Here is a 115,343-nt window from a genome sequence, read left to right on the forward strand (position 1 = left end):
CATTGCCGTTTTGAAGTCGCGAGCACTGACAGAGTCGGAAGAACAGCCAACAAATGCCAAAATTCGGGAGATGAAGCATCTTTCACGTGAAGTCAAACGACTGCAAGAGGATTTAGAAGATGAGTGAAGTTTTCCCGATTCAAGGTTCGCAAACGATTGAACTTATCGGGCGTGCAGGCATGCTCGATCGCATTTGGAGCGACCTGCGTGGCCCACGCCCCAAACTGTCACTCGTCGGACCTGCCTATATCGGCAAGTCGGTCATCCTGAAGGCTCTGGAGAAACGGGCCTTGGAAAGTGGTGAGTACGGTGCCGTTCTGTATTGGGACTTTACGATCGCCCCCGAGTCAAAAACTGCTTTCTACCAGGAGTTCTGCAAACGACTGGGGCAAGCGATGAAGGTCTCGCCGGCAGTCTCCGCTTTCGCGGATTACCTCGACGAGCCGGAATACACGGCTTTGGAGGATCTATTTGCGGAGATGAAGGAAGAGGGCCACGAACTGCTGTTTATTTGGGACAGCTTCGATCGTCCACTGGCAGAAGCAAACCTGCCCGCTCAGTTGTTTGGGGAGTTGCGTGAAATTCTAAACGGACAGCACCAACTTATCACAGCAACCCGCGCGCCACTTCGCGAGATCGCGAGAGACAAAGAGGTACAGGGAAGCCCGTTTTGGAATCTGTTCGGTGATCAGGTGCCGCTTAGAGTTGGTTGCTTCGACGAAAAGGACATTGAGGCAGCGGTCGCCAAATCAGGGCTTTCTTTGGGGAGCGGAGCACAGAAAGAGCTTTCCAACTGGACGGGCGGGCACCCTGTTTTGCTGCTCTCGATGCTGAATGGTTTGCACGGCACGTCAACAGAAGTTGACAACAAGGCCGTCGTTCGTGCGGCGAACCGTCTTTGTGAGCAACAAGCCGACCGTTTGAAAATGCTTTGGCATGACACCACACTCAGCATAAGTGCTCGTGATGGATTCCATTTCCTTGCAGAGAACGAACCCGTTGATGAGAACCAAATCGGGAGAGAAGACCGTGACGCATTGATAGCGAGAGGGTTCGCGAGCCGCGATCGCACCAAACTGCATTGCGGTTGTCGGCTGCTACGGACACATGTTCAAAATGCTGCACCGGACGCAGGAACGGTCAGCCGACTGTTTGGTAACGAACCCAGCTACCACGCGAATATCCGTGACCTTCTTGAGCTACGTTTGTCGCACTTCAAAGTCGTCGACCCCAGCTTATTCCGTCTCGTCAAGCAAGCGATTGGGGACATTCCCGATTACGCCAAGCATTGCTTGAACAATCTAACACATGTCGAAGACGAAGCCCTTGACCTGATTTGGAAGCACGAGTTCGGTCCCACGCGAAAGATACCTCAAGAAATCATCTGCTTCTGGACGTCTCCACCATGTAGTCAAAACAAACAAATCGCCGCCATGATGGCTGGTGGCAACATAGTGGTTCCCGCTGATCGACCGAAACAACTTGGACTGTTACAAGTCTTGACGGGTTGCACTATGCACGTTGATTCCAAAGCCAATTATGTCAGCAAAGACACCTACGTGCTGCTCAATGCGATTCACCAATTTCGCAATCGTAGCGAACACACTGATGGTCAATCCATTGATGTCGGCGTAGCAGTATCGGCACTTCTGATGTGCATTGAACTGCTTGGCTGCCTATCACGAGAGCTGTAGAACTAAAATGGGTAAAAATAGCAAGCTATGAAATCGAAATGATGCACGTGAAAGCATGAGCGAGAATCAATCTTTGATACGGAAAGTATTTGTATCCTATGCACACACAAACGAAGACCATGTCGAATGGGTAATCGATCTAGCGACATCACTTCAGGCGGATGGTATCGAAGTCGTGCTTGACCAATGGGACTTGCGTGAGGGACAAGATGCCAATGTTTTCATGGAGCAGATGGTCACCGACGAGTCGATTGACCGAATCTTGATGGTCTCCGACGCCAACTATGCCGCGAAAGCGGACAAACGGGAGGGCGGAGTTGGAACTGAATCACAGATCATTTCTGCGGAATTATACAAGCAGGTTGGACAAACGAAGTTCGTCGCAATTCTCAGGGAGCGTGATAAAGACGACCAAGCTTGCTTGCCAGTGTTCTACGGAAGTCGAATCTACATTGACATGTGTGATGAAGAATCATTTAGCCGGAACTACGAGCGACTAGTCCGGCACATTTTCGACAAGCCTCTGAACGTCAAACCGCCACTTGGCAAGGCGCCAGCGTTTATAATTAGCAATGGGTTATCCTCAGTTATTTGCATCCGTTCAAGTCGACGATTTTGCGACGTATTGATTACGGGACGCGGTAACCCCGCGGCGGCATTCGATCAATTCGCAAAGGATTTGGTCGTTGATTTGGAGGCGCATCGAATGAGTCTCGATCGAGATGCCGAGGAATCGTGGCCGGATGACGTGCTTGATTCGATCGAAAAGATGCGGCCAATCCGAGATGCACTAATTGACGTGGTCGCCATTACGGGTAGTAGTGTCTACGAGTCATGGCTCTTGCCCGCAATCGTCGCTCTTCTTGAGAAAACAGCCAATTTTGCGAAGATCCTTACAAAGCCCAATGCCGGTATTCGAGCTATCTCACAGGATAACTTTCGGTTTTTTGCACAGGAAGCCTTTCTTTCGGTAATTGGAATTCTCATTTGCAAACGCCGATATGATTTGGTGAATCGACTTTTTTGTGCCGACTATTTTATTCGTGACCGTCACGACGAGGAATCGATCAACACAGAACGGTATGACGTTTTTCACGATCCGGCAATCACACTTGAGGAGATGTGCAATCAGAAACTAGAATCCAAGTGGATTTCGTTTACTGGCAACCTGATTTTCAAGCGTGCCACGCACCCGGAACTGCCAGCATTGCAACTCATTCAGGCCGATGCGATATCGCTGCTACACGGCATGCAGCACCACGGCCAATGGCCGCCAACAGTATCGATCCACGGAAGGTACCATCAGCGACTTCCCCTTTTTGATTCGGTCGTGACGACCGGGAATGTGGGTGGCTTGGGAGAAATACTTGGGATTGACAGTGTCAGAGGCATCCTGGATCTGTTGGAATCAGATGAGATGCGTCACTTCTACAGTGGCGGTAGATACTGGAGAACCTGTTACTCTGACGGATCGATTTTCGCGTTGGAAGATCTTCGAAGTTATCGCTGAGGAGTACTTCAGCATTGTCCCAAAACGGATTTTGAGACGATGCTGGATCGTTTTTGGAAATCCCAATTGGGACCGGTGGTCTCTGGGCTTTGTTAGGATTAGTGCAACGCCTCGCCTGTAACAACGCTAACAAGACAATGCTAAAACAAGAATACACATAATCATGCCACTACAGAATCGCGTAACCCCTTGGAACGAAATCATCGCGACGCAGGACCGAGGTGCATGGATGGGGATCCGTCGCTGCCGAGACGGGCAGAAAGCGACCCATCTACCCTGACGAGAGATTCTTCCGTGAGTGCATGCGGCCTCGTCTGCTCTTTGTGAAACACTTCGTTCGCTAAACGGCTGCAATTCTAGGCCTAACTGCTGTTCGAATTTGCAATTGCTGAGATTTCGTTGCGATCAGATCGAGATTCGCTCAACGATGTTGCGAGTCACCTTTCGCTGCCTTCGATCGTAAAGCCGTGTTGTTCTGGGATCGGCGTGGCCGGCGAGGTTTTGGACGTCTTCTAGGGGCACGCCTTGACTGAGTAGGTCGGTGATCGTGGTGACGCGAAAGGAATGTGGCGACAACCGGGATGGTAAGCCGGCATTCCTGAGTCGGCGTTTCAACATTCTGCCTATATCGCCGGCAGTCATGGCGTTTTCGGTGAGCCGTTTGGTTCGGCGAACCACTGAGCGGAATAGCGGTGTTGATTTATCGGCATTGTCGAGAACACCAGAGGTGCGATAGGCGGTGATGAATTGCTGCAGATCGTGTCGGACGGGGATCTCGCGTGACTTGCCACCTTTTTCTGTGAATCGCAGGCAGTATTGCTCGCCCGTGTCGAAGTAGTGTTGCATTTGGAGCTTGGCAATCGCTCCGACGCGAGCGGCTGTGTAGATCAGGATGCCGATGATGGCACGATCACGCAGTCCCACGATCGATTCAACATCAATACTGCTCATCAATTTTCGTGCTTGTTGAGTAGACATTTCGGGGGTTTTGCCTTCAACGACTTGCAACCGTTCACCACGGACTGACGCCGCTGCATTTAGCACGACCACATGTCGCGTTACGAGCGTGTCGAAAAAATGCCGAAGTGCTGACAGATGCAACTTCTTGGTTGCGGGAGCGTAGGCAAGCCCATCCAAGTAGCTCCCAACATCGCGAGGGGTGATTGTTGGCAGCTCTTTGTCGATTGATTTGCAGTGACGCAGGAATTGGCTGACTGCGTGGGCGTAAGCGGCCCGTGTATGAGGATTGCGTATCTTCCCGTAGATGAACTCTTCCCAAGCAAACTGCGCAGCAGCGCCCCCAGCAGCGACCAGAGCGGGCATCTCGTTGTCCGTCTGGTTACGAACCGAGACCCCCTGAATAGTCGCCACGGGAACCAGATCCGCATCACCGGGTTTGGCTAACCGAGTATCTGCATTTTTTAACGGCTCATCCATGCTCCACCAAGCGAATGCTAAACAATCCAGCAATTAATTCACGCACACGGACAATCGGAAATGCCCGTAACCCGAGTTTTTTTGCCCGCTAACAATAACGCACTATAACGTCCTTTGTCACGCACTAAGTGTCGCTAGCGAATCAGCGGAAGCATTGGTTAGGCGACGCAATGAAAGGCTCGCTTCATCACATTTCTTGAGTGACTGGACGCCAGAGAATTTGGCGTTGATATCCGGATGATTGCTTGAGGGTAACTACTAAATGCTACGCCATGGTTTCGGAATCGCTCTGCAAGAGTTTGGCAATCCGTTTCCCGGTGGAGCGGGCTCTGTGATTGTAGCAGCAGAATCCCAGAACGGAGCGACTCATCAACGTCCATTAAATTCCAAGGAGTGCCCGACATCGCCTGCCTTAGGGTTTCCACGTTTCCTTGCCGCCGCTCGAATTGCTCTCGGAGATTCCTGCGATTTGTTCGATCTTCTTTGAGTGCCGCGTTCGCAGTGAAGAAAGGTGCGACGTTCACCGTCTCCATGTATCGATTCACGGAATTTCCACCGATTTGGAGGCAGAATTTCATCAAAGCGTCTTCGAGTTCAGGATTGTGGTTTGAGTCAAGGATGTGGCGAAACTGCTCAGCCACAATTGAGCTTCCGCATATTGCTACGCCGAGTGGGTTCCCGCCACCGAGCCATTTGTGACAACCTGTAATCGTCACATCAACGCAGTTCGTGGGTGACGGTTCGGGCAGCTGGCAAAAACTTTGTGCTGCATCAACGAGGACGAAACGGAGCCGACCGCTGGGTTTCAGTCTTGCTAGGAGCTCCAACAGTGGTAAGCGTACGCCCAGATTCGTCACAGTCGGGAGGAAGATGCCATCACATTCTCGATTGAGGAACGCGGTGGCAAGCTTTTCAGCGAGAGATTCGGACGTGAGGCCATGTTCAAAGACCGCTGAATGAACTTCCTCAACAGAAATACGCTGGCCACTTCGGGCAGCCTCATCGGCGACGACGTGTTGCCAATGCGGCCAATTCATGTCGCAAGTGAGCACATGCCGACACGTTCGGAACATCAGCCGAGCGGCGATCCTTACTAGCTGAATCGATCGGCTTGCAAGAAAGACGCTCTCTGGATCGACCACCGAGAAGCGCTGAGCGAATTGGCGTTGGAGTGACCGGAGACCATGCCATTGCGCAAACGAAGGATACTGAGCAATGAGTTCTTCGGGCCAGATTCCTGCGCCGTCTCTAAAGAGCTTCTCGCAGTACAGCGACGGATCGTCGACCAAAAGTCGATTGACGTCAAGCTGAGCCTGCGATGCGGCCGCACACGTCCTGCCCAGCCTCGCGGTGTCTAAGTAGAGAACTGACACAGTGAGTACCTTTGCAATGTACTCCCTATTTTACTCGCTTAGACCAAATCGATCCAGTAGATCCACGTAAGGCGTTGCATAAACATTCAAATTGTTCCAATTGGCTTCCGCCGCGCGAACAGCATTGAAATCAAAGTCTAAAGTAAACGTGCTTGTCCGCTGGCCAGCTTGGTCAAACTCCTGGACCCCGACGGCTGTAAAACCGTAGATGCCCATATCGCGGACTAACTCCGGCACATTCTGCAAATCGGATTCACGCACCAAACGAACATAAATGCCGTTGACCGTCTGCTCGTGAATCCAGTGCCTGAGCGTTTCCGTCGGCAGATCATCTTCAGCTGGCCAAAGGTCGTTCTTAAGAATGACCGTTCGCTCGACCGTGACGATCGCGCGAGCAATCAGCTCGTAATTTAGCTGCATACTTTGCAATCCAGCTCCGTCCTGCCAGTACGACGCGTTCCTGACCAGAGCAACCGACCGATAGACGAGGACACTTGGATCACGCAACAATTGTTCATAGACCAACCGCCAAGCTTCAGTGCCATGGAAGACAATTCTCCCGTCACCTACCTCAGTGAGTTTTTCGACAGCAGCGTCCAACTCACGCAGAGCCGCCTTTCGGTAGTTGGGTTCTGCCCGCGCACTGACACGCAACATCTGACGGGACATTTCCCGGTAGAGGTCAAACACCTCCGCATCGTGCGCAAGAAAAAACGGAGTCTCAAGCAGCGTAGGATCGCGAGACCGGTTCTCCCACGAACGCTTCATTAGCAATCCTACACAGAGGCTTGCCATTGTTCCAAAAAATACGAGCGTCAAAACACGCGACTCGACGTAAGCAACGCCCACTGATAGCAGGCAGCCCGCTAGGGTAATACTGATGGGCAGCCACCAGTCAGAAGTTTTGATTGGCACAGGTTCCTCCATGTGACCAACAGTACGATAGTTTGCCACTGATCGCAAGCGTCCGATGTTGATATGGCCGCAATGCCAAACAAAAACGACGAGGCTTGCTCAGTTGGTGACATGCAAAAGATCGTTGAAGCGAACTGTGGTGGCCAGCGGTCTTGAACCGGAGTTAGAACCGTGGTCACCATCCGTTCTGTTCAGCTAGAGCTGTTGGAACGCGGTTATTACTTGACTTCAGTAAGTCGCAGATTCGCTAGAACGGTGTATTTCCGTCACTTTCTTCGCTGGACTCCCCATGGCTACCGCTCTTGGAAAAAATCCAAGTGTGGCACTGGTCAACGATCTTTGCGACTAGCAGCAAGTCGTCTCGTCCAAACGAACTGGAATCCTTCCAATTGTCACCATCCTTGTACAGACGACTTAAGGTCACGTTGAATCGTGTCCCCTCGGTTGTCTCATTTTCCCAAATGGCGGCTCGAATTCTTCCAAGACGAATCTCGTGGACCGGACGTACCGGCGGTTTCTCCGACTGCTTGCTTTGTGTGGTGGTTGCCATAATTGACTTCTCCTAAAACGGAACTAACTTACTTCGCTGACGAACACCGTCAGACAGGTCACAATCCAAGTCGCTCTTGCGATAGATAGGACGGGTAACCAAGCAGTTACTCATCAAATTTCCCAAAAACCTCTTAGACCACCGACCTCTCTTGACGAAACTATTACGTGAACAATCGTCGTCAAGTGAGAAGCGGTTACGCATTTCCAATATGCGGTTGTTGAAAGAACAGCAAGTTCAACTGCATTATTCCTTAGCATGCTGCTCAAAACTTGTCACGCAATCAACCATCCATACTGGATCCGCAAGTTCAGGCTGGATGACGCGGCCAATGTCTAGAGCCAGTCGGTCAAGCCACATCAGTGCATCGGCACGCGCGCCAAGTGCAAGCTGTTGTTGAATAAAACCTGCATGTTGGCGTTGCAAGACAACCCATAAACACGCCGCGTTCTCACGCTCCGCGCGACGCAACGCAAAGCGAACCGTGTGGGCTTCCTCAAGCAGCAAAGATTTCAGCACGAAGCCGTCAGCAATGGCGATCCAAGAGTCGTTCATCAACTACAGATAACATGCATCGCTCTTCGGCGCAACTATCCACCCAGTAAAGCATCGTTGTCCGCGATAAACCATTTTTTTTGCTAAGTGCTGAGGCTTCGTCGCTCTCTCATCCGTCGGGGCTCGCCCCGCTGAGGCCGTCAGGCCCTTGGCCCCGACGGATGAGAGAGCGATGAAGCCGGCTGCTGCGAATAAACGGTCCGGTACAGGCTCCAGAACCAATGAAGCTTCGTTGTTCGGATTCCCGAGTGGGCTCGTCCGCTTGTTGATGCAGCGATTTCATGTCGATCACTACAGAGCGAGCCGGCCGCTGGGCGCAGCTCGCCTGCGACGAGCGGACGGCGGAGCGATGCTACGGCTGGCAAGCGAGCAGATTCTGAGATCACGCCGACGGATGTGCGAAAACAGTAAGTGCGTCGGCGTGAGGCTCAGTAACTGATCGCGGACTAGCGAAGGAGCGCGAGTGCCGGGGAGTTAACCCGCTGAATTGACGAAATATCTAGCGAAGCTCACTAGAGGCCGCACAAATACGCGGCGACCATCCCAAACGTCAGGGCCAATATGTCTCGGGCTGTAATCTTATTGGTCCACTGTTGCAAACGGTTCTTGGTTGGTTCCATGATTCCCTCAAGCGGTTTTGGGTTGTCCATCCGACTAGCCTGCCAAATCGTGGAGGCTTGCGCAAGCGATGCACCCCATTGTCAAACATTGATGATTCGATCGAGCGTTTACTGCTGCGATCGCGTCAGTTTTCGCTTGCTTTTCATGATCGGTTCTTGCACTTCAGCGAATAACTCTTCTGAGGTATTGACCAATTTAAACATTACTCGATCAGGAATCACCGTCCCGATGCTTCTTCGGAGTTTTTTGACAGCACGGGTATCGAGGAGTCCGTCGCCTGTATTTCGGAGTTTGATCCCTCTTCGTTCAACTTGAAGACGTGGAGCATTCCATTGGCGAATGCCACAAGATGGCCGCCGGTCGGCGAGAATTCGATCATCTCGGGTTTCACCCCGAGAATCTCATCACCGATGACACCGATGCGGTCCTTCGTGTCAAGGCTCGCGAGAACGATACCTCCAGTCTCTGAGCCGACGGCGACCACTCCATTGGGTGCGACGGCGAACAGTGACAAGGCCGCTGGCTTTGCGTAAACGACGTCGCGCGACGTCATATAGAGATCTCCGGGTAGACCAAGTCCAAGCGGAATTCGCCGAGTCACGGCTCGGCCACTATCAGCTTCCTCGGGAGGGGTGAGTACGACGGGATCGAGCCATTGATCCGATTCAATGTCAAAAACCTCAATCGTATCGCGTGTGCCGATGAGTAGCTGGGTCGAGTCGGGCGAGAATTGCATGTGACGAAAGTTATTTGTCTCCAGAGTGGTTGCACGCTCGACAGTGCCTTTCTCGAGATCATGCACTTCCACGCCGAAGTCTTGGCCGTTGATGACTTTGTTCAGTAATCCGAATCGCCGTCCATTCGGTGAGAGAACGTGCTGACCGCCCGACCGCAAATCTCGGCCATAGAGATACGCGCAAAAACGCTGCGCATCAGCCGAGCAAAACTGAAATGCTCCTCGATCGGCGGAGAGCGTCATACACTCTCCGTGTGGTGGGATAGTCGGCCGAGAGCCCGATGGCCATTGACGCTGGATCACAGCTTCGACCGGCTTCGAACTTCCTCGTCGAACCAACTGAAGTTGGACCCAGGTGCCCGGTTTGCCCGTGAGGGCTTCAAGTGCCTTTTCGCGAGTTTTCCCGGCAATCGTCTTCCACTCGCGTGAATCGTCGTATCGCGTGGATTTCTCGCCTTCGTTGATCGCCAGGATTTCATCGCCAATTCTGATCTGGTCTTCGAGCGTGGGGTTGAAGGACTCGACCATCTTGGTGACGAGCAGCTTGCCGTTCCGTTCTTCGATGTCTAAACCAAACTTCCCTGACACGGCCGGGATCGACAACTCTCGAAGGACGCCGGTCTGACCATCGAAAATCTGGGTGCCGGCGTACCCACCTTGGCCGAGAATCTTTGTCGAGTCAGAAGAATAGGCCAGTGTAAAGAATGAAAACCTACCGATCTGTCGGACCAGCTCCTGTTTCTCAAGATCAATGATCGACATTCCCGGTGTGGCCCCCGTTCTATCTCGATTGAAGCTCAGAGCAACGAACTTGCCGTTGGGGGAGAAGCCCCAGGCGACAAGTTCCTCGGGTTTGCTGTTGTTCGTGTAGAAACGAATCGTTTCATAATCGGTTGGTTCTGCTTGAACATTCGACCACGGGAGCCAAGCGGACAACGCGGCAAACAAAATTGGGGTCGCGCAACGGCGAATTTGAGAATTCATGGTTGAAAGTCTGAGAATAAAGGATAGGTTTCAGAATCCTTTCTCTCGCATCGTCGTCCTGCGGCGATCCCCCCCAAGATAGCCGATCATCGGTATGTACAATATGCGATCCAACGTCGAGCCCTGATGGCCGGTCGTATGGAGATCTCCCACGCGGCAGGGGTTGGGTGGTCTGTAGGGCAGCCGCCTGCGGTCATTATTGGTTTAGAAGGAGGGAAAACCAATGTCCAAACGCGATCGCTGATCGTTCGCAATTTGCATCTCGTGGTCTACATCGGCAAGTGCATTGCGCATACCTGCTTTTTCAATTGCTTTGCGAACGGTAGCAAAGCAATTGAAAAATTAAATATATCCGTCCGTGGCGCTCTGTCAAATCCCTTAGGCTGCAAGCTCGCAGAATCCCCCCGCCCTTCTATCTATTAACATTTCACACACCTCAACATCGTAGTGACTGCGAGACGCTGATTCGAGAGTTTGATCGGTGAGCATAGACCGGAAACGATAACGCATTCGAATCCGTTGATGAGGCTGTGATGCTGAGAGGCGATCGGTGGTCTGGTGAACCGCGAAGACCTCTCTTGGCAAGAATCGTTGTCGGATTCTTGGCGAACCGACGCTACTGGGCGTGGTTCCCTGAGGATTCTTCGAAAATCCAGTCGTGGGCTTTGTCGACCACTTTGGCTACCAGCGGCAAATCGTCACGGCCAAAGCTGGTCGAGTCTTTCCACTCTTCGCCATCTTTGTAGATGCGACTGATTGTCACGTTATGACGCGTGCCATTTTCCGTGTCATTCGCCCAAATGGCAGCTTTTACGCGACCAAAGCGAACTTCATGTACTGGGCGAACCTTGGTCGCCGACTTGGTTGTCGTTGTCATTGTTGCTTTCCTCATTGGGGAAGTCGAGAGAAGTGTGTAAACGAACTGCGTTACATACGGCAGTTGCGATTGTTTCATGGAGCAAATCGCCTTGCGGCAGTTGCTGCATGGTCAGGGGAGCGAATCCGCCTTTGCGGAGCCACTCCAGAAGTGCTTCGGCAGCTTCCTGAGCCGCTTGCACGTCGCGAGCGCTCCATGCTCGAATCAACTCGTTCCAAGTCGCCTGTGGGTCCATCGTGGGGCTATCCTTTCCAGAAGGATGGAACGATTAATTTTGGACAAAGCCATAGGCACCTCCTGCTTCGTGGTTAAGATTCCGAGGACTGCCAACGTGGTCAGTAAACGGGAGCAACTTATTGGCTGCACCATGGGATGACTCCAGTTCAGTGAGTCAGTCCACGGTACAGCCAAGTGAAGTAATCAGAATGCAGGAGGGATCAAAAACCTTGATCAGACCACCGGCCTCATGGGTCGAAAGATGTTCCGAGCCATCAAGCCGGTCAGCGTTTCCCTAAAATAGCGAATGGAGAGAACGAAGAAAGTTGAGTCATTTGGTTTATCAGAGGTAGCACATCGCCGAACGCTTGTCACGCTTTTGGCTTGATTCCGTTGCTTTTATTTTACCGTCAAGTTCTCCGATGCGAACTCTTGTCGTAAATTCGGTAGGTTGCAGCAGATTAGCCACCGCCAATGTTGACAACTTTTTGCGGAGAGTTGAGGCTTCGTCGCTTTCGCAGCCGTCGCGGTGTATTCCGCTGAAGTCACTGGCCCCGACGGCTGCTAAAGTGGTGAAGCCAGCGGCTGCGAAACACTGGCTCGTTCGCAATTTCGATTGATTACTAGGGAGCGAAGCCGGCCACTGGTCGCAGCTCGCCTGCGACGAGTGGACGGCGGAGCGTGGCTACTGCTGGCGAGCGAACAGATTCTGAGATCACGCCGATGTTTATGCAGTCATTACAGTCGCTTCGGCGTGATCTCAGTAACTGATCGCGGACGAACCAACGGGTGTGGATGCCAGCAACGAACCGGCTAGCCTGATACCTACTGCACTAGCCAATCAAAACTAGAGGCCGCACAAATACGCTGCTGCCATCCCAAAGGTCAGTGCCAATATGTCTCGGGCCGTTACCTTATCGGTCCACGCTTGTAAACGATTCTTGATTGGTTCCATGCGTCCCTCATGCGGTTATGGGTTGTCCATCCGACTAGCCTGCCAAATCATGGAAGCTTGCGCAAGCGTTGGGAGAACTTAGCAGCCTGTCATCCCACTTGTCGCATGACTTCGACGGCTTTATCCAAATCCAATTCCGCATAAATTTCAGTGGTACTGGTTGAACCGTGGCCATCGACGGCACGGGCGGCGTCAATACCGAAGCGTTTTCGAATTTCGGTCGATGCGGTATGCCGAATTCGATTGGGTGACCACTTTTCGATGTTGTGGTTGTCACAAACGCGATGAATTGCTCGCCGATAACTATCGGTGACGTAGCGGTTGCTTGCTTTCCGCTTTGGCGAGGCAACTCGGTTGGTGCCGGGGCGATTGCCCGCTTTCGGCGATGTTTTCCGTCGCTTGGTGGCTGCTTCACGTCGCCTTCGTTCGGATTCACGAGGTGAAAAACAAAACTCATCGTCGGATCGGTCCATATAAGGAGTAAGAATCGCAATCGCCCGAGGACCGATGGCGATAACGCGATCCTTTTCAAAATGTTCGGTTTTATGCTCCGAAGGTCGGTAAATCCAAACATCACCACTGGAATCAATGTCAACGGGTGCCATTGAGCAAACCTCGCCCGGACGAGCACTGGTCAACCGCTGAATACGGACCATGTCAGCGACCACTTTGGGCAAATGTTTCAGCGTCGCATCGATAATGGAGTCGGGCACAGACACAACGGGAGCCGTTTCGCGTGCTCGCGTTCGTCCTTTCTTTAGTCCGGCCAGTTCTCGCAGGGCAATTGATACGGAGCCTTCGATCAATTCTTTTGACACCGCCCACTTGAACATGCCACGGAGCCGATTGACCTGTTTGTTCAGGTAGCCTCGTGACCAATCCATCTCGTCGATCATCTTTTCACGCAGTTCGTCGAGAGCGAGCGGACCGAAGTCTTGGGCGAATTCGTTGCCGTGATGCCGCCTGAGCAACCGCAGCACATCATCGATCGCCCCTGCTTCGCGAGTGATCTCACCATTTTTGCGGTAATATTGGCGAGTGTGACTTCGGTAGACCAGGATCAGCTCGCTGATGGTCACGGGAACGCCGGATTTGACCTTTGCTAGTAGTGTCGCGGGCGTAATCGAGGCCGCGATTTTCTCTGGATCAGTCTTGCTCGATTCATCGGCATCTTCGAGCTGGGTGATGGGCCGTTCGACGTGCCGGCGTTTCTCCCATTGGGTAAGGACTTCTTGGTATTGGGAATGACTTCGGCGGGAGCCAAAGGGGCCGAGATAGATCGTTTCTCCGAACAGGGAGACAACGGCTTGGTTGGTAGATTTGTGCAGCCGATATTTCGGCGGCCGGTGAAAAAGACGCGGCATTAGAGAGGTTCTCTGCTGAAGCGAGAGCCGCAAACAGGGAAGTCGCGATGACTTCCCCGTTTGGGTTCCCTGTTTGGCTTCGGCAAAGAGCCGCACTGCCTCACCGAGGCAGGTAACCTAAGTCCAGGATTGGCTTGGGTTTAAGAAAATTGCGGGAGCCGGATTCGAACCGACGACCTCGAGGTTATGAGCCTCGCGAGCTACCGGGCTGCTCCATCCCGCGGTGAAGTGATACTGGGGCCATGACGGTCGCCTTGCCTCAGTGGGCGGGAATATCGCCGATTGCCAGCAGAGTGTCAACCGCTATTGAGTCGTGTGATCCAAAATCGTGCCGTCATTATTGGCATAACCCTCAACGGGTAGGCTGCGATCGCTGCGAGCTCGACTTTCTCGCTTGGTTTCGAGCCAGATTGGTTTAGCTAGGTTCGCATTTTCCCGTCGATCATCCTATTCTATTACTAGGCCGTCGTGCTGTTCTCCGATTCCTCCTGCTTCAATTGTCCCCATGCCACAAGCGGACTCTCCCTTGGATTCGTCGCTGCCCGAAACGGCCCGTCCGCCAGATCCGCCTGAGACGATTCCGGTGGTTTCTGCCCCGCCTCCTCCTCCGTCGTCCCAGCCCGAAGGGGGCGCCAGCGTGTCGGCGGATCCGGAACTCCCTCCGGTTCCTCCTCCTCCGCCGCCTCGATCCAGCCTGCCACCGGTTCGCGTAGCGACCGCCGCGCCAGATGAGGTTTTGGTGCCGACGGGAATGGGGGCGGCAAAGTCGATTCGCTGGCGAGATGAAATGCCAAAATTGGATCAGCGAGACAAACAACGAGGGACGGAAACTGCGGTACCCGCAGGCGAAACGTCAGAGCATGACGAGGAAGCATCGACCGAAGAGATCATCAAGCGATCCGCGCCGCCATGGCTGATCAGTACGGTCTTTCACCTGGTTGTGTTGCTGGTCCTTGCCTTGATCTCGACACCCGCTGGCACATCGCTAGGGCATTTGATGCTGGAGATCGGCAGTAGCGAAGGCACGGACGACGTTGCATTGGCGGAATTCTCGATTGAGTCAAGCGACATTTCCATGACAGCCTCGGAATTGGTGACCGAGTTGGAATCCGAAGTCGATATCGCTTCTATTTTTGATGACATCAACGATGCGGACACAAATGATTTGTCGGCAGTCCCGATCGGCGTTGGTCCAGCCGTCGATATCGCGGCACCTATGTTTAACGGTCGCAGCGGTGCGATGAAGCAAATGCTGTTGTCGCTTTACGGAGGGACATCGCAAACGCAAGATGCTGTTGAAATGGGATTGGAATGGCTCCAGCGCAACCAGCAGTCAGATGGACACTGGAGTATGCACGGTCCGTATAGCGATGGTGCGATTGCCGAGAACAAGCCAGCGGCGACCGCGATGGCTCTGTTGGCGTTTTTGGGTGACGGCAATACTCACGAACGCGGACGCTATGCCAAGAATGTGGAACGTGGCATCAAGTTTCTTGCAAAGCAGCAGAACCGCAGCGGATTCATGGCCACCCAAGCTCGAGGACACGAACAGGCCTACGCTCAGGCTCAAGCGACCATCGTCCTTTGCGAACTCTACGGGATGACCGAAGATTCGTGGCTGCGTGAAAAAGCTCAATTGGCCATCGAGTACGCTCAGGACGCTCAAAGTCCGGAAGGTGGTTGGCGGTACTATCCCCAAGGAGATTCGGATACGTCTGTGACGGGGTGGTTTGTGATGGCGCTCGAGAGTGCCTTGTCGGCTGGACTCGATGTGGACCGCAACGTGTTGTACAAAGTCGAAGGTTACCTGGATGCTGCCCAGGAACTCAACGGTGCCGTCTACGCCTATCAGCCTCGTGGCCGGATCAGTTCCGCGATGACTGCCGAAGGACTGCTGTGTCGGCAGTATTTAGGTTGGCCCCGGAACCATCCGCGGATGATCGAAGGCATTGATATTCTTTGGGATAAATACCCATTCAGCATTCGCCGGCGTGACGTTTACTATTGGTACTATGCAACTCAGGTGCTCCACCATTTTGGTGGCGAACCGTGGAAACGTTGGAATAATCGGATGCGTTCGGAGTTGCCAGCCGCTCAAGAGAAGAAGGGTGCGGAACGTGGAAGTTGGGATCCGCAACTGGATGAGTACAACGGCTCAGGTCGCTTGTACACAACATGCCTATCGCTCTACTGCTTAGAGGTCTATTACCGACACATGCCTTTGTACGCCGATTGGGCAAACAAAAAGGCTGACGATTAGCGCCGGCGAGCCCGGCGTTGCCCAGCCGTTATCCGCGCCACGCGATCCGTAGCAGATTGCTGCCAGAATCGGCAGCTCTATTTTGATGAAAAGTAGTTGATCCCTTGTCCAAGCAGTCCAAGTCCTGTGATGCCGGCGATCACGGCACCGGAAATAGCACGTCCAGGGCGACGCAATTCCACTTCGCCGTTCATGTGCCGGTAGAACATGAATACCGAGAAACAAGCAAACCCAATACAAGCGACGCCACCGACCACGCACAGGGCCGCTTTGACGGTTGTTTGCGGGCCATCGCCTGAGGAGGGTTTGGGCGATTCGTTTTGGGCGTTACGCAGATAATCACTCGCTGAGGTGTTGCCGCCACTGGATCGATAGGGTGAAGGATTCGCTGAACCGGCGTAACCGACCGGCACGCTTGCTTTACCGAACAAAAGCACCATGCCCCAGATGCAACCGCCCAGCGCGAAGGGGTAGATCAGGAACCCAAGGCATGGCACGCCGATCAGCATCGTAGGGAGTAGGCCCAAAATACATGTCGCGATCGAGAGCCAACGCGGACATCCGACGCACATGCCAATCGAACCGCCCAGGACGAGTAGGTAATGGACAGCCAGCACGCCGAACACGACTCCGAGCACAGCCAAGTCTTGCCCCCCCGCTTGACCGCGGTCGTTCGACGCGACGATCACGAACGATAGCAGGGTTGCCAGGATCGCCAATCCGTACGGTATCGCGATCAACAATCCAGGTCCCAGAAGCGAAGGCCCAGACGGTTTCGCTTTCCGTTTGCTGGCGAGCGATGAGGACGGGCGGTTCAGCGGGGAGGGCGGCAAGCCAACTCCCGGCGTGGTGACGGGGACGCCATCGAACGTGAGGCTGCCCAGTGGGTCTGGCTGCGCCGGCGCAGGAGCCTGCACGGGTGTGACCGATGGTGTTGGAACGACCGTGGTTACGATGGATTGGTTCCCCCCAGGACGCTGAACCCGCATCACCGTCGAACATTGAGGACACCTAAATGTTGAGGCGGACGTGGTCGCGGGAATGCGCATCTTGACTTGGCAGCCGGGGCACTGCGCCAACGAAGCATCACTTGGCCTTTGGGGTGTCTGACTGCCGACAGCGGACTGCGGCTCCACACCCGAACGCGACCTGGCTGACGGTGAGGGGCTCTTGGAGGCGTTGTTGATCGATCGACTTGGCTGCTGGGTTGGCAAACGGATTGGAGCGGTGGCTGCTTTGCGTTCGACCTTGTAGGTCTCGTCGCACTTGGGGCAGCGGACCTGCTTGCCCTTCAGTTCCTCAGCAATGCTGAGCTTTTGGCCGCATTTCGTGCATGTAAGGATGAGGGGCACCATCGGCTCCCAGGACGGAGGTTACCAAGAAAAGGAGACCCCCAATTGTAACCATAGCGTGAACGTTTGTCCCACGCGGAAATCAGGATTGTCGCAGCGAAATGATGTGGTCGATGATCGTTGCGATGCTGCCATCGAGCAGTGACGTCCCGGCGAGCCGGAACTCACATCGCTCCATGGCAGGTGTCAACGCCATTTGTCCGGTTTCTTTTTCTAGCTTTCCCATCAACCAGGGGACCTCTCGGAACAATCGGCCATGAACATAGACGATGCCAGGGTTGAACAAGTTGATCACATTGGCGACGGTCATTGCAAGAAAGTGGCATGACTGAGTCAGCAAGTCCATCACAAACGAGTCCCCTTTTTCCGCAAGCACAATCAGTTCTTGCATTGTGGCAGTGCGTTCGATCTGCTTGGAAAGCTCCTGCAACATCGACCACTCGCTGGCAACGGTTTCCAAGCATCCCTTTCGCCCACACGAGCACCTTCTGCCATTGGCGATCATCGGCGCATGGCCGATCTCGCCTGCAAACCCATCTCGACCGGTCAAAAACTGACCATTGATCATGACTCCTAATCCGATGCCAACGCGATGCACCAACATGACAAAACTCTGACTATGCTCGGCGTCAGTGCCGAACATGCACTCGGCCAAGCAGAGCGCGTGGGAGTCGTGAACCATCGTGCAAGGAACGCCCGCAAAAGATGAGATGTTCTCAACAATCGGTTGCTGGTTCAGGATTGGTAGGTTCGCCGAAAAATGAACGGTTTGATCGCTGCGGTCGACGAGTCCTGGTACGGTAACGCCGATTCCGAGCGTCGTCTTTGTTTCGCTGCTGAGTAGCGGCCGAAGCTGGTTTTCCAATGTCGATAACAATTGGGGATAGCTGCTCGGCGTGGAGAAGGATGCGAGTGTCGATGGTAGCGACTTCCCATCGAACCCCGCAGCAACGATTTGACACGTTCTTCCATCGAGTTCGACGCCGATCACTTGGGCAAATTCGGTTGCCAAGCGGACTCGTTTCGCCGGTCGCCCACGACTGACATGATCATCATCGTACTCTTCGAGCAAGCGAGCTTCGAGCAATGCCGCAACCGCCTTGTTGGCTGTTGGAAAGGTCACGCCCAATCGGCTACTCATTTCGGCACGTGTCGAGGGGCCATGCTGCCGAATGGAATCGAGAACAATCGATTGATTCAATTTGCTCAGCAATTTCGGTCGAGCGGGACTAACACCCTTCATTGGGGCACTCGGATCATGAAAAGCGTGATGGAAAGAGGAACGGAAAGTGACGCTCGATAACTTAACGTCTCAATGGATGGATGCCAGGATGTGCTGAGATTTTCAGCAGTTTTTTCTCGATGGGTGGCGCATGTCCATTTTTTGTGACCTAGGTTCTTTGTAGATGGGGGCAAACTCTCCCTGCAACAAGCATCTGCAAATTTCTGTCGACTTAGGAGACATGCATTATGAAACGTACCAAAAAGAGTGGTTTTTCTCTGTTGGAAGTGATCGCAGCCGTTGTGATTTTGGCGGTTGTTGCCGCTGCAACCGTTGCAACCGTCGCACCGATGCGAGCGAAGAGCGAAGAGAAATTGGCCGAACAGGAATCGGCAACGCTGAACAGCATGTCGCAAACCTACTTCTTGGAGACCGGCGCGTTTCCCCGCAGCGTTAGCGACTTGGTGACCGAAGGTTACCTTTCGAACACGACTCAGGCCGACCAAGACCGAATCACCTCAATTCGTCGCAACTACACTTACACGCGAACGACCGGTACGTTTACCAAACGTTGAGCGTTTGCGCAGAAGTTTGCTTGATTATATCGAGGTTCGTCGTGGGCACGGTGCGGAAGGAACAAGGGTTCGCACCATGTCGACGACGAACCGTTTTTCATTAGGTCTTTCCATGATGAATCAAGACGGATTGCCGGCACGCAGCGTAAACAGAGGGTTGCTTCGACGCGGTGTGACTTTGCTCGAAGCGGTGATGGTGATCGTGTTGTTGTCAGCTGCGGCAGTGGCGAGTTCGTTTGTGATGGATCGAAATTGGTCGGCTCGGCGCCACGTCGATGCCATAACGAAGCACGTTGCCGCCACGCTAAACATGGCTCGTCGTACAGCCGTGATGAACCAAGCTGATGTGATCGTTACACGTGATCGCGACAGTAGTGGGGATGTCTTGGTGATTACTGAAATGGCCGGGCCCTTTCGCGATGAACAAAAACGTCTGATTCCGCTTGGTAGTGAGACGAGGATTGCGGGGTCACCCACGGACATTCGATTCTCGCCAATGGCAACGGCGGATCGAGCGTTGCGATGGACGGTGTCCCAGTCGACCACATCGGGACAGATCATGGTTGAGCCGACCACGGGGCTCGTCACGACGCGACTCCCCTAACGCTCTGGCTCGTGCCACACAGGTGGTTTTGAGGAATGGGATTAATGAACCAGCTAACAGCGAAACGTAAAAATGCGGCTTGTCGGTCGTGGCGATGTTGTCATCGCCCAGGAACGACACTGCTTGACGTTGCCATTGGATCCATGATGCTTTCGGTGATTCTGATTCCGTCGCTGCATCTGATGTCTAGATCGCAGAAGAACAATCGCCGTTTGAAACTACACCAAACGCTGCTGTTTGAAGCTGATCAGTTGGTGGAACAAACGAAAATCGCCTTGTCCGATTCGAATGAGTTTGACCGTGTTTGGCGAAGTCCGTTTGCAAATGAAACGCTCACCAAAATCGATCTTGGTGACGGTCCCGTGGTTCTCGGTTCGGTGCGAATTCAACGCAACTCGGATGTGATCAGTAATGGGCTTGTCGATATCGATGCGACCGTTTGGTTTGACGCCAACAGCAATGGGCGAGTTGACAGTGGCGAGCCGGTTGAACAGGCTCGTACCCAGTGGGCTGCACCATGAGAGAAATGACTTTTCAACGGTCCCAGACCGAACAACGAAACCGGCGATTGCGATACGGCATTAGCTTGCTGGAAGTGATTGCATGTACGGCGCTACTGGCCGTCATGATTGTTCCGATCGCGGGCGTGATTCGCGCATCCGCTCGAAGCATTGCCGATGTCGAGGGGACAGGCGATCATTCGGCACAATCCGAGCTTCGTGGAGCACTGAACTGGTTGACCCTAGCTGTTCGCGATGGAGTTGTGCTCGGCATAGACAGAAACGGTCGTTCGATGAAGCTTCAGCTTCGCAGTGGCGACGTTGTCGAAGTAACCCGCTACGACGACCAATTGTTGATGATCGAAAACGGTGCGAAAACGGTTCTAGCAGAAGATGTGAGCGATTTCGCTCTCAAGACGATTGAGAATCCGGCCGAACCAGGGCAAGCGATCGGTATCCAAGTCGTGCTTCAATCGGTTGACGCTGTGAGTCGAGACAGAGTCTCGCTGACAGCCACAATCGCCCAGCCAACTCAGTTTTCATCCGTCGCCAACTGACGCCGTTCATTCAACGGATCCTAGCCAAGAAGTCCCCTGCGATGAATCCAATACATATTAAAACTCGAACCCCGCGATCAGCGAAAGCCCGAGGCGGATCGGCGCTGTTGCTGTGTACCCTTGCGGTGGCGGTTTTGTCACTGTCTGCGATCGCGATCCTGCGGTCGAGTCAGTTAGCGGTGGCGAAAGTCGATTCGCACCGAGCGGTTATTACGGCACGGCACGTTTCCGACGGACTGCTTCAAAATGCCATTGCTCAGCTTCGGGTGGATCCGTCCTTGGAAGGGGTCATTGTCGACCCAGGATCGCCGATCAAATCAGCACACTGTGTCGTCAAGCAAATCGACTCGTCCCATTCGCAGTTGTTTGTCTATCTCTATGCGGGAGCTTCCGTTCCAGCGGCTTCGCGAGTGATCGACGTGAGTGCTCTGGCGGGCAACGGCAACGGAAACGGAAACGGCAACGGCAACGGAAACGGCAACGGCAACGGCAACGGAAACGGCAACGGAAACGGCAACGGCAACGGCAACGGAAACGGCAACGGCAACGGCAACGGCAACGGCAACGGAAACGGCAACGGCAACGGCAACGGAAACGGCAACGGCGTCTCGAGGTGAGGACCCCCTCTGTGGGGCGGGGATTCTCTTTCAGTAGGCTCCCCCTAGGCCGCATCGCCCGGCTAAAAAAAACGGCTCATCCGGCGGAAGCGTGCGCAGGAGGTTTTTGAGGCATCTCTCTGGTGTCCAATCATTGCTGGCAGGAGCTATTTTCACTGGTTATCGTGCAGTTGCCGGTAGAAACGGAGTCGAGCTCTGCAGAGGTGCAACTTGACAAGGGATATCCCGGTCGACGGTGCGCCAAGGGTGCTACCGGTTCCCTGCGGACGACCGACCGTCGGGGACTCTTTTCTAAGAGATCATTGGACACCGGAGCCATACCTCCAAAAAACCTTGAGTCTGGGTTCCGCGAGCTTCCGTCGGATGAGCTAAGAAGACAAAGTCAATCTCTCGGTCGAGGGATATCTAAATGGCTTGCCAGAATGTGTGGATGCGTTTTCGATCGGACGGGCCTTTCCCTGCGGTGAGGGTGGTATTGTTCACCCTAATTGCTGAAAGAAGGGGCCTCCGATAATCCGCAAGGTTTTCTTAGTTTGCATAATCGGAACAAGAGAACTATACTTCTGTTCTGGCTTGGGATCGGTGATGGGTGGATTCGCCTATCACCACTATTTCCATTGAATAACCTGCAACATCTGGCGAGGTTGTTCATCATATGTTTTCGAGTTGTAGCTACGAGTCGGATCAAGTTCGGCGAATGGGGGGCACCCAGCTCCTTTGCGTTTCCATTGATTCGCACAACTTCATTGATTCGCACATCTTTTCCTCTTTGGGTAACAATAGGCTCGTGATTGTCGACTCCCCCTCATCGCCCCCGATGGCCACCCTATCGACTCCGATGGCCGCCGAGTGTTCGCTGGGAATTCAGTGTCGAGCCACTCCGACTTGGAAAAGGCTTTTGGATTTATGCGGTGTGGTCGCGCTATTTCCGCTTCTACTTCCTGTGCTAACAACTGTTGCGATCTATATCAAATTCGTATCGCGTGGTCCCATTTTTTTTGTGCAGTCGCGAGTGGGATTTGGTGGCGATCGTTTCCGCATCTATAAGTTTCGAACGATGCATGTTCCGACCGTCAGTCGCGACGAGATGCATCGTAAGTTTGTTTCACAATACGCCGATGCTGAGTCGCCGTTAGCAAAACCAAAGTACGAAAATGAGTTGATTCCCGGTGGAAACTTGATCCGTAAGTTGTCGCTTGACGAGTTGCCTCAAGTTTTCAATGTATTGATTGGGAACATGTGTTTGGTTGGCCCTAGGCCTGATGTATTGATGATCGAGGACTACCAGCCTTGGCAACTTCGTCGCTTTGAAGTGATGCCTGGTATGACTGGATTGTGGCAAGTCAGCGGGAAGAACCGGCTGACGTTTGATCAAATGATTGATTTGGATATCGAGTACATCGAGACACGGTCGCTTTCAAATGATTTGCGAATCTTGGCTCGCACGGTTTATGTGCTGCTGTTCGAACATAACGAATAACGCCTTTTACCCTAGCTTTTCATCTTCGCTTTTTATCTTGTTTTCTATTGTTAGGAAGATTGTCCTATGATTCGTGTCGGCATTCTTGGATTAGGCTATTGGGGGCCGAACCTCGTCCGCTGTTTTTCAGAGTTGGAGAACTGCAAGGTTACGGCGGTTTGCGACCGAGATTGCGATCAGTTGCTTCGCATCAAGGATCGTTTTCCGAGCGTGATCCCGCTGGAGAGCTACGATGAGATGCTCGAACGTGATCTAGTCGACGCAATCGTGATTGCGACACCGACCGATACGCATTTTGACTTATCCATGAAGGCGCTCGAACGAGACTTACATGTGTTTGTCGAGAAACCGCTTGCCAAGACGAGTGCTCAATGCCGTACCTTGGTGGAAACCGCTGGCGAGCGAAACCGAACCTTGTTTGTCGGGCATGTGTTCTTGCATTCTTCGCCTGTGAAGAAACTGCGTGAGTTGATTGAAACCGACGAACTCGGTTCGATCAATTACATTAGTAGTCGGCGGTTGAATCTTGGTCCGGTTCGAACCGACGTTAGCGCCTTGTACGATCTAGCGCCACACGACATTTCGATGATGTTGTATCTGCTTGGCCAAAAACCAATTTCCGTCACTTGCACCGGCTTTGACCGTTTGCATCCTGGGATTCATGACGTTTGCAGTTTAAGTATGCTGTTCGAGGGAAATCGGATGGGCATGGTGCACGTCAGTTGGCTTGATCCTCGCAAGGAGCGAGTGTTGACAGTCGTTGGCGACAAGCGGATGGCCGTCTACGACGATTTAGAGCAAGAGAAAATTAAGGTATTTGACAAAGGGGTCGACAAGCCCGCCAACGCAACGGGCGATTTCGCTGACTTCCAATTGTCCTATCGCTACGGCGGGAGCTACAGTCCGTTTATCAAAGAGAATGAGCCTTTGAAAGCGGAGTGTGCCGAGTTCATCCGGTGCATTGTTGAAGGGGATGTTCCGCTAACCGATGGTGTGAACGGTTTGGAGGTCGTCGAGGTTCTCGAGGCGGCCGAGCAGTCACTGAATCGTGGCGGTGATCGAGTTGAGCTGGCTTCGTTGAGCCGAGATGATCGCTCGGAGCAGACGGTTCCTGAGTTCGTACGGTGATTGCACGATGATTCATCCCCTCGCCCTCGTGGATGACGTGAATGCGATCGGTCCTGATACGAACGTCTGGGCCTTCGCTCATATTATGTCGGGAGCCACCGTTGGCAATCACTGCAATATTGGCGACCATGCGTTCATTGAGTCCGGTGCCGTCGTCGGCGACTATGTCACGGTCAAGAATCATGTGCTCATCTGGGAAGGGATCACCATCGATGACAACGTGTTTTTGGGGCCCGGCGTTGTGTTTACCAACGATCGATTTCCTCGATCCCCGCGGATGATGATTGCTCAACATCGCTATTCGGATCGTGCAAATTGGTTGGTCAAAACCAGGGTGCATCGTGGATCTTCCATCGGCGCCTCTGCCACGCTTTGCCCTGGAATTGAGATCGGATGTTTTTCCATGGTTGGCGCGGGGTCGGTGGTGACAAAAAACGTCCTTCCGTACAGTTTGGTGATGGGATCGCCAGCACGGCATGTACACTATGTTTGCTCCTGTGGGCAGAAGCTCACAGCAGATTACCGAACTTCCACATGTTGCCATTGTGGTGAAACAGGGCAAGAGCGGGTCATGCCAAGCTAAGAGCCTTGGGCGAACCATTGCCTCCCCCCCCCCATTTATTTGTTTATTACTTTTTCTCATTCTTTCGAGAAGCTTCTTCTATGAGTCAACCTGCTAATCTGGCACCGATCCCGCTTGTCGATCTTCAAACCCAATCGCGAGCCCTTAAAGAGGAAGTGCTCCGCCGGATGGGAGATGTCATGGATGGTGCACGGTACATCTTGGGCCAGGAAGTCCAAGAGTTTGAAGAACTGTTCGCGGCTTACTGTGGTACCGATCATTGCATCGGGATGGCCAATGGCACGGAAGCGATTCATATGGCACTGCGAGCCCTTGATATCGGGCCGGGCGATGAAGTGATCACCGCTGGCAATTCCTTTGCGGCGACCGCATTTGCTATTGCGCATGCGGGGGCAAACGCCGTGTTTGTCGACATCGATCCGGCCGACTTCAATATCGATGTTTCGCAAATCGAAAACGCGATCACCGACAAAACCAAAGCGATCATTCCCGTGCATTTGTTTGGCCAGCCGGCGCGAATGCGTGAGATTCTCGCGATCGCTCGGCGGCACGGGCTGAGGGTCATTGAAGATGCCGCCCAGGCCCATGGTGCAGAGTTAGAGGGTCAGCGATGTGGTTCGTTTGGCGATATTGGTTGTTTTAGCTTTTATCCAGGAAAGAATCTCGGTGCATTTGGTGATGGTGGTGCCACGGTCACGAACGACCCCAAGCTTGCCGAAAAGCTTAGGCTATTGAGGAACTATGGCCAGAGGGTGAAGAATCGCCACGACCTGTTGGCGTTCAACAGTCGTCTTGATACGATCCAAGCCTGTGTGCTGTTGGCCAAGATGAAACACATCGAGAACTGGACCGAACAGCGGCGGACCGTCGCTCAATGGTACCGCGAGGATTTGGCTGACACCAACGTCTTGCTGCCCCAGGAGCATGACGATGTGCGGCATGTGTATCATTTGTTTGTGATCCGTACGCCGCATCGAGAGCCTTTGATGGCGGCCCTTGCGGAAAAGGGGATCGCGGCAGGCATCCATTATCCGAATCCGCTGTGCACGGCGCAGCCGTTCGAGGATTCACCGACGATTCCGATGGGATTGCCGGTATGCAAGCTGGCGGCGGATGAAATTGTCTCCTTGCCCATGTATCCTGAAATGACGCGAGACCAGGTTTCGCGAGTCGCGGATGCGGTTGCTGCATTCGTCACACAACCCAAGGAGTGCGCCAGTGAGCTCGTCTAGACATGCAATCGCAACCGCTGAACCTGAAATACTGGAAGCGAGGTCCTTTCCAGCACCGTCTCAAGTGCCGCATTGGGTAGACACAGGTCGGTCTCGAGGATTCGGGATTGCTTCCTACCTTGAAATCCCCTTCATGCACAAGCGGCTAATCGCCTTTTGCACGTTGATAGGCATTTTGGCGGGCTGGTTCGCGATTCTCGCTTGGCCGCGAACGTACCTATCCGAAGCAAAATTGATTGTTCGCGTTGGGCGAGAAAATGTATCACTTGACCCCACGGCGACGACGGGATCCACCTTGCTGTTCCAGAAAACACAGCAGGAGGAAATTGTATCGGTTTTAGAGGTTCTCAGTAGTCGACAAATTATTGAGACGGTTGTTGATAATCTAACGCCAGCGGCAATTTTGGACGGCCAGTTGGTAGGGGCTGCCTCTCAAGAGCAGGCAGTGACTGACGAGGGTTCGTTGGGTGATCAAGTTTTGCGATCTTATCGGTCCGTCCAATCTTCCGCATCCAAATCGCTGCAGAAGTTTTTGTTGACGGCTGGGGTGAAGGAAAGCCTTGGTGATCGTGAACTCGCGATTATGAAGCTGCAATCGTCTCTTGCAATCCATTCGCCTCGCGATTCCACCGTGATCGTGATTGACGCGAAAGCGAAGACACCGACGATGGCTCAGGCGATTGCGAAAGAAGTCACAGCATCGTTTTTGGATCAACACTTGATGGCTTCGCACACGGAAGGGTCGCTTGAATTCTTTGAAACCCAGTCAGCGGAAGTCGAAGTTCAGCTGAATCGTTTGGTTGAGCAACGCAGTGATTTCATGCAAGAGCGAAAAATCGTTTCGATCGAGGGCAACCGCTCTTTGTTGCAGGACCGATTGACGGGTATCGATCGCGACCTGGTCATCGCATCGGGTGAGCTGGAGCAGGCGATTTCGGAAATCAATGACCTGAAAGCGAAGATTGAAGAAGCGGACGATGAGATCGTTTCCTCCAAGCTTGCCGGTTCCAATCCGACGTGGAGTGGGATGCGGCAGCAGGTTTACGAACTTGAAATTCAGGAGCAAGAACTCGCTGCTCGAAGCACAGGCGACCATCCCATGCTTCGAGTCATTCAAGCCCAGCTTGAGGGTGCTCGGAAAGCGTTAGCGGAATTGGACAGTCAGCGAGTCGATGAAAATACAACCCCGAATCCGTTGAAGATGAAGCTTCGTGAGGACTTACAACTCCAGCAGACTCGCGTCGCTGGTTTGCGGTCGATGGTTGAAACGAAGGAGCAGCAGCGAAGTGAAATGGAGCAGCGTATTGACGAGTTGCTCGACGGAGAAGAAAAGCTGACGGAGACGGACCGCAATATCCGATTGATGGACGCCAGCCTTCAAATGTTGCGCGAGAAGCTGGAAGAGGCCCGAGTACTGGATGAGCTGAATTCCAAGGAAATCTCAAACATACACGTTTTCCAGCCTGCTTCGTTTGTGGAGCGGCCGGTCAGCCCGAAGAAACCCATGCTGGGTGCTGGGTTTCTTTGCCTTGGTTTGATGACTGGGCTTGGATTATCCTTTTTGAGAGAAGGCGCATCGCCAACCCTGCGAACCAGCGATGATATTGAGTTCCAGCTCGGTATCCCAGTGGTCTCGACGCTGCCTGCGATGCGAAGGATGAGGACGCCGCGATTGAAGGATCAACAGCTGATGCGGCAGAAGTGTCAAGCACTCGTCTCCGAAGTGCTCCTGTCCCAGGGTAATCGATCGCGGCTGCATGGACGGTCGCTTGGAGTGATTGGTGTTGACTTGGGTGCCGGAGCGAGCACGCTGGCGGTCAATCTGGCGACGGTTAGCAGTACCGACTTTAACATGAAGACAATGTTAGTCGATGCCGATAACCGACAACGTTCCGTTTCCAAGCGGTTCGGCCTCAATGGTTCTCCCGGTCTGGTTGAACTCGTTGGTGGGCATGCATCTCATGATGAGTGCGTTCAACGAGCGGATAATGTGGCGGTTGATCTGGTTGCATCGGCAGCGGACAACTGCGACGCCGTGTTGACCAGTGGCCCGGCTGAGATCGTTCAGGCACTGCAAGCGTATCAGCACGAATGTGACTTGATGGTCGTCGATTTGCCTGCTGCGAGTGACCCCAATCAAGCGATCGCATTGGCTCAGCATCTCGACTGTGTGTTGGTCGTTGTGGAATCCGAAAAAACGCTTTTGGCCGCTGCGGAAAGATTGTTGTCTCGACTTGCTGATAGCGAGACAAACGTTGTAGGCGTCGTCCTTAACAAGACGCGTTGTTACCTGCCGAGAGTGATGCGGGGGTTTGTCCATCCTCGGGTCTAACGCGGATGCTGGCCAATCATGTTGTCTTGTTCTCGATCCTCTACCGTTGGTCTCGATGTACCTCGATGCCCAGCAGCTGCAGAGCTGAGCTGGCTTGAGCGTGTCGCGGTTTTGGCGATCGCCGTAGAGATTCCACTCGGTATCGACAAGTACTATGCGTACCACGAACAAGATGCCGAGTTTGGCGCCGTTGCTGGGCTAGGGATATCGCTAACCAGCTTCGCCTTGATTTTTCTTTACGTGCGATGGTTTGCAGATGCTTCCCTGCATCGACGTCGAATGTTTTTTCGTCCCCTGTTTGGGGTTCCGATGCTGATCTACTTGGTCGTCACTCTTCTGAGTGCGTTGTCAGCAGTGAAGCCGATTCTGTCGTTATTTGATTTTGCTCTATTGTTTCATGCCTACGCACTTTTCATTTTTCTCGCCAATCGAATTCAGACAAGGCAAGACATTGTATTTTGCATTGTCGCGTTGGCAACGGCAATTGTCGTACAAGTCCTGCTCATGTTCTACGCGGTAGCTCTTGGGCTTGACGGCGATAGAACTTATCTTGGCCCCCTACTCATTCAGGTTTGGGAGGGCAAGCGGTATGCTGGATCGATGCATGCGCCGAACCTTGCTGGTAGCACGCTGGCAGCGATCTGGCTGCCCGTATCCGCCTCGCTGCTATTTCTGCGTAACCGCCGAGTATGGTGGTTCGTTTTGGCGGCGACGATGATGGGGCTTGTTGGAATTTTGATGACCCAGTCTCGAGGTGCCGTGTTAACAACTTTCATCGGTGTTGTGGTTATCACGGCGGGTCTCATGTCGCGTCGCTGGGTACCGAGGTGGGCGCCGGTGCTTGCTGTCTTGTGCTGCTTCGTGAGTCTCTACCCACTATTTCATTTTTATCAAAATCGGCTTTCTGTTGACGATGGCGGGTCTGCTGCCTCACGAAAACATCTGTCATTGATAGCACTGGAAGCTATTTCTCAACGACCGATCATGGGCTATGGTGCCGGAAATTGCCATTTGGCATGCCGGGATTTCGCCGATCAAGCGGAGTACCGTGCCGAGTGGTATTACACCACTCACTGTAAGTACTTGCTGGTATGGGTCGAAACAGGAATTGTCGGGCTGCTCGCTTTCTTGATGATTCTTGCGACCGGATTCTGGCAGGGCGTTAACGTGTGGCGTTCGAGAGATCCGATTTTTTCGGTCCTCGGACTTGCGGTCATCGCTTCGATCGTGGGTGGGATGTTGCACATGGCGGTTGATTTATTCAATTCACGAGCGCAGGTTCAGATTCTGTGGTTCCTGCTTGGCTTGAACGCGGCCACGTTTAAGATCTTGTATCCGAATAGGTTTGCACAACTCTCGCGATCAGCACCGTTTTCAGCGACACGTCTCGCCACACGACTCGAATCATGTTCCGTTCCGTCCACTGGTTCATCTTGATGACCGTGATACATGGACAAGTCTCTCCAAACCGGTGACGCCAGCTAGTGAAAGAAAAAGAAACCAAAGAGTTTGCGGTGATCCGTCGCCACGCGAGGAACGCGATGTCGTTGCTCACCAGCGATGTGCTGAACAAAGCAACGACCTTTGTTATCTACTTGTTGGTAGCGCGGTATCATGGCCCGAGGGCTTTTGGCCAGTTGTCGCTTGGTTTAATGCTGTTCTATGTCTTTCAAGTGTTCGCAACCGCAGGGCTGCCAACGATTGTAACTCGGGCGATTGCTCAACACTCGGGGCGAACCGATCGCTACTGTGCAAATGGGCTTGCCGCAGGAGCTTTGGCCGGAATCCTGTCCATGCTGGCGTTGTTTGCGTTGGCATTTAGTATGCGATACGATCGGGACACGACTCGTCTGATTTGTCTGTTGGGTCTTGGCGTTGCACCGTATGGCATGGCGATCATCCTCGAGTCTGTTTTTCGTGGTCGGGAGTGCATGCACTACATTGCCATCGCGAATGTCTTTTCCAATACGGTCAAAGTCGTCGGCGCTGCTGCTCTGCTCACCTATGGTTTTGATGTGATGGCGATCGCAGTGCTGTTGGTTGGCATTCGATGGTTAATCTTGGTGGTCGAATTTTCTTTTTATTGGAAGTTTTTGCAGGTCAAGCGACTCCGAATCCAGTTTCGATTCGTCAAGCGAATCCTGCTGCGTTCCTTCACGTTCCTTGGAATCGACGCAATTATTGCAAGTTGGTCAAGCGTCAATACGCTGTTGTTGTCGAAGCTTGCGACGGAATATGAAGTTGGGCTGTTTAGTGCTGCCTGCCAGATTCTGCAACCCATGGCATTGGTGAACCGTAGCGCTGTTGCTGCCCTCTTCCCCGCTATGTGCAAGAGCTATGCAATGAACTCGGCTGGCTTGCGGCGGATTACATCTTGGTTGGCTGCGTTCTTGGCGTTTTTTAGCATTCCTGTTGTTGTGTTGCTCGTTTCATTTGCTGGACCTGTTGTCAACCTCTTTTACGGTGGCAAAGACATGCAACAAGCCGTTCCACTGATCAAGGTGATCGCAAGCACTCTGGTGATTCAGAGCATCACGTCTGTGTTTGGAAATGCGTTGTGGGCGGCCGGGCGTGAACGGACGGTGTTGCGTATTGTTTCATTCAATCTGGTTGCCAATATCGTTGTAGGCTTTTTGCTCATTCGGTTTTATGGGTTGGTGGGTGCTGCCTACACCTATTTGCTGATTTCTGTTTTGAATGGCGTTCAGCATTGGTATTCCTCCAATCAGTTTCTGCAATCCAGTCCGCTTGACAGGACGGTTCTTGCACCTCTTGCTGCCGGGGCAATGATGTGCCTGCCGATCGTTTTTCTGGCGAGTAGCGATCCCATCACGGCGGCCGTCGTTTCCATTTTTGTGTACGTCGCATGCATGGGGCTTTTTGCGATGTGTTGTGAGCATGGAAGTCTACGCAACTTACCTGCTCGTGTTTTCGCGCCACTGATTGATCTTTAATTCGAGAGACCGACAACATGAGAATCGCTTGGGTTACATACGGATTTGAGGAGTATAGCGCATATCATGTCAATGCGCTATGCCAAGAGCATGAATGTTTGGTTGTTATACCGGGGGATGAGGACGGGGCAACGCGTTGCCCGATTGATCCTTCAATCGATCTATATGCATTTTCCAAACCGCGCCTTCGTGAACCATTCAAGCAATGGTTATGTGCCCGAAGGATTTTAAAGCGCGTTCACGATTTCCACCCCGATGTGGTTCACTTTCAAGGCGGGCACATGTGGTTTAATTTTGCTCTCAATTCACTTCGTAGGTACCCACTTGTCTTAACGATTCACGACCCACGTCATCACGCAGGGGACAGGAACTCGCGAAAGACCCCCCAATGGTTAATGGATTACGGTTTTCGAAAGGCCGATCATGTGATTGTTCATGGAGAGGCATTGGCCGTGGAAGTCAATGAAATCTTTGCGCTCGAACGTGAGCGAATTCATGTGGTCCCCATGATTGCAAGAGGGGAAGAAACGGTGGGCAATGAAGTTGAAGAGGACCAGAATTTGATTTTGTTTTTTGGGCGAATCTGGGACTACAAAGGTCTTGATCAGCTGATCGCCGCTCAACCATTGATCAATGATGTTGTTCCGGATGCGAGGATCATGATCGCCGGGCAGGGAGAAGATTTTGGTAGATATAGGGCTCTTATGCAAGATTCGTCGAAGTTCATCGTGCACAATGAGTGGGTAAGCGATGAGCTGCGAGCACAGTTCTTTCAGCGGTCCGCAATCGTTGCACTTCCCTACAACGAAGCTACTCAGAGCGGTGTCGTGCCAGTTGCTTACAACTATGGCAAACCGGTCGTTGCGACCCGTGTTGGCGCGTTACCAGAGTGCATCGACGACGGCGTGACGGGACTGTTGATTCCACCCCGCGATCCGCAAGCGATTGCTGACGCCGTAATTGACCTGCTGAAGAATCCTGAGCGTCGACGCCAGATGGGAAGGGCGGGCAAGGCGAAACTCGATCGTGAATGCTCGCCAAGCGTTGTGGCCCAACGGACCGCAGATGCCTACCGATCGGCGATCAAGTACCGTGGAAAGCATGCGACAGGTGCTGTGTCGCTGGAGCGTCAAGAGGATTTGCAATGCGGGTCTTAATGATTTGTCCTGAACTTCCTCGTTTGGAATCGCCGGGAACCATGGCCCCTGGGGCGCGACAGATTGAATCGCTTCGCCGACTCGGACTGTCGATTGATGTTGTCGATATGCGAGGCATTCCCAAGCTGAAATACTTGCAAGTTATTCCACGTATCCGCAGATTGGTTCGAGACGTCGATGTCATTCACGCACACTTTGGTTACTGCGGTTGGCTCGGCTATCTCGCTCCCGTTTTGACGCGTCCGAGAAAACCACTTGTCGTTTCGTTCATGGGGAGCGATTTGCTTGGATCGCCCTACAATGTCCAGGGAGATCTCCACCGGTTTAGCAAGTTCATGGTTCGCATCAACAAGAAGCTGGCTTGGAAAGCGAGTCGGGTCATTGTCAAGAGTGCAGAAATGGCCGGTGTCATTGCGCCGGCTCCTTCCGTCGTCATTCCGAACGGGGTTGACGTTGAACTTTTTCGGCCGATCGATCGCGTCAGTGCTCGAACCGAGCTCGGTTTACCGCTGGATCGGAAATTGGTCCTTTTTCCCGGCAACCCAGATGATCCACGCAAGAACCATGCGCTGGCAGCCGAAGCGACTCGGATTGCGTCGAGCATCAGCGACCAATCGATCGACTTGGTGCCGCTGTGGCGTGTTCAGCCAGAGCAGGTGGCGGTCTATATGAATGCGTGCGATGTGATGGTGATGACGAGTCTGCTGGAAGGGTCCCCCAATGTGGTGAAAGAGGCGATGGCTTGTAATACGCCGGTTGTGGGCGTACCGGTGGGCGACGTTGAACAATTACTCGAGGGTGTTGAGGGCTGCGAATTTTGTTCTCGTGATCCCAACGAAGTCGGCGATGCCATTCTACGAGCGTTTCAGGCGCCTCATGTTGCCGCACGCGAATCCATCCTGGAACGTGGGCTGGATTCCGAAAGTGTGGCGAGACGCATTTCAACCGTTTACGAGCAGGCACTGGGTGATGATTGAGGTGCTAAACACCGATCAGTCGGAAATGCGGCCGAAGCGAATTCTCATGTTATTGGAGAACCAGAGTTTTCCCGATGATGTTCGCGTGCTTCTTGAAGCCGAAGCCTTGCTCGCGGCAGGGTACGAACTGACCGTGATTTGTCCAACGGGCGATTCGCGTCAATGGTTCGAGAGGGTAGGTGAGTGCCGAGTCTATCGGTACCCTCAACCATTTGAAGCTCATGGTTTTTTGGGCTATGTGTTCGAATACGGCTACAGTCTGACGGCCTTGTTTTTATGGTCTTTGTATGTGTTTGTACGGCATGGATTCGATGTTGTGCATGTCCACACACCACCAGACATGACCGCAATGATCGCCATCTTCTACAAAGTGTTCGGCAAACGTTTTGTATTTGATTTGCACGATTTATCACCCGAACTCTATTTGGCACGTCGTCAAGACGACCGACCGAACATCGTCTACAAACTCTTGTTGTTCTTTGAACGCCTAGCGTGCCGTGGGGCAGATCGCCTGATTGCAACGAACGCGAGTCAGCGGGATATTCAAGTCAATCGGTGTGGCGCGGATGAAAAAGACTGTAGCATTGTGCGCAATGGACCCAATGGCCTCTTCCTGAGTGAGGTCCAAGCGAAACAGGACCTTGTTGATCGAAAGAAGATCACACTCGGTTACGTCGGCGCCATCGGCATCCAGGATGGCGTCGATTACATGGTGCGCGCGGTCCACGAACTGAAGGTCCAACACCAACGTGAGGATTTTATCGCTGTGATTGTGGGGGATGGACCGGCAATGAAGCAGCTTCGAAAGCTCGCCGTCGATTTAGATGTCCAGGAGCTTATCTGTTTTACGGGAGGGATCCCCTTCGCCTCCGTTCCTGCCTACATCGCTGCGTTTGATATCTGTCTCACTCCCGACCCCAGTAATGCATACAACGATAGCTGTACAACGATCAAGACGATGGAGTACATGGCACTCCGAAAGCCGACGGTCTGCTTTCGTACACGCGAAAACCAACTAACCGCCGGCGATGCAGCGTTGTATGCCAACAATAACGACGTGTCCGAATTTTCGCGTCTGGTGTGCCAATTGATGGATGAGCCATTGCTGAGAGCATCCATGGGAGAGATCGCACGGGCGAGAATTGACAATGGCTTGACCTGGAAACATCAGGCGGTTTCTCTGGTTTCGCTCTACGAGAGTCTGTTTGATCCATCGATTTGACGGCTTAAACGAATCCTGACCTTTGATGTGCCATGTGCTTATACGCACGATCGGCAAGCGGTCTGCCTTGATCGCGAGCAGGCGTTGGAAAACAGTGGAAATCAACGCCGCGACAGTGATCTTGTTGTCACAGCGTCTTGTTTCTGTCAGATAATTTGACCGCGTTTTTGAGTGTATGTCGCTTTTCACAACGCATGCGTCTGGTATAAACGACCATTACAAACTACCCAATTAGCCTGTTCTTAGGTGGTGTACGTCAAGTCCATGGCCATTAACGCGGAGCCAAGTATGTCCAAGAATCGGTCCCGAGCTCGAGCAAGACGGCGTTCCTTTGAAACCCTTGAGCGGCGAATGATGCTGAGCTGCACCGGTTTGGGCGGCACTTCGGTCGAGTGTTTTTCGAGTGAGGGCGCTGGGGTTTCAGAATCATCATGGTTACCAGCCGAAGCGCCGCAGCATGCGGTAGAAGGGTATACGTCAGAGACTAGCTTTGCTCCGGGGGATACGTTTGCGCTTCACGTTAGCACCTCGCCTGCGCAGCCCTATCGCGTGGAGATTTATCGTCTTGGATGGTATGACGGTGATGGTGGCAGGCTTGTCGCTCAACTACCTGCGAATAGTAACGAAAGTTTGATAGGAGTGGAGCAACCCATTCCCGCACCGGATCCCGTCACCTTTGAAATCCGTGCAGATTGGTCAGCGACCGATTCATTCATCGTGCCCGAAGACTGGGAATCCGGTTACTATGTTGCCAATCTTATCTTGACGGCGGGACCGGACACTGGCAAAGCTCAATCCATCCCCTTTGTGGTCCGCGCTGAAGCGTCGCGAAACGCTGATATCGTTGTTGAAGTTCCCGTTAACACGTGGCAGGCCTACAATCGTTGGGGTGGGCATTCACTTTACGATCCTGATCCCGCGGACAAAGTGTCTTTCGATCGCCCTTATGACAAGAGCGCCCGGTCGCTGATTCGCTATGAAATCCCTCTTGCAAGGTTTCTCGAACGCGAGGGGTTTGATGTTGAGTATGTCACCAATGTGGACGTACACCGTGATCCCAGCAGTCTTTTGGATCACAATTTAGTGATTTCAACGGGCCACGATGAATACTGGTCCGGAGAGATGCGGACTGGGTTTGATACCGCAAGAGACTCGGGAACGAACTTGGTGTTTGCTTCATCGAATACTGCTTACTGGCAGGTGCGCTACGAGAATGCCGAGCAAACCTTGGTGGGCTATAAGGTCAGCCCAGAAACCATTGGCGAAGATCCGGAACCTGATCCGTCGAAAAAGTCGATGAAATTTCGTGACCTCACGCCGGCTCGACCCGAGCATGAACTATTGGGTGTGCAGTACCTTGGTGGCCATTCGCCTGACTTTAACTTGGACGAAAGCACATTCTCTGACTACACCATCGTGGAGTCAGCCTTGGGGGATGCTTGGTTTGACGGCACGGGGATCGTAGCGGGTGATGTTTTTGAGAATCGGGTCGGTTACGAGTGGGACCAGGTTGTCGAGGGAAACACGCTTGGACTAACAAGCTTGTTTGAGTATGCCGGAGCTCCTTTGCGAGCGGATGCCGTGAAGTACACCGCACCGAGCGGCTCAACGGTCTTCTCGACGGGATCGATGGGCTTTAGTTACGCTTTGGACAACTGGCGACCCTTTGGAGCACCCACTTCACCTGCCGATCCCCGCTTGCAGACCTTCATGCGAAATGTAATCAGTGACCTAGGTGCAGGTGCTGTCACAGGTGATGAGTCAGTGGTTGAGATACTTGCAGCGGGATACACCGGCGAAGAGCAGATGCAGCTGCTCGTGGATGGCGAGGTGGTGGCTACATGGGACAATGTTGGCGGCGATCGGCGTGCGCGTCAGTTTGTTACGTTCACGTACACGCATCCGAGTCCATTGGAACTTCGAGATTTACGAGTCGTGTTTGCGAATGACGGGAACACTGCTACGGGTGCAGATCGCAACTTGATGGTGGATGCGATCGTGCTTGATGGGGTTCGTTATGAGAGCGAAGCTCCGACGACCTATTCCACGGGGACGTGGAGCAGTTCGAATGGTTGCGGGCCAGGAAACAAGCAATCGGAGGTGCTTCATTGTGGTGGCGGAGGGTACTTCCAATACGATACGTCCGTCGGCGGTACGGTAACGGTCGATCTCGCCGCGTCGAGTGACTCAGGTGATTCAAGTACCGACAAGATCACGAATGACAACACGCCGACGCTGATTGGCGTCGCCCCCGTCGGAAGCACGGTTGAAGTGGTCTCTAGCCTTGTCGGCTCGTTGGGTACGACGCTCGCGGCAAGCGACGGAACCTGGTCACTTACGAGTGGAGTGGTTCTTTCGGATGGAGTGCATGAACTTACCTCGACCGCGGATGGCAGCAGCGTTTCTTTGCCGCAGTCGGTTACGATCGATACGCTTGGTCCGACGGTTTCGATTGAGCAATCGGTCACTCAAGCCGATCCGACTACGTCTTCGCTGATCGCGTTTGATGTTTTGTTTAGCGAATCGACAACGACGTTCAGTAGCGGGGATGTCTCCATCGCTGGCTCTGCTGGCGCGACGACCGCCGTCGTTAGCGGCAACGGCGTGTCGTATACCGCATCGGTTAGTGGAATGACGAGCAGTGGCACTGTCATCGCAAGCGTTTCGGCTGGCGTGGCCTCGGATATTGCGGGCAATCCTAGTCTAGCGAGCACCAGCCAGGATAATGTCGTTGATTATGAGCTTTCCACGGCCGATAGTGTCGTCGAGATACTTGCCGCGGGGTACACCGGCGAAGAGCAGATGCAGTTGCTCGTGGATGGCGAGGTGGTGGCTACATGGGACAATGTTGGCGGCGATCGGCGTGCGCGTCAGTTTGTTACGTTCACGTACACGCATCCGAGTCCATTGGAACTTCGAGATTTACGAGTCGTGTTTGCGAATGACGGGAACACTGCTACGGGTGCAGATCGCAACTTGATGGTGGATGCGATCGTGCTTGATGGGGTTCGTTATGAGAGCGAAGCTCCGACGACCTATTCTACGGGGACGTGGAGCAGTTCGAATGGTTGCGGGCCAGGAAACAAGCAATCGGAGGTGCTTCATTGTGGTGGCGGAGGGTACTTCCAATACGATACGTCCGTCCAACCAGCAGCACAGAACCAAGCTTTACCACAAGACGTCAACGGCGATGGCAGCGTTTCGCCAATGGACGCGATTTTGGTCATTAACCAACTGAGCGAAATTGCTGTGGGTAATGGCGAGGAGGTGTTGTTGCTGACTCCCTTTGATCATCTCGATGTCAACGCTGACGGCATCGTCTCTGCCCAAGATGCATTGCAAGTGATCAATTTCATGACCCGTCAACTTCGTAGTGACTCGATAGGCCAGATGAATGTGCAACCAGGCGTATTCCATCTTGAGGTTCAGAGCGACGTCGACGATCAAGACGAAGAAGAGGACCTTCTCAATCTGCTTGCCGATGATCTTTCGGGAATGCAACAAAGCTTTTCCGAAAGAAACCTCTGATGAGCTCCTGCCCTTTGAATCGCAGAAAACAGAACAAGCAAACCGACGAGCAGATGTGATGAAGAAAGAGGTCCCACGCAAGCGGCCTTTATTCATCCAGAATGCCAGATGCGAAAGGAAGCTTGTCACCGCCCTTAGGCATTCACGACTAAGGGCTAAACAAAGTATTCATAGCCTCAACCACTTCAGCGGATTGCTCTCTAGGAATAAATAGAAAGTTATTGATATAGACACCGCGTCGTTCCCAACCACTTTTCCAACTGCCGATGTTTCGGTCGTCCTGGTGTTCCTCTACACTGAATTTGTCGATGCTATGTAGCTGACCATCGAGCAAGAAAAATCCCTCATAATCCAGCTCATGGAGCAAATTTTTCAGGTCGTCAACCGCATGAACACGGTGCCGATTCTCGGACTCAATTAACAGCTTCGGTCGATGTCGGGCAATGGTTTCGCGTGTGCCGCGCAGGACAGCTACCTCATGTCCCTCTACATCAATCTTAATACAACCGACGGAGTCTAGAGCATAGTCATCGAGACGGCGGAGATTAACGACCAGCTTTGTCCTGGGGCTATTGTCTTCATCATCCAAGCGGTTTTCTGACTCGATTGTACTTCGCCCTTGGTCATTGATGAGGACTCGCATTTCGGAGGTCCCTTCGTGGTCAGACAACGCTACTTGCTCAACACGCACCGAGGCTCCAACACTCGTGAACATTGCTTTCAGTTCATCGGCCTGTGCGGGGCGCGGTTCAAAGGCGATAACGTTGCGTGAAACTTGCAACATGTTAGCAGAAAAAACGCCTGCATCAGCTCCAATATCGACAGACGTCTTGTTTGGTTCACATAGCAAAGAAACGATACGCAATTCGTCTTTACTACTTGAAGTCAAAAAGGAATTAAACTTGTATCGCCAAAAGCGACGGGGAAATAGCTTTTTCACAACCATTTTCACTGGTTGTTTTAAGATCGACCGTAGGTTCATGATGTTGAATGTAGAGCAAAGTGTTTGAGAACTAGCAGGAGAGAATCATCCGAGAAATAAGGGACTTCAAAAAAAAGAGCGATTGGAATCTCGGTTATTGCAGAAAACTGAACTCTTGTCATGTCGAGCTCAGACGTCTTTTCCTGCTACTCCGGATATCTGTAGAATGAAGTCGGAAAACCCAGGCAAGTGTCACACGTTGCCAACTCAATTTGCAGCGTAGGTCGGTAGGTAACCGGAAACCATCGGGAGCTGACCTCTTCTTCTGCAACGCATTTTAGCCGTAATCCACTCGATGCACCAACAGTTTTTGGTCAAACATGCAAAGAATACTACGGCTATTCAATCAAGAGAATCTCGAGAGATCTTTGCAAGTATCTCACTTAACTGACCTGCTACCAAAATCTGTACCACCAGCAGTGAGAAAATCAGGGCTTCATCTGTCCGGGCGCGCCCGGCCAGATTCAGCTGAGGCAATACAGGGGAACCGCGCGCCGGGCGGAAAGATTCAGGTCAAAATCACCGGTGACTGCGTGAGCAGCGCCCCGACGAACAGAAAGCGCTTCGCAAACTTCGTTGGTGAATAATGCGGGGTGTAACGAGGATGGGTGCAAGCACCGAAGGCTGAGCCGCTTGAAGTTCGCGGTGTTAGGCACTGAAGGGATAAAACAGTTTGCCTGCCGCCCGACAGGCAATCGAAGGGCTGTTTCGAATCACCGCTCGGGCAATCGACATCGCAGAGGAATCCCCTTGATCCGAAGCAATACGTCCCGTTAAGCAATCATTGTAGATCGTGCTCTCGATCGCACCCCACTTTTGCTTGAATCGCCGCAGTCCAATTTCGATTTCGCGAGAGGTGCCAAAGTCGAGTTTTGTCATGGGGGATTCCACGCCGTACTTCATCACATGATGTACCAGAAAGTCATTGGGGCGAAGGTCAAGGGCGGCGCCGTCGGAGGCAGCGTATTTGTAGAGCAGCGTTTGTTGATACGGTAAGAAAACGCCCGCAGCAACCACGTGCCCGCAATGTGAGGCCGTTGCAATAAAGCCGAGTCCGCCGACGATCATTTGTTGGTGCAAACGTGAAAAAAAGCGGCAGGACTGAACCGGTATCCCATGCTTACGGCGTGTTTTGATGTGCAATCGATAGAAAATTTCAAGAGCCTCGGCGTCGTTGCGGATCTTGAATTGCAGGTTGGCTTTGTAGGCCTTGCGAAGATTTTGGGCAAGGCTGCGGGGATAGCCAGATTCAATGTCCGTCGCTGATCGGGTTAGATTCAGTTCGTGGCGTACAAGGCCGCTTGGCGTGCAACAAAATCCCAATGGCGCGTCCGTTTTGTTGAGCACACAGACATGTCGCCCGAAGTTCGTCGTCTGGAGTCCCTGACGCAGGCCTGATAGGCTGGTTACGTCTTTTCCCAATGCTCGGAGATTGTCACTGAAGGGGAGCGAAATGAGCATTTTCTTGCCAAACAGCGTCCTTGTTTCCAAGAATGGTAAACCCGCCACAACCTCACCAGCCTGCTTCCACGCATAGATGCGCAAGGGAAACCCATAATGCTGTTGCAGTAGTTTCAGCCAGCGACCATGGTGAAATGCGGTACTTTCACTTCTGGAATCAACAAACTCCTGCCACTGGTCCGTCGTGACACATTCAAGTGAACCCTGTTGATCTCGCGCCGGTTCGATGGGACTTGCAGAAGCCGTGTGGCCATTCGATTGGATCATGGTCGCTGGCTCAGCCGACGTTGGATTTCGATAGCCAATTCTTCAACGTAGGGTTCCATCAGCATACCCGCAGGATAGACGTCAAGTTCAACGACGTCGAGGTCCTGCACCAGACCATTGCCCCATCCCAACGTAGGATCGTCGTAGCCGCTGTAGGCTTTTCGCGGTTTGAAGATGGTCACCCTTCCCGAATAGGGCTGATGGACATATCGATCGTTTGCTTGATCGTTGATTTTTTCCAATAATTGCAGGGGAGGTTTTTTTCGAATTCTTGTTGCATGAGCAAGCTTGGTCACGCCGACGGCCCAACGACGCGAGAACCGACTTCGTAGCTCAACCAGTTTTCCCAGCACAAAGGGGTAGGCTCCACGTGGTCCCCGCCTGACCAAATTGGCAGCATGGAAGCCAATGTTTTGGATTCGCCGGTAAGATGATGTCCACAACGTTTCTTTGAACTGCTGGCTCGTGGTGTCGAACAACGCAAGCAGATCAATCGCTTCACCCTCTTTCGACAATTGCTGTGATATCTCGTACGCGATGGTACCGCCCAAACAATACCCGCCGAGATGGTACGGACCTTGGGGCTGGACTTTGCGAATCTCCTTCAGATAGTCTGTCGCCATTTCTTGGACGGTTGTATGAACCTCAGCCTCGCCATTGAGTCCCCGTGCCTGCAACCCATAGATTGGACGCTCTTTCCCGAGGCGGATGGCCAGTTCCCGGTACAGCAAAACGTTACCGTGAGCCGCATGAATGAAGAAAAGTGGGGGCAACTTATCGTTACCGTCTTGAATCGGCACCAGTGAGTCCCAGTTGGGTTTCCAGCCGTCTTGCGCCGATTCAGCCAACGCTCGAATCGTTGGAGCCTGTAACAAAGAGGCAAGCGGCAAACGCACGCCATAGACACGCTCAACCTCGGCGATCATTCGGAGTGCCAGTAGTGAATGGCCCCCGAGATCGAAGAAATTGTCGTGGACTCCAATGGGGTGAATGGTAAGCAGCTTTTCCCACAGCTTGACCAAAAACACTTCAACGTCATTCCTCGCTGGTTCTAAAGGCTTGTCATCGGAGTGATGCTCGACCGACAATTCCGCGACTGGCTCGGTGGCGAGTGCTCGACGATCGACCTTACCATTGGGCGTCAGTGGAAGCTGCGAACGGGGCACCACGAAGCTGGGGATCATGTAATCAGGAAGCTTCGATCGAAGTACCGCCTTCACCGCGTTCGGATCGAGTTTTTGGCCAGCTCGGACGATCACGTAGGCGACCAGCCTTTGGTCATCGACCCCAAATTCCTTCGGTACGACGACCCCTTCAAGAATGGCCGGGTTATCAGCGAGTAACGATTCGATTTCTTCGAGTTCAATCCGATAACCTCGAAGCTTGATCTGATTGTCGATTCTCCCTAAGCAATCAATCTCACCCGTAGGTCGAAATTTGGTCAAGTCACCTGTGCGGTACAGTCGCTCTGCTGGATCGTCGGAGAATGGATTGGGGATGAACCGATCGTTGGTCAGCTCGGGTCGATTCAAATAGCCTTTTGCGAGCCCGGCACCGCCGAGATGCAGCTCACCAGGAATACCGATCGGAACGGGGTTCTGGTCATGGTCCAGGATGTAGGCTTGCGTGTTGGCGATGGGACGTCCAATCGATATTGGCAGGTCTGCATCTTCGATGCGACATCGGGTGGACCAGATTGTCGTTTCGCTCGGGCCGTAGAGATTCCAGAGCCCGGCACCTTTGCCGATCAGTTTTTTGGCCAAATCCCGCGGCAATTCCTCACCGGTAGAGATGATCTTCAAACCTTCGCTTCCCGACCAGCCTGCATGCAGCAGCATTTTCCATGTCGCTGGAGTCGGTTGCATGAACGTGGGCTGACAATCACGCAATAGCCGTAGCAATTGATCACCGTCCGTGGCAGCGTCTTGGTTGGCAATCACGAGCTTGCCGCCGTTAACCAAGGGGAGAAACAGCTCTGCCATCGCGATGTCAAAAGACAAGGTCGTGACCGCCAGCATCGTGTCTTGATCCGTAAAGCCGGGATCTCGCGAGATCGAAGTGAGCAAGTTGACGAGGTTGCGGTGAGTCAACTGAACCCCTTTCGGTTGTCCTGTTGAGCCAGACGTGTAGATGGTATAGGCGGTCTGAGAAGCGGTTAGCTTGACGGTTCCTGGCTTCTTCGCAAGCGTGTTCCCTGCTTCAACGCAGAGCGTCGCCAGCGGTGCGCTGCCGAATCTCGATAACAGTTCAGGTTGCGAGACCAGTAGCCGTATACCGGAGTCTGCGATCATCAAACGAATGCGGTCGTCTGGAAAGTCCGGGTCGATCGGAGTGAAGCAACCACCCGCCTTGAGGATGGCAAGTACGGCGACCACCATGTCCAGCGATCGTTCAATGCACAGTCCAACGGGTTCTTCGGGGGTCAATCCATGGTCCAAAATGGATTGGGCAAGGTTGTTGGCGCGACCATCCAACTCCGCATAGGTCAGCGTTTCATTATCAAAAATAGCCGCGACGCGCGTGGGTGTTATCTTAACTTGCTTTTCGAAAAGCTCTTCCACGCGACATTGTTCGGGGTAGGGGGCCGACGTTGCATTCCAATCAACAAGTATCTGCTTGCGTTCTTGTTCGTTCAGAATGGGCAAGTCACCAAGGGCTTGAGTTGGATGGTCCGCGATTCCACGCAGCAGGGTTTCGTAGTGCCCCACCCAGCGACGGATTGTTTCTTCCTCATACAGGTCCGAGTTGTAGTCGAGGTAAAGCTCCAGTCCCTGTTTGGTTTCATTGAGATTAAAGAACAGATCGAAGGTCGAAGTGGTCTTGACGGTTTGAGAAACCTCGACCTCCAGTTCAGGAAACTCAAGTCCTTCGCCATCACGGTCGAGATTGAAGTTGATCTCCGTTAGCGCCAACCGGCTGGCATCGCGAGGAACTCGCAATTCGCGAACAATTCTTCCCAGCGTGCACTCTTGATGATCATACGCATCGAGAACGCGAGTTTGGGTGGAAGCGACGAGAGTTTCAAAGGAATCGCGAAAACTGATTTGCGAGCGAATCGGTAATAGATTCACGCAGTGTCCGACGAGGCATGGGTTTTCCGCCGCGAGTTGCCCAGCGGTTGGGATGGTGACCACGATGTCCTGCTGTCCCGAGAGTCTTGCGAGGAGGACGTTCAATGCAGAGAGCGTGATCGAGAATAGCGTGACCTTATTTTCCGCTGCGACTTTCTTTGTCGCTTGGTAGACATCGGGCGAGAAACGGTGGATGAACGTGCTGCCGGCGAAGCTTTTGATCGCCGGACGGGGGCGATCCGATGGCAATTCAAGCGGTTCTGGCAAGTCACGGAATTGGTCTTTCCAATAGGAGACCGCCACATCGACTGACGCCTGCTCGGAAGCTTCTCTGGCAACGTAGTCGCAGAACTCGGCTGCTTCGGGTAATTCGGGGGGGCGTTCCTCGAGCGTGGCGGTATAGACCTCGGCAATTTCGCCAAGCATCAGATTGGTCGACCATCCATCACTGACGAGATGATGCGCGGAAAAGAAGAGTAGGTGCTCATCGTTCTTCACGGTGACCAGCTGCAACCGGATTAATGGCCCCGCGGACAAGTCGAAAGGTGACGAACCGAAGTGTTTTGCCGTGGCCGCGAGAGCCTGCTCCCGTTGCTGACTCGAGTCATGTCGCAGGTCTTGCCGGTCGATCGCAATGGGCTGAGGCGGGCGTGATTCCTGATACGAGCCATGGGTGTCAAAGCGAACATGGAGTTCACCATGCCGCGAAACGACGGTCTGAATCGCATCACACAAACGATCCGCATCCAGGCTGCCCCGGAATCGAACGAAGAACGGTTCGTTGTAGGAACATGAGGCCTTGTCTCCCATTTGAGACGTCACCCAGATCTCAAGCTGAGCTTCCGTTAGCGGAAACCTAGTGAGTTTTTTTTTTCGTTGAGTGTCGTTACGTGCCGAGTGCCCTACAGGTTCGACTTCCTCCGCGTCCGGCAAGAAACCGCCCTGTCGAATTTCGTTGCAACTATCCTTCACCGCTTGGATAATCCGATCGATGTCCTCGTCACTGTGTGCTGTGGAAAGAAAACAGTTATCACCCCATCCACGCGTGAAGATTCCACGGTCTAAGAGATGGAAGTACAGCAGGTCTGCATACTCGACTGCGGGCGGAAACATGAAACGAAACAACGACGTAAACTGCGCAACTCGAAAAGGATACTGCTCTTTTTCAAAAAAAGCATTGAGCGAATTGACCAGATAGGTTGTCTTCTCGGTCAGGCCTTGTTGCAACTCCGGTCCTGCCTCCTTGACCTTCATCAACACCTGGTGTGCGGCCGTCATTGCCAACGGGTGACGGACGAACGTTCCGGCAAAGAACGTCATATCGGCGGTCGGTTCGGAATCGTCTTCATAACGCCAATCGCCTCCATCAAGTGCATCCATGTATTCAGAGGAACCGGCTAAGGCCCCGATCGGCAAGCCTCCACCGAGCACCTTTCCATAGGTTGCCATGTCTCCCCAGACGCCAAACCACTCTTGAGCGCCGCCGGGGGCGGCTCGGAACCCGGTGATCACTTCGTCCATGACCAGGGCGATCTGCTTTTCCTTCGTGATGCGACGCACTTCATGCAAGAACTCGCTGGGCTGCATGAACGGGTTGGCGCTTTGAACCGGTTCGACCAACACCGCAGCAATGTCATCCGCATGGTTCCGAATGGCTTCGAGCGCCTCGTCCGTTCCGTAATCGAGAACCATCGTAAGATCCGCCAACGCCTGTGGAACTCCCGGCGCTGCGGGTTGGGAGCGACGTTGTTGGCCCATTTGAATGGAGCGAACCAAGACTTGGTCAAAATTGCCGTGATAGTCTTTATTGAAGAAGACAATCTTCGATTTTCCGGTCACCGTTCTTGCGAGTCGCATTGCTGCCATCACCGCTTCGGATCCGGTATTGCAAAAAGAAACGCGCCTCTTTCGCGAAAAGTCACATAACAACTGAGCAACCTCTCCCGCCAACGGAGATTGCGGTCCAACCTCGACCCCCATTTTTAGTTGCTCGGCAACGGCCTCGGTGATGAAGTCGGGGGATTGTCCGAATAGATTCAATCCAAAGCCCATTGCGATATCAATGTACTCGTTTCCATCGATATCCCAAAGCTTGCTGCCCCTCGACCGATCGACGGCAATCTGATAGACGATCGACTTCCAAATGCGTCGATAGCCAGCGACACCTCGAGGATCGGCAAAGTGCGGGCGATGCTGCTGCGCGTGGGCACGTGACTTTGCGGTGCGCCGAGTGAACCGAGCGATCAGGGTGTCAAGATGCTGTTGCTGGCGATCGGTCAGTCCACCGTCTGCGGCTCGGCGGACAGGTTTATAGGGACCAAATCGCTCAAGCGTTCGTGGTTGCTTGGTTTCGAGCGTTGCCTTCTCAGCAACCGGTCTTTCCGGTTGGCTCGAAGTCTTACTGCTCTCGGCTGACCGCTGATCGCCATCCGGAACGTGAAGTTCGCTTGGTGTCGCGGTTTGAGCAGATGGCGCGGATGCCGTCGTTTGAGTCCGGGGCGCGTTGACCGGCGACGAGTTCGGAGTGGTTCGCCTTGACTCGGCCAGAAGTTGCAGTTGCAGGCTCATCAACTCATTTTGCTGAGAGATGATTGCCGCCAATCCGGCCCTGTCCGTTGATACCGAGGATGCCGCGTCAACGGGTGCCTGATGCATAGCTGGCAGTGAAACGGGCTCGATGGTGGCGCCCAGCGAGGTGGCGGTGTCCGCTTGAGGCGGTTGAGCGACCGGCTCCGCCGTGAACGGGGAGGGCGACGTCGCCGTTGGTGGCGGATCCACCCTTACACTTCCCTCTGCCTCAGCCGCTGGAATGGCGCCAGTTGAAGTCTGGGACGTGTCACCAACGGAGTCCGACACGTCCGTTGCGAGGGAACCTTGAGAGACCAAATCGTCGGGGAGGTGCTTTGCCACATGTTCCACGAGGGCACTGATCGATGGGATTTCCTCAAGCAGCTGGCGGAACGTTACCTTCACCCTCAGCTGGCTCTTGATTTTCTGGCTGAACTGAACGAGAAACAGTGAATCGAGCCCCAGTTCCGGAAATGAGGCTTGCCGATCAAGTTCACTCAGCTCAAAACCAGACGCCTCGCTCAGCAGTTTCCCAATCGCCGATTCCGCAGACTCGATAAGTATACTTTCGTTCACAGTCTGGTCGCTCATTCGCTGCCTCTCATTGATCCGTCCCTGCGCTTTGAATCTTGCATCTTCGCCTCGGAAAGCAGCGAAAGAACCATCCTCGGAACAGGCATTTAGGGTGTGAACACTATAGTGTACTCCGCGTCCCGGTTGCGTCTACTTCCAAGTGCACAGGCTGGCGAATTCGGGCTAGCCCGTAGTCGTCATGACTTCATGAAAACGCACCGTAAATAATTGCCCGGGAGCGGTTTACGGCAATGATCCGAAAAACAGCCTGCGCACGATGGTGCACAGAAGTGCACTCGCCTTTCTCAACCGCCGCCTAAGAAGAGTGTCGAGCTAAGGACCTATCGGTAGCAGCGACCACGAAGTGGTAAAAGCCATTAGCCGGTGGTTGATCCAACGAGCCACCAGCGAGTTGGAGATACCACTGGAAATCGGACGAAAACAGGCTTCCCCACGTTGCCAGACTTCGGCGGCTTTGCCGTCGAAGTCTGGCAACGTGGGGGGGGATTCGCGTGGGCCTTTGCTTTCCGCGGGTGGCGTTTGGTTCGCTTGGGCTCACCAAACTTACCCTCGGCTAATGACTTTAACCACTTCGTGGTTGTGCGTGAACTCCCAAGCTGGACGCTAGAAAAGCGGGACACCAACCTGCGCCGCGAATCATCCGGGCTAGGCAAGGATTTTGAGGGTTGGCGGTGGAAACTCCTTGGAGATGAAGAGATTGTTTGCATAGATCAACAGCGTGATCGCCAGCATTTCCAATACTTCCTCTAGGGTGTAGATCAAGAAATAGCTCACGGACTTACCCTGTCCACTGGTATAGACCGCCGCACCAATCATCTCACCACCAATCGCTCCGGCAACATACATCGAAGCCGCAATGAAACTCAAGCGGCGATAGCGAGGTGTCAGTGCAAGCCAAAATCGGAAGAAGAAGAGGACAAAGACAGCGACCAAGACGCCATAAACAATGACCCAGGGCCAAGCCAACAATCCGCTCGTGTTCATGAACGAAAGCAGGGACTGGTTATCAAACATCTCGTGGATTTGTACGGCCTCGTCCAGCGTCAGGAAAAGAAAAACTGCGGAGAGAATGAGCCAGTGTTTTGATAAGAAGCTCGACTTGCGATCGGACAACGCTCTACTCTGCGAAGTCAGATACAAAGCATGAATCACGGCGAACTGACAGCTCGCGACGAGCAATAGCACACTTGAGAAAAACGCCGGAAAGTTTCCCTCCTCGTCGAGTCCAAACCATTCAACAAGCTGTTCGGTATACTTGCTGTCGCCCAGGTTCGCCGCGAGCAAATGGGCAGTGACATGTGCAAGGCAAAGAAGGACGATGATGCATACGCTTAGCTTTGCAATGAGGCCAGAACGAAGCGTTAGGGAGGGGGAAGGCATCTGGATCAACTCTTGCTTTTGGGGTTCAAGCGGAAAAAAGGCTTGGTGCAGGACCGGACAGAGGGCCGTTCAAGGATTCCATGTCCGCAATTGTTGTTGCATCAGTTGCAACTGCTGACGAATCACGTGCTCGACCACTTCATCCTGGCCTTGGTTCGGACCCGTCGCCGCGCTGATCTGGTTTGCGGAGAGTTCCGCAGCAGATCGCTTCTCCTCGACACTTGGGGCTTCGACACTTGGGGCTTCGACACTGGGTGCTTCGACACTGGGTGCTTCGACACTGGGTGCTTCTTGCGAACGTGATTGTACTCGGAGGGTGCCGCTGTGAGCGGATGGAACGGGTGGTGGCTCCGGTTTCGTTTCGTCAAACCAGAACCGTTTTCGTTCAAAGCGGTAAGTTGGCAGGTGCACTCGCCTCCTACGCACGTGTCTTGGTTGCGACTCACTGTTTCGTGACTCACTATGGAGCGATGCCCAATCGAGATCGGTTCCGGCTAGCCATAGTCGCCCGAGCGTCGTAACGAAATGGCGTGCTGAAGCGTCCGATGCTTTTGCATGGGGAAGCGACGACAATGCTGTGCGACCGGAAGGGAAGGAGGGATGTTGGCGAGCGAGCGTACTCAGCGTTTGCCCTGCTCCCACCTCCAGCAGTGAACTGTCACCTTGCGTGAGCAATTCCTCCATCGCGTCGGTGAATCGAACCGTTTTTCTAAGGTGTAGCGCCCAGTAATTCGGGTCGGTTGCCTGTTGGGCGGTTAGCAATTGGCCCGTCACGGAGGAAATGATGGGAATGGTCGGTTCGCTAAGGGGAATGGACTTCAGCATTTCTGCCATTGGTTCGACCGCCGGTTGCATCATTTCGGAATGAAACGCATGGGACGTATGTAAACTACGGCAAGGGAGTTCTTCCGAGTCAAGTTGTTGCTGAAGTTGTTCGATGGCTTCGGTTGGTCCCGCAACAACACACAACGACGGTCCATTGATTGCCGCAAGCTCAACAGCCGAGTTGGCAATCCGAGCAAGGATCTCCGACTCGGCAACACGGACGGCTAACATGCTACCGGGAGGCAGTTGCTGCATGCTTTTTGCTCGAAAAGCAATCAGCCGCAGCGCGTCCGGTAAGGAGTAGACGCCCGCCAGGCAAGCCGCAACGAATTCTCCGACACTATGTCCAATCATTCGATCCGGTACGATGCCAAGATCCTCCAATCGCTTCGCGATGGAGTAGGAAACGGCAAAGATCGCTGGCTGAGCGATTGTCGTTTGGTTCAATTGCGTCCTTGCTGACTCGCTCTCTTCGACAAAGATCTTTTCCTTCAGGTCAAATTCCAAGTGCGGTGCGAGCAGCTCACAGCAGTCGTCAAAATATCCCCGGAAGAGAGGATCTGTTTCATAGAGACCTCGCGCCATGTTGACGTGCTGAGCTCCTTGACCAGGGAACATGAAAGCGATGGGGACTCCGCGACGGACTTGATGGGCTGTAAACACCGAACCGCTCTTTCGCTCCACTAATGATTGTCGAGCGTCATCGAGAGAATCGGCGACGGCGATACGAGAGTAGTTTTGAGTTTTTCGTCCGACTTGGAGTGTGTAGGCAACGTCAGCAAGGTTCAGATCCGGCTGTTCCGTCAAGCAATCGGCTAAGTCCGTGGTCATTTGGTCGAGTGCATGCTGACTTCGTGCCGACAGCACAATCAACTGTGGGCCGATCGGTGAGGCTGACGGACTCGTGTTTGGCGCCTCTTCAACAACGATGTGCGCGTTGGTTCCTCCGACGCCGAACGAACTCAAGCCCGCCCGTCGAGGTGCGGTTCCCCGCTTCCAATCCTGTCGCTTCGTGACGACATAGAACGGACTGTTCTCAAAATCGATGTTGGGATTGGGTCGTTTGAAATTCAAACTGGGTGGAATGACCTCATGACGCAGCGACTGGCAAATCTTGATAATGCCTGTCACTCCCGCGGCAACATCAAGGTGCCCGATGTTCGATTTGAGGGAACCGATCGCACAGAACTGCTTGCCATCGGTCGTGTCTCGAAACGCTTTGGTCAAGGAATCGACTTCGATCGGGTCCCCCAGGGCTGTGCCCGTTCCGTGCGCTTCGATGTAGGTGATCGAATCGGCTGTGATGCCGGCCTGTTGATGAGCCATGCGAATGGCCGCCGACTGGCCTTCGACGCTCGGCGCGGTGTAGCCCATTTTGGAGTGTCCGTCGTTATTGATTCCCCATCCTCGGATCACGCCGTAGATGTCGTCCCCATCGGCCACAGCATCCTCCACTCGCTTGAGGACAACCACTCCAACACCTTCGCCAAACACGGTCCCCCGCGCGTCCGCGTCAAAGGTTCGGCAAACACCATCCGGCGAGACCATGCCACCATCACTGTAGAGGTAGCCACGCTTTTGCGGGAATTTTAAGGTGGAGCCGCCGGCAAGCGCCATGTCGCATTGATGTGACTGCAGCGCTAGGCAAGCTTGCACGGTTGCGACTAGCGATGTTGAGCAAGCAGTCTGGATCGTCAAACTTGGTCCGCGAAGATTCAAGAGAAACGATACTCGTGTTGCCAAGTAGTCTTTGTCGTTCCCCAGCTCGATCAGCAGGTCACCACCGTGGAACGAATTGGCCAAACTCTCAAGCAAAGCAGGGTTGCTTGCAAGACTGGCGAGCGTGTACGTGTTCATGTAGCAGCCAGCAAAGACTCCGACGGATGCCTTGATGGCGTCGGGACAATAGCCCGCGTCTTCCAGGGCATGCCAGCTACACTCGAGCATCAAGCGGTGCTGAGGATCCATCACCTGTGCTTCTTTGGGGAAGATTCCGAAGAACCGGGAATCAAACTTGTCGGCGTCGTTTACCGTTGCAGCTTTGCGCACCAAGCCTGGATGTTGTCGCAACGGACTGTCGGACGGCAGGTTGAGCTCCTCCTCGGAAAGCTCCTTGATTGAGTTGACACCCTTCAACAAGTTTTTCCAAAACTGAGACACATCGTCCGCGCCAGGGAATCGCCCCGACATTCCAATCACTGCAATCCCATCGCTGCAGTCGATTTGATCTTGGCTGCGTATGGTCATCGGTTGCTGAGACCTCGGTGGAAGGGCGTTAGCTTGGTCGATACCTGATAGGCGTTCTGCAATCTCGCGGATTGTCGCCAGCGCATAGAGTTCGGTAATCGGAATTTCGACGCCGAGTCGCGTGATGATCTGGCTGTGGATCTGAACGATGTGCAAAGAGGTTGCGCCAAGGTCATGAAGCGAATCGTTTACCCCTACCTGTTTCAGATGAAGGATTTCGCAACCGATCTTCGATAACTCAATTTCGACGGCATTCACTGCCGCAATGTAGGATTCGCTCAGGTCAGGTCGAGGCGCCGCGTGCGTTGCAAGATGCTTTAGGATCGGTTCGACCGATTGGAACTCGGTCGCGATGCGGTTAAGAATCACCGAATCAGCCTGGATGGCCTCCGTTTCGTGGCTTGCGGAATCTGTCTCAGCGGCTTCGTTTTTTGCATCCGCGCCATCGGCAGCCGACAGGGGGTCGATCTGCAACAGCCTCGCAGAGGGGAAGCGGTATTCGACTTCGTCGCCTCGCTCCGACGCAAACGGTTTACCCAGCGTTGCAAAGAATGCTGCCGCGGGTTCGTTTCGCTCCCCTTGCACGAAAGGGATGATCACTTCGCCCAGATTCAAGCGATTTGCCAGCGAACCGAGATGTCGGAGCATCTGATGCTCGACTCCCCGGCCGAGAGCACGGCAACTGAGCAGAAACGTATCGACCCGCAGGTTTCGGTCTTGTTGGTGGCAAAGATTGACGCCGACCAAACCATAGTCGCCAAACTTGTCCGACACCTCGAATGCGAATCCAAAATGATTCGGCTGCAACAGAAAATGACGAAGCTCGGAACTGGTTCGGCGAATCAACGAGCAATTGAACTGATTGGTGCGCTGGGTCAATTGAGAGACACGTTCCAGATGGACTTCGTCCAACTCCAAGAACCGCACCTGTAATTCCAAATCCGTTAGGAATTGCCTCATCGAAACCGAAGCTTGGCGAGCTTCGCGTCTACTCGATTCGATGCGGTAGCTTTCCGCGCGTTGTAAATCGTCCTCGGTTATCTTAGGGCGATCGAGAGCCCAGACATGATCAAGGAACGCTGGGATCTCACTAGGTGAAGGTAACTGCAACGCCAACACGGACGGACAATTGGAGCGAACTTCGGCAATTTCAATCGGATTGTCATCGAGTAGTATCAGACTCTCGAGCCCAAGTCCTAGTTTTTGAGCTATGCTTCGAAGGTTTTTTGATTTTGGATTCCAGTTGATCTCGGCCGCAGCAATCTGTTCCTGGCGGAGCAGCATCGATTGGTTGTGATCAAAAACATCCCAGACATCCTGCTCGCGATTCTTGCTGCATAACGCCAAAAGGACGCCTTGTTCTCGCAATTGAATCATCCGGCTTTGGAGTGCTTCAAACGGCTTGTCAACACATACGCCTTGACTTCCGAGTTCCCCGCATGCTCCGTGCCAAAGCGTGTTGTCGCAATCAAGTACGATGACTTTCGTAGGACGGCGTCGTATGGCATGGAGACGTCGGGCGACCATCGTGCCCAAGGCGATAAAGAAAGCTCGGGAGTAGGGGATATGGGCGGTACGATAGGTTGTTTTGTCGAAATAGTCACCGACCGGATAGGTGCTCATCAACTCCGAAGAAGGAATCACATAGATGCCGGAGACGCTCGACAGATCGCTGATCAGCTGCTGCTCGACCGTCCCCGTCCGCTCCAATAAGCTGTCATGGATGTCAGGCGAACTCGGACAAAAACAGATCAATGTAGGGCTTGCGCTCTGTCTGGCAAATGCCTTGGCGGCATGACTCAATTCACGTCCGCGGTCGGCCAGTCCTGCACTGGAAGAAGTGGTCCAGTCTTGCAGGCGAATCAGCAAAACATTGAAACCTTTACCGTCGCGAATCAGGACGCTGCGAGGGTCAATGAGCGACTGTAAAACCTGGCCGTAAGGCGAAAACTTGATCTCAAAAGGTTCATGGAGCTCTCGCAGCCAAACCGAAAGTGGCAGGCAAATGGGCTCCGCTGTGAAGGTTGAAGACACAGCAAGAGTCATGGCGTTGATTCGAGCGTCCATTGGTTCCGTTTTCTTTGTTCAGCGGGGCGGGGAGCCAATTGCATCGTACCTGCTTTGTGCGATCCACAGGTGTGCCGACTCTACGTTCCGCTGGCACCCTAACCTAGACACGGCGAACCCAGGGATTATAGTAGTTGATGAACGGCCCAAATCAAGCGATTGCTGCGCGGGTTTAGTGGTGTCGATTCAAAATCACGAGTTTGTCGTTCTGCTTAGAATCCTTATCCAGTGCCTTGTTGGACAGCGCTAGAATGGGTTCATGGTTCAATCGGAATATCCTAGGTAAGGCATTTGGTAGATGAACGACTCGGTTGTAGTTCCCGTTGAGAAGGGGCCTGCAGTTTTACCACCCATCCGATTCGCGTTTGGCGGTCCTGTCGGTGACCTATTGAACGAGCACCTTGGTCGTGATGCCGATCAGGCTCACTTGTCGGCAACGTTCAAATTGTACTATCGACTCCGAGGTTTCATTCCCATTCCGGTACGGCAATGGCTTCAACGGGGGCGGAATCAATCGATCGAAGTGCCGCCATCGTGGTATCTGCCGACGGAGTTTCTCGACGATTTCCGAGCCGCGATTGCGACCGAGCCAGATGGGGGCGTGATCCATCCCTGGCCCGATGGATTTCGGATGGCGGCCGCGATGACACACGATGTCGAAACGAAGCAGGGGATGGCGAAAGTGGATCGCTTGGCAGCCATGGAGGAAAAGGTGGGCATTCGATCCTCCTGGAATCTCGTTCCCTACAAATACAAAGTTGATCTAGGGTTTGTTCGTGACCTGCAGCAGCGTGGTCACGAGATCGGAGTCCAGGGCTACAACCACGATGGGCGATTGTATGAGTCTCGGCGAATGTTTGATCGTCGCAGCGGTCCCATCAACGATGCGATTGCCAAGTACGGCAGCGTGGGATTTCGTTCCCCGATGGTTCACCGCAATCTCGAGTGGTTGCAGGGGCTGGACATCGACTACGACGCTTCTTGTTTTGATGTCGACCCGTTTCAGGCGATGCCGGGTGGGGTCGGTGGTGTCTGGCCCTTTATTGCTGGCAAGTTTGTGGAGCTTCCCTACACACTGCCTCAAGACCACACGCTACTGGTTTCACTCGGCGAAACGACACCGGGCATCTGGATCAAGAAGTTTCAGTTTCTTAGGGAGCTCGCGGGGATGGCGATGTTGATCACCCATCCGGATTATCTTGATTCGCCGCAGCGGATTGATGTCTACCGCCAATTCCTCGACTTCCTTGCCGAACAGTCCGATTGCTGGACCGTGCTGCCGCGAGAGATCACGGCTTGGTGGCGAATACGAGACAAGATGAGTCTGGTTGACGATGGGGCCGCGTTGCATCTTAGCGGCGAATCATCCGAACGAGCACGTTGCATGCCGATCAGCGAGCTGTTCACAGCACGTCCCTAATCACTCCTACGCGGCACGCTTTGTTGCGGCCTTGCCATCCGTTTGGTCGTTGTCGATCGCGTCGGGCATGGCCGCGCGCGTTCGCCTCAGATCACGGATCTTTTCGGCTTGGGCATGCAATTGGTTTTCAAGATCGCGAATTCGATTTCCCGTTTTCGCGTTGGCATCGAGACTGTCCTCGAGTTCGGCACGAACTCGTTGAAGATGCTTCAATAGCTCGGCCGTTCGATCCTTCAGCGATTGGTTCTCGGGACGCAGTTGGTCGAGTTCGGGTCGCAATGCTTCGAGTGCAGTAAGCTGAGATTGCAGTTTCGCAACGATTTGTTGCTGTTCTTCGATGCGAGATTGGGATTCACCCAGATGTTGATTTGCCGCACCGAGTTTCTCTTTCAGCTCCGTCGTTTCCTGCTGCATTCGGTCGGCTGCGAGTCCGTTCTCGGTGATGGTCTGCTTCGCGGCGATCCACTGTGACTCAAATTGGTCCCGGCTTTCGATCGCCGCTTGATGATCTTGCTTGAGCGTTTCAAGGTGCTGTTGCGATTGGTCGAGCCGCTGTTGAAGTTGCAGGCGCGTCTGCGACAATTCCTTCAGCTCCGTCTCCAGTTGTTGCACCTTCGCATTCTGGCTGGAAACCTGAATTCGACGCTGGTCGCTGACCTTTCGCAGGTTTTCGACCTCGGTGCGGCTTGATTCAAGTTGTTCGCGAAGGGGGGCGATTTCCGCGACCAAGACACTCAACCGTTCCACCTCACTCAGCGTGTCCGAGGCGGCGGTCTCAAATTCTTGTATCTGGTTGCGTTGGACGGCAACGACTTGTTTGGTTCGGGTCAGTTCTTCGGCGGCCTTGCTCAATTCGGCAACGCTCGCTTGCATTTCCTGCAGCTTATCATGTTTAGACTTACCGCTTTCGCGAAGCTGTTCGTTCTCGCTGGACAATTGATGGACCCGATCTTTCGATTGGTCAATCTGTGATTTTGCCGATTCCAATTCCGTTTGCAATTGCGATAGATTGGTTTGGAGTGATTGCCCCGTTTCTTCCGCAGCGGTGAGTCGAGTAAGAAGTTCGGCCATCTCTGCGTCGTTGCTTACGGAGGCTTCCGTCATGCGTTCCAGTTCAGATGCTCTCGCATTGCTTTTCTCTTGTAACTTCGCATAGTCGTCGGACATCACGCTTATCTGCTCTTTCGCTTGATCGAGCTCGGTTTTTCTCGTTTCCAGTTCGGTTTGCAATTGCGATATATTGGAATGAAGTGTCTGTCCCGATTCTTTCGCAGCGGTCAGTCGACTATGGAGTTCGGCTATTTCTGCATCCTTACGTTGAGAGGTCTCTGTCATGCTCTCCAGTTCGGATGCTTTGGCTTGGCTACTCTCTTGTTGCTTGGCGTTTTCGTTAGACAGGATGCTCATCCGGTCGTTGGCTTGATCGACCTCTGTTTTGGCCGCTTCCAATTCCTTCTGCATCTTCGATAGATTGGAATGAAGCGTTTTTCCTGTCTCTTCCGCAGCGGTGAGTCGATCGAGCAGCGCAGCAATCTCTTCATCCTTTCGCTGCGATGCTTCGGTGACGGTGATGATTTCGGACGCGGTCGTTGTTAGCCGCTGCTGCAATTGAACCAGTTCACTCTGTTTGTCCGTCACAACATCTTGTAGAGGTTTGAGCTCTTCCAATTGAGTTTGCAACTCAGACACCTGCTCGCTTCGTTCTTGCAGCAGTCCTTCGTATTCAGCAAGCTTCGCTACCTTGGCGTCGAGCTCGGTGGTCCTTTGCTGTAGCTGGGTGTTCAATTGCTTCGATTGGTTGGCAAGGGCTTCGAGACGCGACTGTTTTTGTAAGATGTCCTTGGAAAGCCCATCGAATCGTTGTTGTTGCTGCGTGACCTGCTGAGTCGACTCCGCTAATTTCTCTTGCAGTTGTTCGAGTTGCGATCTCAGTTTTTCGATCTCTGAGTCGCGTTTCGCGATGTCTTTGATCCTCGCAGACAATTCCTCCTGCACACGCCGATTGGCCGCGACCGAATCATGCTGTCCTTTCTTCCAAGTTGCAAGTTCCGCTTCGAACTGCTCAACGGTCTGTTTGTGGCCGGTATTGACTTCGGTAAAACGTCGTTCCCAACTCGATTGTTGCTCGGCAAGTGAAGCCTTTGCTTGTTCAATTTCTGACTTCGAAGTGGCATGGTTGCTACGAAGCTGCTTGAACTCGTTTTCACGACTTGTGAGTTGGCTCACCACCTTTTGATGTTCAGATTCAACCTCGCTACGTTTCTGAAGCACTTCCTGTAGTTGCGTTTTAAGCAGCGCGTTACGTTTCTGTTCTTCGGCTAAGGCGTTGTTGCTTTCCGAGGACTCGCGCCTGAGGTCCTCGACCACAACTTGGAGCTTTTCGCTCGCTTCCTGCAATTCGCGATTGTGGTGAGTGATTCGGTCGTAGTCCGCTGATTTGGCCTCGGCTTCCGTTTCTTTGGCCCTCAACTGATGTTGCATTTGAGTAAATTGCTGTTTGCGTTGACGGACAACGCCACGCGACTTCAAATAGCGGTCTTCGGTCTGTCGCATCTTCAGCCGTTCGATGGAAGTATCGCGATACCACAACAGGTGGCCAATGAGAACGCCGGCGAGAACAAACAGCAAAATCGACACGGCCGGCAGCCCAAACAACTCGTTCATGGTGAAGTCCAGAAACGCTAAAGCGAGTAATAATAAGGAGTTCCGCTGGTTTTGGCGGACCGGTGCCGAAACCCCACGTGCACACCGATTCAGGTGCCTTTATCAACTACCGCCCCCCGAAGTCGAGAGCATTCTTCGTGTCCCTTTCCCAAATCACCACCACGGACCCCGTCTGTGGGATGCAGGTTTCACCCTCGGGATCGCCGCAGAGCGTCTTTGAGGGGCGAACGTACTATTTTTGCTGTGAGGGTTGTCGAGCCAAGTTTGAACAATCGCCAGCCGAGATTTTGAGGCAACACGCCGAGCGAGAAGTGGGGGGGGATGCCTTACCACACGGAGGGTGCTGTGGTGGAGCGTCGAACAAGTCCGATTGGGATCCCGCGAAAGTTGCCGAGGATGCGATTTTCACCTGTCCTATGCATCCCGAGATCGAGCAGGTCGGATTTGGAGCGTGTCCCCTTTGTGGTATGGATCTTGAGCCGAAGTTTTTGGATGTCAGCGATGAGGGTGACGATCCGCAATTGGTTGACATGAAACGCCGTTTTTGGATTGCTGCATGTTTGTCGATCCCACTGTTGGGGGTGGCGATGGGGCCAATGGTCGGCTTGAACTGGACCCAGATGATGTCGCCAACTCGGTTGGGGCTACTGCAATTGGCCCTTGCAACACCGGTCGTGTTCTATTGCGGTTGGCCCCTTCTCGCCCGCGGATTCAGCTCGTTCCGCACGATGAACTTGAACATGTTCTCGCTCATCATCGTCGGATCCTTGTCGGCGTACTTTTTTAGCCTTGCTGTGGTTTTGTTCCCGGGATGGATTCCTGAGGCGTTTCTTGAGAACGGCATCCCGCCGCTCTATTTCGAAGCTGCCGCGGTGATCGTGACGTTGGTGTTGATGGGGCAGGTCTTAGAACTGCGAGCACGTCAGCAGACGGGGGGCGCCATTCGCGAACTGATGCAACTTGCCCCCGACGTCGCTCACCGAATCGAAGGAGATCAGGAGAAAGAGATCCCCCTTGCGGAAGTCCATCGCGGGGATTCGCTCCGTGTTCGGCCGGGTGAAAAGATTCCCGTGGACGGCCGCGTGACGCAGGGGAACAGCACGGTGGACGAATCGATGCTGACCGGCGAATCGATGCCCGTGAAGAAACAGATTGGCGATGAAATTACCGGAGGAAGCCTCAATCAATCGGGGGCACTTGTGATGGAAGCCGTCAGCGTTGGCGAGGAAACGGTACTGAGTCGAATCGTTCAAATGGTGTTTGAAGCCCAACGCAGTCGTGCTCCGATCCAAAAGCTTGCCGACTCGGTCGCCTCCTATTTTGTCCCAGCCGTCATCGTGAGTGCCGTGGTCGCCTTTCTTGGTTGGGCGATTTTTGGACCCGAACCTCAACTGGCTCATGCGTTTGTTGCGGCGGTAGCGGTACTGATTATCGCTTGTCCGTGTGCGCTCGGATTGGCGACGCCGATGTCCGTCATGGTGGGCGTTGGCCGTGGTGCCAAAGAGGGTGTCTTGATCAAGAACGCCGAAGTGCTCGAAACGATGGAAAAGGTTGACACGATTGTTGTTGACAAAACGGGAACGCTGACCCAAGGAGAGCCACAAGTCACGAAGCTTGAAAGCTTCAATGGATTCGACGTTGACGAGATGCTTGGGCTGTCCGCAGCGGTTGAGAATCAAAGTGAACATCCCCTCGCCAAGGCCGTCGTTCGTCGCGCAACAAACGACGGCGTTTCCCTCGCAGAGGCGACCGAATTTGAAAGCGTTACCGGTCTTGGGGTTGCCGCGACCGTGGGCCAGCGGCGCGTGAAAATTGGCAGGCCTGAGTACATCGCCGCTTCCGATTCACCCTCGCTCGATCAGGCAAAAGGTCAAGCAGCCGAGCATCAAGCAGCCGGCAGCACCGTGGTGTTTGTTGCGGTGGACGACCAAGTTGCTGGGATGCTTGTGATTTCTGATCCGATCAAAGCGAGCACCCCCTCGGCGCTCAAAGCATTGCAGCATTTGGGGCTGAGGGTGGTGATGTTGACCGGCGATGCCGAAGCGACCGCTGCTGCCGTGGCAGGGGCGTTGGGGATCGATGAGTACCATGCGGGGGTTTCCCCGGAAGACAAGCACGGTTTTGTGGTGAAACTTCGTGAACAGGGGCACGTTGTCGCGATGGCTGGCGACGGCATCAACGACGCGCCGGCGCTTGCCGTTGCCGACGTTGGGATCGCGATGGGAACGGGTGCCGGCGTGGCGATGGAGTCAGCGGGGATCACGCTGATCGGCGGCGATCTTCGCGGGATTGCATCGGCTGAGGCGCTGAGCCGTAAGACGATGAAGAACATCCGTCAAAACCTGTTCTTCGCGTTCATTTACAACGCGTTGGGGATTCCGATCGCGGCCGGTTTGCTCTATCCCATTTTTGGAGTCCTGCTCAGCCCAATGATCGCCGCGGCAGCGATGAGCTTCAGCAGCGTCTCGGTGATCACGAACGCCTTGCGTTTGCGATCGGTAACCTTGAGCGAGCGCAGCTAGACGTCGCCGAATTGCCAGACCGATTTGTAGGCATCGTGCTTTTCGAAGTAGCTCAACATGGATGCATAGAAATCGTTGGCCCCCAAGGTCGCACTGTCTCCGACCATGATCAGTTTTCGCCGCGCTCGGGTCATGGCCACATTGGTCCGGCGGGTATCCGCCAAGAAACCGATCTCTCCGCGATCGTTGCTACGAACCATGGTCAGCAGCACTGCTTCCTTTTCGCGGCCTTGGAAACCGTCCACAGTATCGATCTCAAGGTCGGGAAGTTCCATTCGTGATCGGATCGTGCGCACTTGAGCCGCGTAGGGAGCGATCACTGCGATTTGATCCGCCTCAACTCCCGCCTCGAGCAGTTCACGTATCAAGCGGATGATCAAGTTCGCTTCTTTCGGATTCAGTTTGCTTTCCCCGTCGGGCTCAAGCTGTTCGTCGAATTCCGCACCCGCCGTGTCAATAAACTCGATCGGTGTCGTTGTCGAGTCTGTTTCGATCACACCGGGCAAATCACACAGCCGATGGGATCGTACCGACGCATCCGCTTGCAACGTCCCTTGATAGAACGTTTCGGAGGAGAACTGCATGATGCTTTGGTGCATGCGGTATTGGACAATCAGCCGTCGAAAAACCGATTCGCCTTCGCGCTGCACCAATCGCTGCATCAGGGAATCCCGCATGCCAGCCTTGGCTGCCTCGTCACTCAGCACGGTGGGCGGCAATTGACAGTGATCGCCTGCGAAAATGATCCGGTCCGCTCGCAAAACAGCTTGCCATACACTGGGCTGCGTGCACTGACACGCTTCGTCGACAACGACCAAATCAAATTCACGGTCCGCGAGCAGATCATCGTCAATCGTTGTCGTCGTACAAACCACATCGGCGCCGTCGATCACGCTCTGGATCACACTGCGTTCGAGCGACCGAATTTGTCCACGAAGTTGGCCTGCTTCGGCATACAGTTCACCTCGGCGGCGATACCCTTCGCGGCCGCGTGGCTTCTTTGACGCGGCTCGCATCAATTGTTCAAGTTCGCGTCGCATGTCACGAATCACGTCGGTCGAAGGATCGGCATCGACAAGTTCGTCAAGCGTATGGCCACGTAGGGATTCAAACACACGCGCGGGATGGCCAACGCGAAGAACATTGGGCATGATCGCAACGAGTCGCTCGAGCAGGTTGTCGACCGCCGTGTTGCTTGGTGCGCATGCGAGCACTCGGTCGCCACGAGCGACTGCTTGGTAGATTACCTCCGCGATGGTGGTTGTTTTTCCGGTTCCTGGGGGGCCATGCAGGATGGCGACGTCCTGTGCAGACAAGGCGAACCGCACGGCGTCTTGCTGTGGCGGATTCAGTTCGGTCAGGAATCGAATCTCAGGCATGTCGCTGAACCGAATCGGCCGCAGTCCCAGTAGCGCGTCGCGAAGTCGCCCGGTACGCTTGTTAGCGGATTGAGCCTTCGCCATGGCGGCCAATTGGCGTCGTCGCGTGGTCTCGTCAGGGGACAAGTCGATGCGAAACAGCGAACCGCTGGGCCACTGCTCGGTGGCAACTTGGATCGAATCACGTTTTCGACGACTGACGACGCCCGCTACACCTTCGTCCGAGGGATCGCCTCCGTCCGAAACGACGACCGGGGCGCCCACCTTTAACCGGTTCATCGGGAGTGATTCACCGTTCGGCTTGGCAAAATCGAGCAACAATCGGCCGGCCAACCCCGTTTGGTGGTCGTTCATCCGCATCGACACAAGCGTTTCGCCCGTGCTTTCGACGTCTCGCTGCGAACGGATCTGGCGGCGCCGGGCCAAACGCGCGCGTTCGGCTTCGCCTTCTAAGTCGAGCCAGTGGCCGAGAATCTCAAAATAGTCTTCTGGGGAGGTGCTATCTTGGAGTACTTTCAATCCGCCACCGAAGTTGTTAGGACGAGAACGAGGTGTCATCGTGCGGCACGGCCGCAAGCGAAACGAGCTACCGCTCGAATCACGTTGGCCCGCTCCCGTTGGTCGCTAGGATCGTGTTGTGATAACATCAAATTCGATGACAATCGATTTAGAGTGGCTTGGTCGATGGCGTGACAAGAGGGAATTCGCCCTCCGAATAGACGATGGAGCTTTGCTGGCGATGTTACTTGGGCTGACAATTTGGACACTGGCGGCCAGTGTCGTGACGGCGGTTCTCTACGCTTGGGACAAACGGGCGGCAGCAAAGCATCGCCGGCGAATTGCCGAGCGAACGTTGTTGGGATGGTCGGTCGTTGGAGGATGGCCGGGTGGGTGGATGGCCAGCCGCATCCTTCGTCACAAAACGCTCAAACGGAGCTACCGAATTCGCTTTGTGATCTGCGCGTTGGTCAATGTGGCGGTGGTTGCCACCGTTTGGCACCGGTTCGGATAGGCGTTTCAGCGTGTCAAGGATTCCTTATGCATTCAACTGCTGTGAATCGAGGATCTTTTGTAGCGATGAGGAAACGGCATCGGTCAATTGCGTTGTCGACATCTTGCCTCCCATATCCGGTGTTCGATGACTTGGGTCGCTCAGCACTTCGCTGACCGCAGTCTCCAAGGCAACCGCGGCGCGGTGCGTTTCGGTATGGTCGAGCCATTCCAGCATCATCGCGGCGGATAGGATCATGGCGATCGGGTTGGCGATCCCTTGCCCCGCGATGTCGGGCGCGGAGCCATGTGACGGTTGGAACACGGCTGCGTCTTCACCGATATCGGCTGACGGTGCCATTCCCATTCCGCCGACCAATCCAGCGGCCAAGTCGCTCAGGATGTCTCCGAACATATTCTCGGTCACCATCACGTCAAACGCATCGGGTTTTCGGACCATGAACAGCGAAGCCGCGTCAACGTACACATGTTCGGGTGTGATATCAGGATAATCCTTAGCGACTTGATCGAAGATATGACGGAAATAGACCATCGAGGAAAGCACGTTTGCTTTGTCGATCAGCGACACCTTCTTGGCTTTGTTCCGCTTTCGAGCCAGATCGAATGCCAACCGGCAAACCCGTTCGGCACCGACTCGCGAAATCCGCAATTCGTTGATGGCTTCGTCGGCATCCAGATCCGCCACCACGTCACGACCATAAAATAGCCCCTCGGTGCTTTCCCGAACCAACACAAAATCGATCTCGTCCTTTCCGTAGCCTTTGAGCGGCGTATCGGATTCGTGATACAACCGGATCGGACGAATGCCACCGAACAGTTGCAATCGTTCGCGAAGGTCCAATTGGGGTGCGATTTCTTTGCCGTTGGGGTAGCGAACGTTCGGCAGTCCCATTGCCCCAAGTAGCACGGCATCACTGGTTCGGCAGGCTTCGAAGGTCGACTCCGGTAGCGCGTTGCCGCTCCGTTGGTACTCGCCGACACCAACACGATGCTCGGCCAAGTCAAACTTGACTCCGCTGAGATAGGGTTCCATTTCCCGCAGCAAGCGGACCGCTTGGTCGGTGACCTCGGGGCCAATGCCATCCCCTCCGAGAACAACAATTTTGAAGGTTTTAATCATGTGAGAACCGAAGTGCGATCGAAGCCAGGAAAGGATCGGTTGTTACAAAACCGAAGTGCATTTGAGTGCCATAACATGATCGAAACGGCACTCGTTGACAAGCTGCTTGGAGGACGATCGGTCCCCTCGGTTCAAAAAGGGAGAGGCCCTGATTGCAGCGGCGTGAAAAGTTGCAACGATCTCGTTTTGCGGCTAAACTTGGGGTTCCTGCCAACTGACGCACGGGGTTTTCGGGCCGATTGAATGATTCGGCAGCGAGTCTCGGCGTTCTCCCAATCCTGTGTGCGTTCACACACGCCCCTTCACGCCTCTTGGGCAATCTCAAAACCGGAGCCAAACGGATGAACCGACCTACTGAAAAAGCAACGCGTCGTCATTTTATTAAGAACGCCTCGGCGGTCGCTGCAGCCGCATCCGTGGTTTCCACGTCAGCCAAGCCTGCACGAGCGGCCACGGCGGGGGCGAACGATCGGCTCCGGATTGGCTTCATTGGGCCGGGTGGCCGAGGATTCGGTGCCCATGTGAAGAAACTTTGCGAACTTCATGCGGACGGCCGCAAGATTGATTTGGTGGCGGTGGCCGAAGTGTACGAGAATCAGCGTGACAAAGTGGCTGACCACATTAAGGAAAACACGGGAACCGATCCATCACGTTATGTCGATTACACGGAAATGATCGAGAAAGAGAATCTCGATGCGGTCTGCATCGGGACTCCCGACCATTGGCATCATAAACAAACGGTCGATTCGATCCGCGCCGGTCTTCACGTTTACTGTGAGAAGCCGATGACGAAGACGGTCGAAGAGGCTTTTGATGTCGAGAAGGTCTGGCGTGAATCCGGCAAGGTCATGCAGGTGGGGGTCCAATCGACCAGTTTGCCGGTTTGGGATGAAGTGCGAGAATTGCTTCAACAGGGGAAACTAGGAAAAGTCCTTGGGTTTCAAACGGAGTACTTTCGCAACAGTGATGTAGGGCAGTGGCGTTACTACCAGCTTGAAAAGTCGATGACGCCCAAATCCATCGATTGGGATCGCTGGCTTGGTAAAGAGCATGACCTTGCACCTGAGATGCCGTTTGATCGCGAAGTCTACAAACAGTGGCGTCGATTTTGGCCATTCGGCAGCGGTATGTACACGGACTTGTTTGTGCACCGAACGACCGCGATGTTGAAAGCAACCGGTTTGCGATTGCCAGGGCGGGTGGTAGGCGCCGGCGGTATTTTTATGGAATACGACGGACGCAGTGTTCCCGATGTGGCGACCGTTGTCGCGGATTTCAACGAAGGAGTCCAAGGACTTGTCACCGCAACGATGTGCAATCAGGAGTCACGAATCAATCAATTGATTCGTGGGCACTACGGAACCTTCGAATTTGGCAATGGCGAAGGATTTGATGGATTCGATTTTGTGGCAGAGCGGCCTCAGGTGACTCATCAGCGCAGCTACGTGGACAAGCGATATGCGACCACGCCTGTTGGCGATACCACGAAATCGCATTTTGCAAATTGGATCGATGCGATCGAAGCAGACAACCCGGCAATGTGTAACAATCCGCCGGATTTAGGAGCCGCTGCGATCGCGGTGGTGATCTTGGGTGCACAGAGCTACCGCAACGGCGAAGTCTACTTTATCAATCCTGACAGCCGTGAGATTTCGACCAAGGATCCTGGTTGGGCGAAGCAATGGGAACAGCTTTCAACGGCCCGAGCCGAGCCCCGGCACATTCCCGGTTGGACGGCTGGCGAATTTGGCAGTACGCTTCAAGATCCGGAATACATGAATTTGGCAGGGCCGTGGGTAGACGGAACCGATCCCGGCTAGTATTGATAAGATCAAGTTCCTGTCAGATTACTTCCTCCCCACTGTCCTCGAAACAGAGTCATTCGTTATGAAGAATCGGTTTGCACGGTTATTGCTGGTCGCTGCATCGCTCTCGGTGCCTCACACTCTGTTGGCGGAGGAAGGTGATCGCAGCGTGACCAAGTCGTTGCCGCGGGTTCAGCGGATTGCTAACTACTTGAGCGGATCAAAATTTGTGGGCCGCTTTACTGTTGACGGTGACAAGGATGCTTCGCCAAAGACCGAAGAGTACACGATCAGCAAATGTGAAAAGCTGCCGGCAGACGACATGTACCGTTTGACAGCTCGGATCAAGTATGGGGATGTTGATAGCGAAGTACCAATTGACCTGAAGATCCTTTGGGCGGGTGACACACCCGTGATGACGCTCGATGCTTTGATCATTCCTGGCATGGGAACGTTTGACGCCCGCGTCGCGATACAAAACGGTCGCTATGCGGGGACCTGGCAACATGGTGAAAAGGGAGGGCACCTGTTCGGCATAATCGAGGCGGACATGAACCCGCCTGCCGATGGACCATCAGTCGTTGTTTTTGAAGAGGATTTCGAGAAGGGCCTGGATCGATGGGAGATCTTGGATCCAGGGACGTGGCAGTTGAGCAAGAAGGATGGCAACACGACCTTAGAGATCACCGCTCGGGAAAGTGCCTACGAACCACCGGTGCGAAGTCCTTTTCATGTCGCTTTGATTCGCGATTTGGAGCTGCAAGACTTTGACATCACCTTTCGTGTCCGCAGCACGAAGGACACCGGGAACCACCGCGATTGTTGTGTCTTCTTCTGCTATCAAGACGACCAGCATTTCTACTATGTGCATCTGGGGGCAAAACCAGATCCCCACAGTGGTCAGATCATGATCGTCAAGGAAGCACCCCGATTGGCGCTCACCCAAAATGAGTCATTGACGGCGTGGGACAATGAATGGCACACGGTGCGTGTCGCCCGCGATTCACAGTCTGGGACGATCGAGGTCTTTTTTGACGACATGGAAACTCCCCACATGCAAGTTACGGACAAGTCATTCTCGAAAGGTCGTATTGGAATCGGATCGTTCGACGACATGGATGAATTTGATGATCTCGTTATTCGAAAGAAGTAGGGTTTCTTCACTATGTCGCTGAGTATTATGCGACGCTTTTCGTTTTGCGCCGGTCATCGCTTGGTCGGCCATGAAGGGAAATGTCAGAATCTGCACGGCCACAATTATGTGGTGGAGATTTGCGTTACGGGTCAGCAGCAAGACGCGGTGGGGCGGATCTTAGACTTCAAGCTGCTAAAAGAACGCTGTAAGGGTTGGCTCGACGATAACTGGGATCACACCTTTATCTTGTGGGACCAAGATCACAACGGGCTCGATGCGATTCGGCAATCGGAACCGCATCGGATCTATGAATTGTCGACGAACCCAACGGCCGAGAACATGGCGATCCATTTGCTTTACGATGTCTGCCCGAAAATCTTGGACGGGACGGGAGCCACGGCCTTCAAAGTTCGGTTGTGGGAAAGCGAAGAAACGTGCGCCGAAGTCGAGCTGGATCAGCCTTAGAAAGGTCTCAACCGTTACATTCGGTCGATTCTGCCATGGCAGCGAGGATTTGAGTGAAAACCGTTTTCGGAGCAGCGATTCGCAGGAGACGTTGATTACGCTTGGATTCTCGGAGGCTTCACGGCTGAGGGCTTCACGGCCTCTCGCAGGCAACACCTCTCGAAGACAACCCGGTCAAGCGAGTTCCAGGAGTCGCTGAGTGAACGCCGCATCCACCGATTCGATCGACACGCCCAACAACGGCTCGGCAAGTCCGACGGCGTCCGCGGATGTGAATGCGTTGGTCAAATCGCTTGCGGCGAAACACACTGCACGCAGCGCATTTGTTCAAGCCCTTGCGACTCATCTGCAAAGGGCATTTGGCGTTGGGTTGGTTGCAATCGATGGTGCGGATTGGAATCAACCCATCATGTTGGTAGCGGACGAGACGCTGGGTCAGTCCGTTCACCGCAACTCGATTCGCCAATCACTTAAGCTTGCCACGGTGACGCCGGTTGCGTGTGACTTAGCGTTAATAGATCCCTTGGTTGCCAGCGGTTCGCAGGATCCATCGCCGTCCGAGACGCAGGCGGTGCGGGCGTACCGCGTCGAATTGGCGCCGTCCCCCGACGCGGTTGCCGTACTTTTGATCCATCCTGTAGGTGACCGGCCTAGTCCAGCGCAGCAGCTACAAACCCTTCGCAAACTTGGCCTCTACGTGGAACCTGCAAGTCAGGCGATAAGCGACTTCAAAAGAAGTGAATGCATCGTGAACGACTCCGCGGCGGCTCCGGTTCACGTCGAGAGGGGGATTCCGACTCGAAATCACTTGTTGCACCTGCATCAGAGTTTGCAGGTCAACGCTACCGCGTATCGAATTGCGAACGAATCACGACGGTTGATTGGGTGCGACCGTTCGACCGTGCTGGTCATTCGTGGCAATAAGTTTCGTGTCCGAGCTGTTAGCGGAGTGGCTGTCATTGACCGTCGCAGCAACGCGATTCGTTCGATCGAGAAACTGGTGAACCGGGCCGTTGTGATGGCACGCCCGCTGAGGCTGCCCGGCGAAGAATTGTTGCCACCTCAGATTCAATCTCCTCTTGATGAGTACCTTGATGAATGTGGCGTTGCCACCGCGATGATGTTGCCCCTGTTTGAATCAACGGTCGACGGTGCATTCGACGAAGCGGAATCGTTGCAAGCCGACTCGTTGAAACGAGACAGCAAGATGATCGGAGTGGTTTTAGCCGAGTCTTTTTCCGGTGTTCCCAATCAAGATGTTACTCAACCGATGACGATGATTGCGGCGGAGTCCTCTGTGGCTCTCTCCAATGCGATTGAGCATGAGAGTATTTTTGGTGTTTCGCTTTGGAAATCGCTGGGCCGAATCAAGCAGGTCACCAAGTTGTCTTGGCTGCTATTTGCCACGGCTGTAGCGACCATGATGTTGATCGCATCGATGGTCATTCAAGTCGATCATCGCATCGTTGCAACGGGGTCGGTTTCGCCATTGCGTCGTCAACAGGTGTTTGCTCCGCAAGATGGCGTCGTGAAGACATTGCATGTGACCGATGGTCAAGCGGTGAAAGCAGGGCAAACGCTGCTTGAACTCGACAATGCCGAATTGGAGCGAACGGCGGAGAATTTGACGGGCCAGATCCAAACGACATTGCAGCGATTGGCGTCGATCAAAGCGGTTCGATTGAGTGATGGCCGGCAGGAAAACCAATCGAGCCGAATGGCGGTCGAGCAGCAACAGTATGAGAATGAGCTTGCCAATTTGGAAGCGCAGCAGGGGGTGCTGCGAATTCAGCAAGAGGGTTTGGTCTTAAAGAGTCCGCTAAACGGAACCGTAGTGGGGTGGCAATTGGAGCAGCGATTGGCAAGTCGCCCCGTATCACGAGGAAATCTATTGCTGAGCGTTGTTGATGAATCCGGGCCGTGGGAGTTGAACCTGTGCGTTCCCGATCGAGATGCCGGCGCTATGCTCGATGCCATTCAATACGATTCGTCGCTGCCGATCACGTTTGCGGTTGCGACTCAGCCACAGCGCTGCTATGCCGCGGTCCTTCGTCGCGTTGCAAGCGTGGCACGGGTTGATGATACCAATCGGCCGGTGATTGATATCGACGCCGATGTGGCACCGTATCCCGACGGAAGCCATGAAACAGATCTGTTTGACCCAACCGATGTTCGCATCGGAGCGGACGTGACGGCTCGCGTCTATTGCGGCCGTCGATCACTGTTGGCCAGTTGGTTCAGCGACGCGATCGATTTCGTGGACCGAAACGTGGTGTTCTACTTCCGATGAGCTTTCCCAGCAATCGCAGCGAAGATCGGGTCAAGGTTCGTGTTCGCGCGGATTTAGTCTTTGTCAAAACGATCCATCGAAATGAAGCGACCTTTGTCGTCAAAGATCCATTGGCGATGAAGTACCATCGAGTTCGTCCTGATGAGTATTTCGTGCTTCAACGTCTCGACGGCACCCGCTCGCTTGAGACCCTTTGTGGTGAATACGAGGCAGCGTTTTTGCCTCAACAGGTCAGTAAGGTGGAGATGAACCAATTGCTGTTTCGGTTTCATCAGAATGGATTGACCGTCTCGGATTCGATTGGCCAGGGAGATCAGTTGGATCTGCGGAGAGCGAAAGAGCGTGACCAGAGAATCTTTCAGCAGCTGACGAGTTTGTTGTTCATTCGGTTTCCTGGCGTTGATCCCGAACCCTTTCTGCGGTGCGTCTACCCCTGGGTGCGGCCGATTTTCCATCCATTGTCGCTGGTCCTGATTTCGCTCTTTTGTTTCATGACCGGTGGCATGTTTCTGCAAGAAATGAGCCAGTTTGGAGCTGAGTTTCCAACCCTCGGCACGTGGTTGCGATTGGAGTCGTTATTGCTGTTGGCGGCTGTGATCGGCGGAACGAAGGTCTTGCACGAACTCGGCCATGCATTCGTCTGTAAGCACTTTGGTGGCGAATGCCACCAGATTGGTCCGATGCTGTTGGTCTTTTCGCCGGCGCTGTACTGTGACACCTCCGATGCATGGATGTTGCCGAGTCGTTGGCAGCGAGCGACAATCGGGTTGGCGGGGATTGCGACCGAAGTGATACTGGCCGCCATTGCAACGTGGGTTTGGGTGTTGACCGCACCGGGATGGGTGCATTCGATTGCGATGAACGTGATGGTGGTTTGCGGTATCAGTACTGTCGTCTTCAATGCGAACCCGTTGTTACGGTATGACGGATACTATGTTTTATCGGATCTCGTTGACGTTCCGAATCTGGGTGAACGTGCGCGGCGCATGCTGTCCGCAACGACGAATCGGTGGTTTTTTGGGATCCATGAAACGGTCGAGCCCCAAATGTCGACATTCGGCCGTGTCGGTTTGTTCGTCTATGCGCTCGCCGCAGCGAGCTACCGTTGGGGACTGACTCTGCTGATTCTTTGGGTCGTGTCGGTGATGTTACGCCCTTACGGACTCGAATCAATCGGTCGAACGTTTTGCCTGGTTGCATTCGTTGCCATGATGGCAGGGCTGGTGCAACCCCTTATCAAGTTCTTCAACAATCCTGCGCGCCGAGGACGCATTCAGATGCAGCGAACCCTGTTCTCGATTCTCTGTATGACGGGGCTGTTGTTGATCGCGTTCTTGCCACTCCCTTCTTCGATCAACACGACCGCACGGATCGTACCCCGGCATCAAACCTACCTGTACGTTTCGACGGAAGGGATTCTCGATCAATTGCATCGTCGGCCTGGGGAGCGAGTCAAGCAAGGCGAGGTGATTGCCACCTTGGTGAATCCCGATATTGAGTATCAGTATCTTAAAGCACTCGGCCGCGTCGAGACGCAGCGAGCGCTGGTCGATGCCCTTCGGCAAAGCCGTTTCGAATCGACCGAGGCATCGAACGAGTTGCCTGCCGCGGAAGCGTTGTTGAAGGATCTTGAAGACCAGTTGGAAAGCCGCAAGCATCGTCAGGACGGCTTAGTCGTTCGGGCACCGGTAAGCGGGAAGTTGATCGTTGGTGCACGACGCTCTAGGCCGAAGCAGGTCGCCCGCACCGATGCGCTGCAGTTTGTCGAATGGTCAGGATATCCAACCGATGCACAAAACGATGGCAGCTTTTTGGGGGCCGGAACGGAGTTGATGACGCTGGTCGAAAGTAACGATTGGGATTTGGAAATGGTGCTATCGCAGTCGGATGTGCAGCGGATCGAGTTGGGGGCAGCGGTCAAGCTCTCGCTGCAATCGGCGCCGTCGACGGTGTTTCGAGCCTCGGTGGTCGATATTTCACGTACTCAATGGACTTTCGAAGCGAACACGCCACGATGGGACGATTCGGATGGGGCTCGCCAGACGGCACCTGCGACCACGTCTTATGTCGTCCGTGCTGCAGTGGAAGACAGCGGGACAACCGAACACCGTTGGCTAGCCGGATCCGAAGCAACCGGACAGATCGAGGCGGACTTGGTTTCCGTTGTCAGTCGCATCGCGCGAAGCTTGAGCAGTTTGCTTCGTTTTCGGTAGGCGAAACGCTGCTTTTTCTAAGCCATTTCCCCAGAATGCAAGTATGATGAGGAAGGCCAAAACCAGCAGCCCCGCTTGGCAAATTGGCTGCAGCATGTAACGCACCACGCGACTCCATCCTAATGAAACTGAATCGATTGTTTCCGCTCTCCCTTCGAGACCTTGCCCAGCGGTTCGGTTGGAATCGTACTGCCTTGCCCTTACCGATTCGCGTGCGTCGGGCCCAACGCCCAAGGTTTCGTCCTCTCGAGGCTCGATTCGTGCTGAATGCATCCGCCGAGCTCAATGAGCTGGGCCAACTGCTCGTTTTCGGTACGAGCACTGCGGATACGATTAATTTGGAAGTCAACGTCGATGGCGAGATGACGTTGCGAAACGAATTGAACGAGATCATCCCGATCGGCGGCCCCGGCGGCGTTGGCACAGCGCCGCTGCCGCAGCAATCGGTGACGTCCAACCAAATTATCTTCTTTCTTGGTGATGGTGACGACACCTTGAACGCAGAGCTTCCAAGTAGCTTGGACGTAACGTTGCAATCGAGTGAAGGCGTGGATTCGGCGTTTTTGACGCTAACCGATCGCGGACCACAACGGCAGGCGAGCTACCGGATCGATGCGGAAACGATCACGCTGAACCAGAACGCATCGAGTGTTCGACTTGTCGACGATCAATTGTTGCTTCACGGCGATGTCTACGTCGGCACGCCAGGGCTTGATTCCACGATCGATCTCGGCAGCGGTGACTTATCGGTCGAAGGAAGATTCATTTTGCTTGGCGACGTCGACATGCTTGGAAACGGTGGCCGAGCTTTATTGGCGGACGCAGTGACCACCTCGACGTCGCCCGGCACGAGTCTGCGTTTTCTGCTCGGCGATGGACCGGATGCGAACTTGTCCTTTGGCGGTGCGGACGATTCGGGGGGAAGTCGGCTTCTGACACTTGACGTTGGTTCGGCTACGGATGTTTCTTTTTTGAATCAGCCCACACAGCTTGATGGCGATCTTTTGATTCGCTCCGATACGGGCACGATTACGATCGATACGTCGATCGTTGCGGATGAGGTCGTGCTGCTGGCCAACGATGAAGTCACGTTCCAAGGCGACACGATCGATGCGACCCAGCTCGTTGTTGGCTCTGGTGGTCGAGTGGAGATTGACGGTGTGTTGACGATTGGCCAAACGGTGCAGATTAGTGCATCAGGCGGAGACGTCGACCTTAGCCAAAGTACCCTCCATTCCGCTTTCAACGGTGACGTGTTGTTGATTTCGGACGCGAATGCTGTCACGCTCGGAATCGTTGATGCTGCTAATGGACAGATCACGCTTGGGACCAGCCAAGATATCTCGGGTCAGATCGACCAATCACCGGGAACCTCGATTGACGTCGATCGATTGAACGTGTCGAGCGCGAACGCCGTCGATCTATCTTCCCATGGCAACAAGATCGGAAGCGTTGGGACGATCGTGGCGCAAGGTGCTGTCGACCTGTTTGATTTGGAAGACGGCCTGGCGATTGGCAGCATCGTATCGGGCGGTGGAGAGGTGAGCATTGAAACGTCGGGTAGCGATGGCGATGTGTTGGTTGGCCAATCGATCCTCAGTGAAGGAGGTCGGGTGCAAGTTGTTGCCTCGCGAGACATCGTGATGGAGGATGGATCGATCATTGATGGGACAAACGGGTCCCTTTCTCTCGAAGCACAGAGGGACATCACCGTCGCGGCCCTGCGCACCTTATCGGCCAGCGACAATGCTGTGGTCATCAACGCGATCTCGGGCGGAGTGATCGATGGCGGGGATGCGGACACGGACATTGATGCGAATTTCGGCAAGACGACGATTCAAAGTCGGTTGGGAATCGGAGTTGGAAACGCCCTCGAAACTCGGTTGGACCGGATCGTTGCCGGTGTGGCATCCACCGGATCAATCGAGTTGGTTGAATCCGATTCGATCACGCTTGAGCAGCTCTACACCGATGACGGGAAGATCGATGTCGTGGCGTCAGGGACGATTTTTGCGAATGTCGTTCAGTCGGCGAATACCCAGTCGATCGATTCACGCGACATTGAGCTGACGACACTCGCGGGTGGCGACATCGTATTGGGCCAGATAACGGCCTCCAACTCGGCCGATATCCTGCTCGATGCGGACGATGACATCCTCGGTCAATCCGGCGCTTCGATCGTTGCGGATGAGGTCGTGCTGCTGGCCAACGATGAGGTCACTTTCCAAGGCGACACGATCGATGCGACCCAGCTCGTTGTTGGCTCTGGTGGTCGAGTGGAGATTGACGGTGTTTTGACGATTGGCCAAACGGTGCAGATCACTGCATCGGGCGGAGACGTCGACCTTAGCCAAAGTACCCTCCATTCCGCTTTCAACGGTGACGTGTTGTTGATTTCGGACGCGAATGCTGTCACGCTCGGAATCGTTGATGCCGCTAATGGGCAGATCACGCTTGGTACCAGCCAAGACATCTCGGGTCAGATCGACCAATCACCGGGAACCTCGATTGACGTCGATCGATTGAACGTGTCGAGCGCCAACGCCGTCGATCTATCGGCCTCCGGCAACAAGATCGGAAGCGTTGGGACGATCGTGGCGCAAGGTGCTGTCGACCTGTTTGATCTGGAAGGCGGCCTGATGGTTGGCAGCATCGTATCGGGTGGCGGAGAGGTGAGCATTGAAACGTCGGGGTCCGATGGCGATCTGTTGGTTGGCCAATCGATCCTCAGTGAAGGAGGCCGGGTGCAAGTTGTTGCCTCGCGAGACATCGTGATGGAGGATGGATCGCTCATCGATGGGACAAACGGGTCCCTTTCTCTCGAAGCACAGAGAGACATCACCGTCGCGGCCCTGCGCACCTTATCGGCCAGCGACAATGCTGTGGTCATCAACGCGATTTCGGGCAGAGTCATCGATGGCGGGGATGCGGATACGGACATTGATGCGAATTTTGGCAAGACGACGATTGAAAGTCAGACGGGAATCGGAGTTGGAAACGCCCTCGAAACTCGGTTGGACCGGATCGTTGCCGGTGTGGCATCCACCGGATCAATCGAGTTGGTTGAATCCGATTCGATCACGCTTGAGCAGCTCTACACCGACGACGGGAAGATCGAAGTTTTAGCATCAGGGACGATTTTCGCGGCAGTCGTTCAGTCGGTGAACTCCCAGTCGATCGATTCTCGCGACATCGAGCTGACGACACTCGCGGGTGGCGACATCGTATTGGGCCAGATAACGGCCTCCAACTCGGCCGATGTCCTGTTCGATGCGGACGATGACATCCTCGGTCAATCCGGCGCGTCGATCATCGCGGATGAGGTCGTGCTGCTGGCTACGAATGAAGTCACGTTCCAAGGCGACACGATCGATGCGACCCAGCTCGTCATTGACGCTGGCGGTCGAGTGGAGATTGACGGTGTGTTGACGATTGGCCAAACGGTGCAGATTAGTGCATCTGGCGGGGACGTCGATCTCAGCCAAAGTTCGCTCCATTCGGATTTTGATGGTGACGTGTTGTTGATTTCGGACGCGAATGCTGTCACGCTCGGAATCGTTGATGCCGCTAATGGGCAGATCACGCTTGGGACCAGCCAAGACATCTCGGGTCAGATCGACCAATCACCGGGAACCTCGATTGACGTCGATCGATTGAACGTGTCGAGCGCGAACGCCGTCGATCTATCTTCCCCTGGCAACAAGATCGGAAGCGTTGGGACGATCGTGGCGCAAGGTGCTGTCGACCTGTTTGATCTGGAAGGCGGCCTGATGATTGGCAGCATCGTATCGGGTGGCGGAGAGGTGAGCATTGAAACGTCGGGGTCCGATGGTGATGTGTTGGTTGGCCAATCGATCCTCAGTGAAGGAGGCCGGGTGCAAGTTGTTGCCTCGCGAGACATCGTGATGGAGGATGGATCGATCATTGATGGGACAAACGGCACCCTTTCTCTCGAAGCACAGAGAGACATCACCGTCGCGGCCCTGCGCACCTTATCGGCCAGCGACAATGCTGTGGTCATCAACGCGATTTCGGGCAGAGTCATCGATGGCGGGGATGCGGATACGGACATTGATGCGAATTTTGGCAAGACGACGATTGAAAGTCAGACGGGAATCGGAGTTGGAAACGCCCTCGAAACTCGGTTGGACCGGATCGTTGCCGGTGTGGCATCCACCGGATCAATCGAGTTGGTTGAATCCGATTCGATCACGCTTGAGCAGCTCTACACCGACGACGGGAAGATCGAAGTTTTAGCATCAGGGACGATTTTCGCGGCAGTCGTTCAGTCGGTGAACTCCCAGTCGATCGATTCTCGCGACATCGAGCTGACGACACTCGCGGGTGGCGACATCGTATTGGGCCAGATAACGGCCTCCAACTCGGCCGATATCCTGCTCGATGCGGACGATGATATTTTTGGTCAATCCGACTCGTTTGTCGTCGCTGACGATTTGAAGTTGATCAGCCAGAATCGTGTATCAGACGGAGAGGTGGCGATCGACTTGAATACGGAGGTTGAATCGCTGACAGCCGTTGTCACTGGAGACCACCGTGGCGATATTGTGATTCACGAGCGAGGGTCGGTCGAGTTGGCGTCCGATGATTCCGGCCGGAACGATTTGGTGGTGCAAACATCCAATGGCGAGATTCGAGTGGATGCCACACAGGATATTGTGATTTCGGACCAACGAGATCAAGCCAACAATGTTGATTTTGCCGTAACGCCGAAGGTGATCGCTGGTGGCGATCATGGGCGTATTCAGCTTGATGCCGGGAACGGCGAGACGGATCAACTTCGCCTTGGCAACGGTGTTGCGATCGTTGCTTCGCAGTCCACACTCGGTGCCGTTCAGTTGGATGGCGCCAACGTCGTCTTGGGCGAACAGGTCGAGATTCGCACGGGCGGTGATGTTGGGGTCGCGCGTGTGTTTTCCCCGCGGCCCCAAGCAGGCTTGGCGGCCACTGCATTTTTCGATTCAACTACGGTGACCACCAATCGGCTTGAGCAGGCCAACGAGAATGATGGTCGAGGCGTCTTGTCGGTGGAGGTTGGTCAGAGTGGTGAGCGGGGATTGACGCTGAACATCGATTGGGGAGCGGAAACCGGACGTTATCAGCAAGAGGACTTGATTGTCGGTGGTGAGGTTTTTGCGGTCGATCACGTCTATACGGAACAGGATATTCTTGACTCTCGTCTGAACGGCCGGCCTTCGGCTACAGCGCCTTTGGAAGTTCGTTTTTCGATGCGACACCATGAATCAATCGTTGTCACGGGGGATACCGTCCAACAAGGCGTGCTCAACCCGATCCCGACTGCTGAGGAAGCCTTGTTGGCGGTGCGACCGGGAGAAACCGAAAGCGTGCCAAGCGGTGTGGTCTCCGCAACCGATAACGACAATCCGTTGCGTCCTGATTTGCCAGTGGTTTTTGAGACCAACACGGTTGACGACAATGCGACGTTGGACCATCGGAATGGGAACGCGCAATTCATCATTCCTTCGCTGAGTATCCCCGTCGCTTTCTTTCCTGTTCGAGACGTCATTCCTGAGCCGGAGACCTTGGAAGTTTTTGTAAAAGCGGAAACGGTCATTGCGCCTCGCGGCACGAGTGTTGAAGCGACAGAAGCCTCTGTAACTTCGTTAGTGGGTCGTGAGGAATACCTGCAGATCCGGATCCTGTCACCTGATCCGAATGGAGAGGATTTGGCACCTCCGGAGCGTTTGCCGGATTCCATGTTGGAAGGTGACAAGTTGAAACGTCTGTTTTCCAGGTTGCCCGACGGACGTTATGCGATTGAGTATGTGTTAGGCGACGGAAACGAGCGAACGATCATCGAAGTAGACATCCGCGACGGCGAGCCGGTCGCAACGGGCGATGAAATGGAAGGCGGTTTCTTGGAATTGAAACTGCTGGATGAGTTACCCAACGAGGATCCTGTGGATCGATCGAACGATGCAGAGAAAACCTCACCAGATAACAAGGAAAAGGCCGGCGACGAGCTACCGCCAAACGGTCTAGATCGACGATTGTCAAGAGCCGCTCGTTTTGCTCAGCGGATGAACCAAAATGACTGAGAAAATACCGAACCCGACTCCCGACGATCAATCGAAGCGGGAAGATCCTGACTTCTTACAAGATGACCGCGATCCAGGTGATGCGACTTCATCCGAACTCGAATCCACCCTCGAAGCGTTTTCGTCACTCGACCCGGCCGACGATGACCCGAACCAGACTTTGCCTCTCGCCTCGTCGGGCGATAAGACCGTGTCGGCGGCGGATCTTGAAGCGACCGTGGATCTTGAAGCGACGGTGGATGTTAAGGAAACGGTGGATCTTGAAGCGACCGTGGGTGACGCTCAAGATCGAACGGTTTCTGCGGCGGATTTGGAGCAGACGATTGACGTGATGGGGAGCGGGGATGGAGCGGACGATGTGGATCGAACTCTCGATGCCTCCGATTTAGGTGGGACCCTTCAAGATACGTTGTCGACGTCGCCGATTGTGTCATCCGCGGACGACAGCGAACAATTCAATCCTTCGGTACTGGTGAGCGGGCAGGTCGGGGCAACGATCAATCCCCGTGATCTTTCGGACGAAGACGCTGCGATTTGGGAATCACTGACGCATGCGAACAGTAGTCGAGGTGAGCCGAGTCAACTTGCGCCGGCGATCGAACGTTCGCTTCGTGAAACGAACCTGCAGATTCAGACCCGTAGCGTGACGAAGGGGCAGGTCAATGCTGCGGAGAAATCCGACTATCGTCTGGTCCGCTTGCTTGGCAAAGGTGGGATGGGCAATGTTTACATCGCGCGGCAAGGCTCGCTTGACCGGATGATCGCGGTCAAGATTATTCGTCCACTGGAGAAGGCCAAGCGAGAAAAGCTTCGACAAGCCGGTCGCCTCGACGCGGTCGAGCAAGACCGTCGTCAGCAGTTTCTTTCCGAAGCGGTTGTGACAGGCGATTTGGACCATCCAAACATTGTCCCCATTCATGATATCGCTGTGATGGGCGATGAAACGCTCTTCTATGCGATGAAACGGGTCATTGGTACGCCATGGTCGAAGGTCATTACCGAAAAGAGTCGTGACGAGAATCTTGAGATCCTGTTGAAAACATGTGATGCCGTCGGTTTTGCTCACACACGCGGCGTCGTGCATCGAGACATCAAACCTGAAAACATCATGCTTGGCGACTTCGGGGTCGTGATGGTGATGGATTGGGGGTTGGCCTTACCGACGGAAGCCTTTGAAAAACGCGACTCGGTTTTCCCCAATGATGGACTGGGGGGGACCCCCGCGTTCATGGCCCCTGAAATGGCGACCGGGCCGGTGGAACGAATCACGGCTCAAAGTGATGTGTATCTGCTCGGTGCGACCTTGTTCATGATCATCACCGGCAACGCTCCTCACCATGGCAAAACGGTGCGTGAGTGCATTCAAGCCGTCGCGAGCAATAAGATTCGTGATTTCGACGATCAACATCGAGGGGAACTGATGGACGTCGCCCTCAAGGCGATGGCAACGCGGCCAGCCGATCGGTATCCGGATGTGGTCAGTTTTCAGCAGGCGATTCGAGATTATCGGTCGCATGCCGAAAGCATCGCATTGGCTTCGCGAGCAACGGAGGACTTGCAAAGGGGAGAATCGACGCAGCAATACGCTGACTTCTCAAGAGCGATCTTTGGATTCGAGGAATCGCTTTCCCTGTGGCCTGGTAATACTCGAGCGACCGAAGGGCTTGAAAAGGCTCGTTTGCTGTATGCCGAAACCGCGTACCAAAACGAGGACTTCGACAATGGATTGCAAGTGCTGGATGAGCAAGTCCACGAGCACCAACCTCTGATCGAGAAGTTGCGGGCGGGTCTGCGTGAACGCGAGAGCCGAATCAAGCGTTTTCGATGGTTGCGTCGAGCCGTCGCCGCTTTGTTGGCGTTCATTCTCGTTGGCGGAAGCATTGCGATGTTCATCATCAACGAGAAGCGTAATCAGGCCGAGCGAGCAGAAGGAATCGCGAACAAGCAAACCCAGCTCGCGTTGGATGCGAAACATAAGGAGGAGTTACAGAAGGAAGCTGCGCTCGCAGCGGAAAAGGAGGCGAAAAGGCTTGAAATAATCGCGAAAACGCAAGAAGCCAAAGCAAAGGAGCAAGAGACCCTCGCCAAGCAGAATGAGCAAATCGCGCTCGATGCAAAGAGGCGGGCGGACGAGTCCCTGGCCGCGGAAACCAAGGCAAGGCAGGCCGCAGTCAATGCCAAGATACTTGAGACTCAAGCCAAAATCGCAGCGGAGAAAAGTGAACGCAACGCGATTGTGGCCCGTGATGAGGCAGAAAAACAACGAAAGTTAGCAGAGTATGAAGGATACCTATCCAATGTTGGATTGGTCAAAGCACGCCTCGAACGCAACAACTTTGATAAGGCCCGTGACACGCTGCAAACGATCCTCACCAATAGTCAAAATGGTATGGGGCCCAGCGGATTGGGGTGGGAATACCGCTGGTTAGCGCGGCAGGTGTCGCAGTCGCATTCCGCGGTTGAGATGAGGGACGCCGTTGTTCAACTTGTCTCGGCACAAAGTGGTCAGTCGGCCGTCAGTGTGACCGAAGATGGCGCTGTTCAATTGATTGCTTTGTCGCCACAAGGCGAAATTGTGTCCAAGACATCTCATCAGATCCCTGGGGTCCGAGTTACCTGCGCGGCGATATCCAACAGCGAGAAGGAGATCGCCTTGGGCACGGAATCGGGTAGTGTGCAGGTTTGGGACGCGGGTCTCGAGCGGCGTCTCAGAACGCTCGATGGGCACACGCGAACCGTAACGGCTCTCCATTTCTGCGATCAAACGACGCTATTGTCGGGGTCCACGGATCGTACCCTCCGAGTTTGGGATTTGCCGAGCCAGCAACAACTTACCGAAGGTTGGCACATCGCTCCGGTGTTACAGATTGACGTTGCGGTTCGAGCCGATGCAAAGGGATGGCTGGTCGCCGCCGCGGTTGCCGACGCTTCAAGCGGGCGGGTTGTGCTATGGCAGCTTGATCGCAGTGCCGACCAAGTGACCGCCCAGCGGATTGGAGACTTTGATGCTCATCAGAGCCCCGTTTCCTCGGTGGCACTGTCCCAAGAGGGGCGACTTGCTGCATCGGGAGATTTGGCGGGGAACGTTCTGATCTGGCGTCCTGATCGAGTGAGCCAAATCGACTACGCAGCCGATATCCGTTCTGCGATCGAGAACCTCGAAGAGGCTGGCAACCGCGAGCCTAGGCAGCGGACGTTGACGTCGATTCCGCTCATTGATCCGGATTTGGCAAACACGTCATCGGTACAGCGGATGCGCGCCGAGCCGTCGCAAAAATCGATGCTTGCGCACCTCGATGCCATACGCGCGATCCGCTTTTCGATGGACGGGACGCAGTTGTTGACCGCTTCGGACGACTACACGCTAAAACTTTGGGACGAACAAACGCGGAAATTGGTGACATCCTTGCGTGGCCATGGCGGTTGGGTGACCGATGCCGTGTTTGTGGCCGAGAACGGCTCGACAGTTTTGTCGAGCTCTGTGGACAAGACCGTCCGATCGTGGAGACCGAAGACTTACATCGGTGATTCCGCCACAACGAGAGTGACGTCACTTCCAGCCGATTCAGCGGTAGCCCTTGCCGAGTCCCAGATCGAGCAAGCTCACAAGGACGAGATCTGGTCAGCGCGATTCAGCTCGGATGGGTCGCGGATCGTGACCGCCAGCCGAGACCAAACGGCGCGGGTGTTGAGGGTCGATCACGACAGCATGAAACTTGAACAACTGGGGGAGCTGGATTTAGCTGACGCCAACGATGGCGCTCAGGGCACCTTGAGCGAGGGGACCTCCTTTGTTGCGATGTCGATGGCAATTGATCGGCAACACAACCGATTGTTTGTCGGCAGCGCCGACGCGAGCATCCGCGTCTGGGACTTGCGGCGTGGAATTGAAGTGGGACGCATGAATGCGACGGGGCTGAATCAATCGTTTGCCCTGTCCGAAGATGGCCAATTCTTGCTATCGGGCTCCAGTTCGGCCGAGGTCAAGGCACTTTTGTGGCGGCTGAGTCCAAGCGGAGCTCCGTCGCCAAAATTGGTTCACCGTTTCAAAGGTCACGATCAGGCGGTAACGGCGCTGGCCATTTCGGCCGACGGTTCGATGCTGTTCACCGGCGACCGTGATGGGCGGGGAATCGTTTGGGATGGACAAACAGGAAATCCGATCGGAGAGCCGATCGAGCAATTGCGAGGATACCGGATCAATGCCGCAAAGTTTGTTCGAGGCAAGAAGGAGTTACTCATCGCAGCAGATGATCAGCAATTGTCTCGGTTCGATCTGCAGACGCGAGAAAGGACTGCCAAATTGAATCATGACGGGTTCGTAACAGGATTGTCGATTTCACCAGACGAAACGTTTGCTTTGACCGTAAGCGAACGTACCGATGCAAAATCGATTCAAACGGTTGCAACCTTATGGGATCTGCGATCACAGCAGTCGAAGGTTCTCGATCGAAGTGATTTAACTCGAGCGGGTTCCGCAAGTCGGAAAGCGGTTTCGCGAGGTCGAATCACGGCTGCTGAGTTTGGTGAAGTGGGTGAGTTGGCATTGATCACGCACGCTCAAACGGATGCGGCGCCAACCCGAATCGGTGTATGGAGAATCAGCGATGTCGGTGATGCGGACAGCCAAGGCTGGGTTGAATTGCCATCCGCAATTGGGTCGGCCGAAATGGCAACTCCGATCTCATCGACCGAGTTCCTTTCGCTTAGCGGAGACGCAGCATTCCTATGGGATATCAACCAACGTACACATTTGAGAAGTTATCGATCGCATGGAGCGGTAAAACAAGCAAGCTTTTCTGCGGATGGCCGATTCATCGCGACGGGTAGCCGATCGATTAAGATTTGGGATGCCGAAACGTTTCAAGCGATCGGTAAATTGGAAGTTCCACACGCGGGCCCTATTCGTTCGTTGCAGTTCGCACACGGCTACTTAGGCGATCGCCCCGACTATCGGTTGATTTCGGGAAGCGATGAGGGTGTCGCAAAGCTATGGCGTTGGGATCCGAGTCAACAAGAGATCACGCTTGTTGAGCAATTCAATCTTGGTACCGCGATTGCTTCGGTGCAAATGAGTGATGACGGTCAATGGGTCTTGGCGGCTGGCGCTGGCGGTACGGCCAAGCTGTGGAAAGTGGATGCAGCGGAAAGGCCAGTTGTTTTTCATGATCGCAAGGCTCGAGATTTGACTTGCAGTTCCTTTTCGGAAGACGGTCATTGGATCGCCTTTGGTACTAGCGATGCCACGGGATTGCTGTGGCACGTTCCTGAGTCGGATGATAGCGATGTGGATCCACCTATCGAACTGACGGGACACGCTCAGCAAATCGAGGACATCGCGATCTTACAGGGGGCGGGGCCAATGCGGCTGTTTACGGCCAGTGCTGATCAATCCATTCGAGTATGGGATCCACGTATTGACGCCGTCAGCCAATCTTCGTCGCCCAGCGAGGCACGCGAGGTTTTGATGCTTGAACAACATACCTCCAGCGTGACGGCCGTCGATTTGACAGATCGCGGAGAGATTTTGCTCTCAGCGAGTCGCGACGGAACGGTTATTCTTTGGCCCGCGAGCAAATAGCGACCTACCGGGATGCTGGCAAAGAATCTCAGCGTGCGTTAGCATGGCGTGTGGTTGTACGCCACCACTCCCACCCATCCCTCCCATCAGGACCGGCCGTCATGCTCCATCCAAAATCTGCGTCCCTGCTCGTCGCAGTTCTGCTAACAGCACTTTGTTTTTCGATGCAAACGTTGGCCCAGACGATCCCTTTGCCCGAGCACCCACGGCCGGATTTCGAGCGCTCCGATTGGCAAAACCTGAATGGGACCTGGCAGTTTCGGTTTGACAAAGAGAATTCGGGCATGAAGTCGAACTGGCAATCCGATGATGCGGAGTTCACCGAGGAAATCATGGTGCCGTTCCCCTGGGGATTGGCGATCTATGGCGAACGATTCGGCCGCTACCCGATCGACCCCACGATTGTGTTCACGTTAAAGTGATTCAACGTTTTCATCACAAGATTCGCGAGACTCACGCTCGAGTTTCGTGATTTTCCTGCGGACACGCTTCGCCTCCCTCTCAAGTTCAGCGAGCTGAAGACGCAGCCTAAGCAACGATTTTTCTGGTGCGGGCGAGATCACGCGTTCAAGGAAATCGATCAGCACGAGTGCCCGAAGCGCCTTCAATGCGGTGCCACGGAGCCGATAGACACGCGCGACTTGGTTTAATTGCGAAAGACGCAGCATTTTCGTAATGCCTGTCGCCCGCAATAGTCGTAGCGACCTCAAGAAGGAGACCAGTGGCAAAAAAATAATCGCCAGATCAATCCAGTGGGTCTTGCAGTAGGCCAGCTTCTTTTCCGCGATCGACACCATCAAGATGAATTCGGCTGCGAAGCAGAACCAGATGAACCCTGTCGAGAAGTGCAATGCAAATCGTAACCATCGGTAGTCCGCGACCTGTGTTTTCATAAACAGCTCGACCAACAACACAGGCATGATCAGCATCGCGATTCCAATCATCGGCATGCTGAGCCGACGTTCGAGACGTCGCCGCATGCGGGCGTCCGCTTTTCGCCACCCCAGTTCGGGCAGCCAAATTCGCTTCCCCATTCTTAGGCTGCGCGCACACATCCGTAGCGACGGACAGATGCAGAACAATAGCGAGTAGAAGTGGAAGGACCGCGTTTCGCGGTTCCACGGCCGCGTCAACCAATGCAAAATGGATTCGGCGATCACGATCGGCCAGATCAACAGCATGCCATAAATGGCGAACATCTCGATCGATTCCGACGAACCATCCGCAACGGACATCAACAACAGATCGTGGGTGGCCGCCTCTCCGAGCTGCATGTCCTCAATCGCTAAGTTCTCTCGCAGATTGGGGACGTCAACCCAGAGCACGACCAGGATCGATTGAAAGACCAGGAAAGTCAGCGATAGCCAAAACATCAGCGGCGCCGTTTCAGCGGCGATCCACTGTAGAGCGTCATGTTTTCGGCTGGACATCCGGTTTAGCCATTCGAGGAGCGTAGAGGTTGACATCTCTATGGTATGGCATGATCCGCCTCGCGTCAGGGCGCTGAGTCAATTGCGATTTGACGTCGCTGAGGAGGAAAAAGCGAATAGGAGCGGGGCGCATGGAGCAATGTTCGTTTCGGTCCGCGTTTCGAGCCACCGTTTTCCCGCTCGATCCGAGGTCCCATGGATCTCACCGCACTCGGTACCCCAGTTCGGCCAATTTCGCTTTGACTCGAGTCAAATGGTCGCCTTGGATTTCGATCCGATCTTGCTGGATCGATCCCCCTGCTCCGCAGCCCGATTGTAGTTTTGTAAGTAGCGCTCGGAGATCCGATTCCTCGGGATCAAGTCCTTTGACAATCGTCATCGCACGCTTGTGCTTGCGATGTTCGGTGAAAACTTTCGCGGTTTGCTTGGCGGGTGCAAGGTATTGTTTCTCGGGGGGCGGGCAATGGCAGTCCTGCTCGGGAAGTCCGCATCGATCGCAGGTCGGCGGAATGTCGAACGGCGTACCAGCAAAGAGTCGACTCATGGAGGATCCTTCAAAACAAAGGGCTAGCGACTACGACTCCCTGATTTGACGCTGCCTGGCAACCAATCGGCCGCAGACGAAGCCCAAAACGATGCCTCCAATGCCCGCCACCATGATCGCAGTCGCAAGCGATGCACGGGCTTTGTTCAAAACGGGATTGTCAAAGACATTGGACGAAACGTGAACACTCGCGAGTTTCCATTTCCCATCGGTCATCGTCACGGTTGCCGTCCATTGACTTGGAAAGGCGAGTATCGAATGGTCTCGGAGCGAAAAACGGTCCACCAGTGTTCCATAGGCGATGGCGGTTTGATCGTCGGACGTGAGGGTCATTCCATCAACCCGGACATCACTTGATTCCTGTTTTGTGTTTGTTTGTTCCTCTGCAATCATTTTCAAGTGGCCCGTCAACACTTCTTGACGGGTGACGAAGCGATCACCCGTCTGCCAGGTGAGCACACAGTCGTCGGCCAGATCATCGACGACCGCTTCCATGTCACCTTTCTCGTAGGCAGCGATCACTCGGTCACGAAGCTGACTCAATTCGGGCGGAACGGTTGCATGACTCTCGGCACGACCATGAATCGTATCCAGGCAAGAAAACGTTACGAGGAATGCAACGGCGAACAAATGCTTCATGATGGTTTCGTCTCCCTCTTTGTCGTTCTAAGCTAGCGATTCGAGACACTCGATCACGCGTTGGATCTCGTCGGGTAGGGGCGCTTCGAAGGTCATTCGTTTACCACTCTGCGGATGTTCGAGCGTCAAGCGGCGCGCGTGGAGTGCTTGCCGCTGAAGAAGAACCTGTGCTGCGGACGCATCGTGCAAGCCCGTCAACATGCCAGCGGTCACCTCGGCATGTCCGGCATACAGCCGATCACACAAAATGGGGCTTCCAATGTGGCTAAGATGGACGCGGATTTGATGAGTGCGACCGGTCTTGGGCGTCACGCGAACCTGAGTGAACCGACCTCGCCGTGCGATCACCTCGTAAAACGTTGACGCCGGCTTGCTGGTGCTGTGGCTTTCGCGAATCGCCATTTTATCGCGTTGATACGGATGTCGGCCAATCGGTGCATCAATGATGTCACGATCGCGGTCCAGCCGTCCGGCGGTGATCGCAAAATACTCTTTCTCAACGGTGCGATCAGCGAATTGGTTGGAAAGGTGCATATGGACCGCATTCGTCTTGGCCACGACGATCACGCCGCTCGTGTCTCGGTCCAACCGATGAACAATGCCTGGCCGCGTTGGGCCCCCCACATCGGAAAGCGATTGAAAACGAAAAGCCAATGCGCTGGTCAGTGTTCCAGTCCAATTGCCTCGAGCCGGATGAACCACCATCCCCGCCGCCTTGTTCACGACGACAAAGCCATCGTCTTCGTACAAAACGTCTAACGGGATATTTTCGCCGATCGTATCGTCGGAAACCGGCTCCGGCACTCGAAACCGAATCCGCTGGCCCGCTTTCAATTTGATACTCGGCCGAACGGTACGGCCATCTAAGGTGGCACCTTCCGCTTGGATCGCATGCGTGATTTGGCTGCGACTAAATCCATCCGACGCCTGTGTCAAAAACAGGTCGATCCGTTGGCCAGCGGCAGAGTCGGGAACGACGATGTCACGAAACACAGGCTCCACAAGATTCGAAGGCGCAGCGGAGTCAACGTTCAAGCTATCGTCGAGCTCATCTCCCTCAACGACGCGATCGGTGACCTCACTGCGGTCGTGTTCATTCCTCACGAGGGATCCGGGGCCGTCGTTTCCGCCTCGGGGCGAGATTCACTTGCATCGGTTTCTTCAGCATCGCTAACCTCTTCTGCGGCGCTGGTTTCTTCGACATCGTCCGTTTCTTCTACGGCGCTAGCTTCCTCAACGGCGCCGGTTTCTTCAGCGGCGCTGGTTTCCTCAGCGGCGTTGGCCGCCGTCTCGTCGGTTACGTCGGCCTGTTCGCTACCGGCGGGCATATCAAGGCCACCCACGGGTGCTTCGTCGCTGGTTTCCCCGAGATCAAGATCCGGCAGATTGAGGTCCGGCAAATCGGGCAAACTCGATCCGCTGGGCAATGAAGGTGGCAACGAAGGGTCGGCAGGCGTGAAATCCTGGTCGGCAAACCACGCCATGAACTTCGTCGTGTCCGGATCATTCAAGGCGGTGATCCGATCTTGGCAGGCCTTCGCCATCTCTTCGCTTTCACCGACTTTGATGCAATCTTCATAAGCGGCAATCGCTTCCTCGATGCTTCCCATCGCTTCGGCGGATCGTGCGATGCCATAGTGAGCTCGCGACTTCAGCAACTTGTCTTTGCCATTGCTGAGCGCGCTTTCGAATGCAGTCTTCGCGTCGCTGAGCTGAGTTTCCGCATCGGACCGATTCAGAAACAGCGTCCGGGTTCCCTGAGCCAACAAAGCGCTGCCACGGTAAAGGTCGGCCCAAGAGGCGGCAGGGGCGCCGGGATACTGGGTTCCAACGGTGGCCAGTGCTTCGGGATCCTGTGTCTCGGACTCCTGAATCAGCTTCAATGTAGCATCACTTCGCCGCCCCGAAACCTTGCTGCTGTACAGCGAATACCAAATCGCCGCGACGGCCAACAGCACGACGGCAATCGCAATTTGTCGCGAATAGGGCTCGATCGCCCGATTAATGTTGCCAAGATGGTTGGCAAGGATGTTTTCTTGAAGTTCGTGGCGGCGTTCGCTTTTCATCGATTCGTCTTTACGGGGCTGGACTTTCAGACATTTGAGCCACCGAAGTATAGAAATCGCAGGGACTTAGCGTCAATAGAGCCAATCCAAAACCGCGTGGATCTCTAAACGTGCCGTAAAAGGAGGAGGTCGGCTGACATCGTCACCTCCGTTGCGGTCATCGATTCAAGGCTATTCTGCTGGGAATGCCGAGCGCCGCGGTACGTCATCGCCAGTGCGTCGGCAATCGCATCCGGCAGCAATTCGGCGCGGTGTTCCCAACGCTTGTGCTCGGCGAGTTCTAACCCAGCCTCGGCCATTTCCTCTGCAACCCGCTCCCAACGACTGCGGCGATGGCCGGCTTTCTGTACCTGTTGACGGAGTTCGATCAAGTCATCTTCTGCGGGTACGGCAACGATGCAAAAACCGTTGGGGCAGAGCACCCGACTGATTTCCGAGGCGGGACGACGTCCAAAAAGCGAAACCACACGATCGACCGACCGGTCGGAGGTGGGCAAACATCGATCGGCATTGGCCAAGACCCAAGTTCCCGCTGGCCAACGCCTTGCGGCAAGCTTGATGGCCCGTTTGGAAAGGTCGATCCCGCAATACCCGGCGGATTCCTTCGAAAAGAGTGCCGGTCCAAAGGAGCCTTCGCCGCAACCAAGATCGAGCGTTCGGGGGGGGGGCTCGGCATCCCGCTGGGTTGTTCGCTCAACCCAAGGCTGGATCGATTCGATCAGCCCCGACGCGTACCCGCGTGCAAGCCAGCGATGCCGGGCTAAGACCGCGGTATCGGAATCCCCAGGATTCTTCGACTTGCGGTCTTGAGGTTGCAGCAAGTTCCAATACCCTTCCTTGGCCTGGTCAAAATGATGTCCCGAGGCGCAAGTCAGCGAATGGTCACGCCGCTCAAGACGTTCCGAGCAGCGGCGAACGGTGCAGCGAAGTTCGAACATGATTCGAAACCCTGTTGGTTACCGGTGTCTTTCACTAGAATCTCGAGCCGAGCAGGTCCAACTCATTTTTGACAAGATATTTAGGTATGAAACAGATCCGGAATTTTTGCATTATCGCCCACATCGACCATGGCAAATCGACGCTGGCCGATCGGTTGATCCAAGCATGCGGGGGTGTGACACAGCGCGAGTTCCATGATCAGATGCTCGATTCGATGGAGATCGAGCGTGAACGGGGCATCACCATCAAAAGCAATACCGTGACGCTTTTCTACCGTGCTGCGGATGGAAAAGACTACCAGTTGAATCTGATTGATACACCCGGCCATGTCGATTTTTCTCATGAGGTTCGGCGTTCGTTGATGGCATGCGAGGGAGCCTTGATGGTGGTTGATGCATCCCAAGGGGTCGAGGCCCAAACGGTGGCCAACCTGTACTTGGCGATGGAGTATGATCTCGAACTCGTGCCCGTCATCAACAAAATTGACTTGCCCGCTGCGGATGTCGAGCGAGTGCGTGAAGAAATTGATGCCGATTTGGGCCTGGATCCGTTTGCCGCGATTCCGGTTTCGGCCAAGACAGGCGAAGGGATCGAGAACGTGCTGGAGGGGATCGTCAAACATCTGCCTTGTCCTCAAGGTGACCCGAACGCTCCGCTGAAAGCCTTGGTCTTTGACGCTCACTTTGACAAGTATCGAGGGGTGATTTTGCAAGTCCGCGTCATGGATGGCACGTTAAAGCCTCGCGATACGATACGGTTCATGCATGCGGAACGTGAGTACAAAGTGGATGAGTTGGGCTACAACCAATTCAAATTGAATCCCAAAGATCGATTGGTCGCTGGGGAGGTGGGTTACATCGTCGCGGGGGTCAAGAGCGTCCAAGATATCGAGATCGGTGATACGATCACCCTGCTCGACCATCCAGCCACCGAACCCATTCCCGGCTATCAACCGGCGAAGCAAGTCGTCTTTTCGTCGGTCTACCCCATGAGCACCGATGAGTATCAAGATTTGACCAAGGCGCTCGAAAAGCTATCGATCAATGATGCGGCGTTGACTTACGAAAAAGACAGCTCCGCGGCGCTCGGGTTTGGCTTTCGATGTGGATTTCTCGGGCTGCTGCATCTTGATGTGATCCAAGAACGGTTGGAACGCGAATTCGATCTCGGCTTGGTCATCTCGGCTCCTTCGGTGAAGTACAAGTTGTCACTCAAAGATGGCACGACGATCGATGTGGATAACCCAAGCTACTGGCCCGATCCGACCAACGTCGACTCGTCCACCGAACCGTACATCCGTGCCTCGATCTTGACGCCGGAGGAATACGTGGGGCCGGTGATGGAGTTGTGTCGCGAACATCGCTCGGAAAGCCAGACGATGAATTATTTGTCGGCGGGACGGGTGGAAGTGACAAGCGAAATGCCGCTGGGTGAAGTCCTTTTCGACTTTTACGGAAAACTCAAGATGATCACCCGTGGCTACGGATCCTTCGACTACGTGCCGATTGAGTATCGAAAGACCGATGTGGTCAAGGTTGATATTCTTGTCAACAAAGAACCGATCGATGCACTTGCCTACCTCGTCCATCGTGATAAAGCGCGAACGCGCGCTTTGCACTACTGCGAGCAGCTTGCGGAAGCGATTCCGCGTCACCAGTTCAAAATCCCCATCCAAGGGGCGATTGGCGGCACCATCATCGCTCGGGCGACGATTCAGCCGTTTCGCAAAGACGTCACCGCAAAACTCTATGGCGGCGACGTGACGCGAAAGAAAAAACTGCTGGAAAAACAGAAGAAAGGTAAAGCGAAGATGAAACAGTTCGGCAGCGTCAACATCCCGCAAAAAGCATTCGTTTCGGTCCTTCGCGCCGAAAAGGATTAGCGTCCCGGCTACTCTAAACCGCCTCGCTCGGGCATAATTGCTGGCTTTTCCAGACTCAACGCACTGGCTCCGCAGCCACGATTGATAGGTGAGGCGAATAATGGACGATAAACTTGGGATGATGGGGGTGACCTTTGACGACGTGTTGCTGCTCCCGCGATTCAGCGAAGTGGTGCCGAGCGAGGTCGACGTCACCAGTCGGTTGACCAACCGCATCACGCTGCAAATCCCCCTTCTTTCCTCGCCCATGGATACCGTCACCGAATCGGAGATGGCGATCGCTCTCGCCAAGGAGGGGGGGATTGGGATCGTCCACAAGAATTTATCCCCCCGTAGCCAGACTCAGCAGGTGCTGAAGGTCAAACGGTCGGCGAACGGCATTATCGTGGACCCGGTGACACTGCCGCCCGAAGAAAAAGTGGGCCGAGCTGCGGAATTGATGGACCAGGCAAACGTTTCAGGGATCCCGATCGTCCAGGCAGATCGGACACTTGCGGGGATTTTGACCCGGCGTGACCTTCGCTTCCTAGAAGACCCAGATCTCCCCGTTTCCGAGGTCATGACTCATGAAAACCTTGTGACAGCTGTAGGGAATGTAACGCTTGAGGAAGCTGAGAAGATTTTAACGGCAAAAAGGATCGAGAAACTTCTCCTGATTGACGAAGATAGAAGACTGACGGGGTTAATAACGATTCGTGACATCGACATGATGAAGCGCTTCCCACGTGCTTGCAAAGACCCACAAGGGCGATTGCGGGTCGGAGCGGCGATCGGAGTCGGCGATTTTGATCGAGCAGAAAGCTTGATTCGACAAGGCGTCGATTTGTTGGTGGTCGACTCGGCTCACGGGCACAGTCGGAATGTGATTGAAACCGTCCGAGAAATTAAACAGCAAAGTGAATGGGACATTGATGTCGTGGCGGGAAATGTCGCCACGGGCGAAGCGACGCGTGAACTGATCGAGGCAGGTGCCGATGCTGTCAAAGTTGGCATCGGACCTGGATCGATTTGTACCACGCGAGTGATCAGCGGCGTCGGTGTTCCTCAGATCACAGCGATCCTTGAAGCGGTCAAGGTCGCCGAGGAACGAAACATACCCATCATCGCAGACGGCGGGATTCGCTTTAGCGGTGATGTAACCAAGGCCATTGCGGCCGGGGCCAGCACGGTGATGATCGGCAGTTTGTTTGCCGGACTGACCGAAAGCCCTGGCAAGATGATTTTGTACCAAGGACGGACCTTTAAGTCTTACCGCGGGATGGGATCGATCGGCGCGATGGGAAAAGGAAGTAGTGATCGGTATCGGCAAAAAGGCACTCCGACGGACAAGCTTGTTCCCGAAGGTGTCGAAGGCCGCGTACCGTTCAAAGGTCCGCTCAGCGATTACGTTTACCAATTGGTGGGCGGATTACGAGCGGGAATGGGATATGTCGGAACACGGACGATAGACGAATTGCGTCGGGATGCGAAGTTTATTCGCGTTTCGGCAGCGACGGTTAGGGAGAACCACCCGCATGACATTGCGATTACCCAAGAATCACCGAATTACAGTCCAGAAGTGCAGTCTGGCGAAACGCTCTAGGATTGGCATGGTTTTGCTGATCGCAGGGACTAGTTTCTGCGGTCTGACGAAACCATCGGCTGCGTGGGGGCAACAGCCACCTGCGCTTCGGCCCGTCCCCAAAATGGGTTTCGAATCGGCTGCCCGAGCAACGCAGCAACACGATCCACAACACGACGGTTGGGATTTGAAGTGGCGAAGAAGCGGCAATCTAACGTCGCCAAAGAGCGATTCGGTCGATCACGTCTTGGCCGGCCGAGATCCGTTCGCAGATGCGGGTACTTCATCCGAATCCGACGCGTTGATTCGAAAGCCGCGTGTCGCGCCGGTGGCTTACGCGGAAAAGCAATTGGTGGTTGCCAGTGGCCCGGTGGCTCAGACTGCCTGGACGCAGCCTCAGCAGAGCGACGGTTTTCAATTGCCAGCGCCCGCAGCTTCAGGGAATCCGCCAAACACAGCCTTGCCGGTCGGTCCACAAGGATCAATGCGTGGTGAGACCGATTTTTTCAACAACCCGTTCGGCGAAGGTAGCAGCGGGCGTCAAGTGGCCCCTTCGCTGAATCCAAACCAAGGCATCGCGGATCCGGCGCGGGCGACCGAACAACGATCCATGAACGAGTTGCGCAGCGGTATCGGTGGCAACTTGTCACCGCCAACGCAACTTCAACCGTTGCCCAAGCCCATTGAAGATGGGCCTTCGCTAGGCGACATGATGCGTGAACAGCCCCCCAAGCCGCGAGGCCGCGAGCAGGGGCTGGAAACTCTTCCCGATCCACGAGATGAACCATCCGGCTCGGCTTCGGACCGTCCGGAACCCTACGAGAATCCGTGGGATTCGGTTCGCGATCGGAATCAAGTCCGTGATGACGAGCGAATGGCAGCCGGCGGTGCCGACTCGGAGGGTGCAGGCATTTACGGTAGCGGTGAAGACCAGTTAAAGCCCGATATGGGATTGACCTGCGACGATTTTCGCGACCGCATTGCGGCGCAAACCATCGACAAAGTCTCGCTCGACATCAGTCCTCCGTTTCGGCCAGACTTAATCAGCGAGGCGGAGTACCAGAAGTCGAAGGCTGATTTTGACGAGGGCCAAATCGATCGTCAGTGGCGTTCGATTGACGGTCGTTCGCTTGCCAAGGGCCGGTTGGTCGACTTGGCCTACGAGAAAGCCGTGATCACAACCAGCTATGGTACGACCGAGGAGGTCCCGATCAACGAGCTGAGCGAACCCGACTTGGCATACATTTCCGAGAATTGGGGGCTGCCCAAGGAATGCTTGATCGAACAAGTTGTCTACACACCGCGATCCTGGCAGCCAATGACCATGACTTGGGCGGCATCGAATTTGTGCCACAAACCGCTGTACTTCGAAGATGTCAACTTGGAGCGATACGGTCACACTCACGGTCCGCTGTGGGAGCCCGTGGTATCTTCGGCACACTTTTTTGTAAACATCGCGGTATTGCCGTATAAGATGGGAGTGCATTCTCCGCATGAATGCCAATACGCACTGGGGTATTACCGCCCAGGCAACTGTGCCCCGTGGATCAAACCGCCCGTGCCGATCAGCGTGCGTGGTGGGTTGACTCAGGCGGCCGTGATGACCGGAGCGTTTTGGTTGGTCCCTTAATGAACTCTCTGCGAACAGCAATCAGCGATGTCACCTGCAATCGAGCTACTAAAGCCACTGGTCGCCTATCCATCGGTCAGTTCGAGCAGTAACGTTGCCTTGACTGGTTTTGTTGCGGCGCAGCTTCAAACGCTGGGCTTCGATGTCGAGATCACAACGTACCGCGATCCAGCGGGGATCGAAAAGGCGAATTTGGTTGGTAAGCGATTGCCGCCAGACGGCTGTACCGATGGTGGACTTGCCTATTGCTGTCACACCGATGTGGTTCCGGCGATGCGGTGGTCGGGGCCGGGCGGTGATCCGTTTCAAGCAGTGATTCAGGATGATCGGGTCTATGGTCGGGGCACCTGTGACATGAAGGGATCCTTAGCTGCGATGCTAGCGGCGGTTTCACAAATTCCTACGGAAAGCCAATCGCTTCCAATCTGGATCCTTTGTACGGCGGACGAAGAGGTCGGATTCGATGGGGCGAAGCATTTGGTCCGCCTATCGGCCGCGTACCGTGAAATCGTGGCTGCACAGCCCGTTGCCATTATCGGCGAACCCACCGAATTGGGCGTTGTCCATGCCCACAAAGGGATCGTCGGTTTTCGGATCCGCAGTTACGGTCGCGCTGCCCACAGCAGCACCGCGGACGGGATCAACGCCAACGTGGCGATGGTTCCCATGTTGCAGAAAATCGCCGAGCTGAATGCTCGAACCCTCAGCGATGCACGATACCACGACCACCGATTCGATCCGCCGACATTATCGTGGAACTTTGGGTTCACCGACCACGGCACTGCGATCAACGTTACTACGCCGCTGAGCGAAGCCTGGGTCAGCTTGCGAATGATGCCAGAGATCAACGGTGAAGACTTGATCGTCGAAGCGAAAGACTTTGCGACATCCTTGGGATTGGAGTTCACGCGGTTCGGCGGAGGCGAGCCGGTATGGGTGGACGCCGAAGCACCCTGCATCCAAACCATGTCCGCACTCGCGCACTGCCAACCGCGAACGGTATGCTATTCGACCGACGGGGGCCAATTCACGGAACTGCGTCAATTGTTGGTGTGTGGGCCGGGTGATATCGCGCAAGCGCACACGACGGACGAATGGATAAGCATCAAGCAACTCGACCATGGGACCGAGTTGTATCGCAAGGCGATTCAAACATGGTCCTGCAGCGAAAAACGGTAACGAACAAAAGCCCTGGCAAGGGACCTCGCCAGAGCTTTCGCTTGATTCATGTTCACGCGCTGAGAGCAATCGAACTACTTCAGTTCGACGGTTCCGCCCGCTTCTTCGACTTCGGCTTTGACCTTTTCGGCGTCTTCTTTCGACACGCCTTCTTTCAAAGTCGCGGGGCAGCTTTCGACCATCTTCTTGGCTTCCATCAGCGAAGCGCCCGTCAGGTTCTTGACGACCTTGACGACATTCAGCTTCTTGTCGCCAAAACCGGTCAAAACGACGTCAAATTCGGTTTGCTCTTCGACAGCAGCAGCGCCGCCCTCGCCAGCCGCAGGAGCCATCATGACACCGCCACCTGCAGCAGGCTCGATGCCATGCACATCCTTCAGGTAGTCGCTAAGCTCTTTTGCTTGCTTTAGGGTCATGTTAGCGATCTTGTCGCCTAGTTCTTTCGCATCGGCGCTAAATTCTGCGACTGCAGTGCCTTCTTCGGACATTTCTAATACCTCAAAAACAGTTGGTGATTTGTTACGGGAATGACTAACAAAAGAGCAACTACTCGTCGCCTTCTGAAACTTTCTTGATTTGACTGTTGAGCTTCTTACCCGGGCCGAGCAATGCGGCGGACAACTGGGCTCCAGGACCAAGGATTTGACCCACCAGCAGCGAAATCTGTTCTTCACGGCTTGGCCATTTGCTGACTTCCTTCAATTTGTCAGCGTCAAGCTTTTCGCCATCCATGACGCCGCCATTGGCGGAGAAGCTCTCGAACTTGGCGGTGTCTTTGTCAAGACGGACCAGCTCTTTGACGAGGGAGACGAAGTCCGTCGCTCCCCAGCAAACCGCAACCTGACCTTGAGTGCCCTCAAAGGCAGGTGCCAGAGACGACCCCTCGGTCGCTCGACGTGCGAGAGAATTTTTGACGACAAGGATGCGAATATCTTTCGCATCCAATTCGCCGCGAAGTTCATTGGTAGTATTGGCATCCATCCCGACATAGCTGACCAGCACGGCGTCTTCGACCCCGTCCAGCTCACGCTTGATATCGCGAGTTACCAATTCTTTGACGTATTTACTCATCGTTTGGGTTCACTTAGGTGTGATCGATTGCTTCTTTGGCATTCTTTGATAAAAGCATTGTTACCTAACAATACTTTCTGGGGACCACGCGAGCGCTACAACGCGATCCTCACACTTGGGCTCATCGTCGCACAGATCGCAACGCCTTTGACATAAGTGCCCTTGACCGATTGAGGCTTCATTCCGTTAACGAAGGAAAGGAACGCGGCAATGTTCTCGGTTAACTTAGTCGATTCGAAACTGAGTTTGCCGACCATGGCGTGGACGTTGCCACCCTTGTCGTTACGAAACTCGACCTTGCCCGCCTTATATTCGCTGACGACTTTCGCAACGTCGGGCGTCACCGTTCCCGCACGAGGACTCGGCATCAAGCCGCGAGGTCCGAGAACACGTCCAAGAGGGCCGACCAGTCCCATCATGTCGGGGGCCGCGATACAGACGTCAAAGTCGGTCCAGCCGTCTTTGATTTTCTTGGCCAGGTCATCCTGTCCGACGACGTCGGCTCCGGCTTCTTCCGCGGCCTTGGCAGCGTCACCTTTGGCAAAAACGACGACGCGTTGCGTCTTGCCGATGCCGTTGGGAAGCACAATGCTGCCACGGATAATTTGATCCGCCTGGTTCGGGTCAACACCCAAACGCATGTGAACTTCGACCGTCTGATCGAATTTAGTCGAATCGTATTTTTTGAGTGCGTCAACCGCCTCACCGAGAGGCAAAGGATTGGCGGGCTGCTTTTCGAGCGCCGCGCGATAACGCTTTGATTTCTTTCCCATATTTGTCACGACTTTCGTGTTGTCGGGTGGTTTGGCGAGTCTCACCGATCCTGAACGCTTCCGGGGTCGACGATCGACATCCGACCTGCGTCAGTGGCAAGCTCTCCCACTTGTTGGATCACATCCACGTTAAAGAGGCGTGGTAGGCCGAAGCCCTGTGAAGCGAAGAATGTCGCGAATCAAAGGTGAGTCGTCAACGCCAAACGTAGGCTGTTGGGCCACTTTTTGGTAAGATTCTTCGCAGGGCTCGGGGAAACTGCTGCAGGAAACAGGCAAAACTATGGTCGAGATCGCTCGTCACCGAGCTTTAGCACTGTTAACCGAATGCACCGGTGACGATATTTGGAGCGTGGAGCATTGCCGCGCCCATCGAGTTCCCGAGCAATGGATTGACGAATTGGCGGACAATTTTGAGTCGGGTTTCCGAGCCGATAGCCATACCATTTACTTCAAGGACAAGGTAACCAACCAATTCCGGGGCGTTCGTGATATCGATTTGGCGGTCCGTATCGCGGAGTCGCTTGGCTTGCAAGTCGATCGGGTGACCGCCGCGACGTTCAGTCGGCGAGGAATGGTGGCGGCGATCAAGCAAGCGATCATGGACGGCGATTGACGTTTTTTCTGCTGCAAAGGAGGATGGCCGAGTAAAAGGAGGCTTGTCGAAATGTGGCATCGGCTGCCATAATCCCCAGCCACGAGCAAGATGGCAAACGCAGTCAATGGATGCATCCATTTTCAAATAGTCAGAATAGACAAACGTTCAACAGCAATTTTTAGAGAGAAGACGCGATGGCAGGCCGTAGCAAGAAAAAGGCGGAGACAGTGTTCTTGGTTTGCGAAGAAACCAACGACTACAACTACACCTTGCAGCGAAAAGCAGGTGGCGAAAAGCTGCGGCTGAAGAAATATAGCCCGCGTCTTCGTAAGCACACCTGGCACGCTGAAAAGAAAAAATAGCCTCTCCCCGCATGCTACGCACTTGATCGTTTCGCGGCTTGACGTTCTCGCTACTTTTGGAGTTCAAGGATGCAGCGCCAGTGGCGGATCATTCCTCACGATACCTCTCGCGTCGAACAACTTGCGAAGACCGCGCGATTGCCCGCGGTGGTGGCACAGTTGTTGGTCAGCCGAGGTATCTATCGCGCGGAGGATGCGGCAAGCTTCTTGTGCACCAAGCTGACGAACCTGCGCGATCCCAATGAGCTGCCGGGCGTTGTTAAGGCGACGGAATTGATCGTGTCGGCGATCGATGCCAAGTTGCCGATCACGGTTTATGGCGATTACGACGCGGACGGTATGACCGGCACGGCGATTCTCGTCAATGGCCTCAGTCTTCTCGGCGCCAACGTCAGTTACCATGTTCCGAATCGACTCGAAGACGGGTACGGTTTGAATGAGGACGCGATTCGGAAATTGGCCGATCGTGGCAAGAAGATGATCATCTCGGTCGATTGTGGAGTCACCAGTCGAGCTCACGCCGATCTTTGTCGCGACCTTGGCGTGATGCTGATCATTACCGACCATCACATGATCGACGGAGAACTGCCCAAGGCTGATGCAATCGTTCATCCGCGGTTGCCAGGTACGGCTTACCCTTTTGGCGAACTCTGTGGAGCAGGTGTTGCCTTCAAGCTGGCTTGGGCGTTGTGCCAGCAGGTGTGTGGGGCAAAAAAAGTCACCGAGCCGATGCGGCGCTACTTAATGCAATCGCTGTCATTGGCAGCCATTGGAACCGTCGCGGACGTCGTCCCCTTGTTGGACGAAAACCGCGTGCTCGTCGAGCATGGGCTGCGAATGCTGCAGGCGGAACCGCTTCCTGGCTTGGCCGAATTGATGAAGGTGACCAAGCTCGACCAATCTTCGTCGCTGAGTTCCGAGAGCATTGCGTTTACCCTTGCACCCCGGCTGAACGCCGCTGGTCGATTGGGCCAAGCCCAATTGGCGGTCGAACTGTTGACGACCCCGGCTGGCGAACGGGCGGTGTCGTTAGCTGAATACATCCACCAATTGAACAGTGACCGCGACACCTTGCAGCGGAGCGTGACGCTGGCAGCGCAGAAGCAAGCTAAGGCCGAGTTCGATCCCGAATTGGACCCGGCGCTCGTGCTCTCGGGTGTCGGTTGGCATGCAGGAGTGATTGGGGTGGTGGCGGGGCGTTTAGCCGAGAAGTACGCCAAGCCCGTTTTTGTTCTGTCGCTCGATGCGACGGGCAAGAAAGAAGCGGTGGGATCCGGACGCGTTGGGGGGACCGATATTGATTTGCATGATGCTCTCAGCGAGTGTAGCGAGCGGCTGATTCGCTTTGGGGGCCATAAAGCGGCTGCGGGATTGACGATCGACGAGCAGCAGATCGATGCCTTTCGCGGCGATTTTTGTGAAGCGATCACCAAGCAATGGCAGGAGCGAGGCGTTGCACCCGAGATCGTCATCGATGCCGAAGCTTCCCTGGGGCAATTGAACCTCGAAACGGTTAAGCAAATCGAAAGGCTCGCTCCATTTGGCGCAGGCAACCCTCGGCCTGTGCTTTTCTGCGGCGATTGCGTACTTGATGAGCCCGCACGCCGCATGGGGGGCGGGGATCGTCATTTAGCCGTCAAGCTACGCCAAGGCAGCAAGACGGTTCGAGGGGTCGCCTTCGGAGCCGGCGATTGGTGCGACGCATTGAACGAAGTGGAGGGTCCCATCGAAATTGCTTATCGTCCGGTGATCAACGAGTTTCGTGGGTTCCGCAAGGTCGAGGTTCATCTCGTGGATTGGCGGGTCGCATCGTCTCGCCGCGAGGGTCGCGTCGATCAAGCAGGCCAGGCGTTGGTGTCGTAGGCTCTGCTCGGTGTTTCTTTTCGGTGTTTCTTTTCGGTATTACTTTTCGCTGCTACAACGCCACCTGCTCTCCACCACCGATCGCACTGCGCCGGCATGCATCCACGATTTGCTGAGTTTTCAGTGCCAATTCGCTGTATCGAGCGTCGACCTCGCCATCGATCGCGATTTGGCTCATTCGCCGAACCATGTTGACTTCTTGAGCATTTGATTCACCCGATGAGTATTCGTCGATCGAGTGCAGCTCGCTGCGTTGGCGGTAGTTCCACCGGCAATTGGCAACCTGCAAGTCATGAGCGTGTCTTCCCCAGTGGACTTGGCCGTCATAAAACGGCAACACGAAGTCATTGACCGACAAGTAGCCATTCGAGCCGGACACGATGGCCGTTTGTTGGTTGCCCGACAAAAAGGAGCAGTAGAATGCAGCGGACAACTCGTCGGCGAAAAACATCTCGGCGGAAAACGCCCCCGGGACTTGATGTTCTGCGTTTTTGCCGCCGATCGCCGTCAACGTTTGCGCCGACACATGGTGTGGCATCTGCAAGTCCGTCAACCAGAGGGTGAACCGAATGCAGTACCAACCGAGATCTCCGACGCAGCCGTGTGGTTCCAGCTCGCAATTTGCGCGAATGTTCGATGCTTCGAACGCATCATCACTGGGAAACGAAAAGTGTGTTTGAATCCGCCTCAGTTTTCCAATCGTGTTCGGGTCCCGCAGTTGCTGGCAGATTTCGGTGATTCGCGTCCCGTGGTCAAACATCACTCCATCCATGAACTGGACATTGGAAGCTCGGCAGGCATCCATCATCTCGGCGGCGTCTTGCGCATGGATCGCGACCGGTTTTTCGCACAAGACATGTTTGCCTGCTTCGGCGGCCGCGATGACCCATTCCTTTCGTAGCCCGGTTGGCAGAGGGACATAGACCACATCAATCTCGTCGCTATGGATCAGGTCTTCATAGCAGCCCATCGCGTTGACTGGTTCGCACTGCTGTGATTCGGCCGAGCACTCTTCGATGAACGTGTTGGCTCGATCGATCGATCGGCTCGCAACCGCCGCGACGCGACCATTGCCGCTTAACTGGATCGCTTTCCAGTTCTTTCGAGCAATCGCGGCCGTGCCCAGAAAACCCCAGCGGCAAAGTCGATCGGTCATCTCATTTCTCTCGGTGGTTTGGAATCTTGATGGCGCCTTAGCAAGTCACTTCTGTTGAGCCGCGATTATTGGTGACCCGTCAATCGCTGTCTAGCACGAGGATTCTGCAACGCAATCGGCTAAAGCCTACCACTCCAACAAATAATCCGGGCCAGGGAGTTCGAAATGCTTCAGTGGTTGATTTTGAACTTTGCGAAGCCGAGCAATCGGCTAGATTATTGAGCAGCGAATCGGACGGACCGCTGAGTTCGTTCGTTTTCCTTGCCCCCATCCATTATCCCACCATCGTCACCAGAGGACTCATGATGAATCGCCAGACCATCTCGCGCAGGCGTGTCTTGAAAAGCAGCGCTGCCACGATCGTTGGTGGATTTGCGTATCCAACCATCATTCCATCGACGGCCTTGGGTGATGCTCAGACGCCGCCGCCAAGCGAGCGGGTCACTTTGGGGCATATCGGCGTCGGCGGTCGTGGTACCTTTTTGAGAAATGCAACGCCGGTTGGAAACGGAATTCAGAGCTTGGCAGTCTCGGATTGTTATCAACAGCGACGCGACTCCGCTGCGGCGAAGATCCAAGGCGACGGTTACGCTGACTTTCGACGTATCCTTGATCGTGAGGATATCGATGGCGTGATCATTGCCACTCCCGATCATTGGCATGTCCCGATCGCATTGATGGCAGCCAAGGCGGGAAAGGATGCCTACGTCGAGAAACCGTTGGGGCTGTCCATCGAACAGGACTTGAAGTGCAAGGAAGTGTTCGATCGAGAGAAGCGAATCTTTCAATATGGCACGCAACAGCGTGAAGCGAAGCACCAACAATATGGTCGCGAGCTCGTACGAAGCGGTAAGCTGGGTTCGATCCGAGCGATCGAAGTTCAGGCTCCCAATGGAGGAAGCGGTGGATCAACCGAAGCGACCAAGGTGCCAGCAGGATTTGACTATGATCGCTGGCTCGGCCCAGCACCGGAGGCTCCCTACACGGTGGATCGCTGCAAACCATCCGGCACCTATTGGATCTATGATCAATCGATCGGCTATTTGGCGGGTTGGGGCGCGCATCCCTTGGACATTCTCGTGTGGTGCTATGACGGCGACCAAGCTGGACCGTTTACCGTCGAAGGCACCGGAGACATTCCAGCCGAGGGACTGTACGACACGGTTTTCAATTGGGAGATGACGATGCGGATGGCCGACGGCGTGAAAATAACTTTCAAGACCGGGTCGGACAGCACGAAATTCATCGGTACCGAGGGACGCTTGGAGTTGACACGCAATTCCATCCGGGCCTTCCCCGTTGGATTGGTTTCCGAGGAACTCCCTAGCAACAATCATGGCCAGAACGGGGCCAACCATATCGGCGTTTTTGCGGATTCCATCCGGTCCCGTCACCCTGCAAGCAGTCCGGTGGAAGACGCGGTGCGCTCGGATGTGATGAGCCATTTGTGTGATATTGCGGTTCGAACTGGGGAGCGGGTGACATGGGATCCCAGCCAGCAACGACTTGTTGGTGGAAGCGACCAAGCAAAGTCCATGGTCAGCCGCGAAATGCGCGCACCTTGGACGCTGTAACAAATCGAAAGGGAATTGGCAGATGAAAATAGGCGTCTTTTTATTGATTGAACCCTTTGCAAGTGTGGAGGTCCAGTTGCAGCGAGCCAAGGCGATGGGCTTCACTTGCGCGGATATCACCGACACCAATGCGGGCGGCAGTATGCTCGGCACCGCCGGTTTCTCACCCACTGTCAGTTTGGATGACAACCCGTTTGAAGTCCGTCGCATGTTTGAACGGTACGGGATCGAACCGACTGCGGTTTGTGCTCATGCGGGCCTTCTTGAACCGAGTAGCCCCGGAACCTATGGCACCGCAGAAATCATGAAAGCCATCCAGTTTGCTGCTGCGATTGGCATCAAGGATATCGTGACAACCGATACCGATCCTCGATCCGCATGGGCCAAGGGCTTGTCGCATCGGGAACAGGTGTTTGTGATGGCAGAGAAACTGTACATGCCAGTGAAGATGGCTGGCGACTACGGCGTTCGCGTCTTGCTCGAACCGCATGGTCCCATCACCGATTCCATTTCGGGCATGCAAGAAGTCTTCGACCGACTCGGCCATCCCGAGGCATTGGGTGTGAATCTGGATACGGGCAATTCATGGCTCGGGGGGGCAGACCCCGTCGAAATGGCAAAAACGTTCAAAGACAAGATCCACCACGTACATTGGAAAGACCTCGCCTCTGAGTGGGAATCGAAGCGCGGAACGCTGTACGGATGCGGATTTTCAACGATCGCTCTGGGAGAGGGCGTGATCGATATCAAGGGCGTTTGCGATGTCTTGAAGGACTGTCCGATCGATAGCTCAACGCTTGAAATCATCGGCGACGAACAGACGCTCAAGCAAAGCGTCCGGTTCCTGCGTGAATGCGGAATGTAAGCCCTTGATCAATCGTGGCGATGTAGCCGAGCGTGAAGCGACGCGAAACGAGCGATTCCGGCAAAGCCGACCGCGAGCCCTAAAACGACGAACGCCCAACCCAGAAGCCACAGAACGTCCAGGTCCGCAAAGAACTTGATTAGCGTCACACCGGTCCCCGAAACCATCAACCCGGTTCGTCCATAGGCCAACAAGGTTCGCTCATTCGCTAAGTCCGTACGGACGAGGTTCAGGTCAGGCTGACCATTCGAAGTGGACTCGCCTGGCGACGCGGATGCGTCGGAACGGGCTGGTGATGAATCGTGACACATGGATTAGGGAGCAAGATGGGAATCGTTGGCATTGGCGACCGCATCTTCCAAGTCCTCCGCATCGTCCGCTTCACCTTCTTGACCATACTGTTCCGCTGCCAAGTCGGCTTCGGCTTGCAGCAAGCGTCGCTTTGCATCGTTCATCAACAGTTGTCCTTCGCGAAGGAAGACCCCAGCAAAGACGGCGATGGACGCTGCGGCGGGATACTTCAGCCATGTTTGGATGAAGACCAGCACCAAGATGGCACAAAGAACCGCTACGCCGGCATAGACGATTTTCATCATCGCCTTGAGTTGCGTGTCGCGGGTCTGGATGCGGACGCTTCTTGAAATTGCCGTCCGAGCTGAATGATTCGCCAAATCCCTCATCGCTGATAAATTGCTGGTCTTTTCGGGAGCCAGCGAACGTGGCACCAGAGGTTCGGAGGGGTCAATGGTTTCGGGCTGGGCATCCGTCGAGTTCGGTACGTCGCCTGTATCCGTTGACGACAAGTTCGATTGTTTGCCAAGGCTGTCTGGTCTTGTCCCCTCGGCGGATGCCGCCGGTCGGGGCGCTACCGTATTGGCAGTCGTCGTGTCACCTTGCACCCGTTGTAGCAACCGATTCATGTACGCTTCAATCGAGTCGTCCTCGTCGCTCTCTCGATTGATCGCTGTGTCCGCGTCTTGAGCGGTCGCGTGCGAGTCATCCAGGGAAACTTCGTCTTCCTCTGATGCGTCTTCGTCTGTTTCCATCGATGCGTCTTCGTCGTCCGTTGCGAACGCCGCGTCATCTTCCACCGATTCACCGAGGTGATGTTGCTGTTCTTCGACTTCATCGGAATCGTCTTCATCGGAATCGTCGAACGACCATGCGCTGGTGTGATCGGTTTCGTCACTTTCGGCCTGTTGCAAATCACTCTCACGCGACGCTTCGATGTCGTGGATCAGCTGGCTGGCAAGCGAGCCGAGTTCACTGCGGTCTGGCTCGGAATGGTCATCCCCTTCACTTGATTCCGCTTCACTCCAAGGGGCCACCACATCGTTGTGGTCACTTGCCGGATACGCGGTTGGCTCGGAGTCTTCGTATTCGGCTTCCGGTGCGGAGGAATAATCCAGGGAAGGAGTTCTCCAAACGCTTTCGGACAATGCCGGCTCGTTCTCGAGTTCCGATGCAGCATCCAGATTGGCGTCGGATTCCTGTTCGACGACCGCTGCAACGTCTTCTGCCTCTATCGCTTCGAAACTTGCGGGGGTTTGCCAAGGCGAGTCTTCGACCGAATCACCGACGTCACCGCGCTCACTTTCGAGTTCCGCTTCAAGATCGCCCTCCAAATCGGTTCGGAAAGCCTCGTCGCTGCGGACTTGCTCGCTGGCAAACGCCTCGTCAGAGGGTGGTTCCTCGTCAGTGGGTGGTTCCTCGTCAGTGGGTGGTTCCTCGTCAGTGGGTGGTTCCTCGTCAGTGGGTTCGATTGCGATCGAGGCATTTTCGACGGGGGCGACTTCGACGGGTGCAACGACATTAGCGGCTTGTGGAGGAGGCTCGTTAGCCTCTTGCGGTTGGAACAAGTCTTGCTCGTCCTGCCTATCATTGTCTGGGATCTTAGCGATCGCATAAACGTCTGACCCATGCTGCTGTTCCAGTTCAGCAAGGGGTTCTGGTTCGCATCGCGCGAAGTCCTCGTTCTCGACGTCGGCTGAGCTGCTCTCATTCCTTGCCGCTGGTTCCGATACCGCTTCCACGACCGAGGCTGGCGGTTGGGAATGCATCTCGGCGACGGCTTGTTCGTACTGAGTTTGCAGCGAAGCGATTTGCTCGGTGGCCACTTCCAATTCGGTGGATAGCAACTGAAAGGTCTCGCGGCTTGGACGCGATTCCATCTCGGCAATCACTTCATCGCGTTGGGTCTCCGCACGCTGACGTTTGTACTCTTCCTGTTCTCGCTCGTCTCGGACGCGTTCACACTCGGCTTGGACCTGCTCACATTCGCTGACCGCGGCATCCCTTTGATAGCGGAATTGATCCAATTGCTCCGCCAATTGAGTGTTCGCATCCCGTAATTCTGCCAATTCTCGATTGGCGTTGGCCAACTCGATCGACAACTCTTGGACGCTATGCTGCAACTGATCGGCTTCCGCGACCCAGCTTGCGCGGTCGGCATTGTGGCATTCTTCGCCGCTGCGGATCATCCGCTCTAATTGGGATACCGATTCGCGGGCCTCGTCGTAGTTGGCTCTGAGCTGAACCGAATCGTCACTGGTACGCTGCAGGGCTTGCTGCAGGTCCTCAATTTGATCCTGCAGTGCTTGAGCAACGGAACCGCTCTCGTCGATTCTGCGTTGCTCGTCTTCACGCAACTGGCATAGCGATTCGTACTCAGCCGTTACCTCAGCGAGTCGCGTTTCGTATTGGGCGGTGATCTCGGTGAGTCTTGTTTCCGCTTCGTGCCGCTTCGCCTCGCTTCGAGCCTTTTCATCGATCGCCTCGTCGAGCGATCGTTCCAACTCGGCTTGAATGCGACGGTGCTCTTCGCGGTTGTTGGCTTCTTCTTGCTGTAGTTGTTCTTGGTTGGTCGACAACGTTTGAAGCTGTTGTTGCAATTCAGCGAATTGCTCGCGCATTCGCCCGATCGCATCGGTTGCAGCCGTTGCTTGTTCCTGTGACTGAACCAGCTGACGCGATGCATCTTCGACTTGCTGGCGATAGTGAGACTCCAATCGCTCGAATTCTGCTTCGCGTTGTGAAAACAGTTGTTCCCGGTTGAGGTTGGCTTCTTGCAAGCGTTCCACCTCAGCCGACCTGCGGCTGACTTCGTCTTGCATCGAACGGGTATTCGATTCTTGTGTCAACAAGTTGGATTCACGTTGGTGCAGATTCTCGGCACGCGTCCAGAGTTCGGTTTCTCGGCTACGGAGCTCGGATTCACGGTCGGTGCACTGCGATTCTCGTCGCTCGAAATCCTCTTGCCGGCGACGCCACTGTTCGATTTCACGACGCAACTGGTCACGCCAAATCTCGTCGTGGTACGATGATTGGACTGCGGGAGCGGGGGATTCTACCGCGGAAGATCGCGGCGGGGTATGAATTCGGTCGGCGAAGAAGCTTTCTTGGATCTTGTTATCGAGAGTGGGCTGGATCCCGCCGATCGATCCTGCTGTATCGATCGCGACATTCATATTTGTCGTGGAATCTGCGAACAAAGGTGCGTTGGAATCGATGGTTGGACTGGCCCCGGCGGGGCCGCCAAGCAGTTCAAAACGGTAGCTGCCCAATCGCATCACATCGCCGACCTTCAGCGTGACTTCTGTGGTGCGTAATGAGTTGACTTCGATAGGTACCGAATAGGCCCGTACCAGTATTCGATGAGTATCTCGGATCAACACGGCGTGCATTGGCCGAAGCGTCCGGTCGGTCAATTGGATTGAGCACCCAGGGGCACTTCCAAACGTATAGCGATTCCCCGTCAGCCTTAGTCGTCGCGTCGGCGACCCCGAATGCGTCACACGGAATTCGATCGCTAATGGCGAGGCGGCGACATTCTGAGACGATTCCGGCATCGACGGAGGCATGACAAGGGGGACTGCAAAGTGGTCATCGGAAAATGAGCCCAGTGCGAACGCATTGGTTTGAAAGGGAGCGGTCTCGCTCGTGTGGTCCGTGTTCACCGTCCATGTCCCTTGATTAAGAACCCGATTGATTCGACAGCATTCCCAAAACCAACACGTCAGGCGAGACGCCAGCGCGCATGGTCTTCCGGTTTGCGTGGTTGTGCACTTTCTCTTTTTCGGACAACACCGTTGCTCCCGGTTAGCTAAATTGCACGACCTGTGTCAAATTTGCACGCACCGCTGGATTAAAAAACGCCAAGACGGCAGCGGGGGCACCCCTCTGTGGGGCTGCTTGTGAGGCGCTTGGGCCATGTATTTCCGCAAATGTCCTATCCGCTGAGACTAGAATTTTCGGGGGTGTCGTTAGCGGAAAAGTCCGCCTAATCCTGCGTTTCTTGGCATTGAAAGAGAAAAACAAGCAGAAATCGGCATGAAAAGAGAGACATCCGAGACAAGGTTTCTATGATTGGACCGAACGGTGCCCTTAGAGAACTAGCTTGCAAGGATTGCGGCCGCAAATGTTTTTGGCGAGAACGGAATGAAATGTGCTTTAAGGCGTCCTGGACAACCCTATACAGTGATGGTGCTCGGCTGAGTGACATTCCGGTGAACTGGGAGACGCTGAAATTGAGTGTTCCTAACGCTGGATTGGGCCGCCGATCGGGTCGGGCGTTGTCCGTTGCGACGAGTTGTACAGCTAGAGAAGATTCACGTTTCATCAGTGAGTCATTGCGGGATCCGGCCGCTCAACGGCGGTGGTCCCGTGGTGCACTTTTTGTGGAGGTAACAGTAATGGCCAGAAAAGACGCGATTTTGAAGCTACGCGAAACCTTGGTGCGGCGGCGCGATGCGCTTCGACGGGCTCTGGCGGGCGACTTAAGCCTGCTGCAAGAGTTGCATCAAACCAAGACGGGGGACGTTTTGGATGCTGCTGCCGATACCGTGCAGGATGAATTGAACAGCCAATTGCTCGAAGTGGAAAGTCGCGAGCTGACCGCGATTGAGGATGCGATTGAGGCGATGAAGCGAGGCGAATACGGTAATTGCACTGATTGTGGCAAGCCGATTCCTCTGACTCGCTTGCGAGCGGTGCCCTACGCCACCGATTGCATCGGATGCCGTCGAAAATCGGAACTGTCCAGTGACGATAGCGGTGGTGCCAGTTGGAATCGCGTGTTTGACAACATGGAAGTGGACTCGGTTTAAATCACGGTCGAGGGATCGGAGTTGAGTCGGAAGCGTGGGCGTTTGTAACGGCCACGACGATTGAAGTTCCGCATCGAGCGTTACTCGTCTCCACCGGTCGGGCGATAAGTCCGGCCGTTTTTAATGCGCCAACGGTGACAATTTTGACACTTGGTCCGCGAAGGGATGCCACGCTAGCAAAACGCAAAGCTGGCCCCGCAAAGCAGACGATGCATAGAATCACGTCGTCATCCGCTCCCTGATCGATGAACGCTCCCTCTCGCATTCCCCCTTCCCGTTAGCGACGCCATGGTTTTAAGCTCCGATCAAAACCGACGTGGTCAGGTTTTCCGTTCCCTTTCGGAACGGCAAGGCCTGATCAGGCGAATCAGTGGCATGCTTCGCCGCGGTCGTTCGCGGAAACCACTACGTGGGGCTTCGATCGCATTGTGCGTTGCCTTGGCGAGTGCATCAACCGCTTCGGCGCAGTACCCGCTTGCTTCGAGCGCTGGTGCGGCGGACTCGGAGGGTCGATCGGTCAGCGTGCGACGGCCGGCGGTCGAAGAGCCGAGCCAACAGATGATTGACGCACAGCGCGAGCGTTTGTTTAACGAACTCGCTGAAGAATTCAGCATGTTCGATCGGCTGGGCAATTTGGTTCGACGCGTTTCCACCTTGGTCAAGCCGAGCGTCATTCACATCGAAGCGCACAAAACGGAGAAGAACGAGTCCTACGACGAGGCAGGCGCGGGCGTGGTCCTGCGGATTGGCAGCGACACGTGGGTGATGACCAACCGGCATGTTATTGTCGGGGCGTCGCCGAGCGAGATCTTGTTGCGAACCAGCGACGGCAAGGAGTTCCATCCGACACGCGTGCTGGCCGACTCCAGTACCGACGTGGCGGTGATGAAGGTCTCTCACATGAGTTTGCCTCCTGCGAGGATGGGCCACAGTGATGAAGCCGAGATTGGTGATTTTGTGATTGCGATCGGCAGCCCGTTTGGATTGAGCCACTCCGTCACGTTCGGTATTCTGAGCGCAAAGGGGCGGCGTGACTTATCGTTGGGAGAACAACGCATTGAGATGCAGGATTTCTTTCAAACCGATGCGGCGATCAACCCCGGCAACAGTGGCGGGCCACTTTTGAATCTTCGAGGTGAGGTGATCGCGATCAATACCGCGATCGCTAGCAGCAGTGGCGGCAGCGAAGGTATTGGGTTCGCCATTCCAATTAATATGGCGATGGAAGTGGCCGGGCAACTGGTCGAGCACGGTAAGCTTCAACGCGGCTATTTGGGCGTTACACTTGACCCCGTCTTCTCGGTCGCCGATCTTGCGGCGGCCGGTTATGCAGCCAAGGGGGGGGCACTCGTCAAGAACGTGCGACCTGGGTCGCCCGCCGAATTGGCTCATCTACAGCGAGGCGACATCATCGTTGAATTCAACTCGAAGCCGGTCGATAACGACGACCACCTTGTCGCGCAGGTGGGATTAACCCCGATTGGCAAAGAAATCCCGATGATCATTTATCGGGAGGGCAAACGTTACGGCACCAAAGTCATTCTAACGGACATGCAATGATGCGAGCCCGTTGGAGTTCCTCAGCGTGGGGCCGTTCGCTTCAACCCAAACGTCAGGCTCGAAAGCCTGACGTCGCGGTTCGGCCGATCGATTATGCCGCCGCTTTGGCGCCGGCCGCGTAGAAGCCACTGATGCAATCGACGACGCGGGACTGTTCCGCTTCGGTCAGCGATGGGAAAATTGGCAAGTTCAAGATCTCTTGGCTCGCTCGCTCGGTTTCCGCCAACGCGTCGCGGTCGAAGTCCAAATGCGTGAAGCATTCCTGCTGGTGCATCGGTACCGGATAGTAGATCTCGCTGCCGATACCGCGTTCACTCATGTAAGCTCGAAGGGCATCGCGTCGGCCCTCGCCAACACGAATCGAATACTGGTTCCAAACATGGAACGCGTTGGGATCCACCGTGGGCAAAACGACTTGATCGGCGGCCACCAAGTGGGAATCCTTCAGCAATCGCGAATAGCGTTCTGCGTTGGTTTGGCGGTCTTGAACCGCATCCGATAGGTGACGCAGCTTGACCCTCAAGACTGCCGCTTGGAACGTATCGAGACGGCTGTTGATGCCGACCACTTGGTGATAGTAGCGTGGTCGCATGCCGTGGCCCGCAAACAATCGCAATCGATCGGCAGTGCCTGCATCGGTCGCCGTCATCATGCCTCCATCACCCATCCCACCAAGATTCTTTGTTGGGTAGAAGCTGAAGCATCCAACGGATCCCCAACTGCCTGCGGGACGAGAATGGTAGGCAGCTCCAATCGCTTGAGCTGCATCTTCGATGACGGGGATGTCCCGGTCGCCGGCAATTTGGCAAATTCGGTCGATTTGCACACATTGGCCAAACAGATGCACTGGAATGATCGCACGGGTTCGACTCGTGATCGCCGCGCGAATTGCTTCGGGATCAATATTGAACGTGTCAGGACAAATGTCCGCAAAAACCGGCGTCGCGCCAAGTCGTGTGATACAGCTGACCGATGCGAAAAAAGTGAAGCTGGGTACGATCACTTCATCGCCGGGGCCGATCCCCAATGCCATCAGCGGCAGTAGCAACGCATCGCTACCGGAGGCACATCCAACCGCATTGTCGACTTGACAATACGTGGCAATTTCATTTTCGAGAGCCGTGACGTCGGGCCCAAACAGAAACCGGCCGCTGTCGACCACTTCTGTTAACGCTTCAATGAATTCTTCGCGGTGGGGGCGATTGTCGCGATTGACGTCCAGCAAGGGGACGCCGCGGCTGGCATCGGCCATAGGAGCAACCTTCCATGGTTGAGCTTGTTGAGGTGGGGCTTAAGCCGGGAACGGCTAAGCCCGGAATCGTTCGCGATCATTGGTACCTGAAGAAGAAACCGTGGGTCAAGAGCGGTATCGGGATTTGCGCCGCTAAGGGTGCGATTCAATGAGACTCACTTTTCGAAAGCTGGATCAAGTCTTGGCGAACCCCAGAGTTCGAGACAAACGTACAGGCGTCGAGGCAGGTGACACGTTAGAATTGGCGCAAATACGTCACATTTGGGACAGAAAGTCACTGCGTCATTCAACTTCGGAGAGGGTATCGGTCGATTTCGATTCCCGTAGCCACGAAGGTTTACTCTGGGGCAGGAGTGAATCGACGCAACTTGATCCTCCTCTTTGAATCCCTTTTGGACTGCCCCATGTCAAAATTTTGTAGAGTTTCGATCGATACGCTTGTCGTTGGCGCTCGATTGCAAGCAGCCATTCCTGATCCAGACAATCCTCGCGTTAAGCTGTTGACCGAGGGAACCGAGGTTACGGAGGACTTTCTCCGACACTTACAAACGCGGGATATCCGCTCGTTGTTTTTGTCCGAAAAGGATGTCGCCGTGTTGGCCTCGTTTCAGCCACAGGGACGCAGCACCACGGTTCCGGCGGCCCACAGCTACGTCTGCTCTCACGCTATCAACGAGCACACGTTGTTGTTGGACCAGTGCATCGAAAACCTCAGCCCCTCGACGGTCAACGCTAATGAGATTGCATTCGCGTCGAGCGTTTGCAAGCTCGAAGACTGTCCCTACGACCACGACATGACAATCGCTTGGGCTGCCGAGTCGGGGGAATCGATTGGCGCCATCGGTGATGTCTTTTCCGAAGCGATCCGCAGCCCTCAAAAGTCGGCATCTCCGATGCACAAGGCGTGTCATGATATTTTGCGTCGGATGATGGAAGACGTGGATGCGTTGGTCTGTTTGGCCTGTTCGCCGCATGAAAGCGAATACCCAGCGCGGCATAGCTATCACTTGGCTGCGTTGGCCATGGCCATTGGCGCGCAGATGGCATTGGACCAAGCGACGCTGATCGATTTGGGAATCGGCTGTATGATTCACGATATTGGCATGAAGGCAGTCGGAACGGGGCTGTTTGGTAACGATCAACCGCTCACTCGAGGCCAACTGAAGCTATTGGCGGATCATCCGGTTCGTGGCGCCGACGTGATCGGGAAATTTGGCGAGCAGGTTTCGCTGGATTCAAGAATGGTGGCCTACCAAATCCACGAACGCTGTGATGGAAGCGGGTATCCGCGCGGCAGATCGGCGGATGAAATTCACCCGCTTGCAAAAATCGCTTCGGTTGCGGATGCGTTCATTGGCATGGTTTCAAATCGGCCTCATCGACCTGCGATTCAGGGATACCATGCGGTGGTAGCCATTCTTGACGAGATGAAGAAACAAAGATTTGATCCCAAGGTTGTTCGTTCCTTGTTGGAACTCACGTCACTGCATCCGCTCGGTAGTTTGGTGCAGCTGAGCAATGGATGCGTTGGTCGTACGATCCGAGCCACGAGTGCCGCCTTCGACAAGCCGACAATTGAGATGTGGTCCAGCCCCTCCCGAACTGGTCCTCCGCAGGTAGTCAATTTGGTGCAAGACTCGAGCATCCAGATCGTGCGAGCTCAGGCGGGGCTCGACGCCGCATAGTTTTGAGTTCGGCGCAGGTGATCTTTTGGACGGTGTATCCAGGGCGTTGCCCGTGGTACTCTGGTGGTGCGTCAAAACTTGATTCTCGGATTGTTAAGGGGTCAGGAGTCAATTGCCGGAACGGCCCTTTGGGTGCTTCGCACAATTGACTCCTGACCCCTTAACCCTAATTCTTGATCTTGACGCACCCCTAAAGAGCGTTTTGTCGATCCTCCAATTGATTTCGCGTCTGTCTCTCAGACTTTCCTCATCCTTTAGCGACTCCTCATCCATGCCGCTTCGCACCGTCATTTTGGCTTCTTCGTTTGTGGCGCTCGTGCTTTTCATTCCATCGGCTTGGTCGGCAGACGAGTTTCCTGTGCCGTTCAACACCGAGCCGGATGCTGCCGCGCCCGTGATGAGTGCTGAAGCGGCCGCCGCTGCGTTTGAGCTACCCCAGGGTTTTCGTGCATCGGTCTTTGCCGCTGAGCCCGATGTGATGAATCCGATCGCGATGGCGTGGGACAGTCGTGGTCGGCTTTGGGTTGCTGAGAACTTCACTTATGCCGAACGTTCACAGCGTTTCCAACTCGATCTGCGTGACCGTGTTGTGATCTTTGACAACACGAAAGGGGATTCCTTCCAAAAACGAACGGTCTTCACAGACAGCGTGCAAATGCTGACGGGCATTGAGGTCGGGCATGACGGTGTTTGGTTGATGTGTCCTCCGCAATTGATCTTCATTCCGGACCGCGACCATGACGACGTTCCCGATGGTCCCGGTGAGGTCGTGCTCGATGGATTCACGGTCGCTCAGCAGAACTATCACAATTTTGCCAACGGGATCCGTTTTGGACCTGATGGTTGGTTGTACGGTCGATGCGGCGGGTCGTGCCCCGGAAAAATTGGTAAGCCGGGAACCGCCGAAAACCGCCGCTGTGCAATCGAGGGTGGGATCTGGCGATATCATCCGACTCGAGGCGATGTTGAGGTGCTGACGGCGGGAACAACCAATCCATGGGGCCACGATTGGAATGAGGTCGGTGAGTTGTTCTTTTGCAATACCGTCAACGGACACCTCTGGCACATGATCCCTGGTGCTCATTTTACGCGTCCCTTCACGCTTGACCCGAATCGTCGTAGCTACGAACTGATCGATTTTCATGCGGACCATTGGCACTTTGATAGCGGACAAAATTGGACCAAGTCACGCGACGGAGCCGCGAACCCCTATGGTGGCGGGCATGCCCACTGTGGAACGTTGATTTATCAGGGCAACCGTTGGCCGACAACGTACAGCGGCAAGCTTTTTACGCTCAACTTTCATGGCCGCCGCGCGAATGTCGAACGTATTGAGCGAAGCGGTGGTGGTTATGTTTTGAAGCACGAAGACGATTTTCTGCTCGCCGCCGATCCCTGGTTTCGTGGGATGGATCTTTGCACTGGCCCGGACGGAAACGTTTTTGTGCTCGATTGGTCCGATACAGGCGAGTGCCACGAACACACGGGCGTTCATCGCCAAAGCGGTCGAATCTATAAGGTCATCCACGACAAAGTGGCTTCGCCAAGTGTTCCGGATGGAGACCGACTTGATGTCGATGTCCGCAAATGGTCCGAGATCGATTTGGCCGTGGCCCACACTCGAACCAATCGCTGGCAGCGGAGGCAAGCGCGGATGGAATTGATACGCCGTTCGATCGCTGGTCAGGATTTGGCGGTTTGTCTTGCAATCCTACGGCAGAATGTTGTCGCGGAATCCATGCAATCGTCCTTTGCCGTTCAGTCCTTGTTGACACTCCATGCCTGTGGTGCGACTGACCGCGAGTTTTTGGTTGAGCAGCTTGATCATCCCGATCCTTCCTTGCGGAGTTGGGCCATTCGACTGCTGAGTGAACCGTGGCCAATCGACGATTGTTATGGTCCCGATTGGAAAGGTGGCACCGCGTCGGATGGCTTCCATCGAATGGGAGTCGATTTGCTCGATCGATTTACTCAGCTTGCCCGCGAGGAGTCCAGCAGTTCCGTGCGGTTAACCTTGGCGTCAACGTTGCAGCGAATGCCTGTTGATTGTCGCGCTGCGGTGGCTCGCGAACTTGTTGCCCATCGAGTCGACGCCGATGACCATGATTTGCCACTGATGATCTGGTATGGCTTGATTCCGGTCGCCAAGTACGAAGCAACCGATCTTGTCAACGTTGCCACTCCTTGCCGGTTGCCAACGACGTTGCGATTGATCTCACGGTGCTTAGCCGAGGAAATTGAACGAGAGCCTGATGCGGTGAACGAGTTGCTTGTCAGCGTCACGGGTGCCACCGACGTCGCGTACCAGTCAACCGTATTGACTGGGATTGCCGAAGGGTTGAAAGGCTGGAAACACGCACCAAGGCCAGATCATTGGGGGCAAGTCGTGGCATTGAAAGAG

General features: G+C 54.5%; 79 protein-coding genes and 1 tRNA gene (2 of these 80 only partly in view). 46 read left to right on the forward strand and 34 right to left on the reverse strand.

Features of this window, described 5'->3' with window-relative positions:
• The 3 genes in view from Poly41_RS19120 to Poly41_RS19130 are tightly spaced (at most 55 nt apart) and all read left to right on the forward strand, a layout consistent with a single transcriptional unit that may run on beyond the window.
• A protein-coding gene (locus tag Poly41_RS19120) for an N-6 DNA methylase (RefSeq protein ID WP_146528344.1) crosses the window boundary here: on the forward strand, positions 1 to 127 show its 3' end. 4,049 nt of this gene lie to the left of the window's left edge; 127 of the gene's 4,176 nt are visible here — the last part of the coding sequence; its start codon lies off the left edge, out of view; its stop codon occupies positions 125 to 127.
• On the forward strand, positions 120 to 1,694 hold the full coding sequence (locus Poly41_RS19125; RefSeq protein ID WP_146528345.1) for a hypothetical protein: 1,575 nt from the start codon (positions 120 to 122) through the stop codon (positions 1,692 to 1,694). The genes Poly41_RS19120 and Poly41_RS19125 overlap by 8 nt, the downstream gene beginning before the upstream one ends.
• A 55-nt stretch (positions 1,695 to 1,749) precedes the next feature.
• Entirely contained in the window at positions 1,750 to 3,204 is a 1,455-nt protein-coding gene (locus Poly41_RS19130) for an SEFIR domain-containing protein (protein WP_146528346.1), read from the forward strand.
• A gap of 405 nt (positions 3,205 to 3,609) precedes the next feature.
• On the opposite strand, the gene Poly41_RS19135 is transcribed toward Poly41_RS19130, so the two are convergent.
• Positions 3,610 to 4,641: a tyrosine-type recombinase/integrase gene (locus tag Poly41_RS19135; RefSeq protein WP_146528347.1), complete on the reverse strand. Its 1,032-nt coding sequence runs from the start codon at positions 4,639 to 4,641 to the stop codon at positions 3,610 to 3,612.
• A 956-nt stretch (positions 4,642 to 5,597) separates the two neighbouring features.
• Between Poly41_RS19135 and Poly41_RS34195 the strand changes: the two genes are divergently transcribed.
• Complete coding sequence (locus Poly41_RS34195) at positions 5,598 to 5,738, forward strand: hypothetical protein (protein WP_197231448.1); 141 nt, start codon at positions 5,598 to 5,600, stop codon at positions 5,736 to 5,738.
• A 306-nt stretch (positions 5,739 to 6,044) separates the two neighbouring features.
• Here Poly41_RS34195 and Poly41_RS19145 read toward each other — a convergent pair whose 3' ends face one another.
• From Poly41_RS19145 to Poly41_RS34980, 10 genes are all read right to left on the reverse strand, one after another.
• Positions 6,045 to 6,782: a hypothetical protein gene (locus tag Poly41_RS19145; RefSeq protein WP_231615779.1), complete on the reverse strand. Its 738-nt coding sequence runs from the start codon at positions 6,780 to 6,782 to the stop codon at positions 6,045 to 6,047.
• A 394-nt stretch (positions 6,783 to 7,176) separates the two neighbouring features.
• The gene (locus tag Poly41_RS19150) at positions 7,177 to 7,479 is read right to left on the reverse strand and encodes a hypothetical protein (RefSeq protein WP_146528348.1); all 303 of its coding nucleotides are present in this window, start codon (positions 7,477 to 7,479) and stop codon (positions 7,177 to 7,179) included.
• A 246-nt stretch (positions 7,480 to 7,725) separates the two neighbouring features.
• On the reverse strand, positions 7,726 to 8,034 hold the full coding sequence (locus Poly41_RS19155) for a hypothetical protein (RefSeq protein WP_146528349.1): 309 nt from the start codon (positions 8,032 to 8,034) through the stop codon (positions 7,726 to 7,728).
• Positions 8,035 to 8,546: 512 nt separating this feature from the next.
• Positions 8,547 to 8,684 carry a hypothetical protein gene (locus Poly41_RS34200; RefSeq protein WP_197231449.1) on the reverse strand — a complete coding sequence of 46 codons (138 nt, stop codon included), beginning with the start codon at positions 8,682 to 8,684 and terminating at the stop codon, positions 8,547 to 8,549.
• 188 nt (positions 8,685 to 8,872) lie between these two features.
• The gene (locus Poly41_RS19160; RefSeq protein WP_146528350.1) at positions 8,873 to 10,375 is read right to left on the reverse strand and encodes a hypothetical protein; all 1,503 of its coding nucleotides are present in this window, start codon (positions 10,373 to 10,375) and stop codon (positions 8,873 to 8,875) included.
• Between the two features lie 616 nt (positions 10,376 to 10,991).
• Entirely contained in the window at positions 10,992 to 11,252 is a 261-nt protein-coding gene (locus Poly41_RS19165; RefSeq protein WP_146528351.1) for a hypothetical protein, read from the reverse strand.
• Complete coding sequence (locus Poly41_RS19170; RefSeq protein WP_146528352.1) at positions 11,206 to 11,487, reverse strand: hypothetical protein; 282 nt, start codon at positions 11,485 to 11,487, stop codon at positions 11,206 to 11,208. Before Poly41_RS19170 ends, Poly41_RS19165 begins: the two co-directional genes overlap by 47 nt.
• Before the next feature lie 1,025 nt (positions 11,488 to 12,512).
• On the reverse strand, positions 12,513 to 13,787 hold the full coding sequence (locus tag Poly41_RS19175; RefSeq protein WP_146528353.1) for a tyrosine-type recombinase/integrase: 1,275 nt from the start codon (positions 13,785 to 13,787) through the stop codon (positions 12,513 to 12,515).
• 149 nt (positions 13,788 to 13,936) lie between these two features.
• Positions 13,937 to 14,010: transfer RNA gene (locus tag Poly41_RS19180), tRNA-Met, on the reverse strand.
• Between the two features lie 235 nt (positions 14,011 to 14,245).
• Positions 14,246 to 14,581: a hypothetical protein gene (locus Poly41_RS34980; protein WP_231615780.1), complete on the reverse strand. Its 336-nt coding sequence runs from the start codon at positions 14,579 to 14,581 to the stop codon at positions 14,246 to 14,248.
• On the opposite strand from Poly41_RS34980, the gene Poly41_RS19185 reads away from it, so the two are divergent.
• Entirely contained in the window at positions 14,575 to 16,047 is a 1,473-nt protein-coding gene (locus tag Poly41_RS19185; RefSeq protein WP_146528579.1) for a prenyltransferase/squalene oxidase repeat-containing protein, read from the forward strand. The two genes, Poly41_RS34980 and Poly41_RS19185, sit on opposite strands and share 7 nt — an antisense overlap.
• Before the next feature lie 77 nt (positions 16,048 to 16,124).
• On the opposite strand, the gene Poly41_RS19190 is transcribed toward Poly41_RS19185, so the two are convergent.
• Positions 16,125 to 17,036, reverse strand: a complete 912-nt coding sequence (locus tag Poly41_RS19190) for a hypothetical protein (RefSeq protein WP_146528354.1) — start codon at positions 17,034 to 17,036, stop codon at positions 16,125 to 16,127.
• Positions 17,037 to 17,481: 445 nt separating this feature from the next.
• Positions 17,482 to 18,642: an ROK family transcriptional regulator gene (locus Poly41_RS19195; RefSeq protein WP_146528355.1), complete on the reverse strand. Its 1,161-nt coding sequence runs from the start codon at positions 18,640 to 18,642 to the stop codon at positions 17,482 to 17,484.
• Between the two features lie 227 nt (positions 18,643 to 18,869).
• On the opposite strand from Poly41_RS19195, the gene Poly41_RS19200 reads away from it, so the two are divergent.
• The 16 genes from Poly41_RS19200 to Poly41_RS19275 all read left to right on the forward strand — a co-directional run bounded on the left by Poly41_RS19200 (position 18,870) and on the right by Poly41_RS19275 (position 38,067).
• Positions 18,870 to 19,196: a prepilin-type N-terminal cleavage/methylation domain-containing protein gene (locus Poly41_RS19200; RefSeq protein WP_146528356.1), complete on the forward strand. Its 327-nt coding sequence runs from the start codon at positions 18,870 to 18,872 to the stop codon at positions 19,194 to 19,196.
• A gap of 76 nt (positions 19,197 to 19,272) precedes the next feature.
• Positions 19,273 to 19,800, forward strand: coding sequence for a pilus assembly FimT family protein (locus Poly41_RS19205; protein WP_146528357.1), 528 nt, complete (start codon positions 19,273 to 19,275; stop codon positions 19,798 to 19,800).
• A 44-nt stretch (positions 19,801 to 19,844) separates the two neighbouring features.
• A complete protein-coding gene (locus Poly41_RS19210) occupies positions 19,845 to 20,321 on the forward strand; it encodes a hypothetical protein (protein ID WP_146528358.1) in 477 nt (158 codons plus the stop codon).
• Entirely contained in the window at positions 20,318 to 20,857 is a 540-nt protein-coding gene (locus Poly41_RS19215) for a hypothetical protein (RefSeq protein WP_146528359.1), read from the forward strand. The genes Poly41_RS19210 and Poly41_RS19215 overlap by 4 nt, the downstream gene beginning before the upstream one ends.
• 41 nt (positions 20,858 to 20,898) lie before the next feature.
• Positions 20,899 to 21,474 carry a hypothetical protein gene (locus Poly41_RS34205; protein ID WP_197231450.1) on the forward strand — a complete coding sequence of 192 codons (576 nt, stop codon included), beginning with the start codon at positions 20,899 to 20,901 and terminating at the stop codon, positions 21,472 to 21,474.
• 817 nt (positions 21,475 to 22,291) lie between these two features.
• Complete coding sequence (locus Poly41_RS19225; RefSeq protein WP_197231451.1) at positions 22,292 to 22,954, forward strand: sugar transferase; 663 nt, start codon at positions 22,292 to 22,294, stop codon at positions 22,952 to 22,954.
• Positions 22,955 to 23,020: 66 nt separating this feature from the next.
• The gene (locus Poly41_RS19230; RefSeq protein WP_146528361.1) at positions 23,021 to 24,082 is read left to right on the forward strand and encodes a Gfo/Idh/MocA family protein; all 1,062 of its coding nucleotides are present in this window, start codon (positions 23,021 to 23,023) and stop codon (positions 24,080 to 24,082) included.
• A gap of 7 nt (positions 24,083 to 24,089) precedes the next feature.
• Positions 24,090 to 24,665, forward strand: a complete 576-nt coding sequence (locus Poly41_RS19235; RefSeq protein WP_146528362.1) for an acyltransferase — start codon at positions 24,090 to 24,092, stop codon at positions 24,663 to 24,665.
• 80 nt (positions 24,666 to 24,745) lie between these two features.
• Positions 24,746 to 25,897, forward strand: coding sequence for a DegT/DnrJ/EryC1/StrS family aminotransferase (locus Poly41_RS19240; protein ID WP_146528363.1), 1,152 nt, complete (start codon positions 24,746 to 24,748; stop codon positions 25,895 to 25,897).
• A gap of 133 nt (positions 25,898 to 26,030) precedes the next feature.
• On the forward strand, positions 26,031 to 28,229 hold the full coding sequence (locus tag Poly41_RS19245; protein ID WP_197231452.1) for a GumC family protein: 2,199 nt from the start codon (positions 26,031 to 26,033) through the stop codon (positions 28,227 to 28,229).
• 18 nt (positions 28,230 to 28,247) lie between these two features.
• A complete protein-coding gene (locus tag Poly41_RS19250; RefSeq protein ID WP_146528365.1) occupies positions 28,248 to 29,666 on the forward strand; it encodes an O-antigen ligase family protein in 1,419 nt (472 codons plus the stop codon).
• A 47-nt stretch (positions 29,667 to 29,713) separates the two neighbouring features.
• Positions 29,714 to 31,183 (forward strand): flippase, encoded by a 1,470-nt coding sequence (locus Poly41_RS19255; protein ID WP_197231453.1) that lies wholly within the window; start codon positions 29,714 to 29,716, stop codon positions 31,181 to 31,183.
• 17 nt (positions 31,184 to 31,200) lie between these two features.
• Complete coding sequence (locus Poly41_RS19260; protein ID WP_146528367.1) at positions 31,201 to 32,340, forward strand: glycosyltransferase family 4 protein; 1,140 nt, start codon at positions 31,201 to 31,203, stop codon at positions 32,338 to 32,340.
• Positions 32,328 to 33,317 carry a glycosyltransferase gene (locus Poly41_RS19265; RefSeq protein WP_197231454.1) on the forward strand — a complete coding sequence of 330 codons (990 nt, stop codon included), beginning with the start codon at positions 32,328 to 32,330 and terminating at the stop codon, positions 33,315 to 33,317. The genes Poly41_RS19260 and Poly41_RS19265 overlap by 13 nt, the downstream gene beginning before the upstream one ends.
• Positions 33,310 to 34,539, forward strand: a complete 1,230-nt coding sequence (locus tag Poly41_RS19270) for a glycosyltransferase family 4 protein (RefSeq protein ID WP_197231455.1) — start codon at positions 33,310 to 33,312, stop codon at positions 34,537 to 34,539. Before Poly41_RS19265 ends, Poly41_RS19270 begins: the two co-directional genes overlap by 8 nt.
• Positions 34,540 to 34,827: 288 nt before the next feature.
• Positions 34,828 to 38,067, forward strand: a complete 3,240-nt coding sequence (locus Poly41_RS19275) for a N,N-dimethylformamidase beta subunit family domain-containing protein (protein ID WP_197231456.1) — start codon at positions 34,828 to 34,830, stop codon at positions 38,065 to 38,067.
• Positions 38,068 to 38,215: 148 nt separating this feature from the next.
• Here the strand turns inward: Poly41_RS19275 and Poly41_RS19280 are convergent, their stop codons facing one another.
• The 5 genes from Poly41_RS19280 to Poly41_RS19300 form a co-directional block, all read right to left on the reverse strand.
• Positions 38,216 to 39,007 (reverse strand): FkbM family methyltransferase, encoded by a 792-nt coding sequence (locus Poly41_RS19280; protein WP_231615781.1) that lies wholly within the window; start codon positions 39,005 to 39,007, stop codon positions 38,216 to 38,218.
• A 690-nt stretch (positions 39,008 to 39,697) separates the two neighbouring features.
• Positions 39,698 to 40,777 (reverse strand): lipid II:glycine glycyltransferase FemX, encoded by a 1,080-nt coding sequence (locus Poly41_RS19285; RefSeq protein ID WP_146528372.1) that lies wholly within the window; start codon positions 40,775 to 40,777, stop codon positions 39,698 to 39,700.
• On the reverse strand, positions 40,774 to 47,007 hold the full coding sequence (locus Poly41_RS19290; RefSeq protein ID WP_146528373.1) for a non-ribosomal peptide synthetase: 6,234 nt from the start codon (positions 47,005 to 47,007) through the stop codon (positions 40,774 to 40,776). Before Poly41_RS19290 ends, Poly41_RS19285 begins: the two co-directional genes overlap by 4 nt.
• 648 nt (positions 47,008 to 47,655) lie before the next feature.
• Complete coding sequence (locus Poly41_RS19295) at positions 47,656 to 48,390, reverse strand: hypothetical protein (RefSeq protein WP_146528374.1); 735 nt, start codon at positions 48,388 to 48,390, stop codon at positions 47,656 to 47,658.
• A 69-nt stretch (positions 48,391 to 48,459) separates the two neighbouring features.
• Complete coding sequence (locus tag Poly41_RS19300; RefSeq protein ID WP_146528375.1) at positions 48,460 to 53,529, reverse strand: type I polyketide synthase; 5,070 nt, start codon at positions 53,527 to 53,529, stop codon at positions 48,460 to 48,462.
• A gap of 298 nt (positions 53,530 to 53,827) precedes the next feature.
• On the opposite strand from Poly41_RS19300, the gene Poly41_RS19305 reads away from it, so the two are divergent.
• The gene (locus Poly41_RS19305) at positions 53,828 to 54,949 is read left to right on the forward strand and encodes a polysaccharide deacetylase family protein (protein ID WP_146528376.1); all 1,122 of its coding nucleotides are present in this window, start codon (positions 53,828 to 53,830) and stop codon (positions 54,947 to 54,949) included.
• A 6-nt stretch (positions 54,950 to 54,955) separates the two neighbouring features.
• On the opposite strand, the gene Poly41_RS19310 is transcribed toward Poly41_RS19305, so the two are convergent.
• Positions 54,956 to 57,613, reverse strand: a complete 2,658-nt coding sequence (locus Poly41_RS19310; protein ID WP_146528377.1) for a coiled-coil domain-containing protein — start codon at positions 57,611 to 57,613, stop codon at positions 54,956 to 54,958.
• A gap of 137 nt (positions 57,614 to 57,750) precedes the next feature.
• Between Poly41_RS19310 and Poly41_RS19315 the strand changes: the two genes are divergently transcribed.
• Positions 57,751 to 60,135 (forward strand): heavy metal translocating P-type ATPase, encoded by a 2,385-nt coding sequence (locus Poly41_RS19315; protein ID WP_146528378.1) that lies wholly within the window; start codon positions 57,751 to 57,753, stop codon positions 60,133 to 60,135.
• On the opposite strand, the gene Poly41_RS19320 is transcribed toward Poly41_RS19315, so the two are convergent.
• Positions 60,132 to 62,072 carry an AAA domain-containing protein gene (locus tag Poly41_RS19320; protein WP_146528379.1) on the reverse strand — a complete coding sequence of 647 codons (1,941 nt, stop codon included), beginning with the start codon at positions 62,070 to 62,072 and terminating at the stop codon, positions 60,132 to 60,134. The two genes, Poly41_RS19315 and Poly41_RS19320, sit on opposite strands and share 4 nt — an antisense overlap.
• 97 nt (positions 62,073 to 62,169) lie before the next feature.
• Here Poly41_RS19320 and Poly41_RS19325 point away from each other — a divergent pair, with 97 nt between their 5' ends.
• Positions 62,170 to 62,526 (forward strand): DUF1294 domain-containing protein, encoded by a 357-nt coding sequence (locus Poly41_RS19325; protein WP_231615782.1) that lies wholly within the window; start codon positions 62,170 to 62,172, stop codon positions 62,524 to 62,526.
• A gap of 24 nt (positions 62,527 to 62,550) precedes the next feature.
• On the opposite strand, the gene Poly41_RS19330 is transcribed toward Poly41_RS19325, so the two are convergent.
• Positions 62,551 to 63,645, reverse strand: a complete 1,095-nt coding sequence (locus Poly41_RS19330) for an isocitrate/isopropylmalate dehydrogenase family protein (RefSeq protein WP_146528380.1) — start codon at positions 63,643 to 63,645, stop codon at positions 62,551 to 62,553.
• A 341-nt stretch (positions 63,646 to 63,986) separates the two neighbouring features.
• Here Poly41_RS19330 and Poly41_RS19335 point away from each other — a divergent pair, with 341 nt between their 5' ends.
• The 8 genes from Poly41_RS19335 (at position 63,987) to Poly41_RS19375 (ending at position 83,633) form a co-directional block, all read left to right on the forward strand.
• Entirely contained in the window at positions 63,987 to 65,465 is a 1,479-nt protein-coding gene (locus Poly41_RS19335; protein WP_146528381.1) for a Gfo/Idh/MocA family protein, read from the forward strand.
• 535 nt (positions 65,466 to 66,000) lie between these two features.
• Positions 66,001 to 66,603 (forward strand): LamG domain-containing protein, encoded by a 603-nt coding sequence (locus Poly41_RS19345; protein WP_146528581.1) that lies wholly within the window; start codon positions 66,001 to 66,003, stop codon positions 66,601 to 66,603.
• 12 nt (positions 66,604 to 66,615) lie between these two features.
• Positions 66,616 to 67,050 carry a 6-pyruvoyl trahydropterin synthase family protein gene (locus Poly41_RS19350; protein WP_146528382.1) on the forward strand — a complete coding sequence of 145 codons (435 nt, stop codon included), beginning with the start codon at positions 66,616 to 66,618 and terminating at the stop codon, positions 67,048 to 67,050.
• Between the two features lie 199 nt (positions 67,051 to 67,249).
• On the forward strand, positions 67,250 to 69,340 hold the full coding sequence (locus tag Poly41_RS19355; protein WP_146528383.1) for an efflux RND transporter periplasmic adaptor subunit: 2,091 nt from the start codon (positions 67,250 to 67,252) through the stop codon (positions 69,338 to 69,340).
• The gene (locus Poly41_RS19360; protein ID WP_146528384.1) at positions 69,337 to 71,553 is read left to right on the forward strand and encodes an HlyD family efflux transporter periplasmic adaptor subunit; all 2,217 of its coding nucleotides are present in this window, start codon (positions 69,337 to 69,339) and stop codon (positions 71,551 to 71,553) included. The genes Poly41_RS19355 and Poly41_RS19360 overlap by 4 nt, the downstream gene beginning before the upstream one ends.
• A 122-nt stretch (positions 71,554 to 71,675) precedes the next feature.
• Positions 71,676 to 77,630, forward strand: a complete 5,955-nt coding sequence (locus tag Poly41_RS19365) for a beta strand repeat-containing protein (protein WP_146528385.1) — start codon at positions 71,676 to 71,678, stop codon at positions 77,628 to 77,630.
• Complete coding sequence (locus Poly41_RS19370) at positions 77,623 to 83,211, forward strand: serine/threonine-protein kinase (RefSeq protein ID WP_146528386.1); 5,589 nt, start codon at positions 77,623 to 77,625, stop codon at positions 83,209 to 83,211. Before Poly41_RS19365 ends, Poly41_RS19370 begins: the two co-directional genes overlap by 8 nt.
• Before the next feature lie 101 nt (positions 83,212 to 83,312).
• A complete protein-coding gene (locus Poly41_RS19375; RefSeq protein WP_146528387.1) occupies positions 83,313 to 83,633 on the forward strand; it encodes a hypothetical protein in 321 nt (106 codons plus the stop codon).
• On the opposite strand, the gene Poly41_RS19380 is transcribed toward Poly41_RS19375, so the two are convergent.
• From Poly41_RS19380 to Poly41_RS19405, 6 genes are all read right to left on the reverse strand, one after another.
• Positions 83,625 to 84,641 (reverse strand): potassium channel protein, encoded by a 1,017-nt coding sequence (locus Poly41_RS19380; RefSeq protein WP_146528388.1) that lies wholly within the window; start codon positions 84,639 to 84,641, stop codon positions 83,625 to 83,627. The two genes, Poly41_RS19375 and Poly41_RS19380, sit on opposite strands and share 9 nt — an antisense overlap.
• 202 nt (positions 84,642 to 84,843) lie before the next feature.
• Positions 84,844 to 85,185: an SUI1 family translation initiation factor gene (locus Poly41_RS19385; protein ID WP_146528389.1), complete on the reverse strand. Its 342-nt coding sequence runs from the start codon at positions 85,183 to 85,185 to the stop codon at positions 84,844 to 84,846.
• Between the two features lie 30 nt (positions 85,186 to 85,215).
• Positions 85,216 to 85,824 carry a YybH family protein gene (locus Poly41_RS19390; protein WP_146528390.1) on the reverse strand — a complete coding sequence of 203 codons (609 nt, stop codon included), beginning with the start codon at positions 85,822 to 85,824 and terminating at the stop codon, positions 85,216 to 85,218.
• Positions 85,825 to 85,851: 27 nt separating this feature from the next.
• On the reverse strand, positions 85,852 to 86,817 hold the full coding sequence (locus Poly41_RS19395) for an RluA family pseudouridine synthase (protein ID WP_146528582.1): 966 nt from the start codon (positions 86,815 to 86,817) through the stop codon (positions 85,852 to 85,854).
• Positions 86,818 to 86,924: 107 nt separating this feature from the next.
• A complete protein-coding gene (locus Poly41_RS19400; protein ID WP_146528391.1) occupies positions 86,925 to 87,890 on the reverse strand; it encodes a YfgM family protein in 966 nt (321 codons plus the stop codon).
• Positions 87,891 to 87,994: 104 nt separating this feature from the next.
• Positions 87,995 to 88,828 carry a putative RNA methyltransferase gene (locus Poly41_RS19405; RefSeq protein ID WP_146528392.1) on the reverse strand — a complete coding sequence of 278 codons (834 nt, stop codon included), beginning with the start codon at positions 88,826 to 88,828 and terminating at the stop codon, positions 87,995 to 87,997.
• 86 nt (positions 88,829 to 88,914) lie between these two features.
• Here Poly41_RS19405 and lepA point away from each other — a divergent pair, with 86 nt between their 5' ends.
• From lepA to Poly41_RS19425, 4 genes are all read left to right on the forward strand, one after another.
• The gene (lepA, locus tag Poly41_RS19410) at positions 88,915 to 90,711 is read left to right on the forward strand and encodes a translation elongation factor 4 (RefSeq protein ID WP_146528393.1); all 1,797 of its coding nucleotides are present in this window, start codon (positions 88,915 to 88,917) and stop codon (positions 90,709 to 90,711) included.
• A 97-nt stretch (positions 90,712 to 90,808) separates the two neighbouring features.
• Positions 90,809 to 92,293, forward strand: a complete 1,485-nt coding sequence (gene guaB / locus Poly41_RS19415; protein ID WP_146528583.1) for an IMP dehydrogenase — start codon at positions 90,809 to 90,811, stop codon at positions 92,291 to 92,293.
• 7 nt (positions 92,294 to 92,300) lie between these two features.
• Positions 92,301 to 93,902 (forward strand): hypothetical protein, encoded by a 1,602-nt coding sequence (locus Poly41_RS19420; RefSeq protein WP_146528394.1) that lies wholly within the window; start codon positions 92,301 to 92,303, stop codon positions 93,900 to 93,902.
• A gap of 27 nt (positions 93,903 to 93,929) precedes the next feature.
• Positions 93,930 to 95,081 carry a M20 family metallopeptidase gene (locus Poly41_RS19425; RefSeq protein ID WP_146528395.1) on the forward strand — a complete coding sequence of 384 codons (1,152 nt, stop codon included), beginning with the start codon at positions 93,930 to 93,932 and terminating at the stop codon, positions 95,079 to 95,081.
• 74 nt (positions 95,082 to 95,155) lie between these two features.
• Here Poly41_RS19425 and rplL read toward each other — a convergent pair whose 3' ends face one another.
• The 3 genes from rplL to rplA all read right to left on the reverse strand — a co-directional run bounded on the left by rplL (position 95,156) and on the right by rplA (position 96,925).
• The gene (gene rplL, locus Poly41_RS19430; protein ID WP_146528396.1) at positions 95,156 to 95,569 is read right to left on the reverse strand and encodes a 50S ribosomal protein L7/L12; all 414 of its coding nucleotides are present in this window, start codon (positions 95,567 to 95,569) and stop codon (positions 95,156 to 95,158) included.
• Positions 95,570 to 95,627: 58 nt separating this feature from the next.
• Positions 95,628 to 96,152: a 50S ribosomal protein L10 gene (gene rplJ / locus Poly41_RS19435; RefSeq protein WP_146528397.1), complete on the reverse strand. Its 525-nt coding sequence runs from the start codon at positions 96,150 to 96,152 to the stop codon at positions 95,628 to 95,630.
• A gap of 95 nt (positions 96,153 to 96,247) precedes the next feature.
• Entirely contained in the window at positions 96,248 to 96,925 is a 678-nt protein-coding gene (rplA, locus tag Poly41_RS19440; protein ID WP_146528398.1) for a 50S ribosomal protein L1, read from the reverse strand.
• A 280-nt stretch (positions 96,926 to 97,205) separates the two neighbouring features.
• Between rplA and Poly41_RS19445 the strand changes: the two genes are divergently transcribed.
• The 3 genes from Poly41_RS19445 (at position 97,206) to recJ (ending at position 99,745) form a co-directional block, all read left to right on the forward strand.
• On the forward strand, positions 97,206 to 97,538 hold the full coding sequence (locus Poly41_RS19445) for an FMN-binding protein (RefSeq protein ID WP_146528399.1): 333 nt from the start codon (positions 97,206 to 97,208) through the stop codon (positions 97,536 to 97,538).
• A gap of 176 nt (positions 97,539 to 97,714) precedes the next feature.
• Positions 97,715 to 97,882: a 50S ribosomal protein L33 gene (gene rpmG / locus Poly41_RS19450; protein WP_146528400.1), complete on the forward strand. Its 168-nt coding sequence runs from the start codon at positions 97,715 to 97,717 to the stop codon at positions 97,880 to 97,882.
• A gap of 69 nt (positions 97,883 to 97,951) precedes the next feature.
• On the forward strand, positions 97,952 to 99,745 hold the full coding sequence (gene recJ, locus Poly41_RS19455) for a single-stranded-DNA-specific exonuclease RecJ (protein WP_146528401.1): 1,794 nt from the start codon (positions 97,952 to 97,954) through the stop codon (positions 99,743 to 99,745).
• 52 nt (positions 99,746 to 99,797) lie between these two features.
• Here the strand turns inward: recJ and Poly41_RS19460 are convergent, their stop codons facing one another.
• Positions 99,798 to 100,901 (reverse strand): Gfo/Idh/MocA family protein, encoded by a 1,104-nt coding sequence (locus Poly41_RS19460; protein WP_146528402.1) that lies wholly within the window; start codon positions 100,899 to 100,901, stop codon positions 99,798 to 99,800.
• Positions 100,902 to 101,074: 173 nt separating this feature from the next.
• Between Poly41_RS19460 and Poly41_RS19465 the strand changes: the two genes are divergently transcribed.
• Together Poly41_RS19465 and Poly41_RS19470 are read left to right on the forward strand one after the other, a co-directional pair.
• Complete coding sequence (locus tag Poly41_RS19465; protein ID WP_231615784.1) at positions 101,075 to 102,475, forward strand: Gfo/Idh/MocA family protein; 1,401 nt, start codon at positions 101,075 to 101,077, stop codon at positions 102,473 to 102,475.
• A gap of 22 nt (positions 102,476 to 102,497) precedes the next feature.
• Positions 102,498 to 103,340, forward strand: a complete 843-nt coding sequence (locus tag Poly41_RS19470; RefSeq protein ID WP_146528403.1) for a sugar phosphate isomerase/epimerase family protein — start codon at positions 102,498 to 102,500, stop codon at positions 103,338 to 103,340.
• A gap of 8 nt (positions 103,341 to 103,348) precedes the next feature.
• Here the strand turns inward: Poly41_RS19470 and Poly41_RS19475 are convergent, their stop codons facing one another.
• Together Poly41_RS19475 and Poly41_RS19480 are read right to left on the reverse strand one after the other, a co-directional pair.
• Positions 103,349 to 103,651 (reverse strand): DUF202 domain-containing protein, encoded by a 303-nt coding sequence (locus tag Poly41_RS19475; protein ID WP_146528404.1) that lies wholly within the window; start codon positions 103,649 to 103,651, stop codon positions 103,349 to 103,351.
• A gap of 3 nt (positions 103,652 to 103,654) precedes the next feature.
• On the reverse strand, positions 103,655 to 107,296 hold the full coding sequence (locus Poly41_RS19480; protein WP_146528405.1) for an FHA domain-containing protein: 3,642 nt from the start codon (positions 107,294 to 107,296) through the stop codon (positions 103,655 to 103,657).
• Between the two features lie 735 nt (positions 107,297 to 108,031).
• On the opposite strand from Poly41_RS19480, the gene Poly41_RS19485 reads away from it, so the two are divergent.
• Positions 108,032 to 108,445, forward strand: a complete 414-nt coding sequence (locus Poly41_RS19485) for a TraR/DksA family transcriptional regulator (RefSeq protein ID WP_146528406.1) — start codon at positions 108,032 to 108,034, stop codon at positions 108,443 to 108,445.
• Between the two features lie 558 nt (positions 108,446 to 109,003).
• Positions 109,004 to 110,005: a S1C family serine protease gene (locus Poly41_RS19490; protein ID WP_146528585.1), complete on the forward strand. Its 1,002-nt coding sequence runs from the start codon at positions 109,004 to 109,006 to the stop codon at positions 110,003 to 110,005.
• Positions 110,006 to 110,096: 91 nt separating this feature from the next.
• Here the strand turns inward: Poly41_RS19490 and Poly41_RS19495 are convergent, their stop codons facing one another.
• Entirely contained in the window at positions 110,097 to 111,257 is a 1,161-nt protein-coding gene (locus tag Poly41_RS19495) for a DegT/DnrJ/EryC1/StrS family aminotransferase (RefSeq protein WP_146528407.1), read from the reverse strand.
• A 14-nt stretch (positions 111,258 to 111,271) separates the two neighbouring features.
• On the opposite strand from Poly41_RS19495, the gene Poly41_RS34210 reads away from it, so the two are divergent.
• The 3 genes from Poly41_RS34210 to Poly41_RS19505 form a co-directional block, all read left to right on the forward strand.
• Positions 111,272 to 111,409 carry a hypothetical protein gene (locus tag Poly41_RS34210; protein WP_197231459.1) on the forward strand — a complete coding sequence of 46 codons (138 nt, stop codon included), beginning with the start codon at positions 111,272 to 111,274 and terminating at the stop codon, positions 111,407 to 111,409.
• Positions 111,410 to 111,661: 252 nt separating this feature from the next.
• Positions 111,662 to 112,942: an HD-GYP domain-containing protein gene (locus tag Poly41_RS19500; protein ID WP_146528408.1), complete on the forward strand. Its 1,281-nt coding sequence runs from the start codon at positions 111,662 to 111,664 to the stop codon at positions 112,940 to 112,942.
• 271 nt (positions 112,943 to 113,213) lie between these two features.
• On the forward strand, positions 113,214 to 115,343 hold the 5' portion of the coding sequence (locus Poly41_RS19505) for a PVC-type heme-binding CxxCH protein (RefSeq protein WP_146528409.1). It continues 975 nt past the right edge of the window; 2,130 of the gene's 3,105 nt are visible here — the first part of the coding sequence; its start codon is at positions 113,214 to 113,216; its stop codon lies off the right edge, out of view.

Origin of the sequence: Novipirellula artificiosorum (assembly GCF_007860135.1) — a bacterium.
Classification (GTDB): domain Bacteria; phylum Planctomycetota; class Planctomycetia; order Pirellulales; family Pirellulaceae; genus Novipirellula_A; species Novipirellula_A artificiosorum.

Excerpts from the sequence above, each read along its gene's own strand:
- Poly41_RS19125 (WP_146528345.1), top strand. The coding sequence starts at position 120 with ATGAGTGAAGTTTTCCCGATTCAAGGTTCGCAAACGATTGAACTTATC.
- Poly41_RS19130 (WP_146528346.1), top strand. The coding sequence starts at position 1,750 with ATGAGCGAGAATCAATCTTTGATACGGAAAGTATTTGTATCCTATGCA.
- Poly41_RS19135 (WP_146528347.1), bottom strand. The coding sequence starts at position 4,641 with ATGGATGAGCCGTTAAAAAATGCAGATACTCGGTTAGCCAAACCCGGT.
- Poly41_RS34195 (WP_197231448.1), top strand. The coding sequence starts at position 5,598 with ATGAACTTCCTCAACAGAAATACGCTGGCCACTTCGGGCAGCCTCATC.
- Poly41_RS19145 (WP_231615779.1), bottom strand. The coding sequence starts at position 6,782 with ATGAAGCGTTCGTGGGAGAACCGGTCTCGCGATCCTACGCTGCTTGAG.
- Poly41_RS19150 (WP_146528348.1), bottom strand. The coding sequence starts at position 7,479 with ATGGCAACCACCACACAAAGCAAGCAGTCGGAGAAACCGCCGGTACGT.
- Poly41_RS19155 (WP_146528349.1), bottom strand. The coding sequence starts at position 8,034 with ATGAACGACTCTTGGATCGCCATTGCTGACGGCTTCGTGCTGAAATCT.
- Poly41_RS34200 (WP_197231449.1), bottom strand. The coding sequence starts at position 8,684 with ATGGACAACCCAAAACCGCTTGAGGGAATCATGGAACCAACCAAGAAC.
- Poly41_RS19160 (WP_146528350.1), bottom strand. The coding sequence starts at position 10,375 with ATGAATTCTCAAATTCGCCGTTGCGCGACCCCAATTTTGTTTGCCGCG.
- Poly41_RS19165 (WP_146528351.1), bottom strand. The coding sequence starts at position 11,252 with ATGACAACGACAACCAAGTCGGCGACCAAGGTTCGCCCAGTACATGAA.
- Poly41_RS19170 (WP_146528352.1), bottom strand. The coding sequence starts at position 11,487 with ATGGACCCACAGGCGACTTGGAACGAGTTGATTCGAGCATGGAGCGCT.
- Poly41_RS19175 (WP_146528353.1), bottom strand. The coding sequence starts at position 13,787 with ATGCCGCGTCTTTTTCACCGGCCGCCGAAATATCGGCTGCACAAATCT.
- Poly41_RS19185 (WP_146528579.1), top strand. The coding sequence starts at position 14,575 with ATGCCAAAATTGGATCAGCGAGACAAACAACGAGGGACGGAAACTGCG.
- Poly41_RS19190 (WP_146528354.1), bottom strand. The coding sequence starts at position 17,036 with ATGCGGGTTCAGCGTCCTGGGGGGAACCAATCCATCGTAACCACGGTC.
- Poly41_RS19195 (WP_146528355.1), bottom strand. The coding sequence starts at position 18,642 with ATGAAGGGTGTTAGTCCCGCTCGACCGAAATTGCTGAGCAAATTGAAT.
- Poly41_RS19200 (WP_146528356.1), top strand. The coding sequence starts at position 18,870 with ATGAAACGTACCAAAAAGAGTGGTTTTTCTCTGTTGGAAGTGATCGCA.
- Poly41_RS19205 (WP_146528357.1), top strand. The coding sequence starts at position 19,273 with ATGTCGACGACGAACCGTTTTTCATTAGGTCTTTCCATGATGAATCAA.
- Poly41_RS19210 (WP_146528358.1), top strand. The coding sequence starts at position 19,845 with ATGAACCAGCTAACAGCGAAACGTAAAAATGCGGCTTGTCGGTCGTGG.
- Poly41_RS19215 (WP_146528359.1), top strand. The coding sequence starts at position 20,318 with ATGAGAGAAATGACTTTTCAACGGTCCCAGACCGAACAACGAAACCGG.
- Poly41_RS34205 (WP_197231450.1), top strand. The coding sequence starts at position 20,899 with ATGAATCCAATACATATTAAAACTCGAACCCCGCGATCAGCGAAAGCC.
- Poly41_RS19225 (WP_197231451.1), top strand. The coding sequence starts at position 22,292 with ATGGCCACCCTATCGACTCCGATGGCCGCCGAGTGTTCGCTGGGAATT.
- Poly41_RS19230 (WP_146528361.1), top strand. The coding sequence starts at position 23,021 with ATGATTCGTGTCGGCATTCTTGGATTAGGCTATTGGGGGCCGAACCTC.
- Poly41_RS19235 (WP_146528362.1), top strand. The coding sequence starts at position 24,090 with ATGATTCATCCCCTCGCCCTCGTGGATGACGTGAATGCGATCGGTCCT.
- Poly41_RS19240 (WP_146528363.1), top strand. The coding sequence starts at position 24,746 with ATGAGTCAACCTGCTAATCTGGCACCGATCCCGCTTGTCGATCTTCAA.
- Poly41_RS19245 (WP_197231452.1), top strand. The coding sequence starts at position 26,031 with ATGCACAAGCGGCTAATCGCCTTTTGCACGTTGATAGGCATTTTGGCG.
- Poly41_RS19250 (WP_146528365.1), top strand. The coding sequence starts at position 28,248 with ATGTTGTCTTGTTCTCGATCCTCTACCGTTGGTCTCGATGTACCTCGA.
- Poly41_RS19260 (WP_146528367.1), top strand. The coding sequence starts at position 31,201 with ATGAGAATCGCTTGGGTTACATACGGATTTGAGGAGTATAGCGCATAT.
- Poly41_RS19265 (WP_197231454.1), top strand. The coding sequence starts at position 32,328 with ATGCGGGTCTTAATGATTTGTCCTGAACTTCCTCGTTTGGAATCGCCG.
- Poly41_RS19270 (WP_197231455.1), top strand. The coding sequence starts at position 33,310 with ATGATTGAGGTGCTAAACACCGATCAGTCGGAAATGCGGCCGAAGCGA.
- Poly41_RS19275 (WP_197231456.1), top strand. The coding sequence starts at position 34,828 with ATGTCCAAGAATCGGTCCCGAGCTCGAGCAAGACGGCGTTCCTTTGAA.
- Poly41_RS19285 (WP_146528372.1), bottom strand. The coding sequence starts at position 40,777 with ATGATCCAATCGAATGGCCACACGGCTTCTGCAAGTCCCATCGAACCG.
- Poly41_RS19290 (WP_146528373.1), bottom strand. The coding sequence starts at position 47,007 with ATGAGCGACCAGACTGTGAACGAAAGTATACTTATCGAGTCTGCGGAA.
- Poly41_RS19295 (WP_146528374.1), bottom strand. The coding sequence starts at position 48,390 with ATGCCTTCCCCCTCCCTAACGCTTCGTTCTGGCCTCATTGCAAAGCTA.
- Poly41_RS19300 (WP_146528375.1), bottom strand. The coding sequence starts at position 53,529 with ATGGACGCTCGAATCAACGCCATGACTCTTGCTGTGTCTTCAACCTTC.
- Poly41_RS19305 (WP_146528376.1), top strand. The coding sequence starts at position 53,828 with ATGAACGACTCGGTTGTAGTTCCCGTTGAGAAGGGGCCTGCAGTTTTA.
- Poly41_RS19310 (WP_146528377.1), bottom strand. The coding sequence starts at position 57,613 with ATGAACGAGTTGTTTGGGCTGCCGGCCGTGTCGATTTTGCTGTTTGTT.
- Poly41_RS19320 (WP_146528379.1), bottom strand. The coding sequence starts at position 62,072 with ATGACACCTCGTTCTCGTCCTAACAACTTCGGTGGCGGATTGAAAGTA.
- Poly41_RS19325 (WP_231615782.1), top strand. The coding sequence starts at position 62,170 with ATGACAATCGATTTAGAGTGGCTTGGTCGATGGCGTGACAAGAGGGAA.
- Poly41_RS19330 (WP_146528380.1), bottom strand. The coding sequence starts at position 63,645 with ATGATTAAAACCTTCAAAATTGTTGTTCTCGGAGGGGATGGCATTGGC.
- Poly41_RS19335 (WP_146528381.1), top strand. The coding sequence starts at position 63,987 with ATGAACCGACCTACTGAAAAAGCAACGCGTCGTCATTTTATTAAGAAC.
- Poly41_RS19345 (WP_146528581.1), top strand. The coding sequence starts at position 66,001 with ATGAACCCGCCTGCCGATGGACCATCAGTCGTTGTTTTTGAAGAGGAT.
- Poly41_RS19350 (WP_146528382.1), top strand. The coding sequence starts at position 66,616 with ATGTCGCTGAGTATTATGCGACGCTTTTCGTTTTGCGCCGGTCATCGC.
- Poly41_RS19360 (WP_146528384.1), top strand. The coding sequence starts at position 69,337 with ATGAGCTTTCCCAGCAATCGCAGCGAAGATCGGGTCAAGGTTCGTGTT.
- Poly41_RS19365 (WP_146528385.1), top strand. The coding sequence starts at position 71,676 with ATGAAACTGAATCGATTGTTTCCGCTCTCCCTTCGAGACCTTGCCCAG.
- Poly41_RS19370 (WP_146528386.1), top strand. The coding sequence starts at position 77,623 with ATGACTGAGAAAATACCGAACCCGACTCCCGACGATCAATCGAAGCGG.
- Poly41_RS19375 (WP_146528387.1), top strand. The coding sequence starts at position 83,313 with ATGCTCCATCCAAAATCTGCGTCCCTGCTCGTCGCAGTTCTGCTAACA.
- Poly41_RS19380 (WP_146528388.1), bottom strand. The coding sequence starts at position 84,641 with ATGTCCAGCCGAAAACATGACGCTCTACAGTGGATCGCCGCTGAAACG.
- Poly41_RS19385 (WP_146528389.1), bottom strand. The coding sequence starts at position 85,185 with ATGAGTCGACTCTTTGCTGGTACGCCGTTCGACATTCCGCCGACCTGC.
- Poly41_RS19390 (WP_146528390.1), bottom strand. The coding sequence starts at position 85,824 with ATGAAGCATTTGTTCGCCGTTGCATTCCTCGTAACGTTTTCTTGCCTG.
- Poly41_RS19400 (WP_146528391.1), bottom strand. The coding sequence starts at position 87,890 with ATGAAAAGCGAACGCCGCCACGAACTTCAAGAAAACATCCTTGCCAAC.
- Poly41_RS19405 (WP_146528392.1), bottom strand. The coding sequence starts at position 88,828 with ATGTTCGAACTTCGCTGCACCGTTCGCCGCTGCTCGGAACGTCTTGAG.
- lepA (WP_146528393.1), top strand. The coding sequence starts at position 88,915 with ATGAAACAGATCCGGAATTTTTGCATTATCGCCCACATCGACCATGGC.
- Poly41_RS19420 (WP_146528394.1), top strand. The coding sequence starts at position 92,301 with ATGGTTTTGCTGATCGCAGGGACTAGTTTCTGCGGTCTGACGAAACCA.
- Poly41_RS19425 (WP_146528395.1), top strand. The coding sequence starts at position 93,930 with ATGTCACCTGCAATCGAGCTACTAAAGCCACTGGTCGCCTATCCATCG.
- rplL (WP_146528396.1), bottom strand. The coding sequence starts at position 95,569 with ATGTCCGAAGAAGGCACTGCAGTCGCAGAATTTAGCGCCGATGCGAAA.
- rplJ (WP_146528397.1), bottom strand. The coding sequence starts at position 96,152 with ATGAGTAAATACGTCAAAGAATTGGTAACTCGCGATATCAAGCGTGAG.
- rplA (WP_146528398.1), bottom strand. The coding sequence starts at position 96,925 with ATGGGAAAGAAATCAAAGCGTTATCGCGCGGCGCTCGAAAAGCAGCCC.
- Poly41_RS19445 (WP_146528399.1), top strand. The coding sequence starts at position 97,206 with ATGGTCGAGATCGCTCGTCACCGAGCTTTAGCACTGTTAACCGAATGC.
- rpmG (WP_146528400.1), top strand. The coding sequence starts at position 97,715 with ATGGCAGGCCGTAGCAAGAAAAAGGCGGAGACAGTGTTCTTGGTTTGC.
- recJ (WP_146528401.1), top strand. The coding sequence starts at position 97,952 with ATGCAGCGCCAGTGGCGGATCATTCCTCACGATACCTCTCGCGTCGAA.
- Poly41_RS19460 (WP_146528402.1), bottom strand. The coding sequence starts at position 100,901 with ATGACCGATCGACTTTGCCGCTGGGGTTTTCTGGGCACGGCCGCGATT.
- Poly41_RS19470 (WP_146528403.1), top strand. The coding sequence starts at position 102,498 with ATGAAAATAGGCGTCTTTTTATTGATTGAACCCTTTGCAAGTGTGGAG.
- Poly41_RS19475 (WP_146528404.1), bottom strand. The coding sequence starts at position 103,651 with ATGTGTCACGATTCATCACCAGCCCGTTCCGACGCATCCGCGTCGCCA.
- Poly41_RS19485 (WP_146528406.1), top strand. The coding sequence starts at position 108,032 with ATGGCCAGAAAAGACGCGATTTTGAAGCTACGCGAAACCTTGGTGCGG.
- Poly41_RS19490 (WP_146528585.1), top strand. The coding sequence starts at position 109,004 with ATGATTGACGCACAGCGCGAGCGTTTGTTTAACGAACTCGCTGAAGAA.
- Poly41_RS19495 (WP_146528407.1), bottom strand. The coding sequence starts at position 111,257 with ATGGCCGATGCCAGCCGCGGCGTCCCCTTGCTGGACGTCAATCGCGAC.
- Poly41_RS34210 (WP_197231459.1), top strand. The coding sequence starts at position 111,272 with ATGGTTGAGCTTGTTGAGGTGGGGCTTAAGCCGGGAACGGCTAAGCCC.
- Poly41_RS19500 (WP_146528408.1), top strand. The coding sequence starts at position 111,662 with ATGTCAAAATTTTGTAGAGTTTCGATCGATACGCTTGTCGTTGGCGCT.